We start from the raw sequence: 112,163 nt of genomic DNA on the forward strand, positions 1-112,163 counted from the left end.
ATGACGATGCCGATCAGCAGCGACACCAGCACCTGCCAGCTCGACAGGCCGAGCGAGAAAAGGCTGCCTGCGGTGATGTAGCCGCCCACGCTGTGCACGTCGGACATCCAGAAGGCAAAGATGTTGTATTGGCCCCAGGTCTGCTTCTTCAGCGGCGCGAGGTCTTCGTTGGTCAGGCGCGGGTCGTAGCCCGGTTTGATCAAGGCGTTGGATTCGTGGTGATGCGACGTGTGGGGGGTCGCAATCGGCAGGTCGGCGGTTGCTTGACTGACAGCTGGGTTCACGGGTGGCTCCTCGTGGCGGGTGGGCTGAAATCCGAACAGCGTGTTCGGTTCGTTGATTGCACCCTATATTTGTATACAAAAACTGGGTGCAATCAAGCCAGAATTTTTGACAATTGCTTGGTGTTTACCCTTGGCTGCGTCGAAGTGGCCGAAAATCGCCCGTATGGATCTGCGTGACGCCACGGCCCCTGTCGAATGCGAACTGGTACGCGTGCGCGGTCGCGTGCAGGGCGTCGGTTATCGCGACGGCTGTGCCGAGGGCGCCCGCGCCTTGGGCGTTTCGGGGTGGGTGCGCAACAGGGCAGACGGCTCGGTGGAGGCTTTGCTCCAAGGCACGCCGCAGCAACTGGCGGACATGCGCGAGTGGATGTCGACCGGCGTGCACGGCGCGCGAGTGGACTCGATGGACGTCACGCCGGTGCCCGCGCCCTTCGACCGTCTTCAACGCTTCGAGCGTCGGCCGACGGTGTAAGCCTCATCGGGGCGCCTGCAGGAAAACGCAACGCTCCCTATGATTCCGCTGGTCCGCTCCGGACCCCGGGGCGCATCGGAGAAACACCCATGAGCATTCCCACCACCCGCTTGGGCCGCACCGGCCTGACCGTGTCCCGTCTCGCCCTCGGCACGATGACTTTCGGCCTGCAGACCGACGAGACCGTGTCGCACCAGATCCTGGACAAGGCCACCGGGGCCGGCATCAACTTCCTGGACACCGCGGACGTCTATCCGCTGGGCGGCACCTGGGAGACAACAGGCCGCACCGAAGCCATCATCGGCAACTGGCTCCAGGCCAAGGGCGCCACTGCGCGCAGCCGCTTCATCGTGGCAACCAAGGCGTGCGGCAAGGTCGGCCCGAACACGTGGGACCAAGGGGCCTCGCGCAAGCATTTGCTCGACGCCATCGACGCCTCGCTCAAGCGCCTGCAGACGGACTACGTCGACCTGTACCAGCTTCACCACGACGACCGTGAAACGCCCATCGACGAAAGCCTGGAAGCGCTCGACGTGATCGTGAAGTCGGGGCGCGCGCGCTATATCGGCGTGTCGAACTTCTTCGCTTACCGGCTGGCCCGGGCGCTCGGCCGGTCGGAGCTGAAGAACCTGACCAAGTTCGTCTGCGTTCAGCCGCGCTACAGCCTGCTCTTTCGCGAAATCGAGCGCGAGTTGTTGCCGCTGGTCGGTGAGGAAGGGCTGGGCGTGATTCCCTACAACCCGCTGGCGGGCGGCCTGCTCACGGGCAAGTACAAGGCCGGATCCAGGCCGGAGGACAACACCCGCTTCACGCTCGGCACCGCCGGCACCATGTACCAGGACCGCTACTGGAACGAGCGGAGCTTCGGCACCGTCGAAAAACTGCACGCCCTCGCCGACGAGGCGGGCGTGCCGCTGGCGACGCTGGCCGTTGCGTGGGTCATGGCCAACCCGCTGATCACCGCGCCGCTGCTGGGTGCCAGCCGGCCAGAGCAACTCGACGCAACGCTTGACGCCGCCGAGTACAAGCTTGCCGCCGATTTGAAACAACGTCTCGATGATGTGACTGCCGAATATCGAAAAGGCGACGCACCGCGTTGAATTCGAGACGCAACTTTCCCACTGCTTCTTGCACAGGCAATCCGGTGGCAAGCCTTGCGGGACAAGGGTTTGGCGCGAATCGAGTGAAGTTTTCCACAAGCTTGTCCCCGTTTGGCGGGGACAGCTTTCACTCCGCTTTCACCTGTTTTCGCGTGCCGCGGGCACGGCCGAGACAGGCGCCCGAAACGAAGAGTTGCTTTTCGGCATCGTTGATGCGCTTGACCACCGTCTTGCCGGCGCGGCTGGCCAGCAGTTCGAGCAGGGCCTCGGTCACCGCCACGCCGGCCGCCACAGAGGGGAAAAAAGACGGGCTGCGGATGGAAAAAAGCAGGGTTTCGTCCGCGATCAATGACAAGGGCGAGGCCAAGCTGTCGGTCAGCGCGAGCACCTTGCATCCGGCCGATTTCGCCGCTTGGGCCACCTGCAAAGCCTCCCTCGAATATGGCGCGAAGCTGATCACGACCAGCGCATCGCCTTTCTTCATGGCGCGTTGCTGCATTTCGAGGGAGCCGCCCTGGCCGTCGATGAGGTGGACGCTGTCGCGAAAGATCCGATCGGCGGCACTGTCGATGGCAAGCAGGGTGACATGTGCTGCTCGCGCCGCCTTTCATTGCCTCGCAGGGCGACCTTGAATCGATCGCGTCGCCGCTGGCTTCATCCATCGATGCGGTGACGCGAAGGCTCGCCAACGGATGAATCCACCATCACGCCGCGTTGATGAATTAATACTTTCAGATTCATTCAATCGTCGCTGAATCGAGCCGTCGCTTGAGCTTGGCAGCCGCCACCCGCCATGTGCTTATCAAAGTGGCAATCTGGCGCGAAGCCTTATGGAATAAGGCTTCGTAAGAACTGTCACAAAGTTTTCCACAAGCTTGTCCCCGGTCGGCGGGGACAGATTTGACGAAAGGGTTTCTGAATACGGGACGCCCATTTCACGGGCGGCCGCGAAGCTTCAGGCGCCGGCGTCCAGCCGTTTTTGCATGGCCGCAGCGCGTGCCGAAGACGGCGGGTGCGAACTCAGCATCGAAGTGCCGGAGCCGCCGCCACTGGCGCTGGCGAGCTTCTGGAAGCCCGTCACCAGCCCTTTGCGTTCCAGCTTGCGTTGGGTCAAGAGGTCGAAGGAGTAGTTGTCGGCCGCGCTCTCCTGCACTTGCGAGAACTGCGCGTTGAGGAACTTCTCGCCCAGGTCGCCCGCCATGGATTGCGACACGGCGCCCACCGTGCCGCCGGCGGCCGTTGCCAGGTTGCGCAAGGTGGAGGTGGTGGCGGCAGCCTGCATGCGCGACTTGCTGTGGCCGAGCGCCACGTGGCCGATCTCATGGCCGATCACGCCACGCAGTTCGTCGTCGTTCATCAGGTCCATCAGGCCGCTGTAGACGCGGATGCAGCCGTTGGCCATGGCCCACGCGTTCACGTCCTTGGTCATGTAGACCTTGTAGACGGCGGGCTTGCCGTTGACGGTGGAGGGCATCGCCTTCACCACGTTGGCCAGACGCGTGGCGTAAGCGCTGCCGGACGCCGCGATCTGGTTCTTCTGGTCCATGGCCGCGCAGGACTGGTCGGACATGGAGGCAATCTCGCCATCGGTCAGGGACATGGCCTTGAATGCATCGCCGCCGATGCCGGCGAGGCTTTGCGTGTCCATGTTCTTGCAGCCGGCGAGTGCGGTAACAAGGGCGATCGAAATGATCGAAAGTGATGTCTTCTTCATCTTCTTCAGGTTCAGTTGGGAAATGAACCGGAAGGGTAGGCGAGGGCGGATCGCCCGCCGACGCAAGAGTGTCAGGCACTGTCAAACGCGGGCAAAACAGTGCATCGGCGTGATGAAGTTGCGGCAGGCTCGATGCGGCCCCGCAGGGTGTCCCCGCGCAGATCGGCGGGGACAGTCCGGACTCAGGCCAGCAGGTCGGCCAGCGTGCGTGCGATCACCTTCGTGGCGCGGCGCAGGTCTTCGAGCACCACGCGCTCATCGCTGCGCTTGGCGTGCGATTCGAGCACGGAGCGCGGGCCGGCACCGTAGATCACGCCGGGGATGCCGGCTTCGCCGTACAGGCGCACGTCGGTGTAGAGCGGCGTGCCGACCGCTTTGAGCGGTTCGCCGAAGACCACTTCGCCATGCTTCTGGATGGCATCGACCAGCGGCTTGTTGCCGGCCATCGGCTTCATCGAGTTGGCGAGCAGCAGTCGCTTGACTTCGATGCTGATGCCAGGCTTTTCGGCTGCAGCGTCGGCCATGATCTTGCGGATATTCGCTTCGACCTCGACCGGGTTCTCTTCGGGGATCATGCGGCGGTCAAGCTTGAACGTGACCTTGCCCGGCACGACGTTGGTGTTGGTGCCGCCCTCGATGCGACCCACGTTGAGGTAAGGGTGCGTGATGCCCTCGACCTTCGACGTCACTTGCTGGTAGAGCGTGTTCTGCCCGTACAGCGCGTTGAGGATGTGTACTGCACCCTGCAAGGCATCGACGCCTGTGGAAGGAACGGCGGCGTGCGCCATCTTGCCGTGCACCGTCACTTCCATCTGAAGGCAGCCGTTGTGGGCCGTGACCACTTCGTAGCTGAAGCCGGCTGCGATCATGAGATCGGGCTTGGTCAAGCCCTTCCTGAGCAGCCAGCCCGGGCCCAAGATGCCGCCGAATTCTTCGTCATAGGTGAAGTGCAGTTCGACGCTCCCCTTGCCCGGCTTGGCGACCGCTTCGAGTGCGCGCAGCGCGAAAGTGAAGCTGGCGAAGTCGCTCTTGCTCACCGCGGCGGCACGGCCGAACAGGCTGCCGTCTTCGATCTCGCCAGCATAGGGGTCCTTGCTCCAGCCTTCGCCGGGCGGCACCACGTCGCCGTGGGCGTTGAGCGCGACGGTGCGGCCTTCGCCGTACTTGCGACGCACGATCAGGTTGGTGATGGATTCGAGGCCGTAGTCCTTCACTTCCTGTGCGGGCACTGCATGCTTCTCGGCTTCGAAGCCGAAGCCTTGCAGCAACTCGGCGGTGCGCTCGGCATGCGGCGCGTTGTTGCCGGGTGGCGTGTCGGTGGGCACGCGCACCATTTCCTGGAGGAACTTCACTTCTTCGTCGAAGTGTGCGTCGATCCAGGCGTCGAGTTTGTTGTAGTCGGTCATATTCCAGGTCCGTTCAAGAATCAGCTTTGTCTTTTTCAGGAACACCGCGGAACCGGCTTTGCCGGGCCGCTGGTGTTGCCCCTTGAGGGGGAGGCGGCTACACGAAGTGAGCAAGCAACGGTGTGGTCATTCGCTCGCTATGTTGTCTAGCAGATGCTGGAAGGCTTCCACGGCTAGCTGCATGTCGTCGTTCGTCGACGATTCGAGCGGGTTGTGGCTGATGCCGGAGTTGATGCCGCGCACGAAGAGCATGGCCTGCGGCATGACTTCGTGCAGCTTCATTGCATCGTGGCCGGCGCCGCTGGGCATGCGGAAGAGTTCGACGCCCAATGAGTCGACGGCTTTCTCCCACCGTGCTTGCCATTCGGGCGCACTCGGCGCGGCAGCGGCGCGCATGGTCTCTTCCAGCGTGTAGCGCACGCTGCGCCTCTCGCAGATTTCCTTGAGCGCAGCCACCACGTCGTTGGCCATCGCATCGCGCTGCGCATTGTTGGGCGCGCGCATGTCGAGGCTGAACTTGCAGCGGCCCGGCACGACGTTGATCGAACCATTGGGCACTTCGAGCATCCCCACGGTGGCGACCGAATCGCCATCCTTTGCGGCGCGTTGCTCGGCAAACAGGATGAGTTCCGCAACTGCCGCGGCGGCGTCATTGCGTCGGTCCATCGGCGTCGTGCCCGCGTGGCTCGCCATGCCGATCACTTCGCCCACGTAGCGCACGCTGCCGTTGATGGAGGTCACGATGCCCAGCGGAATGTCGAGCTCGTTGAGCACCGGGCCCTGCTCGATGTGCACTTCGACAAAGCCGAGATACTTGCCCGGATCGCGCTGGATCTTCGGGATGTCTTCGAGTTTCAGGCCGGCATGCGCCATGGCTTCGCGCATCGTGATGCCATCGACATCCTTCTGGTCGAGCCAGTTGTTGTCGAAGTGGCCGATGAGCGCGCCGGAGCCGAGGAAGGTCGCCTTGTAGCGCTGGCCTTCTTCTTCCGCGAAGCCGACGACTTCAAAAGCGAAGGGCAGTCGGCGGCCCTGCTTCTTGAGTTCGCGTACGCAGGCCATCGGCACGAAGATGCCCAGGCGGCCGTCGTACTTGCCGCCATTGCGCACAGTGTCGTAGTGCGAGCCGGTGAGCAACGTCTTGGCGTTGGGCGTCGCGCCTTCGTAGCGCCCGACGACGTTGCCGACCGCATCGATCTCCACGCTGTCGAAGCCGATCTCGCGCATCCAGCCGGCGATCTGCGCGGCGCAGGCGCGGTGCGCGTCCGTCAGGTAGGTCACCGTGAGCTGATTCTTTTCCGCATAGCCGGGGTCGGTGTGCGCGGACAGGGCTTCCTGCCAGTCCCACACGTCGTTGCCCAGCGCGGGCGAGGCACCGAACTTGTCGTTCAGGCGGATCTCCGCGATGCGATGGATGTTGCGCAGCGCCTCGGCTTGCTCGAAGGCCGGGTGATGGTGCAGGCGGCGCTCGAAGGTCTCGATGATCTGCGCCTTGTTCAGGCCCGTGCCGCGCGGTCCGCGCACCGCAAGGATGAACGGAAAGCCGAACTTGGCGTTGTAGTCCGCGTTGAGCTTCTGGATCTTCGCGAACTCCTCGGGCGTGCAGTCCGTCAGGCCGGCCTTGCCCTGTTCGTTGGTCGATTCGGCCGTCAATGTCTTGCTGACCATCGCCTTGCCCGCGAGCTCGGGGTGAGCGCGGATGAGGCCCAACTGTTCGTCGCTGGAGGCGGTGGTCACCACCTGTGCCAGCGCATGCTTGAGATGCTGCAACGAGCGAAACGGCCGCGCCGCCATCGCGCGCTGCGCGATCCACGGCGAGTGTTCGTACACGCCGTCGAGCAGCGCGACGGCGTCGTCCGCGGAGGACGTGTTCAGTTGTTCGATGGACAGCGACATGTCAACTTCCCTTGTTTATGCGGCCGTTGCCGCCGTGTATGGATGAACCGTTTTCCAGTGGCGCGCGATGTCGACCCGGCGGCACACCCACACGCGGTCATGCGCGGCGATGTGGTCCAGGAAGCGCTGCAGCGCGGTGATGCGGCCGGGGCGTCCCAGCAGGCGGCAGTGCATGCCGATCGACATCATCTTGGGTGCTTCGTCGCCCTCGGCGTACAGCGCGTCGAACGAATCCTTCATGTACTGGAAGAACGGGTCGGCGTGCGAGTAGCCCTGCGGCAGCGCAAAGCGCATGTCGTTGCAGTCGAGCGTGTAGGGCACGATAAGTTGCGGCACGACTTCGCCGTCGGTCTTCTGCACCTTCATCCAGAAGGGCAGGTCGTCGCCGTAGTAGTCGCTGTCGTATTCGAAGCCGCCGTAGTCGGCCACGAGGCGGCGCGTGCGCGGGCTGTCGCGGCCGGTGTACCAGCCCAGGGCGCGCTCGCCCGTCAGGCGCTCGATGGCGTCCATGCCCAGGCGCATGTGCTCGCGCTCGGTGGCTTCGTCGATGTTCTGGTAGTGGATCCAGCGCCAGCCGTGGCAGGCGATCTCATGGCCCAGTTCCTTGAACGCGGACGTGAGTTCCGGATGGCGTTCCAGCGCCATGCCCACGCCGAACACGGTGAGTGGCAGGCCGCGCTTCTCGAACTCGCGCAACAGTCGCCATACGCCCACGCGCGAGCCGTATTCGTAGATGCCTTCCATGCTGATGTGGCGATCCGGAAAGCTCGCGGGGTTGAACATTTCCGAGAGGAATTGCTCCGAGCCGGCGTCGCCATGCAGCACGCTGTTCTCGCCGCCTTCTTCGTAGTTGAGCACGAACTGCACCGCAACGCGCGCCTGACCGGGCCATCGCGCGTGGGGAGGGTTGCGTCCGTAGCCGATCAAGTCTCGAGGGTAGGGAAGGGTGGTGTCGTAGACGGTCATTAGAGGTTCATGAAAGTGCCAGCGATATATCGCTGGTTGGAACCTTTCTATCGAAGGTTAGGTTGGCCTCCACATGCATCAGGTGTTCCGTCATGAGCCGCACCGCGCGCTCTTCGTCCTTGGCGGCCAGCGCCTTGACGATGTCTGCGTGCTCATCGTTGGAATGCGCTGCCGCGCTCGCGCTCTGGTACATGAGCGTGATGAGCGCGCAGCGAGAAATCAGGTCGCCCAGGATCTGCGCCAGGACGCGGTTGCCCATCAGCTCGGCCATGCGGACGTGAAAGTCGCCGAGCAGTTCGGTGCGCTCGGAAACGTCTTCGCCGGTGACGGAGCCTTTTTCGAGGGCGACGTGTTCGCGCAGGGCCTTGATCTTGGCCGGCGTGACGGTGCGCACGAACTCGCGCGTCATCTCGGCTTCGAGCATGCGGCGCACGGCAAACACTTGCCGGGCCTCATCGACGGCCGGCGCGGCCACGAAGGCGCCGCGCGCCGGTTCGAGCCGGATCAGGCGGTTCTGGGACAGTTGAAAGAGGGCCTGGCGCACGAGCGTGCGCGAGACGCCGAAATGGTCGGCCAGCTTCTGCTCGGCCAGCTTGCTGCCCGGCTGGAGCCGGTGCTCGACAATGGCTTTGGTCAGTGCGTCGACGATGGCGCGGGTGGTGGTCGAATCCATGATGAATCTCATGATAGACCCAAAGCCAAGAACTGTATACACTTTTGTCCACCGGATTTTCCCGAGCATTTAAGACAGGAGCAAATTCATGGGCTTGAGCACTCACGTACTGGACACGATGCACGGCGGCCCTGCTGCCGGCATGGAAGTGGCGCTCTTCACCACCGACGGCGACAACGCCACGCTGGTCAGGCGCTTCACCCTCAATGCGGACGGCCGCAGCGACGGGCCGCTCTATGACAACAGCACGCTGAAAGTCGGCACGTATCGATTGGTATTCGATGTGGCAAGCTATTTCAAACAGCGCGGCGTCAAGCTGCCCGAGCCGAATTTCCTGAACCGCGTGGCGCTGGACTTCGGCGTGGCGCACACCGACCAGCACTATCACGTGCCGCTGCTGGTCAGTCCGTGGAGCTACTCCACGTACCGCGGATCCTGAACCCTCAAAGCTGTCCCTCGCTCAACGTGTCGAGCTGAAAATGACCGTCCTTGTCCCACAGCCAGGTGTCGGTCCACGTCACCTTGCCAAGTTGCGTCGCGGTCGGAAAGGGCGCGGCGGTGAGCACGGTGCGCTCGATCTCCGCGATGACTTCGGGCGCATGCCTGGGCGCGCGCATCCAGTGCATCGAGGTCACGCGGCCGTTGGCGTCGATGTTGACTTCCAGCGTGCCGATGGCGTAAAGCAGCGGTGGCAGCTTGCCGGTGTAGATGCGGTTCTTGTTGCGGGCGTAGACATGGCTCGCCGCGTCGCGCCGGTAGTCGCGCGGAGTGGTGGCGTTCGACGGGCGGGGCGCCGGGTTGGGTGTGTTCTGCGACGGGGTTGCATCGCTGAGCTGGCCCGGAACGGCGCCAGCACCGGGGCCGGTGGAGCCGCAGCCGGCGAGCCAGAGGGTTGCGGTCATGGCGCCGGCGAGAGCCAGCCGGCGGAACAGTGGATCAAGTTGCATCGGCGAATTTATACCGTGTCTCCCATGCGGCGCCGAAACGGAAGGTTTCGAGAATGAATGGACTGGTCGACACGCTGCTGGCGCGACTGGCAAGAGAAGATGGCGTGCTGGTGCACGTCAACGCCACGCAGGGCTCCGCCCCGCGCGAGGCCGGCACGTGGATGGCCGTGTGGGCCAACGACCTCACCGGCACGATCGGCGGCGGCCAGCTGGAGTTCCAGGCGACCGACGAGGCGCGCGAATGGCTCACCGGCACCGCTTCCATCGAAGGCGTGCGGCGCTATCCGCTCGGCCCCAGCCTGGGCCAATGCTGCGGCGGCGTGGTGTTCCTGTCCTATGAGCGCGTGGGTGCCGCCGACATCCCCCGCCTGCGCGAAGCCCTGACAGCGCACCTGAGCCCGGTCGCGCTCTTCGGCGGCGGCCATGTGGGGGCGGCGCTGGCGCGCCTGCTGGCAACCTTGCCCTTTTCGGTCCGATGGATCGACAGCCGCGACGGCGTTTTCCCCGCGGAACTGCCGGCCCAGATCGAGACCGAGCATTCCGAGCCGGTGCAGGACGCCGTGGCGCAGCTGGCGCCGGGCTCGCGCGTGCTCATCATGAGCTTCAGCCACGCGGAAGACCTGGACATCGTCATTGCCTGCCTGCGGCGCCGGCGCGAGCGCGGCGACTTGCCCTACATCGGCCTGATCGGCAGCAAGACCAAATGGGCGACATTCCGCCATCGGCTGGAAGCGCGCGGCTTCAGCGAGCAGGAGATGGCGCACGTCACATGCCCGATCGGCGTGCCGGGCATCACGGGCAAGGAGCCCGAGGTCATCGCGGTCGCGGTGGCGGCACAGTTGTTGCAATCGCTGTCGGCTTCGACATCGCCATAAGGGTTAACCATAGTCTGTGGGCACAATGCCAGGCAGCCATAACAGAACAAAAGTGTATACACTTCAGTCCACAAGCCGCAGCGGAGCGAGACAGTCCCCACTGCCTGCGTTCGCGGCCTTTTTTCTGCTTACAGCGCCCGCGGTGGTGAGCAGTTCAAAACGACATTGCGGCGTCCCGATGCGCCGCCAAGGGTGAGAGGCTATGGAAAGCTACTACCTCGACTGGGCCAACCTGCTGCTCCGCTGGGTCCACGTGATTACCGCCATTGCATGGATTGGCGCGTCCTTTTATTTCGTGATGCTGGACAACAGCCTCGAAAAACCCGAAGACCAGGAATCGCTCGACAAGGGCGTGGGCGGCGAGCAATGGGCGGTGCACGGCGGCGGCTTCTACAACATGCAGAAGTACACCCTGTCGCCCAAGAAGCTGCCGGATCACCTGCACTGGTCGTACTGGGAAAGCTACTCGACCTGGCTCACCGGCTTCGGACTCTTCACGATGTCCTACCTGTGGAACGCCAGCACCTACCTCATCGACAAGTCGAAGATGGACTGGCAGCCGGGCGCAGCCATTGCCGTGGCGCTGGCCTTCTTCGTCGTGTTCTGGATGGTTTACGACGGCATCTGCCAGGTCTTCGGACGCCGCAAGAACGGCGACACCATCGTCGGTGTGCTCGTCGCCGTCTTCATCGCGTTCGCGGCATGGCTGGCGTGCCAGTGGTTCGCGGGCCGCGCGGCCTTCCTGCTGGTGGGCGCCATGATGGCCACGACCATGAGCGGCAACGTGTTCTTCTGGATCATCCCTGGCCAGCGCAAGAACGTCCAGGCGCTGCGCGAAGGCAAGCCGGTGGACCCGGTGCACGGCCAGCGCGGCAAGCAGCGCAGCGTGCACAACACCTACTTCACGCTGCCGGTGCTGTTCACGATGCTGAGCAACCACTACAGCTTCACTTACACGCACAAGTACAACTGGATCGTGCTGCTGCTCATCATGCTGGGCGGCGCGGCCATTCGCCAGTTCTTCGTGGTGCGCCATCGCTTCAAGCTGGGCAATGCGGGCAACCCGGTGCCCTACGCCATGTTCGGTATCGCAGTGCTCGGCCTGTCGATCTTCTGGATGCGGCCCGAACCCGCCGCGCCGGCGGTGGCCGGTGCGCCGGTGGCAAAGGTTGCTTTCGGCGACGTGCAGAAGGTGCTGGAACAGCGCTGCTACATGTGCCACGGCGCTGCGATGCAGATGAAGAATGTGCGTCTTGATACGCCCGATCAGGTGTCGTTGCACGCGCAGGGCGTGTATCAGCAGGCGGTGGTCACGAAGATCATGCCGATGAACAACGCAACGGGCATGACGGATGCCGAGCGTGCGTTGGTCAGCAAGTGGTTTGAAGCCGGGGCGCCGACGAAATAGGCCCACTTTGGGGCCTCGCGCTCAAGTGCCACACGAGCACTGCGACACCGAATAATAAATGTCAGGGAGGGACATGAAAAAAGACGTCAAAGAACAAATCAAGGCGTGCAAAGACATGATCAAGGGTCGCACTGCCGAGGTTCTGGTGGAGGAGCTTTTTCGCTTGTTGGGCTATTCGGTGCACCGCTACGGAATGGAAAACTCACTCCCGTCAATCCTTCACGAGCTCGGGCAATTCAGGAACAACAGGATCATCGATAAGGTGCGTAGCCTTCCCGACTTCATCATCACAAAGGGAGGGGCAGCGTACGAAATTGAAGTCAAGTACCGCGAGGATTCGATCTTCAAGTTTCGGGATCTATCCGAGAAGTACCCGGAATACGCTCACGTTGAAGTTCTGTTCGTGGTGGTGTCGCCAGAGACGATCAAGTGCATATCGTTTTCTGATTTAAAAGGTGGATCCTCAACTTCCGCTGGCGCTGGCCATCTCCTCGGCGACCGTCCAGAATTCGCGGAGCACTACGACATCATCAATTACTACAGCGGATTTTCCAGAAAAGTTTTCAATGAAGGTTTGCGCAACTTTTCCACGCACTCATCGCACTGACCTGCGCACGCGGGCCAGTGTGGGTAGTGAGTGGCTCAGCGCGAGACCGCCGCCAAACCAATCGCCAGCCGGTTGTGCCGCTCGACCAGCGGCCCCAAGTCCACGGTGGCGAGTTGGCCTTCACGCACGACCACCTTGCCGTTGACGATGGTCCATGCGCTGTTGGGGCTGGCGCACAGCAGCAGGCTGGCGACGGGATCGTGCACTGCACCACCGGCGAAGCCCATGGTGCGCAAGTCGAACAGCGCCAAGTCGGCGCACATGCCAGGAGCGAGATGACCGATGTCCTTGCGGCCCAACACTTCGGCGCCACCGCGCGTGGCCACTTCGAGCGCATTGCGCGCCGTCATTTCCGACGGGCCATGATCGCAACCGAAGGGTTGCAGCGAGCGCCCCACGCGTGCGAGCAGCAGCGCCTGCCGCGCTTCGTTGACCATGTGCGCGCCGTCGTTGCTGGCGCTGCCATCCACGCCCAAGCCCACCGGAACGCCGGCGTCGATCATCTTGCGGATGGGCGCGATGCCGGAGGCCAGGCGCATGTTGCTGCACGGGCAGTGCGCAACGCCCGTGCGTGTGTGCGCAAACAGCTTGATGCCGGCTTCGTCCAGCTTCACGCAGTGCGCGTGCCATACGTCATGGCCCAGCCAGCCGAGGTCTTGCGCGTATTCGGTGGGGGTGCAGTTGAACTTCTCGCGGCTGTAGGCGATGTCGTGGTCGTTCTCGGCCAGGTGCGTGTGCAGGCGCACGCCGAACTTGCGCGCCAGCACGGCCGATTCGCGCATCAGATCGCGGCTCACGCTGAAGGGCGAGCAAGGCGCCACGGCCACGTTCACCATGGCGCCGTGCGACGCGTCGTGAAAGGTCTCGATGAGCCTCTGCGTGTCCTTGAGGATGGCGTCTTCCTTCTCGACCACGCTGTCGGGCGGCAGGCCGCCTTGCGACGCGCCGACGCTCATGCTGCCGCGCGTGGCCACGAAGCGCATCCCGATCTCGCGCGCCGCCTCGATGCTGTGGTCAAGCTTCACGCCGTTGGGGTAGATGTAGAGGTGGTCGCTGCTGGTGGTGCAGCCCGACATCAACAGCTCGGCCATGGCGAGTTGGGTCGACACGTGCACCATCTCCGGCGTGAGGCCGGCCCAGATCGGATAGAGGCCCCGCAGCCACGAAAACAGCTCGGCGTCCTGCACGCCGGGAATGGCGCGCGTGAGCGACTGGTACATGTGGTGGTGCGTGTTGACAAGGCCCGGCACCACCAGATGACCGCGTGCGTCAATCACCTCATCGGCCGACGCCGCAACGTCTGCCGAAGGGCCGATGGCCTCAATCCGGTTGCCACGGATCAAAATGGACCCCTGCCGCAGCTCGGTACGTTGGTCGTCGAAAGTTGCAATGCACTCGGCATTGCGAATCAGTAGCGTGCTCATGGCGCAGACAATCCCTGAATGGAAACAGCACAAATGATCGCATCGAATCCGGTCCCGGGTGCAGCACCCGACGCACAAAAATCGCCTCGTGATTTCCTGGAGCATCTCTACCGCGTGGCGGTGGATCGTGCCCTGCCGTTGTCGACCATGGGCAAGCATTTGCCGCCCCCGCCCAAGGGCCGCACGCTGGTGCTCGGCGCCGGCAAGGCGGGTGCTTCGATGGCGCAGGCGCTCGAAGCCTTGTGGCCCGAGGATGCGCCGCTGTCAGGCCTGGTCGTGACGCGCTACGGCCACATTCCGCCGCGCCCGGAAGGCTTGGCGCAGCGCATCGATATCGTGGAAGCGGCGCACCCCGTGCCCGATGCAGCCGGCATGCAGGCTGCCGAACGCATCCTCGGGCTGACGCAGGGGCTCACGGCCGATGACCTTGTGCTGTGCCTCATTTCCGGCGGCGGGTCGTCCGTGATGATCCTGCCGGCGGAAGGCCTCACGCTGGCCGACAAGCAGCGCATCAACAAGGAACTGCTGGACAGCGGCGCCAACATCATCGAGATGAATTGCGTGCGCAAGCATCTCTCGCGCGTGAAGGGTGGCCGACTTGCGGCGGCCTGTGCGCCCGCCAAGGTGGTCACGCTGACCATCAGCGACGTGCCCGGCGACGACCCCGCCATCATCGCGAGCGGCCCGACCGTGCCCGACGGCACCACCTGCGCCGATGCGCTCGCCATCCTGGACCGCTACCGCATCGAGATCCCGCCGGCCGTGCGTGCCGGACTGGAAAGCGGCGCGCTTGAAACGCCGGACCCCAAGGACCCCATATTTGCGACAAACGAGGTGCATCTGATCGCGACGCCGCAGCAATCGCTGGAGGCGGCCGCCGCGGCGGCGCGTGCGGCCGGCATCGAGGCGCACATCCTGAGCGATGAAATCGAAGGCGAATCGCGCGAGGTGGGCAAGGTGCATGCCGCGCTCGCGCGCGCGGTGGCGCATCGCGGTGCGCCTTTTGCGAGGCCGTGCGTGATCCTCTCCGGTGGCGAGACCACGGTGACCATTCGTCCGCGTCAGCCAGGCCAGGCCAAGGGCCGCGGCGGGCGCGCGGGCGAGTTCTGCCTCGGCCTGGCGGGTGCGCTGATGGGCCAGGCCAGCGTGTGGGCGCTGGCGGCCGACACCGACGGCATCGATGGCGTGGAAGACAACGCCGGCGCCTTCGTCACGCCCGACACGCTGGCGCGCGCGGAGGCGGCTGGCAAGAAGCTCAGCGACCACCTCGACCGCAACGACGCTTACGGCTATTTCGACGCCATTGGCGACCTGCTGGTGACGGGACCGACCAACACCAACGTCAACGATTTCCGGGCGCTGCTGATCCTTTAGATCGCAGGCCGAAAAGCTTCAAAAGTTCAACCGAGCTTGCCAACCTCGGCTTCCCAGTCGCGGCCGTTGAATCGGACGATCTCGGGCGCCTCCGCGTCCAGGTCGTAGTCGTCGAGGCAGCGCACGTTGACGGTGTAAAGCTCCGGCGCCGCGCGTGGCCGCGTGAAGGTGTGGATGCCGCAGTGCGTGCAGAAATGGTGTTTGGCGACCTTGCTGCCAAACTGGTAGGTGCCAAGGTCATCCTCGCCCGACAGCAACCGGAAATGCGCAGCATCGACGCGGTGATGCAGGATGCCCTTCTTCGAACAGACAGAGCAGTTGCATTGCGTGACGCGGTCAATGTCCGCTTCGATTTCGAAACGGACGACACCGCAGTGACAGCTTCCCATGTATCGACGCATCATGATGCGGTATTTTGCAATTGAAGCCCCATCGACGCTTGCCATGAATCCTGTGACTGCCTCGCCCCATTCTTCTGTTGCCGCCGCGCCGCGACCAGTGCGCACCGCCGCCACGCTCATCCTGCTGCGCGACGGCAGCCTCGGCCTTGAAGCGCTGCTGCTTCGGCGCGCGGAAAAGGCCAACGACCAGAACAGCGGCGCCAGCGTGTTCCCCGGCGGCGTCGTGGATGCGCACGACCGCCGGCTGCACGCCATGTGCAGCGGCATGGACGACGCGGCCGCGAGCGCGCGCCTGTCGGTCGCCGAAGGCGGGCTGGATTTCTATGCCGCGGCGGTGCGCGAATGCTTCGAGGAAGCCGGCGTCCTGCTGGCCCGCGATGCGACGGGCGGGCTCGTCGACCTGCAGCAAGTCGCCGCCCCGCAACTGGCCGCCATGCGCGAGGCCGCGGCGCAAGGCACCGAGGCGCTGACCGCGCTGTGCGAGGCCAATGGCTGGCGCCTGGCGATCGACCAACTCATCTATTTCAGCCACTGGCTCACGCCGCCGGGCATGCCGCGCCGCTTCGACACGCGCTTCTTCGTGGCCCTGATGCCGCCGGGGCAAGCGGTGATTCCCGATGGCCGCGAAACTGTCGAGCACATGTGGCTTCGGCCCGTCGATGCACTGGACCCCGACCGCGCGCTGAAGCTGATGAACGTCACGCGCCGCATCCTTGAGCAGCTCTCGACATTCCCCAGCGCATCCGCCTGCATGGCCTATGCCGGCAACCTGCGCGAGATCACGCGCGTGATGCCCCGTTTGGCGAATGGACCCGAGGGCAGTCGCGCCGTCAACATGGAAGAGCCTGCCTACCCGGAGGTTGCGTACGTCGATCCGGAGGGAAAGGGACATGCCCGCTATGCCCTCGAACCCGGACTCGTCATGCGCCTGTCGCCGCACGTCTGGCGCGTGACGGCGGCCGACGCGGCCTCAGCGGATGCGCCCGGCGCGCACAGCTATTTCGTGGGCGGCACCGATGGACCGTGGGCGCTGATCGATCCATTGCCGCATGACGCGGCGCACGCTGCCGCATTGCGCGCCGCCGCGCCCGGCGACGTGCGCTGGATCCTGTTCACGCAAGGCAAGGAGGCATCAACGCAGGCATGCAAGGATGCATGGCCCGACGCCACCGTGCTTCAGCCGCAGCCGAACGAAGAACTCAAGCTGGGCGATGCAACGCTGCGAGTGCTTTCCGTGCAGGGCGATGTCGACGCCCGTCACTACCTTCTGGTGCAGGAGCGCCTGCTCTTCGCAGGCACGGCCTTGCAACAGGCCATGGCGCCACGCGATGACGTGGCATGGATCGCACCGCACCAAGGCTTCATCGTTGCGACGCGTGCGTGAGTGCTGACGCACCGCGAGACTGTCGTCATTTCATGGCGTCAGCACCAGACATAAATCTACACAAGACTTCGCACAAGGCTGACGGGCGATTCACAAGGGGCGAGCAGGATGAAATCCTCAACGGCTCTAAAAGGAATACCCATGAGAAAACTTGCTGTTTCCCTCGCGCTTGGTGCGGCCTCTGTGCTGTCGCTCGGCGCAGCACTCGTTCCCGTGACTGCGCAGGCCCAGCAGGCGCAGCTGTACATCAACGTGGCACCTCCGCCGCCGCGGCATGAAGTCGTGCCGCCGCCGCGTCATGGCTATGTCTGGGCACCTGGCCACTATGAAGCCCGCAAGGGTCACTACGTCTGGCGTGAAGGCAAGTGGCTTCGTGCCCGCGAAGGCTATGCCTACCGTGCGCCGGAGTGGCAAGAAAACGGTGGCCGCTACGTGTACCGCGAAGGCGGCTGGGACCGGGACCATGACGGTGTGCCCAACAAGTACGACCGCCGACCGGACAATCCGCACAGGTCCTGATCACCTGATCGCCTGATCGCCTGACGCGAAGCCGTGGCCCGTTTCAAGGGCCGCGGCTTCGCGTTGTCGTTTGCGCCGGTGCATTGGGGCGAGAATGCACGTCATGCCCATTGACGCGCCCGGCAATGCGATGCGAGACCTGTACGGCGCCCTTTGGCGCCACGCCGAAGGTGCGCGCGGGCAACTATTGGGCGCCACGGCATTGCTCACGGGCTCGCAGGTCTTGCGCCTGGCCATGCCCTGGCTGGCGGGGCAGGCCATCAATGCCCTGCAGGCCGGCGACTACCCCGCTGCCGGGCGATGGATTGCCGCATTGGCGGGCGTTTACCTGCTGTCATGGCTCGTGCATGGGCCGGGGCGAATCCTGGAGCGCAACGTCGGCTTGCGTGTGCGCGAAACACTGGCCGACGAGCTCTACGGCCGCATTGCGGCGGCACCGCTTGCATGGAATGACGGCCACCATTCCGGCGAACTGCAGCACCGGGTGCATCAGGCAAGCCGCGCGTTGTCGGACTTTGCGCAGAACCAGTTCGTCTATCTCACCAGCCTCGTCAACTTCATCGGACCGATGATTGCGCTGACGCTGCTGTCGCGCACCAGCGGCGTGGTGGCGATCGTGGGCTACGTCGTCATCGCGATCGTCATCGTGCGTTTCGATCGCGCACTGATGCGCCTCGCGCGACAGGAAAACGACGCGGACCGCCGCTACGTCGCGGCGCTGCTCGACTTCCTGGCCCACGCGTCGACGGTGATCGGCCTGCGCCTTTCCGCCGCGTCACGCGTGCTGTTGTCGCGCCGGATGTCCGCGGTGTCGGCGCCGCTCAAGCGAACCGTGTTGCTCAACGAAGGCAAGTGGTTCTCGGTCGACATGATGGGCCTGGCGCTCACCTGGGGCATGGTCGTGATCTACGTCATGCAGTCACGTGCACCGGGGCAGGCGGTGATGCTGGGCTCGGTGTTCATGATCTACCAGTACGCCCAGCAGGCCGCCAGCGTGGTGACGTCGATGGCGGCCAATTTCCAATCCTTTGCACGCATGCACACGGACTTTGGCAGCGCCGCGCCGATCTGGGCTGCGCCTTCGCGCGCGCAGGACGTGGCGAGCGAGCGCATCGATGCTGCTGCGGATTGGCGCACCATGCACATCGAGCATCTGAAATGGATCTACAAGCCGCGCGGCACGCAGGACGCGGGCACCGAACATGTGCCGAGCGGCTTGCGCGATGTCGTGCTCACGCTGCGCCGTGGGGAGCGCATCGCGCTGGTGGGGCCGAGCGGCGGCGGCAAGAGCACCTTGCTGCGGGTGCTGGCCGGCCTGTACGCGCCACACGGCGGCACGCTCAGCGTGGACGGCAAAGCAGCCGACTGGTCACGCCTGCGCAACATCGCCACGCTGATTCCGCAGGAGACCGAGGTGTTCGAAGCCAGCGTCCGCGAGAACCTCAGCTTCGGCCAGCCGTGCGATGACGAAGACTTGCACGCCGTGCTGTACGCCAGCACCTTTGACGAAGTGCTGGCCGCGATGCATGGGGGGCTGGACACGCCGCTGTCGGAGCGCGGCTTCAACCTTTCTGGCGGTCAGCGGCAGCGCCTGTGCCTGGCGCGCGGCGTGTTGGCGGCGCAGGGCAGTTCGCTTCTGCTGTTCGACGAACCGACCAGCGCACTGGACGCTGCCACCGAGGCGCGCGTACTGCAGCGCGTTGCGCGCCGCTTTCCGGACGCCTGCGTGATCGCCTCGGTTCACCGGCTGAGCCTGCTCGAGCACTTCGACACGGTGGTGCTCATGGAAGCAGGGCGCGTCGTCGACGCGGGGCCCTGCGATGAAGTGCTTGCGCGCCAGCCGTCGCTCGGGCGGCCGGCTGCTGCGGCGAATCCTGTCTAGGAAATCAGGCCTTCCACTCCGGCATCAGCGTGTTCGACGGCAGCGATTCGTCGAGCAGTTTGCGGCCGGTTTCCACGCCTGCGGCCGGCACCAGCTTGGGGTCGAGCAGGCCGACCTGCACCAGCACGCTCGCCTGGTCCCAATAGATGTGCTCGTGGTAGAGCTTGTCGCCCCGGAACTTGATGACGGCGAGCAGCGGCACTTCGACGCGCTTGCCCGTGGGCTTGACGCCCGGCAGCATCCACGGGATCTCGGTGGTGTGCGTGAAGGTGAAGAGCATTTCGTCGACCACCTGCGTCGCGCCGATGGTGCGCGAGATGGGCACCAGCGCGGTGTCGGGCGGATTGCTGTTGACGAAGTGGTCGCTGTAGAAGCGGTGCAACTGCTTGCAGCCCACGCCGCCCGTCATCGTCGGAATGTGGTTCACATAGGGCTCGGCCACCATGGTGCTCATGGTGTCGTCGACGTTGCGCGTGCCGAACTCGTATTCGCAATGCTTGTCCCACAACGCCGACAGGTTGTAGTGCGGGCCCATCGCGCCCTTCAGCGCGCCGATGCTGCGCTCATGCGCCATGAGCGCCGACGGCTTGTGATAGTGCTCGCCGCCGACGCGCGCAAAGGCGTGGTCCTGGCCGGGGTAGACGTACAGTGTGACGTTGGGCCGGTTGCTCAGCGCCTTGACGATGGCGTCGCGTGCCTCGGGTGGGCAGAACTTGTCGAGTTCGGCGATGTGCAGCACCAGCGGCTTCTTGATCTTGTCCGCCTCGGCCAGCGCAGCGTCGATGCCCACGCCGTAGTAGCCCACGGACACGTCGGCGTCCGTGCGGGTGGCGGCCAGGTAGGCCAGCTTGCCGCCCAGGCAAAAGCCCAGCACGCCGACCTTCTTGTTGCTGACTTCGGGGCGGGCGCGCAGCGCCGTGATGGCGCTCTGGATGTCTTCCATGCCCTTGGCTTCGTCGAAACCCTGGTAGAAGCCGAAGGCCCGTTGCCAGTCGGCTTCGGCGTAGCCCAGTTCGACATTCGGCTCCTGCCGCCAGAAGATGTCCGGCACCAGCACCACGTAGCCTTCTTCGGCGTAGTAGTCGGCCACGTCACGCATGGTCTTGTTGACGCCAAAGATCTCTTGCGCAATCACCAGGCCCGGGCCGCTGCCCGATGCCGGCACCGCGAGATAGCCGCGGAACGTGCCGCTGCCGTCAGCGGCCTTCATGTCGATGTACTGACCTGCCATGTAGGGTTCTCCAGAGTGGGGTGCTAAACATTACGCCCATATAGTTTAGACGTAAAGTAGTTTTGGCGGACAATGAAAACTGCTTGCCACACGGTCGTACAGCGCTGCGCCAAGCCAATCCCCTGAAGAAAGATCCATCTTGAAGATCCGGAACTCCATCGCCCTCGTGACCGGTGCCAACCGTGGCATCGGCCTGGAACTCGTGCAGCACCTGCTGGCCGCCGGCGCCAAAAAGGTCTACGCCACGGCGCGCGACACCACGGCGTTGAAAGACCTCGCCAAGTCGGATCCGGGCCGGCTCGAACTCATGAACCTGGACATCACCCGCGCGGACCAGATCGACGCCGTGAAGGCGCGCTGCACCGATGTCAACCTGCTCGTCAACAACGCGGGCATCAACCGGCACCAGGGCTTTCTGTCGGCAGGCTCGCTGGAGCACGCGCAGGCCGAGGTCACGACCAACTACCTCGGCACGCTCGCGATGTGCCGCGCCTTTGCGCCGCAACTCAAGGGCGAGGGAGCCATCGTCAACATGCTGTCGATCCTGGCGAAGGCGACGATTCCAGGCATGGGTTCGCTGTGCGCCGCCAAAGCCGCAGGCCTGCGCATGACCGAAGGCGTGCGCGCCGAACTCGCGGCGCAAGGCACGCTGGTCGTGGCAGTGATGCCGGGCGCGGTCGACACCGACATGAGCAAGGACTTCCAGGGGCCGATGTCGTCGCCCGCGGAAGTCGCCAAGGCCGTGCTCGCGGGCCTGGAGAAGGGCGACGAAGAGGTCTATGTGGGCGACTTCGCCGCGTGGATCAACGCCGGCATGGCCACTGACCCGAAGAGCATCGAGCGCGAGCTTGCAAAGTACCTGCCCCAATAGGCTCAATCGAACTTCAGCGAGCTCAGGCGCGCCACGATGAGATCGTGCATCGCCTGCGCGGCGACCGAGAGGCTGCCTTCACGCCGCTGGATGAGGTAGACGGTTCGCGTCAACGAAGGCAATGGCATCGGACGCGTCACCAGCGTTTCGCGCCGGAAGTGGAACAGCGTCAGGGCCGGCACCACGCTGACGCCCAGCCCCGCCTCGACCAGCCCCATGACGGTTGCAAGGTGTTCCACCTCGAAGACGGCATTGAGCCGCAAGGGATGTAGTGCCGCATCCAGCGCCTGCCGAACGCTGCTGTTGCGCGCCATCTGGATGAAGGGCCAGGGCGCGATTTTTCTGACGGTCAGGCGTGGCTCGCTGGCCAGTGGATGGTCGGCGCGGCATACCAGATAAAAGCGATCGCTGCACAGCTTGCGGCTGCGCAGGTCGCTGTCGGCGGGTGCGGCGGCGCCCGCGGCGGCGAGCGCGAAGTCGGCGTGACCGCCGCGAACGAGCGCCACGCAGGCGTCCGACAACGCATCGTTCAGGTCGATGGTGATGCCGGGCCATGCCTGCATGAATTCCGCAAACACACCGGGCAGCCATCCTGCGGCCAATGAGGGAAGGGCGGCGATGCGCACGCGGCCCTTGCGCCGCTCGACATGGTCGGCCAGGTCATTCACGGCGCTGCCAAGGTCGTCCAGCAGGCGCCGCGCCGAGCCTTCGAACAGCCGGCCTTCTGGCGTCAGCAGCACGCTGCGCGTGTCGCGATCGAACAGGCGCGTGCCCAATGCGTCTTCCAGTCCGCGGATGAGCGCGCTGAACGCCGGCTGCGACAGGTGGCAGGTCTGCGCCGCCCGCGTGAAGTTGCGCTGGTCGGCCAGGGCAAGAAAGGCCCGCAGTTGTCGTGACGAGAGATCAGGTGTTTTCATTGGCTATTTGAAATCCAGATGAATTGATCTGAACTTTCGATTTTACGGATCACCACGCCACGCCTAGAGTGCAGGCCATGCACACAGATCTTCCCCCGCTGCTTGTTGGATGCGCTGCCGGTTTTTCCGGAGACCGGACCGATGCGGCGGGCCCCGTCGTGGACACGCTCATCCGCCGGCTGGAGAGCGGCCCGGCCGGCCAGCGCGCCTTTCTCATCTTCGAAACGCTGGCCGAGCGCACGCTGGCACTGGCGCAACTGCGTCGGCGCGCCGATCCGCAGGCGGGCTACGAGCCCTTGCTGGACGCGATGCTGCGACCGGTGCTGGCGCGATGCCTGGCGCATGGCATCCGCATCGTGAGCAACTTCGGCGCGGCCAATCCGCGCGCGGCAGCGCGCCACATTGCCCGCATGGCGCGCGAACTGGGTGCCACGGCGCCGCACATCGCCGTCGTGGAAGGCGACGACCTGTCGTCACCAGAACATCTTGCGCTGCTTCGGCGCGAACTCGGCACACGGATGGAAGGCATCCGCCTCGTCAGCGCCAATGCGTACATCGGCGCGGAGCCCATCGCTGCCGCGCTCGATTCCGGCGCGCAGATCGTGGTCTGTGGCCGCGTGGCCGACCCCTCGCTCACCGTGGGGCCGGCGATGTCGCATTTCGGCTGGCGCGCCGACGACTGGCCACGCCTGGGACGCGCGACGATGGCCGGCCATCTGCTCGAATGCGGTGCGCAAGTCACGGGTGGCTACTTCGCCGACCCCGGCTTCAAGGACGTGCCGGGGCTCGCGGCCGTCGGCTTTCCCATCGCCGAGATCGATGCGGACGGCCACTGCACCATCGGCAAGGCCGACGGCACGGGTGGACTTGTCACCGAGGCCACCGTCAAGGAGCAACTGCTGTACGAAGTGCACGACCCCTTCGCCTACCTGACGCCCGATGTGGTTGCCGACATCTCGCAAGCCGAGGTGCGTGTGGTGGGGACGGATCGCGTGGCCTTGTCCGGCGTGCAGGGTCATGCGCGGCCCGGCGACTACAAGGTCAACGTCTGCCACGAAGGCGGATGGCTGGCCGAGGGCGAGATCTCCTATGCCGGGCCGCGTGCCGAAGCTCGCGCCCGACTCGCGGCCGATGTGCTGCGGCAACGCCTGGAAGGCCTGTCGCTGCGCGTGGACCTGATCGGTGCGATCAGCATCCTGGGCGACGATGCCGGACGCGCACTCGCGGCAACGCCCGATGCGGGCCTGCGCGATGTACGCCTGCGTGTCGCGGCGACGCATGAAGATCGCGCGCAAGCCGAGCGCCTGGCGCGTGAAGTGACTGCGCTCTACACCTGCGGCCCAGCGGGCGGCGGCGGCGTGCGAACCACGCTCACGCCGCGGCTCAACACCATCTCGTGCCTGCTGCCGCGCGATGCCGTGCCGGTGGGCTTCGAGCGCGTCGAGGAGGCCGTATGAACACGAACATCGGGATGGTTCCGCTCTATCGCGCTGCCCACGGCCGCACGGGCGACAAGGGCGACCGCTCCAACATCAGCGTGATCGCATGGCACGAAGCGCTGTATCCGTTGCTGGTCGAACAGGTGACGGCTGAGGCGGTGGCGGCACAGTTCCAGTTTCGCCGCCCCACGCGCGTGCAGCGCTTCCTGCTGCCGAATCTGCACGCCATGAATTTCGTGCTCGACGGCGTGCTGGATGGCGGCGTCAACGATGCGCTGAACCTGGACACGCACGGCAAGACCCTGTCCTTTCTCTTGCTCGACCTGCGCATTCGCGTGCCGCAAGAACTCCGGCATCTGCTCACCGGCCCCGATGAGGGCTGACCGCGGGACGCCTCTTTCCATTTCACTCAAACCCCTCTGGAGACATACGATGAATCGCTTTCCCCTCGTTGCGCTGGCTGCCGCACTCGCCATGGCGCCGCTGCTTGGCCAGGCACAGGCCTTTCCCGACAAGAGCATCACCTTCGTGGTGCCTTTCGCGGCGGGAACGGCCACGGACCAGATTGCCCGTGCCCTTGGCAATGGTGTCTCGACTGAGTCGAAGCAGCCTGTCATCGTCGACAACAAGGCCGGCGCGAGCGGCTTCATCGCCGCACAGCAGGTCGCCAAGGCCGCGCCGGACGGCTACACCGTGCTCATCACCACCAACACCACGCATGCCGCCAACGAGCATCTGTTCAAGAAGCTTCCCTACGATCCGGTGAAAGACTTCGCGCCGATTGCAGCGTTGGGCAAGGGCGGGCAGATCATGGTGGTCAATCCGGCGTTCCCTGCCAAGACAGTGGCCGAGTTCGTCGCGCTGGCCAGGAAGGAGCCGGGCAAGTACAGCTTCGGCAGCGGCAGTTCATCCAGCCGCATGGCGGGCGAACTGCTGCAGCAGATGGCGGACATCAAGCTGCTGCACGTGCCCTACAAGAGCAATACGCTCGCCGTCACCGACCTGCTGGGCGGCCAGATCAACATGATGATCACCGACGCGGCCACCGGCCTGCCGCAGATCAAGGCAGGCAAGTTGCGTGCGCTGGGTGTTTCGAGTGACAAGCGCTCCCCGCTGGCGCCCGAGGTGCCCACGATTGCAGAGGCTGGCGTGAAGGGCTACGAAATGGGCTACTGGTTCGCCGCGTATGCGCCGGCCAAGACCCCGCCCGCAGTCATCGCGCGACTGAACGAATTGTTGGTAAAGGCCGCGAAGAGCGAAGCGGCCAGGAAGGCGTTCTACGACCCGACGGGCACGGAAGTGTTCACCACAACGCCGGAGGGGCTCGCGAAGTTCCAGGCTGCGGAGTCGCAGAAGTGGGGCCGCATCGTCAAGGCTGCGGCGATCGAGGCGGAATAGTCGAACAGCGCGCGCAGAATGCACCCGGTTCAACGAAAGGAACGGGTGATGCGGATGTCTGCTCAAGCTTGCTTCAAGTCAGCGGGTCGTGTTTTGCTCTTGGTGGCTCCGATCCTCGTGGGCGCCTGCGCGACGAGTCCATCCGCAGGTCTCGCCCCCACGATTTCGGCCCAGCAGATTGCAGGGATCATCACCAGCCCCGACCGCACCGCCGCCGACCGCACGAACGACATCCGCCGCAAGCCCGAGCAAATGCTCGTCTTCATCGGCGTGCGTCCCGCCATGGTGGCACTGGATGTGAGCGCGGCTGGCGGCTACACGACGGAGTTGCTGGCGCGCGCGATAGGCCCGACGGGCACGGTGTATGGACAGATGCCACAGCGCGATCCGAACCGCGCGACACCGGCGCCATCCGCGCCCGAAGGAGTCTCGAATCCGGCCGCGATGCCGCCTGCCGCCGCCGCGCCTGCGGCGCCGACGGGGGCGCGTCCCTCATCGGCTGTGGCACTGGCCGATCGCAGTGCGCGGCTCAAGAGTGCCAACGTTCCCGCGGCGCCGATGGTCGCCGTGCCGCAGCGCTTTGAAGACCCGGTGCCTGCGGCCGTCGCCAATGGCGGGCTCGACCTGGTCACGCTGATGTTCAACTACCACGACATGGGGTTCATGGGCGTGGATCGAATGCAGATGGACAGGGCGATCTTTCGCGCGCTGAAGCCGGGCGGCATCTTCGTCGTTGCGGACCACGCGGGCCGTCCCGGCACCGGCATCAGCGAGTCGGGCACGCTGCACCGGATCGAAGAGGCTTTTCTGCGCAAGGAAGTGGAAAGCGTGGGGTTCAGGTTGGTGGCGGAAGGCAATTTCCTGCGCAATCCCAATGATCCGCGCGACCGGAACACGCCAGAGCCGCCCCAGCCCAAAGACGAGTTCGTGCTCAAGTTCGTCAAGCCTTGAGATTCACGCTTTCCGGTCACCCACCCGCTGCGCAATCCACAGCTCGAACTGCCGCTGCGCCTGCAGCCTGAATTCGTTGCGCGTCTGGTTGCAGATGGCGTGCGAGAGGCGGCGGTGCTTCTGCTTGCGCACGGTGCCGAAAGTGGAATCCAGCAGATGTTCGATGGTGGCCGAATCGGGTTGGCTGCGGGGTTCCGCAAAGTCCATCGGCAGGCCACACCAATGGCAGTTGCTGCCAAAAGAAGACTTCAATGCTTGCACGCTCATGCCGCGAGTATCGCGCCTGGACATGCGCGGCCTCCGCATAGACTTGCGTGCAAGCCCGAACGAAGCCACGAGGAGATCAGTTCCCCATGTGCAGCCACTACATCAGCGAACGTCGACGTGCTTATTACCTCAAGCACTATGGCATCGTGCTGCCGCCCAACTGGGAGGCGCCGCGCGGTACCTCGCATGTGTACCCCACGCAACTCGCACCCATCGTGCGCCGTCCGCCTGAACGCAGTTCGGGTGACGAAGCGGTGCCGCCATTCGAGGCGGTGATGGCGCACTTCGGATTGCTGCCGGGTTTCGCCAGGGACTTGAAGTACGGCGTGCGCACCTATAACGCGCGCACCGAAACAGTGGCTACATTGCCGAGCTTCAAGAGCGCATGGGCGAAGGCGCGCCACTGCATCGTGCCGTGCGAGGCCATCTACGAACCCGACTGGCGCAGCGGCAAGCATGTGCCCACACGCTTTGCGGCCGCCAACGACGAGACCTTCGGTGTCGCAGGTTTGTGGCAACCGTGGCGCGCGCCGACCGGTGAATGGCTCACCAGCTTCGCGATGCTCACCGTCAACGCCGACGAGCACCCGCAGTTCAAGCACATGCACCGCTACGACCCCAAGCTCGCGCCCGACGCGCAGGACAAGCGCATGGTCGTCATCCTGCCGGAAGCGCAGTACGCGCAATGGCTCGATGCAACGCCGGAGCAGTCGATGGATTTCATGAACCTCTACCCCGCCGACCGCATCGACATGACCCCGGAGCCCCTGCCCGAAAAGGCCCCGCCGGCGAAGAAGGTACCCGACACGGGTTCCCTTTTCTGAGACGTCGAGTGCAGCTTGCGACGAGGTGCTGCTAAAGGAGGCAATCCATTGCCAGCCCTTGTGGGACAAGGCTTTGGGACGATCACATGGTGGTTGTCCACAAGCTTGTCCACGTCGGACGGGGACAGTTCGTCTCGAGTTCCGTTCCTGCGGGCGGCGATCAGCGTCGGTGGTAAGTCGGTGCCCGCTCGTACACCGGTGTGTCGATGCCTTCCATTCGTGCCTTGAGTTGCAAGGCAAGAAACTGCGAGTAGTGGCGCGACTGGTGCAGGTTGCCGCCGTGGATCCACAACTGGTCGACTTGCGTTGGCTTCCACATGTTGCGCAACTCGCCTTCCCACGGACCGGGGTCCTTGGGGGTGTCGGAGCCCAGGCCCCAGCACTTGCCGACCTTGTCTGCCACTTCGGGCGAGATGATGTTGGCAAGCCAGCCGTTCATCGAGCCGTAGCCCGTGGCATACACCAGCAGGTCGGCGGGCAACTCGGTGCCGTCCGTCAAGGTGACTGATCTCTCATTGACGCGCTCGATGTTCACGCCGCTCTTGAGCTTGATGCTGCCGTTGGCCACCAGCTCCGACGCACCCACGTCGATGTAGTAGCCAGAGCCGCGGCGAAGGTACTTCATGAACAGGCCCGAACCGTCGACGCCGAAGTCGAGCATGAAGCCTGCTTTTTCAAGGCGGCTGTACAGGTCGGCATCGCGCCGCTTCATCTCGTCGTAAACGGGAATCTGAAGCGCATGCATGATCTTGTAGGGCACCGACGCAAAGATCAGGTCGGCCTTGTGATGGTCGATGCCGTTCTTCACCGCCTGCTCCGAGTAGAGCCCGCCGAGCGCCAGTTCCATCAGCGAATCCGATGGCGCGATGTGCGTGGATGAGCGCTGGATCATCGTCACGTCGGCGCCGTTCTCCCACAGCGCTGCGCAGATGTCATGCGCCGAATTGTTGGAGCCCAGCACCACGCACTTCTTGCCCTTGTAGGCCTCGGGGCCGGGGTGCTTGCTGGAATGGTGCTGGTCGCCCTTGAAGTTCTCCGCGCCGGGAATCTCGGGAACGACTGGATAGCCCGACACGCCAAGCGCGAACACCAGTTGTTTGGGCCGCAGCACGACGTCCTTGCCGTCGCGCTCCACGGTCACTTCCCATTCCTTCTTCGCTTCGTCGAAGCGCGCCTTCTTCGCGGTGGTCGAGCCCCAGTAGTTGAGCTCCATGACCTTGGTGTACATCTCCAGCCAGTCGCCGATCTTGTCCTTGGGCGAGAACACGGGCCAGTGGTCGGGGAAGGGCAGGTAGGGCAGGTGGTCGTACCACACCGGATCGTGCAGGCACAGCGACTTGTAGCGCTTGCGCCAGGAGTCGCCGGGCTTCTCGTTCCGCTCCACGATGATGGTCGGAACGCCCAACCGGCGCAGGCGCGCACCGAGCGCGATGCCGCCCTGGCCGCCGCCGATGATCACGACTTCGGGCTGCTTGGTGAAGCCCAGCGTCTGCCGTTCTTCTTCCAGCTTTTCGAGCCAGGTCTTGCGTCCCGGCAACTGGCCGTGCTCCGCGCCCTTGATGCGCTGCTCGCCGGTTTTTTCTTCATGGCCCTTGAGTTGGGTCATGGTCGTGAGCAGCGTCCATGCCTTGCCATTGCGAAGCCGAACATGGCCGCGCCCGCGCGCCACGCGCGTCTCGAAGGTGAACCATGCTTCGGTGATGCCATCGGCTTCAGTGGCATCGCCTTCGATGGCGAAGTTCGACGGCGCAACGTCCGCGAGGCGCGCCTTCAGCATGGCGCGGATGGCGTCGGGCCCTTCCTGCGTTCGTATGTTCCAGGTGAAGGCGACGAGGTCGCGCCAATAGCTGTCCGCTTCGAAGAGATCGACTGCGGCATCGACGTCGCCTTTGGCAAGCGCGTCGCCAAAGTCGGAAAACCAGGTCTTGGCGGCCTGGGTCGGATCGGTGATCGTTTCAAGCATTCCGTGTGTCTCCGTTCTTTGTTGGCTGGGCCTTTTTGCGCACGCAACCCCGGCGCAAAAGCACCGCTCGCGAGCGTAGTCCAACACTTGAATTAGAGACGCAAGAAATTGTTTTGTGGATGGCTGCCCGAAGGGGCCGCCCACTTCATCGGCCGGGCGTCAGGCCGTGCAGAGTCGCTGGATCTCGGGAGGCACCGGCATCGCACGCAAACTGCCGTCTTCCCGCTTGCCGCCGAAGATGCGCACCTCTTCGCATTCGAGGATGAGCGCGTCGCCGCGCATCACGCGATAGGCCTGCACGAAGCTCTTGCTGCGCCATTCCTTGACGGTGGTCACGATGTTCAAGGTGTCGCCATAACTGGCGGTGGAAACGAAGCGCGTGTGCGTGTCCACCAGCGGCGTGCCGATCACGCCCATCGTTCTTGCGGTCTCGCTCCAGTGCGGCACGCCGCATTCCACGAAGAAGTGACGCGAGGCCGCGTCGATCCAGCGAAAGAAGTTGGGAAACCAGACGATGCCGGCGGGATCGCAGTCGCCGAACTCGACGCGCGTGGTGTAGATGATTTCCTTGGTGGTCATATGTGGCCGGGAGGCTAACGCATTTGCGAGGGAAGCCACAGCGCGATGACCGGAAAGGTGATCAGGATGACCAGGCGAATGAGGTCCGTTGCCACGAAGGGCAGCACGCCCTTGAAAATGGTGGTGAAGCTCACGTCCTTCACCACGCTCTTGATGACGAACACGTTCATGCCCACGGGCGGATGGATGAGCCCCAGCTCCACCGTCATCACGATGATGATGCCGAACCAGATCGGGTCGAAGCCGAGCTGCACGATCACCGGAAAGATGATCGGCACCGTGAGGATGATCATCGCCATCGCGTCCATCAGGCAGCCGAGCACGAGGTACATCAGCATGATGAGCGCCAGCACGCCGTAGCGCCCGATGCCCAGGCCGGTGAGGAACTCGGTGAGCTTCTGCGGACTTTGCGTGATGGTCAGGAAGTAGCCGAAGAGCAGCGCGCCGATGAGCACCGTGAACACCGCCGCTGCCGTGCGCGTGGCCGAGAGCAGCGCCTCGCGGATCTTTGGCCCGTTGAGCTTGCCGCGGATCAGGCCCAGCAGAAAGGCGCCGCTCGCGCCCACGCCACCGGCTTCGGTCGGCGTGAAGAACCCGCCATACAGGCCGCCGACGACGAAGAGAAACAGCACCAGCGGCGCCCACACGTCCTTCAGGTCGAGCACGCGCTGGCGCCAGGGCTTGGTCTCGCCGGCCGGCAGCCAGCCCGGCCGCACGCGCACGATGATGGCGATGGTGATGACGTACATCAGCATCGCCAGCAATCCCGGCACGATGCCGGCCATGAAGAGCTTGCCGATGTCCTGCTGCGTGAGGATGGCGTAGACGGCCAGCACCGTCGAAGGCGGCAGCATCGCGCCCAGCGTGCCGCCGGCGGCAATCACGCCCGTGGAGAACGACTGCGGATAGTTGAAGCGCCGCATCTCCGGATACGCAACGGCCGAAAAAGTGGCCGCCGTGGCCACCGACGATCCGCAGATGGCCGCGAAGCCGCCGCATGCCAGCACCGTCGCCACGCCAAGCCCGCCGCGCAGGTGGCCGATCATGGAGTTGGCGGCCTTGAAGAGTTCGCGGCTCACACCCGACACCGACACGAAGGCGCCCATGAGCATGAACATCGGGATCACGCCGAAGGTGTAGTCGGTGACGGTGCGCATCGAGGTCTGGCCGACCAGCTTCAATGCGGGGCCGGGGCCGACGATCCAGGCGTAGCCGGTCACGCCCACGAGGCCCATCGCCATGCCGACGGGCACGCGCAAGAGCATCAGTACGAAAAGAACCACGAAGCCCAGAACGGCGATCGCATCAGTGCTCATGTGGCCCCCACGCTCGGCACTTGCGTGTCCTCGCTGCCCCCCGAGGGGGCGCTCGCATCCTGGAGCGGTCCGGCGATGCTCGTCATTCATCAACCTTCTGTTCAGGCTTCTCGTCGTGCAGCAACTCGGGATGGAAGATGAGCCGCCAGGTGCGAATGGCGATGAGCAACACCGCGCACACGTCGCCTGTCCACGCCACGGCATAGAAAGGCCAGACGGGGATGTTCATGTCGAAGGTTTGCACGTTGTCGGTGTAGGTGCCGCGGACCTTGTCGAACAGCGTGGCGGTCTGCACCGCGACCACGAAGAGCAGCACGAGCGTGGCAAACACGTCGATGACGCGCTTCATGCGCGGGCCGGCCGCCGTCCACACGAGGTCGACCGTGATGTGCCCGCCGCGGTAACTGGTCGCCGCGATGCCCCAGAAAATCAGGATGCCCAGCAGCATGCGGCCGAAATCGTAGGCGTCGGGAATCGAGGTGTTGAAGAACTTGCGCAGCACCACCGCGATGAAGATGTTGAGCGCCACGATGCCAACGAACATGGCGGCGAGCCATTCGATGGTGTTGATGATGCGGTCCATCGCGTTGACGGGGCGACGCGTCATCCTCTGCTCCCGTATTTACTCCTTCCCCCTTCGGGGCTGAGACCTGCGGCTCCGGTTCCGCCTGTGCGGAACCGGACAGGTCGAAGAGCCGCAGCCTCTGGCTGCGAGCACGGAGGTTGGGATGGGGGCACCGGGCAGTCGATAAGTACGCAGCGTCTGCCATCAACCGCCGCGTGCCCCCACCCCAACCCTCCCCCGCAGGGGGAGGGAGATCCACGCGCGAACATCAAAGTGCGGAGTTGCTCTTTGCCAAGCTGGCCTTCAGCGAATCCATGACGGCCTTCGGATCAGCGCCCACCTTCTTCACGCCTTCGGCCCAAGTGGCCTCGCCCGGCGCAACGGCCGCGCGCCATGCGGCGAGTTGATCGGGCGTGAGCTTGTACACCTCATGCCCCGGCAACGCCGCAATCTTCGCGCGGCCCGCAGCTTCGAATTCAGCCCACGGCGCGGCAACTTTTTCTGCCCACTCGCTCGTGCAGTGGTCATCGATGACCTTCTTCTGCGCGGCCGACAGGCTGTCGTACTTGCCCTGGTTGAGCCCCCACACAAAAGGCGTGACGTACAGCGGCACGTCCATGTGGAAGTTCACCACCTTGTCGATGCCGAAAAGGCTGATGGAACCCCACGGAAAGGTGATGGCATCGGCCACGCCGCGCTCCAGCATGTCGCGAGACTCGGGGGCCGAGGCCTGCACGTTGGTGCCGCCCAGCGAGGTGATCATCTGGCCGATGGTGCTGGTGGCCGGCCGCACCTTCATGCCCTTGATGTCGGTGGGCAGGGTGATCTTCTTGCGCGCATGAAAAGTACCCGGGTCGTGCACGAAGGCAAAGCAGAACTTGATGTCCTTCATTTCCTTCGCGGCGTACTGGCGATACCACGCGTCGATGGCAGCGGTGCCGCCCTTGGCGTTGGCGAACATGAAGGGCAGCGACGCGCCGGCCATGATCGGGAAGCGGCCGGGTTGGTAGCCGGGGTTGATGTAGGCCGCGTCGGCGATGCCGTCGCGCGCCATGTCGTAGTGGTCGAAGGCCTTGCCCAGTTGCTCCGACGGAAACAGCGTGGCCGTGATGGTGCCGCCCGATGCCTTCTTGATGTCGTCCGCCCATGCCTGCAGCGAAGGATTCAGCGGATGCTGCGCCGGCACCCAACTCGACATCTTCAGGTTGACCGGCTTGTCCTGCGCCCCTGCGGGCGACGCTGCCAACGCCAGCGTGGCGGCTATGGCCAGCACGGCGCGGGCGGTCGTCGAGGTTCTGTGGCGGGGCATGGTCATGTCAAGGTCTCCTGGCAGGGGTCGTTGGAACAGTGAACCGGCAGCGCTCCGAGGATAGGGCAGCGCGATTTGATTATTCTTTATAAGAATCGCGAAGCGCGAAATCGGCGTTTACCTTGAGAATTGTCAGCGCACCGGCGTGGCTGCGGTGGGCGAGCGTTTCATCCAGCGGATGGGCTGCGCAACGATGGGACGTGGCGGCGCGCCGTGGCGCACCAGCGCGGCGTCCAGCGCCTTGCCGGCATCGTCGGCCAGGGCGGCCTCGCGTGCGGCGGCGATGGCGCTGGCGCGCGATGGTGGCGAGCCGTCGGCCAGCGGGGCCACGGCCAGATGGTCGATCACATGCAACAGGTTGCGTTTGCCGCGCTCGTTGGTGCTGCCGTAGCCCTTGATGAGCCGTCCGCACAGCGCGATTTCATGGCCCAGACGCCAGCCACGCCCAGTGCCCGAGATCACGGCGTCGAGCCAGCGGCCGATCAACTGCTGTTCTTCGTCGAAGCGGCTGCCGCGCTTGCGCAGCCCGCGCAGCGAGGCGAGCAGCCTGAGCGCCAGCATGCCGAACACGGAATGGCTGCCCACCTTCAGCGGCAGCGCCCACGGCGTCTTGCCCTGGCTCTGGCGGTGCCTGTCCCATGCCGTGACGCGCGCCGCGAGCGCGGTCGGCAACAGCGCGGCAAATTCGGGCGTGCCGGGCTTGAAGTGGTCGTAGACCTTCACGATGTCGTCATCGTCCGCCTTGACTTCGCGCCGCACGCGTTCCGCACGGCTGGCCCGGCTCTTGAGTTCGGCCACACGCACGATGTCGTCGAATGCCATCCACAGGGCCAGCCAGCGCGCCATTTCGCGCGTGATGGCGTAGCCGTTGGCGCCGGCCGGGTCCGCGGCGCGCTCGGCCGCGAGCACCTGCTGAAGCCGCGCCACGTAGGTTGCCGCGTAGTCGGCGTCCTGATAGTCGACAAGCCGTGCGTGGCCCAGCGCCAGCATGTCATGCACCGGCGGGGGAAAGGCGGCTTGAACGTTGGCGGGAAGCTTGTGGCGCGCGGCAGATGCCACGGGTTCGTGCTCCGAAGTCGTCAACAAGCTAGCGACCATCGCGGCGTGCTCCAGCGGCATCTTCAACGCGAAGAACGAACTGGCGAATCCACGCAGGCTGGCTTGTGCAACCGGGCCCTGCTTTTCGGGTGCGTCGACGTCGCCGCCGCCGCAGATCACGCGCTCGTAGGCTTCGCGCGAAAAGGGCAGCAAGCCACTGCCCGCAATGGCGCCGAGCATCACCGCACTGACGATGGTGCCCGCTTCGCGCGCGGCTGCGCCCATGTCGAGCACGTGGTGTTCGCGGCTGAAATTCCTCACCACCCTCAGCAGTCGATGTTCGTCCGCGCGCCCGTCGCCGGGCTGCATGCGTTCGGCCGTGGTCAAGGTGCGCGACGATGAAGTGATGACGACCGTGCGCTGCGGCGAACTCATGCCGTTGCCGATCTGCCGCACGGTCTCCAGCAGTTCCGAAGAAATGATGGCGTCGAGGGCGCCCGGCACCGGGCTGAGGCTGAACACCGGCTTGCGGCCTCCCAGCTGCGACAGCGGAACCGGAAAGACTTCGAGGTAGTAGGTCGTTGCGCCGGTGCGCTGCGCCACGCCGGGAATCGAGGTGCTCTGTGCCGCGTAGCCCGCTTGCCGCGCCACGTCGATCAGCCATTCGGTGAGCACGCCGCCGCCTTCACCGCCCAATGCGCAGATCAGCAGGCTGACGGGGCGGACCGGGTTTGGGTTCATGGCAACCTCGGTCATGCGGGCACGCGCAGGGCACGGACCAGCGCGTCGCGCACGCCGTCCAGCAGGCGTTCGTGCCACTTCGGGTTCTGGATCACCTCGGCGCGATAGAACGAGGGGCAGAGCGTGGCCGCATGCGCATTGGCGCCGCACAGCCCGCAGCCCACGCAGCCGTCGATGACGACCGCCACCGGATCGACCTTGAGCGGGTCCGGGTTGTCCTTGATGGTGAGCGTGGGGCAGCCCGAGAGGCGAATGCAGGCGTGGTCACCATTGCACACGTCTTCGTCCACGCCGTATTTCACGCGCACCACGCGCTCGCCCTTGCGCAGCAGGCTTGCGATCCACGGCTTGATGCGGCGCTGGCGTTCGAGCTGGCATTCGCCTTCGGCGATGACGACCTTCAGTCCGTCGAAGTCGCTCGTCAAGGCTTCGGTGAGCGTCTTGCGCATCTTTTCCACGTCGTAGGTGGTGACGGTGCGCATCCACTGCACGCCGAGTCCGCGCAGGGTGGTTTCGATGGTCTGGTTCTTGTCGGCAAGGCTTTGCTGCTTGTCAGGCGCGCGCTCCTTCGCCGCGTCGTCGGGCGTGGAAATGATGTCCTGCGTGCCGGTCGCGGAGGTGTAGCCGTTCTTGAAAATCAGCAGCACGGCGTCGTCGCCGTTGAAGAGGGCGCTTTGCACGCCGGTGAGCAGTCCGTTGTGCCAGAAGCCGCCGTCGCCCATGATCGACAGGGTGCGCCGCCCCATCATCGGCGACACGCCCGCGCGGCTCGCCAGGCTCATACCGTAGCCCAGGATGGAATGGCCCATCGAAAACGGTTCGAAGGTGCCGAAGGCGTGGCAGCCGATGTCAGCTGCGATGTGCACCGGGCCGGTGTCCTGCTGCGCGAGTTTGAGCGCAGAGAACACCGGTCGCTCGGGGCAGCCGATGCAAAAGCTCGGCGGCCGGTTGGGCAGGGGCGCATCGAGCATCCGGGCCACCGTGGCACGGCGTTCGCGGTTGCCTTCGAGCCATTCGCTGGCCGATGCGCGGGCGTGCTCGGGCAGGTAGAGGGCCGCAAAGCCGGCGATGCCGCTGGACAGCACCTCCACGCCGTATTCACCGGCGGCAGGCAGCAGGTCCTTGCCGTGCAGCGGCGTCTGGACGTCGCGGCGCCGCAGCAGCGTGGCGATTTCCTGTTCGATGTACTCCGGCTGGCCTTCCTCGACCACCAGCACCGCGCGCTTGCTCGCGCAGAACTTCGCCAGTTGGTCAGGCACCAGCGGGTAGGTCACGTTGAGCACCAGCAAGGGAATGTCGCTGTCGCCGAAGGCATTGGCAAGGCCGTTTTGCTGCAGGCTGCGGATCAGCGCGTTGTAAAGGCCGCCCTGCACGACGATGCCAAGGTCTTCGTCCTTGCCGGGCATGCATTCGTTCAGCTTGTGCTCGACGATGTAGCGCCGCGCAGCCGGAATGCGCTCGTCGCCCTTGAGCTTTTCGTGGCGAAAGGTCACGGGCGGGTGCGCCAGCCGCATGTAGTCGAAACAGGCCGGATCGGCCATGAGCGCCCGCTTGGAAATCGGCGGCGCCACGTTGTCCTTGCATTCAAAGCTGCCGCGGACGTGGCAGGTGCGGATGCGCAGTTCCATCATGCAGGGCATGTTGGAGCTTTCCGAGAGGCGGAAGCCTTCCTCGACCATGCGCACCATCTGGCCGAGTTCGGGGCGGGGGTCGAGCAGGCACATGCTCGACTTGAGCGCATAGGCGTGCGTGCGCTCCTGGATCACGCTCGCGCCTTCGCCATAGTCTTCGCCCACGACGATGAGCACGCCACCCTTGACGCCCGGCGAGGAGAGATTCGACAGCGCGTCGGCCGCGACATTGGTGCCCACGATCGACTTCCACGTGACCGCGCCGCGCAGCGGATAGTGAATGGATGCACCCAGCATCGCCGCAGCCGAAGCTTCGTTGGAGCACGCCTCCACATGCACGCCCAACTCGTCCATGTAGGGCTTGGCCTGCACCATCACGTCCAGCAGATGCGACACCGGCGCACCCTGGTAGCCGCCGACATAGGCCACGCCCGACTGCAGCAAGCCCTTGGTGATGGCCAGGATGCCTTCGCCGTGAAAAGTGTCGCCCGCGCGCAGGCGCAGGGCTTCGATTTCCTTGCTGAACGAAACTTCCAAGGTGCATGTCTCCGTAAGTCGCCAGGCAGTTTGCTGGCGCTTTCGCCATCGCTCAATACAATATTTGAGCTAAGCAACATGAACGCCATGCATATCGACAAGATTGACCTGAACCTGCTTCGTTTGTTCGACGCGATCTACCGCGCGCGCAGCGTGAGCCGGGCAGCGGAAGCGCTCGGCCTCACGCAGCCCGCCGCGAGCCACGGCCTCGGCCGGCTGCGGATCCTGTTGCAGGACGCGCTGTTCACCCGCGCCCCCGCAGGCGTGGCGCCCACGCCACGCGCCGAGCGGCTGGCGGTGGCGGTGCAATCGGCGCTGGGCACGCTGGAGACGGCGCTCAATGAGTCAGACCGATTCGATCCCGCCGAATCGCGCAAGGTGTTTCGCATCCACATGAGCGACATCGGCGAGGGGAAGTTCCTGCCGCCGCTGATGGCGAAGCTGGGCAAGCTCGCGCCCCACGTGCGGGTGGAAACCATGCCCTTGCCGCAAACCGATATCGCGGCCGCGCTGGACAACGGTCGCATCGACTTCGCCTTCGGCTTTTTGCCCAAGGTGCGCGACACGCAACGCGCCACCTTGCTCAATGACCGCTACGTCGTCCTGTTGCGCGAAGGCCATCCCTTCACGCGCCCACGGCGCAGCGGGCAGGCCTTGCTGGAAGAGATGCAGAAGCTCGAATTCGTGGCGGTGCGCACGCATGCCGAGACGCTGCGCATTCTCCAGTTGCTCAACCTGGAAGACCGGCTGCGCCTGACGACGGAGCACTTCATGGTGCTGCCGGCCATCGTGCTGGCGACGGACCTCGCCGTCGTGATGCCGCGCAACATCGCGCGGGGCTTTGCGAAAGAGGGCGGCTACGACATCGTCGAGCCGCCCTTTCCCTTGCGTGATTTCGCGGTCTCGCTGCACTGGAGCAAGCGCTTCGAGGCCGACCCGGCAAACGCCTGGTTGCGCCAGGTCATGACAACAACCGGGCTGTTCGCCCAGTTGATGTGAAGGGCTTCAGCCGTGCGGCGAGAGGCGCCCGAAAGCCCGAACGCGGGCTGAACTTATCGGGTTGGCGTTGGCCACCAGCACGTTGAAGCGGTAGTTGGCGATCCGCGCGATTTCGATCAAGCCCGCGGCCCGCTCCACTTCGGCCGAGTTCGCCATGCGGTTCCAGCCATTGGTGACCACGCGTTCGTAGCGGTCCACGTCACGTGCGCACACGATGAGCGGAAAGCCGAAGTGGTTGCGGTAGGCCTTGGCCAGCTCGTCGATGTCGTTGTGCTCCTCTTCTTCCAGCCCGCTCATGCCCGCGTCGGCGTGGTCGAGCAGATAGGCATTGTGCGAATCGGCTTCGCTGCCAAGGTCGGCAAAGGAATTCATGAGCTGCAACTGTTCTTCCTTGGAGCTGGTGAGCAGGGCTTCCTGGAAGGCGGCGCGCAGGGCGATGGTGTTGGCATAGGGCCGGCGTGCATAGGCAGCGTCGAGCACCCATGGGGTGTCTTCCACCAGGCCGCCAAAGGTCTTGCCAAATTCCTGGCGCGACATCTCATTGACCTGTTCGAGGCCGATCAGGTTGCCGGGCGTGCCCGCCACCGCCGTGTGCGGACTGCCGCCCGTGTGGTTGAAGATGATGTTCAGGATGATGGCCGACAAGGCACCCAGCGTGATGCCGCTGCCGAACACGATTTCCGCCCACTTCGGGAAGGCACCGGCCACAAAGGGCTGCGCCGTCACCAGCATGCCCAGGCCCAGGCTGGTGCCCAGGATCACGATGTTGCGGTGGTCGTTGAAGTCGCACTTCTGCAGCGTCTGCACACCGACCACGGCCACCGCCGCGAACATGGCGAGCGCCGCGCCGCCCAGCACCGGGTGCGGAATGCCCGCCACGATGGCGGCAGCCTTCGGCAGCGAACCCAGGATGATCATGATAAAGCCGGCCGCGACCACCACCCACCGGCTCTTGATCTGCGTCAGGCGCACCAGGCCGACGTTTTCCGCGAAGCAGGTGTAGGGGAACGAGTTCAGGATGCCGCCCAGGAAGGTGGCGGCGCCGTCGGCGCGGATGGCACGGGCGATGTCGTCGGCGCGGATGCGCTTTTGCACGATCTCGCCGGTGGCGTAGACGTCACCCGTGGTTTCCACCATGGTGATCATCATCACGACCAGCATCGACAGCACCGCCGTGAAGCTGAAGGTCGGAATGCCGAAGTAGAAGGGCGAGGTGTAGCCGAACATCGGCGCCGTGGCGACGTCCGCGAAATGCGCATCGCCCAGGATCCACGCGACGATGGTGCCGATCACCAGCCCCAGCAGCACGGCGATGGTGGCCATGAAGCCCCGGAACATGCGCTGGATTGCCACGATGAGCGCCAGCGTGCCGAAGGCGTACGCCAGGTGCTTGAATTGCACCGGGTCCTGGATCGCAAAAGGCCCCTTGCCCACGACGATGTCATTGGCCGCCACCGGCAGCAACGCAATGCCGATGATCAGGATGACCGTGCCGGTCACGATCGGCGGGAAGAAGCGCACCAGCTTCGCGAAATATGGCGCCGCAAGGAAGGTGAAGATGCCCGCGACCAGCACCGAGCCGTAGATGGCCAGCAGCCCGTCCGTGCCGCCGCCCACGCCCATGCCGATGGCGATCATCGGGCTCACTGCCGTGAAGGTCACGCCCTGCAGCAGCGGCAGCCGCACGCCCACCTTGCCAATGCCCCAGGCCTGGATGATGGAGGCGATGCCGCAGGTGAACAGGTCGGCATTGATGAGGTGGATGAGCTGGTCCTTGCTCAGCCCCAGTGCGCCGGCCAGGATGATGGGCACCAGCACCGCGCCCGCGTAGAAGGCCAGCACGTGCTGGAAGCCGTAGGCCGCGAGTTGGGGAAGCGGAAGTACTTCGTCGACCGGGTGGACCTTGGTGGCCCGCGTTCTCGTTTGTGGCAGTGCGCCGCCTTGCGCGGCGTTGGCTGTGGTCATGGTTCAAGCCTCGTTGTATGGGTGTTGAAAGGAAAGTGAAGATCAGCGGTGGTGGATGGCCGCGCCGGCGAGTCCTGGTTTCGCCTTCGCTCCCGATGAACGGGAAATGCCCCGATGGGCGGGTCACTGCCGGTGCCGGCAGCTTCGAGGTGGCAGCGCGCAGTGCCGCCAACGATGTCCACGTGGACTGTCTTCATAAAACCCCCTGTTTTGTCTCTACATTGCTCTTATGTCTTCTAACTTCGCCTAACCGATCGACATGGACCACCTGGCTTTCAGCGCCGGCCGGAATCACCGAACAGGACCGGCTGAATTCGCTGGCGCAATGAGGCCGTTGTGATCAGGCTCCGATAGTTGTAGAAATGATGGGCTCGTGACATATCGATGACCGGATGTGCGATATCGCCATGTTCGTATTCCACATGGCCCGTGAGCGACTAAGTTCGTGGACCCCGAGTGGCGCTTTTCTTGCAAGCAACAAAACCCCATGAGCATGAGCACCCAACCGATCCGTTTCTTCCATCAGGGCCGCGTCGTCGACGTGACCGGTGTCCACCCTACCCGCACCGTGCTTGACTGGCTTCGCGAGGACGCGCGTTGCACCGGCACGAAGGAGGGCTGCAACGAAGGCGACTGCGGCGCCTGCACCGTCGTCATCGGCGAGCTGGCCCAGCCGGGCGCCGCCGGCGCGGTCGACGGCCTGCAGCTGCAAACCGTCAATGCGTGCATCCAGTTCCTGCCCACGCTGCACGGCAAGGCGCTGTTCACCGTCGAGGACCTGAAGCGCCAATGCGCCACCGCCCTGGACACCCGCCAGCACGACAAGCACCCGGTGGTGCAACTGCACCCGGTGCAGCAGGCGCTGGTCGATTGCCACGGCTCGCAGTGCGGCTTCTGCACGCCGGGCTTCGTGATGTCGCTGTGGTCGAGCTACGAGCACCATCAGGCCGAAGGCACGCAGCCGACGCGCCAGGAACTGGCCGACGAACTCTCGGGCAACCTGTGCCGCTGCACGGGCTACCGGCCCATCCTCGACGCAGGCCAGCGCATGTTCGACTTGCCCGAGGTTCGCCTCGACACGAAGCCCGTGGTCAAGGCGCTTGCTGCGCTGCAGCGAGAGTCCAGCTTCGAATACACCGCGCCGCTGGGTCAGCGCGTCGACCATTTCCATGCACCCAGGACGCTGGAGCAGCTTGCCGCCCTGCGTGTTGAAAAGCCCACGGCGCAGGTGCTGGCGGGCTCCACCGACGTGGGCCTGTGGGTCAACAAGCAGTTCCGTGACCTCGGCGACATCATCTATGTCGGCGACGTGACCGAGATGAAGGTGGTCGAGGAGCGCAATGGCGAACTCTACATCGGCGCCGGCGCCTCGCTCGAAGACGCCTGGCGCGCCCTCGCGCAGCGCTTCGAAGGGCTGACCGACGTCTGGCTTCGCTTTGCCTCGCCGCCCATCCGCAATGCCGGCACCATGGGCGGCAACGTCGCCAATGGCTCGCCCATCGGCGATTCGCCGCCGGTGCTGATGTCGCTGGACGCGCAGATCGAACTTCGCCAGGGTGCACGCGTGCGCCGCATGCCGCTCACCGACTTCTACGTCGACTACATGAAGAACAAGCTCGAGCCGGGCGAGTTCGTGCAGGCCGTGACCGTGCCGCTGTCGGTGGCGTCGCGCCGCGTGCGCGCCTACAAGATCAGCAAGCGCTTCGACTGCGACATCTCGGCGTTGTGCGCGGGCTTTTCCATCAAGCTGGACGGCGACACGGTGCAGGAAGTGCGGCTGGTCTTCGGCGGCATGGCCGCCATCGTCAAGCGCGCAGCCAACGCCGAGGCAGCACTGCTCGGCAAGCCGTTTACGCAAGCCAGCGTGCACGCCGCCAAGCTCGCCCTGCTGGAAGACTTCAAGCCGCTGACGGACATGCGCGCCTCGGCCGACTACCGCATGCAGGTCGCGCAGAACCTGATTCAACGCCTGTGGCTCGAAACGCGCGCCACCGACGCCCTTCCGCTGGAAGCCACCAGCGTCTGGAGCGTGATGCCGCACGCTGTCGTTGCCGAAGGAGCCTGACACCATGAACAAGCCAATTGACCCCCGTCTGCTCCAGCCCGGCCAGGCCTTCGCCGACTACCTGGCGAACACCGCCGCGCGCATCGACGTCGGCGCCGAAGCGCTGGCCCATGACAAGGGCGCCCGCGTCGGCATCAGCCGCCCGCACGAATCCGCGCAACTGCACGTGGCCGGCGAGGCCACCTACATCGACGACATTCCCGAACTGGTCGGCACGCTGCATTGCGCGCTGGGCCTGTCGCCCGTCGCCAATGGCCGGCTCACCGGCATGACGCTGGACGTGATCCGCGCCATGCCCGGCGTGGTGGCGGTGCTTTCGGCGTCCGACATTCCCGGAACGAACGACTGCGGCTCGATCATTCACGACGACCCGATCCTGTGCAGCGGCGACATCCGCTATCTGGGCCAGCCGGTGTTTGCCGTCATCGCCGAGACGCGCGACGTCGCCCGGCGCGCGGCGGCGCAGGCCAAGAAGGTCCTGACCATCGAAAGCGCGCCGCCGGTGATCACGCCGCAGCAGGCTCATGAAAAAGGCCAGTACGTGCTGCCGCCCATGCACCTGGCGCGCAGCACCCACGAAGGTGGCGCCCAAGCCGCCATCGCCAAGGCGCCTCACCGCCTGAAGTCCAGTTTCGACGTGGGCGGCCAGGAGCAGTTCTACCTGGAAGGCCAGATCAGCTACGCCATTCCCAAGGAAGGCGGCGCGGTGCACGTGCATTGCTCGACGCAGCATCCCAGCGAAATGCAGCACCTGGTTGCGCATGCGCTGCACCTGCATGCCAACGAAGTGCACGTCGAGTGCCGTCGCATGGGTGGCGGCTTTGGCGGCAAGGAATCGCAGTCGGCGCTGTTTGCCTGCGTGGCGGCGATCGCGGCGGTCAAGCTGCAGCGCCCGGTCAAGCTGCGGCTGGACCGCGACGACGACTTCATGATCACCGGCCGGCGCCACTGCTTCTGGTACGAATACGAAGTCGGCTATGACGACGAAGGCCGCATCCTTGGCGCCGAGATTTCGATGGTGTCGCGCGCCGGCCATTCGGCGGACCTGTCGGGTCCGGTGATGACGCGCGCCATGTGCCACTTCGACAACGCCTACTGGCTGCCGGACGTGTCCATGCACGGCTACTCGGGACGAACCAACACGCAGAGCAACACGGCCTTTCGCGGCTTCGGCGGCCCGCAGGGCGCCATCGCGATCGAGAACATCATGGATTCGGTGGCGCGCAAGCTGGGCCGCGATCCGCTGGATGTGCGCCGCACCAATTTCTACGGCAAGACCGAGCGCAACGTCACGCCCTACGACCAGGTGGTGAGCGACAACATCATCCACGAGCTGGTGGCACAGCTGGAAGAAAGCAGCGACTACCGTGCGCGCCGCGCGGCTTTGGAGGCGTTCAATGCCACGAGCCCGGTCATCAAGCGCGGCCTCGCGCTGGCGCCGCTGAAGTTCGGCATCTCGTTCAACGTCAAGCACTTCAACCAGGCGGGCGCGCTGGTGCATGTCTACACCGACGGCTCGATCCTGGTGAACCACGGCGGCACGGAGATGGGCCAGGGCCTGAACACCAAGGTGGCGCAAGTCGTGGCGCACGAGCTCGGCGTGAAGTTCGAGTGCGTGCGTGCCACCGCCACCGACACGACCAAGGTCGCCAACACCTCGGCGACCGCGGCTTCCACCGGCGCCGACCTCAACGGCAAGGCCGCGCAAGACGCCGCCCGCCAGATCCGCGAGCGCCTGGCGGCCTGTGCTGCAGCGCGGCATGGCGGCAAGGCCGAGGACGTGCGCTTTGCCAACGACAAGGTCGAAGTGAATGGTCGCACCATCGACTTCAGCACCCTGGTGGGCGAGGCCTACATCGACCGCGTTCAGCTGTGGTCCGACGGCTTCTACGCCACGCCCGGCCTGAGCTGGGACCGCGAGACGATGAAGGGCCGTCCCTTCTTCTACTTTGCGTACGGCGCGGCGGTGGCCGAAGTCATCGTCGACACGCTCACGGGCGAGTGGAAGCTGCTGCGTGCGGACGTCCTGCACGACGCGGGCCGCTCGCTCAACCCGGCGGTGGACATCGGCCAAGTGGAAGGCGCCTTCATCCAGGGCATGGGCTGGCTCACCACCGAAGAGCTGGTCTGGCACCCGCAATCGGGCCTGCTGACCACGCATGCACCGAGCACCTACAAGATCCCGACCGCGAACGATTGCCCGCCCGTGTTCAACGTGCAGCTCTACGAGGGCGACAACTTCGAGGATTCCATCCACCGGAGCAAGGCCGTCGGCGAACCGCCGCTGCTGTTGCCGTTCTCGGTGTTCTATGCCATCCGTGACGCGGTGTCGGCGGCCGGCGATCACAAGGTTGACCCTCCGCTGCGCGCGCCCGCGACCAGCGAGGCGATCCTGAACGCCATCACGGCCGTCCAGGCTGGAACGGCCTGAAGCTTTAGCGTTTGCTTGAGGCAGCCACGCGCTGCCTGTTCATTGCATCGACCCAATCAGCGTGCCACGCTGTATAACTGCGCGCGTATAGAACAGAACAACGCGGGCGGCCATGAGAGAACAAGCGCTTTTCGACAAGATCGACCTTCATCTCATCAGAGTTCTACACACCGTGTTGACCGACCGCAGCGTCTCGCGTGCCGCCATCCGGCTGGGCATGTACCAACCCGCAGTTTCCGCGGCGCTCAAGCGCTTGCGCGACCTGGCGGGTGATCCGCTGCTGGTGCGTTCGGGCTCGGGCATGGTGCCCACGGACGCGGGCCTGCGCATGATCGAGCCCAGCGCCGCCATTCTTCGCGCGGCCGAAATGCTGTTCAGCGACGCGCGCGGCTTCGATCCGCAGACGGCCACCGGCACCTTTCGCATCGCCGCGAGCGACTACCTCGACCCGCTGTTCCTGCCCTCGCTGGTGGCGCAGGTCAAGTCGCAGGCGCCGCTGTGCAAGATCGAGATTCATCCGCTCTCGTATGACACGGACTACCACGCGCACCTGTCGCTGGGGCATGTCGACGTGGTCATCGGCAACTGGCTCAAGCCGCCGGAAGACCTGCACATGGCGCGCCTGCTGGCGGACGATCTGGTCACCCTGGTGAACAAGGACCACCCGGCGGTGCGCCGCGGCTGGGACGTCGACACCTGGCTCGCGGTGGACCACATCGCGCCGACGCCGCTGCATCCGGGCGCGCGCGGCATCGTCGATCAGATGCTCGACGACATCGGCCTGCAGCGCAACGTGTCGGCACGCTGCGCGCACTTCAGCCTGATTCCGGACATGGTCGCCTCCAGCCTGCTGGTGCTGACGACCGGCCGCCAGTATTGCGAGCGCTATGTCGATCGCCTGCCGGTGAAGATTCTGGAGTGCCCGGTCACGTTGCCGCGCCTGGTTTATTACCAGCTCTGGCACGAGCGCACGCATTCGTCGAGTTCCGCGCGCTGGTTGCGCGAGCGCATCAAGTCGGTGGCCGCGTCCTTGCGGCCCGCAGGAGCAAGCAAGGCCGCGTGAGGCTGGCAACGCCAAGAACTTCAGGGAGGACAAAAAAAGCAGCGACGGGCTCCACGATGCGCCCGCGCCTGCACAAGAACTGGAGACAAGGCAATGGATTGGATCGACAGGGTGTTCAAGCTCAAGGAGCACAACACCACCGTTCGCACGGAAGTCATCGCGGGGGTCACGACCTTCCTCACGATGGCCTACATCATCTTCGTGAACCCCGCCATCCTGAGCGCGGCCGGCATGCCCAAGGAGGCCGTGTTCGTGGCCACGTGCCTCATTGCCGCGCTGGGCACGCTGGTGATGGCGCTGTATGCCAACTACCCGATCGCGCTGGCGCCCGGCATGGGCCTGAACGCCTACTTCGCGTTCACGGTGGTCGGGGCGATGGGCTTCACCTGGCAGGCGGCATTGGGGGCGGTGTTCGTTTCCGGGTGCCTGTTCCTGCTGGTGACGCTCTTTGGCCTGCGGGAACTCATCGTCAACGGCATTCCGCATTCGATGCGTATTGCCATCACGGTGGGCATCGGGATGTTCCTGGCGCTCATTGCGCTCAAGGCGGCGGGCGTGGTGGTGGCTTCGCCGGCGACCTTCATCACGCTGGGCGACCTGCACACGGCGCCGGTGGTGCTGTCGAGCATCGGCTTTTTCCTGATCGTCTCGCTGGACCGGCTCAGGGTGCGCGGCGCGATCCTCATCGGCATCCTGATGGTGACGGTGTTGTCCTTCTTCTTTGCCGACAACAAGTTCGCGGGCGTGGTGTCTGCGCCGCCTTCCATTGCGCCGACCTTCATGCAGCTGGACATCATGGGCGCGCTCAAGGGCGGTGTCCTGAATGTGATCCTGGTGTTCTTCCTGGTCGAGCTGTTCGACGCGACCGGCACGCTGATGGGCGTGGCCAAGCGCGCCGGCCTGCTGGTCGAGGGAAAGATGGGGCGCCTGAACCGCGCCCTGCTGGCCGACAGCGTCGCGATCTTTGCGGGCTCCATGCTCGGCACGTCCAGCACCACCGCCTATGTCGAGAGCGCCGCGGGCGTGCAGGCGGGCGGTCGCACGGGCCTCACGTCGCTGACGGTGGCGGTGCTCTTCCTGGCATGCCTGGTGATCTCACCGCTGGCGGGCTCGGTGCCGCCCTACGCGACGGCGCCGGCGCTGCTCTACGTGGCCTGCCTGATGCTGCGCGAACTCACCGAACTCGACTGGGACGAATCGACCGAAGTCGTGCCGGCCGCCGTCACCGCGCTGGTCATGCCCTTCACCTACTCGATTGCCAACGGGCTGGCCTTTGGCTTCATCACTTACGCCGGACTTAAACTGTTCACGGGGCGGGCACGGGAAGTGCATGTGATGGTGTGGATCATCGCAGCGGTGTTCCTGTTCAAGTTTGTCTATATCGGCGGACATTGACCCCGAAAAACGAGACGACACACGCCATGACATCCCCCAGACTCCAGCTCGCCAACATCACCAAGCGCTACCCGGCCGTGGTAGCGAACAGCGACGTCTCGCTTTTCGTGCAGCCCGGCGAAACCCACGCCGTGCTGGGCGAAAACGGCGCCGGCAAATCGACCTTGATGAAGATCATCTACGGTTCGGTCAAGCCCGACGAAGGCACCGTGCATTTCAACGGTCAACCCGTCAACATCCGCAATCCGCAAGAGGCGAGGGCGCTGGGCATCAGCATGGTGTTCCAGCACTTCAGCCTGTTCGACACGCTCACCGTCGCGGAGAACGTGTGGCTCGGGCTGGACAAGAGCCTCAAGCTCGCCGAAGTGGCGCGCCGCATCACCGCAAAGGCCGCGGAGTACGGCCTGGACATCGACCCTTCGCGGCCGGTGCACACGCTGTCGGTGGGCGAGATGCAGCGGGTGGAAATCATCCGCGCGCTCCTTACCGACCCCAAGCTGCTCATCCTGGATGAGCCGACCTCGGTTTTGACGCCGCAGGCGGTGCAAAAGCTCTTCGTGGTGCTCAAGCAGCTGGCCTCGGAAGGCTGCAGCATCCTTTACATCAGCCACAAGCTGCACGAGATCCGCGAGCTTTGCACGGCCTGCACGGTGCTGCGCGGCGGCAAGGTCACGGGCGTGTGCAACCCGCAGCAGGAAACCAACGAGTCGCTCTCGCGCCTGATGATCGGCGCCGAGCCGCCGCCGCTGGAGCACCGCGCCATCCATGCGGGCGAGGTCGCGCTCAAGGTGAAGTCGCTGTCGCTGGCGCGCGAAGACCAGTTCGGGGTCGACCTCGACCACGTCTCGCTCGACGTGCGGGCGGGCGAGGTGGTGGGCATCGCCGGTGTGTCGGGCAACGGGCAGCGGGAGTTGCTCTACGCGCTGTCCGGCGAAGACACGCGCGCCGATGCCGCCATGATCGAAGTGCTCGGCCGTCCTGCCGGGCACCTGCATCCGCGCCAGCGCCGCGCGCTCGGCATGCACTTCGTGCCGGAAGAACGATTGGGCCGCGGCGCGGTGCCGACGCTGGGGCTCGCGCACAACCTCCTGCTCACGCGCAGCAACGCGGTGGGCAAGGGCGGCTGGATCCGCACCGGCGCGCTGGACCAGCACGCCGCGGCGATCATCAAGCGCTTCAACGTCAAGGCGGGCGGGCCGAGCTCGGCGGCGCGCTCGCTCTCGGGCGGCAACCTGCAGAAGTTCATCGTCGGTCGCGAGATCGACGCCAACCCCAAGGTCTTCATCGTGTCCCAGCCCACCTGGGGTGTGGACGTGGGCGCCGCGGCGCTCATCCGCGGCGAGATCCTTGCCTTGCGCGATGCCGGCTGCGCCGTGCTCGTCGTGAGCGAAGAACTCGACGAACTGTTTGAAATCTGCGATCGGCTCTACGTGATCGCCAAGGGCAGGCTGTCGCCTTCCGTCGACCGCGCGGCCGCCACGGTGCCGCAGATCGGCGAATGGATGAGCGGCCTGTGGGACAAATCGGCCAGCGCTGCCGCCAAGGAGGCCGCCCATGTTTAAGCTCGAACCCCGCCCGCAGCTCTCGCGTTTCTGGAGCTATGGCTCGCCGATATTGGCGCTGCTGATCACGGTGCTGATCGGCGTGGTGCTGTTCGCCGCGCTGGGCAAGGACCCGGTCAAGGGCCTCCTCGTGTTTTTCTACGAGCCCATCAAGAGTGGCTACGCGCTGGGCGAGCTCATGGTCAAGGCGACGCCGCTGCTCATCATCGCGCTCGGACTGGCGGTGTGCTTCCGCTCCAACGTGTGGAACATCGGCGCCGAGGGGCAGTTCGTTTTCGGCGCCATTGCGGCGGGCGGCGTGGCGCTGCTGGCCGACAAGAACACCGGCGGATGGATCGTCGCGGCGATCCTCATCGCGGGCGTCCTGGGCGGCATGGTGTGGGCGGGCATCGTCGCCTTGCTGCGCGACAAGTTCAACGCCAGCGAGATCCTCGTGAGCCTCATGCTGGTGTACGTGGCCACCTTGCTGTTGGGCTACATGGTCTACGGACCATGGAAAGATCCGCAGGGCTACAACTTCCCGCAGACCAAGACCTTCGAGGCGGTGACGCAGATTCCCAAGTTGTTCAAGGGCTCGCGCGTGAGCATCGGGCTGATCATCGCGGTCATCGGTGCGGGCGCCTTGTGGGTGTTCCTGTTCCGCACGCGGGCGGGCTTTGCGCAGCAGGTGGGCGGGCTGGCGCCGGCGGCGTCCCGGTATGCGGGATTCTCGGCGCGGCGCGCCATCTGGATCGCGTTGCTGACGTCGGGCGGCGCGGCAGGGCTTGCCGGTGCGCTCGAGGTGGCCGGCCCGATTGGCCAGCTCAACCCGTACGTGCCGGCCGGCTACGGCTTTGCCGCGATCATCGTGGCTTTCGTGGGTCGCCTGCATCCTGTGGGGATGATCTTCTCGGCCATCCTGATGAGCATGTTCTACATCGGCGGCGAGTTGGCGCAGTCGCGCCTGGGGCTGCCCAAATCGCTGACCGGCGTGTTCCAGGGCCTGCTGCTGTTCACGCTGCTGGGCTGCGACACGCTCATTGCCTACCGCATCAAGCGCAAGTCCGCGCCCAAGCAAACGTCGCCCGCCATGAGCACATCGTCACTGCAGGCGAGCACGCCCATCACAACCGGCGCCGCGCCGCTGCCGCGTTCCACCGAGGGAGCCGTCTAAATGGAATCCTACGCACTCCTCCTGGGCTCGACCCTGAGCGCCGGCACGGTGCTGGCCATTGCCGCACTGGGCCTGCTCATCAACGAAAAGGCCGGCATCGTCAACCTTGGCGCCGAGGGCATCATGCTGTGCGCGGCCATTGCCGGCTTCGCGACGGTGGTCAACACCCACAACAACTGGCTCGGCTTTGTGGCGGGCATGGCGGCCGGCGGGCTGCTGGCCGGCATCTTCGGCGTGCTGGTGATCTGGCTCAACACCAACCAGTACGCAACCGGCCTGGCGCTGAGCCTGTTCGGCGTGGGCTTCTCGGCCTTTGTCGGCAAGGATTACGTGCAGGCCAAGCTGCCTGAAAGCGTGTCGTACGCCATTCCGGTGCTGAGCGAGATTCCGCTGGTGGGCCCGGCGCTGTTCCGCCATCACCCGATGGTGTACTTCGCGATGATCCTCACTGCGGCGCTGATCTGGTTCCTCTACCGCACCCGCTCCGGGCTGGTGCTGCGCTCGGTCGGGGAGTCGCCGGAGTCCTCGCATGCGCTGGGCTATCCGGTGCGGCGCATCCGCTTCATGGCGGTGGTCGCCGGCGGGGCGCTGTGCGGGCTGGCAGGCGCCTACCTGTCGACGGTCTACACGCCGCTGTGGGTCGAAGGCATGGTGGCGGGCCGCGGCTGGATCGCGCTGGCGCTCACGACCTTTGCCACCTGGCGGCCGATTCGCGTGCTGCTGGGCGCCTACCTCTTCGGCGGTGTCTCGATGCTGGGCTTTCACCTGCAGAGCACGGGGGTCAATGTGCCCAGCCAGTTCCTGAGCATGCTGCAATACATCGCGCCCATCGTGGTGCTGGCCATCATCTCGCGCAACCCGGCCTTCATCCGCGTGAACATGCCGGCCTCGATCGGGAAACCGTTCTACCCCGGCTCATAATCCGTGTTTGCAAAGTTTTGTTTCTTTTTCGCCAACCTGTCCTGTGAGGATTCCGACAATGACTGATCTCAACAAGCGTTCCCTGCTCAAGCTGACGGCTCTCTCGGCCGTCGCTGCGGCAGCCCTCATGGGCTGCGGCAAGAAGGAAGAAGCGCCGGCACCTGCCGCGACTCCCGCTGCGCCCGCCCCCACGGCGGCCGCGCCTGCACCCGCTGCCGGTCCGCTGAACATCGCATTTGCCTATGTCGGCCCGGTTGGCGACGGTGGCTGGACCTTTGCGCACGACAACGGACGCAAGGCCATCGAAAAGGAATTCGGCGACAAGATCAAGACGACCTTCGTCGAAAGCGTGCCCGAAGGCGCGGACGCCGAACGTGTGTTCCGCGACCTGGTCGGCCAGGGCAACAAGCTGATCTTCGGCACGACCTTCGGCTACATGGAGCCCATGCTGAAGGCCGCCGCCGACAACAAGGAAATCAAGTTCGAGCACGCGACCGGCTACAAGACCGCCGAGAACATGCGCACCTATGACAGCCGCACCTACGAAGGCGCGTACATGGCCGGCATCATCGCCGGCGCCATGACCAAGTCCAACACGCTGGGCGTGGTCGGCTCGGTGCCGATTCCTGAAGTGCTGCGCAACATCAACAGCTTTACCATGGGCGCGCAGTCGGTCAATCCGAAGGTCACGACCAAGGTGGTGTGGGTCAATGAATGGTTCAGCCCGCCGAAGGAAACCGAAGCGGCCACGGCCCTCATCAACGGCGGCGCCGACGTGCTGTTCCAGAACACCGACTCGCCCGCCGTGCTCAAGACGGCACAGGAAAAGGGCAAGCGCGCCTTCGGGTGGGATTCGGACATGACCGCCTACGGCCCGAAGGCCCACCTGGCATCGGCCACCATCAACTGGGCGCCGTACTACATCAAGGCCACCAAGGATGCGCTGGACGGCAAGTGGACGACCGGCCAGAGCTGGTGGGGCGTGAAGGAAGGCGCGATCGACCTGGTGTCCATCGCCGAAGACGTGCCGGCCGAAGCCAAGGCCAAGGTCGACGAAGTGAAGAAGGGCCTGAAAGACGGCAGCTTCGCGATCTGGAAGGGCCCGATCATCGACCAGGAAGGCAAGGAACTCGTGGCGAAGGACGCCGTGGCGGACGACAAGTTCCTGTCGGGCGTCAACTTCTACGTCAAGGGCGTCGAGGGCAAGGTGCCCGGCGGCGACAAGAAGTAATCGGCGCGGTTTGCGCCAACCATCAAGGGTTGCCCACGGGCAACCCTTTTTTCATTGACTTGAAGAAAATGATCGAAAAGCAGCTTTGGCATCCGGTGGCCTTGTCGGCCGACGTGGCCGATGCGCCCGTACCCGCAAGCCTTCTCGGCGAAAACCTGGTGCTCTGGCGCGACGCGCAGGGCACGGCCCGCGCCTGGCAGGACCGCTGCCCGCACCGCGGCGCGCAACTATCCCTTGGGCGCGTGGTCGATTGCGACGGCGCAAGAATGCTCGAGTGCCCCTATCACGGCTGGCGCTTCGACGGCGAAGGCCAGAGCAGGCATGTGCCCGCCTTGCCCGACTTCACGCCGCCGCCCACGCACCGCGCCGCCACCCATGCGACGCGTGAAGCGCACGGGCTCATCTGGGTGCGCCTCGACGGCGACGCCTCCGGCGATTTGCCTGCCTTCGCGGCCGAGTCGGACGCGCGCCTGCGCAAGCTCAATTGCGGCCCCTACGACGTCGACACCAGCGCTCCGCGCCTGGTCGAGAACTTCCTGGACATGTCGCACTTCGGCTTCGTGCACGAAGGCTGGCTGGGTGCGCGAAGCATGACGGCAATTGACGACTACAAGGTCGAGGCCACGCCCACCGGCCTGCTCGCCACCGGCTGCAAGGCCTGGCAGCCGCAGTCGACCATCAACTCGACGCGCCCTGCGCAGGTCGAATACAGCTACGAGGTCGTCGCGCCCTACGCGGCCGTGCTCATCAAGATCCCGGAGGCGGAGAGCGTGGGCGCCGAGGGCTATCGCGAGTCGATTGCCCTGTTCATCTGCCCGACAGACGCCGAGCGTTGCCGTGTGTGGTTCCGGCTCGCCACGGCCGATTTCGAGCGCGACGACGCAGCGTTGCAGGCTTTCCAGGACACCATCTTCCTGCAGGACAAGCCGGTGCTGGAGTCGCAGCGCCCCAAGCGCCTGCCGCTGGACCTGCGCGCTGAGATGCACACGGCCGCCGACAAGGCATCATCTTTCTATCGCCGATACCTCAAGGGGCTCGGCATCACCGTTGGAGTCTGCTGATGAGCACCATCCCGAACATTCCTGCCGAGCGGCTGCCCGACCTGCTGCGCGCCATGCCCAAGGCGGAGTTGCACATGCACATCGAAGGCTCGCTCGAGCCCGAGCTGATCTTTGCGCTGGCGCAGCGCAACGGCGTGAAGCTGCCCTATGCGGATGTCGAGGAGCTGCGCAAGGCCTACGCCTTCACCAACCTGCAATCCTTCCTGGACATCTACTACGCCGGCGCCAGCGTGCTGCTCAAGGAGCAGGATTTCTACGACATGGCGTGGGCGTACCTGGAACGCGCGGCGGCCGACAACGTCGTGCACACCGAGATGTTCTTCGACCCGCAGACGCACACGGCGCGCGGCGTGCCGGTCAAGACGGTGATCGACGGGCTGCACCGCGCGTGCACCGACGCCAAGGCAAAGCTGGGCGTGAGCGCCTCGCTCATCCTGTGCTTCCTGCGCCATTTGAGCGAAGAAGAAGCCTTTGCCACGCTGGAAGAGGCGCTGCCGCACCGCGACAAGTTCATCGGCATCGGCCTCGATTCAAGCGAAGTGGGCCATCCGCCCGAGAAGTTCGCGAAGGTCTTTGCGCGTTGCCGCGAACTGGGCTTTCACCTTGTCGCGCATGCGGGCGAGGAGGGGCCGCCGGCCTATGTGTGGAGTGCGCTGGACGTGCTGAAGGTCGAGCGCATCGACCACGGCGTGCAAAGCACCAAGGACCCCGAGCTGATGAAGCGGCTGGCCCAGGACCGCATTCCACTGACGGTGTGTCCGTTGTCGAACCTCAAGCTCTGCGTGTTCCCGGATTTGTCACAACACAACCTCAAAATGCTCCTGGACGCGGGCTTGGTCGCCACCGTGAATTCGGACGACCCCGCCTATTTTGGGGGCTACATGAACGAAAACTTTGTCCAGACTTTTGCCGCAACCGGCATGACCGCGGCGCACGCGTGGCAGCTGGCGGCCAACAGCTTCGAAGGCAGCTTTCTGGATGCGCCGGCGAAAGCGGCTTATGTCGAACGGCTGGATGGCGTTTTCGCGAATTTCAAGTAGGTTCACAATGTGATACCTTTGTATCTCTGAAGCGGTCACTAACTTGGCCGCTGCATTCCGGAATGAACCGCAAGGCGCTGGCGCTGATTGCGCCTCACCAGCGCGCCGCGTCGGTTCCACGACTTGAACCCGAAGAGCTTGCGCAGTTGGCGCCGCGCATGGCATTGCATAACGAGAGAGGAGACGCATGTTCGATATCGACTTGTCAGCGCAGACAGAAGCAGTCCGCAGCGTTTTGGCCGGCCATGGAATTGGCGCGGCGCTGGCGATGCTCAACGACAGGACGCCGTACCGGTTCACGGCCATCTACAAGTTGACCGGTGACGTGATGCGAGCGGCACATGCCTACGACCGCGCTTCCGAATACCGCAGCTGGCTGAAAGTCGTTCCGCTCGACAAGAGCTTTTGCCAATACGCCATCGAGCAAGGCGAGTTCATGACGCCGCACGCCAGCGCCGACCGGCGCCTGACGAAGCGGCCTTATGCCGGGTTCGTCGAGTCGTACTACGGTCGCCTGCTCGTTCGTGAGGATGGAACGCCGTGGGGCACCTTCATCCACTTCGACCTGGAGCCGCGCGCCGTCGACGAACGGGAGATCGCTTTCCTGCGGGACGTGATGCCGCTGTTCTCCGACTACCTGGATTGACGGCGTTGCGCTGGCGGTGAGGCACTCGGGCCGGCCTCAGGCTTGCGCGCCTTCCCCTTTGGCGCCTTTTTTTCTTCGGGCGTGACGAATCCGATGGGCCGCTTGGGCGGGTCGGGGGGCGTCGTCAAAGCGCGCAAGGCATCGAACAGCTGACGCAACTGCAGGCGCGTGCTGCGGCTGAAAGTGTCGTGCGACAGGGTCAGGCCTTCGACCTTGTCTTCCAGGGCTGTGAGGCGCTTGGCCAGATCCTCGTGCATCGAGGCTGCCTGGCGCAAGCGCACGAAGATCCGCACTACGTAGATCCCCATCTCCACCGCTTGGGTCGAAGCTAGGACGCTGGAAGCTTGCACCGCGCCGTGTTCGGTGAAGGCGAATGGCATCGCCTTGGAGAACTTGAGCTTGGCGAGGTGGTCGCAATTTGCGATCACCTCGGCCTTTTCGGCCGGCGTGAGCTGGAACATGAAGTCGGCCGGAAACCGTCCTGCGTTTCGCTTGACCTGCTCGTTGAGGCGGCGCGTGTCGACTCCGTAGAGCGCAGCCAGATCGGCGTCGATCATGACCTTGAGACCGCGCACCACTTGAATGCGCCCCTCGATTGGCAGCACCATCGTGCCGTCTGTTGTGCTTGTTTTTGTCATCTCTTTCCCCCTGCGTTTTCTTCTTGAGTGACTGGCCTGCGCCAGTTACATCCTGAGCATATGCGAGGCGGGTTGCTGTCCGAATTGGCCATGGCCCCAATGGCTTAAAATGCCAGCTTGGCGCTGCTGCCCCGCAGCGCCAATTTTTTTGTCCGGGGCCATGTAGAGGACTACCATGTACAAAAACCTCGTGGGCCGCGCCGTTCTGGCGCTGGCATCCGCAAGCTTTTTATTTCCAGTTTTGTCGCACGCAGCCGATCCCCTCAAGATCGGCTTCGTGTATGTCACGCCCGTTACCGACGCGGGCTGGGTCAAGCAGCACGACGAGGGCCGCAAGGCCGTTCAGGCCGCGCTGGGTGACAAGGTCAAGACCACTTACGTCGAGCACGTGGCCGAAGGGCCCGACGCCGAGCGCGTCATCCGCGACCTGGCCATGCAGGGCAACAAGCTCATCTTCACGCCCAGCTTTGGCTACATGGACCCGACGATGAAGGTCGCACGCGATTTTCCCGACGTGAAGTTCGAGTCCATCACCGGCTACAAGACGGCCGCCAACGTGTCGGTGGCCAACGCGCGCTATTACGAAGGCCGCTACCTGTCAGGCGTGGCGGCAGGCCGCATGACGAAGACGAGCATCGCGGGCTACGTCGCGGGTTTTCCGATTCCGGAAGTGCTGCAGGGCATCAACGCCTTCACGCTGGGCATGCGCTCGGTCAACCCGAAGGCGCAGGTCAAGGTCGTGTGGCTGGACGAGTGGTTCAACCCGCCGCGCGAGCGTGACGCGGCCATGAGCCTGTTTGACCAGGGCGTGGACGTGATCTCGTTGCACACCGGCTCGACGGCGGTGGTCGCCGCGGCGCAGGAACGCGGCAAGATGGCCATCGGCTACCACTCCGACATGAGCAAGTTCGCGCCGGACGCGCAGATCATCGCCGTGCAGCATCTCTGGGGCGACTACTACACCCAGCGCGCCCGCGCCGTGCTCGACGGCACCTGGAAAAGCGGCAACCTGTGGGGCGGCGTCAAGGAAGGCATGATCCGCGTCGGCAACTTCGGCCCCAAGGTGCCCAAGCCGGTGCAGGACGAGGTGCTCGCGCGTCAAAAGGACATCGCCGATGGCAAGCTGCAGCCCTTCCGCGCGGTGGCCGACATCAAGGACAACGAAGGCAAGCTTCGCATCCCCGCGGGCAAGGCGCTTACCGATCCGGAAATCCTGCAGATGAACTGGCTGGTGGAAGGCGTGCAGGGCCGGGTGACGCGATAGTCCCGGGCGGCAGCGGCCCTGCCTCGAAACTCAGCGGCTGGCTGCCTTCACCGACGTCTGAAGCGCGCCAACGCGCGCAGCCATCACCTTGCGGTATTCGCCCACGTAGGTCTGTGCCATCTGCGCCGCCGAGTAGTGCGCCGCGTTCGCGATGCCCTTCGTGCGCATCTGCGACAGTCGGGGCGCTGCTTCCATGATCGCGTCGGCAATCGCGGACGCATCGTTCGGATCGACGTACACCGCCGCATCCGAGCCGATGTCGTTCATCGGCGCCAGATTCGAGGTGAACACCGGGCACCCGCAAGCCTGTCCCTCGATGATCGGCCAGCCGAAGCCTTCCTGGATCGAGGGAAAGAGCAGGGCGGTCGCGCCGCAATAGAGCGCGCGCAAGGATTCGTGCGACACGTCGCGCAAAACATGAATCTGCTTCGCAAGCCCCGGATGAAGGGCGATGAGCGCGATCATTTCCTGCGTGAGCGCCGAGCCGACGAAGACGAGCGTCCGGACCACGGGCTTCTCGCCCTTGGCCGCGGCCTTGTCCTGCAGCGCAATGAAGGCTTTCAGCACGGCGATGCGGTTCTTGCGCGGATGCTCGTGCCCGACGTGCAGCAGGTATTCATCTTCGGGCGCCACCTTGTAGGGCGCCAGCGCCTCGCGCACCGTGGATTGCGGCAGCGGCCCGAACTCGTTGTTGAGCCCGATCGGCACCATGACGACGCGGGCCGGATCCGCCAGCTTCAATGACAGGACATCGCGCAGCGTTGCCGACGAATCGCACACCACCCGGTCGGCATGCCCGAAACCCCTTGCGATCATCGACTGGAAGATGCGCCCCGTCCAACCGACTTGCCAGTCCTTGACGATGCCCAGCGCCGCCTGGATGGCGATCACGTCGTGGCAGGTCAGCACGTTGGGGCGCTGCGTCACGCGCGGCGCGTACATCGCATTGGAGTGGTCTGTGATGTGCACCACGTCGGCCCAGCGCAAGTGCGAGGCAAGGCCCAGGGGGAACAGCAGGAACTTGTCCACGTAGCCCGCCCACTTCAGGAGCTTGCGGGGCATGGGCAGGCGGATGGCTCGCGCTTGCGGACTGACGACGCGAACTTCGCATCCCAGTCGCGGCAGTTCCCGTTCGAGCATGGCGCTGAAGGCCACCATGCTTTTCTGGTCATCCGGCGCGTAGTTGCCGATCAGCAGTACTTTCATCTTTGGAAAAAATTGAGTTCAGAACTACCCGAATTGCCGTATGGAGGCTATACGCGCCCGGCAATTGCAAAGAAATGTCATTCGACTACCCTCGGCCCCATGCATCAAGCGTACCGAGCTTCCCTTTTGCGATTCGACCCTGCCGGCCAGCCGATTTTTGAAGTAGACGGTCTGTTGGTTGTCGGCCCTGACGAGCAGGGCCGGCAGTGCGTGCAGGCGGCCGGCGCCTTCGCCGACCTCAAGGACCGATATTCGCAGGTTCCCGTCGAACATTTGCCGGGCCGGATCCTCGCTCCGGGATTTATCGACATGCACGTCCACTTTCCGCAGACCGACATCATCGGATCCCCCGCGGAAGGGCTGCTGCCGTGGCTGGAGAACTACACCTTTCCGGAAGAAAGCCGCTTCGTCGACCCGGCGCATTCGTCAGCCGTCGCCGATGTGTTTCTCGACGAACTCATGCGCAACGGCGTCACGACGGCGCTGACCTTTGCGACCTCGCACCCCCAATCGGTGGACGCCTTCTTCGAGGCGGCCCAGCGCCGCCAGCTTCGGATGATCTCCGGCAAGGTGCTGCAGGACCGGTTCTCGCCCGATGGGGTACGCGACGAGACCGAGCAGAGTCTCCTCGACACCGAAACCCTGATTCGCCGCTGGCACAAGGTCGATCGCCTCGGCTACGCCATCACGCCGCGCTTCGCGCCGACCAGCACCGACGCGCAGCTGCATGGCGCGGGCGAACTGGCCGCCGCGCATCCGGACACCTGGATCCACTCCCACGTGGCCGAGAACAAGGACGAAGTGAAGTGGGCGCGCGAGTTGTTCCCCAAGGCGCGCTCGTACCTGGATGTCTACGTCGGTTTCGGCCTGATGCGCGAGCGGGCGATCTACGCGCACTGCATCCACTTCGATGACGACGACCGCCGGCTGATGCGCGACACCGGCGCCGCCACGGCCGTGAGTCCGACCAGCAACATGTTCCTGGGCAGCGGCTTCTTCAACTTCGAAGGCGCCGACCGCATCGGCTACGAATACGGCTTGGCGAGCGACGTGGGCGGCGGCACCAGCTTCAGCCCCTTTCGCACGATGCTGGCCGCCTACTTCGCGGGGCGCGAAGGCCAGAGCAAACCCGGCGTGAGCATTCCGCCGTCGCAACTGTGGTGGCGCCACACGGCCGGTGCTGCGCAGGCGCTGGGCCTGGGCGGCGTCGTGGGCAACCTGCAGCCCGGCTGCGAGGCGGATTTCGTGGTCATCAACCCGCGCGCCACGCCGCTGCTGGCACGCAAGACCGCGCTGGCCAACAACCTCGAAGAGCTGCTCTTTTCAATGATCGTCCTTGGCGACGACCGCCTCATTGAACGCACGGTGATCGGCCAGGCGCTCCCCGCCTGAGGTCCGCGGGGGCGGGCGTGCCTTGGGGCACCCTAAAATGGCACCCCCAACAAGGACGCGTACATGAGCATCAAGAGCGACAAGTGGATCCGGCGCATGGCCGAGAAGAACGGGATGATCGAGCCCTTCGAGCCCGGCCAGATCCGCGAGCGTGAAGGCCACAAGATCATCAGCTACGGCACCTCGAGCTACGGCTACGACATCCGTTGCGCGCCCGAGTTCAAGGTGTTCACCAACATCCACAGCACGGTGGTCGACCCCAAGAACTTCGACGAGAAGAGCTTCGTCGATTTCAACGGCGACAGCTGCATCATTCCGCCCAACAGCTTTGCGCTGGCGCGCACGGTCGAGTACTTCCGCATCCCGCGCAACGTGCTCACCATCTGCCTGGGCAAGAGCACCTATGCCCGCTGCGGGATCATCGTGAACGTGACGCCCTTCGAGCCCGAGTGGGAAGGCTACGTCACGCTGGAATTCAGCAACACCACGCCGCTGCCCGCCAAGATCTATGCGGGCGAAGGCTGCGCGCAGGTGCTGTTCTTCGAGAGCGACGAAGTCTGCGAGACCAGCTACAAGGACCGCGGCGGCAAGTACCAGGGCCAGCGCGGCGTCACCCTGCCCAAGGCCTGAGGCGATGGGCTTCGTTCGCACGTGGCGCCGGGCGGTGGGCGCCGGCGTCTTTGCCCTGCTCGCCGCGGCGGCGTCGCTGGCGCATGCCAGCATCATCGAAGGGGCGGAGTTCAAGAGCAACGTGCTCGGCCGCAGCTGGACCTACAACGTCTACCTGCCGACGGGTTACGACGCCAACGCCAAGCTGCGCTACCCGGTGCTGTACCTCCTGCACGGCAACGGCGGCGACCGCAACGACTGGCCCGTGAAAGGCCGCATCAAGAAAACCGTCGATGCGCTCATCGAGGCGGGCGACATGCCGCCGGCCATCATCGTGATGCCCGACGCCGGCACCACCTGGTACGTGGACCTCAGGGAGAAGATGGAGACCGCCTTCTTCGAGGAAATGATTCCGCAGGTGGAAAAGAACTACCGCACACTGAACACGCGGGACGGCCGCGTGATTGCCGGCCTGTCGATGGGGGGCTACGGCGCCCTGCGCTACGTGCTGGAGTACCCCGAGAAATTCCAGGCGGCCGCGCTGCTGAGCCCGGCCATCTACAACCCCGAGCCGCCGCCGGATTCGTCGGCGCGCAACGTCAGGGTGTTTGCCTTGCCGGGCACCGACGGCGCCTACAGCCCGGAGGTCTGGAAAGCCTACAACTACCCCGCGTTGTGGGAGGCCTTCCTCAAGAAGAACATCAAGGTGCCGATGTTCATCGACTCGGGCGACGACGACGAGTTCTACATCGAGAGCGAAGCCACGCAGTTCTATTCGCTGCTGCGCCGCAACAAGCAGCCGGCCGAGTTGCGCATCGTCAATGGCAAGCACGAATGGATGGTGTGGGAATCGACCGCCGCCGATGCCTTGAAGTACATCTTCCAGTCGGTGCGTCGGCCGCAGGCGCAATAACCCGCCTTCCGACCGCGTCTGACACGCGTGGCAACGTGGCGGCAGTACCATCGGCCTCCCGCACGCACCGCGGTGCCTGGAGAACGACATGAGATGGGAAGGCAACGAACAATCGGACAACGTTGAAGACCGCCGCCAGGGTGGCGGGGGCGGAGGCGGTTTTCCGATCGGCGGGCGCAGCATTGGCATCGGCACCGTGGCGGTCGCCCTGATTGGCGGGTGGATCTTCGGCATCAACCCTTTGACCATCCTCGGCCTCCTCAGCGGCGGCGGTGGCCCCGCACCGCAGGTGCAGCAGGGACCCGCGCCCAAGCCGCCATCCAACGACCGCGAGGCGGCCTTCGTATCGACTGTCCTGCGCAACACGGAAGTGGTCTGGTCGGACGTCTTCAAGGCCGGCGGCGCCGCCTACCAGCCGGCGCGGCTGGTGCTGTTCCGCGGCTATACGCCGACGGCCTGCGGCACCGGCCAGTCGGCGATGGGGCCGTTCTACTGCCCCGGCGACAAGAAGGTCTACATCGACCTCGGCTTCTTCGACACCCTGAAGACCCAGCTCGGCGCGCCGGGCGAGTTTGCGCAGGCCTATGTGATCGCCCATGAAATCGGCCATCACGTCCAGGACGAACTGGGCATCACGGGCAAGGTCGACCAGATGCGCGGCCGCGTGAGCCAGCGGGAAGGCAACGCCTTGAGCGTGCGCGTGGAACTGCAGGCGGACTGCTTTGCGGGCGTCTGGGCGCATCACTCGCAAGAATCCAAGAAGTGGCTGGATCCGGGCGACATCGAAGCGGCCATGAACGCGGCCCAGAAGATCGGCGACGACGCACTTCAGCGTTCCGCCGGCCGTGCAGTCGTGCCTGACAGCTTCACCCACGGCACGAGCGCCCAGCGCCAGCGCTGGTTTGGCGCTGGATATCAGACCGGGAGCGTCAAGGATTGCGACACCTTCGGGGCAAAAACGCTCTAGACCCTTGCGGTCGCGCTTTGCGTGAATCACCGCTTGGCGCGGCTCGGGTGCTATCAATTGCATAGCAATACGGGCAAATACGGGCTTGTCACATCACTTTTTTGCCGCAGTGCGACAATAGAAGGTTAATGACAAGCTCCTTCTCCAATCTTTCGCTGGCTGAGCCGATCGCCCGCGCTGTAGCCGAAATGGGCTACGAAACCATGACTCCCATCCAGGAACAGGCCATCCCGGTCGTGCTCTCGGGTCAGGATGTGATGGGCGCCGCGCAGACCGGCACCGGCAAGACGGCAGCCTTTTCGCTGCCACTGCTTCAGCGCATGCTCAAGCACGAGAACACATCGACGTCGCCTGCGCGCCATCCGGTGCGTGCGCTCGTGCTGCTGCCCACGCGCGAACTGGCTGTCCAGGTCGCCCAGCAGGTCGAGATGTACGCCAAGTACACCAACCTGCGCAGCACCGTGGTGTTCGGCGGCATGGACATGAAGCCGCAAACGGCCGAGCTGAAAAAAGGCGTCGAGGTGCTGGTGGCCACGCCGGGCCGGCTGCTGGACCACATCGAAGCCAAGAACGCGGTGCTCAACCAAGTCGAATACGTGGTGCTCGACGAAGCCGACCGCATGCTGGACATCGGCTTCCTGCCCGACCTGCAGCGCATCCTGAGCTACCTGCCCAAGCAGCGCACCACCTTGCTGTTCTCGGCCACCTTCTCGCCGGAAATCAAGCGCCTGGCTGGCAGCTACCTGCAGAACCCCGTCACCATCGAAGTGGCGCGGCCCAACGAGACCGCCTCGACGGTCGAGCAGCACTTCTTCAGCGTCAGCGATGACGACAAGCGCCGCGCGCTCAAGCAGATCGTCCGCCAGCGCGGCATCACGCAGGCTTTCGTCTTCGTGAACAGCAAGCTGGGTTGTGCCCGATTGGCGCGCTCGCTGGAGCGTGAAGGCTTGCGCACCACCGCGCTGCATGGCGACAAGAGCCAGGACGAGCGCCTGAAGGCGCTGGAAGCATTCAAGACGGGCGAAGTCGACCTGCTGGTGTGCACCGACGTCGCGGCGCGTGGCCTCGACATCAAGGACGTGCCGGCTGTTTTCAACTTCGACGTGCCGTTCAACGCCGAAGACTACGTTCACCGCATCGGCCGCACCGGCCGCGCAGGCGCATCGGGCTTGGCCGTGACCTTCTGCAGCGGCGGCAACGATGTGCGCCTCGTGTCGGACATCGAGAAGCTGATCAAGAAGAAGGTCGAGCTCGAACCCGTCGAGTTCGAGGAAGACCGCCCGCGCGGCCGGATCAACGACGGACGCCGCCATTGGCGCGACGAAGGCGAAGCCGGCGACGCACGCGATGTGCTGGACCAGCCGCGCGAACGCTTCGAGCCGCGCGCAGCGCGCTCGCAACGTCCGCATCGCCCGGCCGCTGCGCCGCGCGATCCGTTCTTCGACAAGCCGTACGAGCCCAGCGCAACGGACACCGCGCCCGCATGGGAAGCGGCGGCCAAGAGTGCGCCGCCGCGCGGCGTCTCGGCCAACATCAAGCCCAAGCGCAAGGTGGCTGCGCTGTTCAAGACAGCGCCTTGACCTGACAAAGTGAAATGCCGGCTCCTGCCGGCATTTTTTTTATGCGCCGCGTGCCTGGCTGTTCGCCGTCGATGGCGAGTCGCCATGGTGACACCCAATGCTGCGCCGCATCTCATCTTAGGGATTTGCCCTAGCCAGTGGTTCGGCTTTCGAGACCTATCGTCTGTGCCGCAGCGCGGCGTGCGTTCGCACCGGGCGCCTGCTCAAAGCCGACAAAGCCAACCACAGGAGACACGATGAGAGCGATTTTTTCCCGCCGATTCGCCTTGGCATGCACGCTTGCACTGGGTGCCCTTTCCGCCGCGCAGGCGCAATCCCTTGCGGACCTGCGCAACGACCAGGCCACGCCGGACAACGTCCTGACGTACGGCATGGGGTATTCGAACCAGCGCTACAGCCCGCTCAAGGCGATCAACAAGTCGAACGTCGGCAAGCTGGCGCCGGTGTGGAACTACAGCCTCAACAACTCGCAGGGGCAGGAGTCGCAACCCATCATCTACGACGGCGTGATGTACGTGACGACCCACACGTCGACCGTGGCCGTTGACGCCTTGAGCGGCAAGCAGATCTGGAAGCAGGACATCGAATACGCCTCGGACGTCTTCAAGATGGCCTGCTGCGGCCTGCTGAACCGGGGCGCGGCCATCCTGAACGGCAAGATCTACCGCACGACGCTGGACTCGCACCTCATCGCCTACGACGCCAAGACCGGCAAGCAGTTGTGGAAGTCGCAAGCCGCCGACTACAAGCTCGGCCACGCCCAGACGGGTGCGCCCCTCATCGCCAATGGCGTGATCATGACCGGCATCGCAGGCGGCGAATACGGCACGCGCGGCTTCATCGACGGCTGGAACCCCGAGACCGGCGAAAAGCTCTGGCGCCTGTTCACCACCGCCTTGCCGGGCGAAAAGGGCGGCGACACCTGGCCCGGCGACACCGCGCAAAAAGGCGGCGCGCCCACGTGGCTGACGGGCGCCTACGACCCCGAACTCGACCTCGTCTATTGGGGCACCGGCAACGGCGGGCCGTGGAACGCCGAGGCGCGCAAGGGCGACAACCTGTACATCGGCTCGGTGCTCGCCTTTCGTCCGAAGACAGGCGAACTGGTGTGGCACTACCAGTTCTCTCCCAACGACCCGTTCGACTACGACGCCACCGAAGTCGGCATGCTGGTCGACATGAACATCGGCGGCACCAACCGCAAGGTGCTGGCGCAGGCCAACCGCAACGGCTTCTTCTACGTGCTGGACCGCGCCAACGGCAAGCTGCTGGCAGCCAACCCCTACGTCAAGGTGAACTGGGCTGACAAGGTCGACCTGGCCACCGGCCGGCCGGTCGAGTCCGAGGTGGTCAAGCGCATCCGGGCCGGTGGCGACGAAATCGTGTATCCGTCGGTGCTGGGCGGCAAGAACTGGGAGCCGATGTCCTGGAATCCCGCAACGAGGCTGGCCTATGCCAACACCCTCAACCTCGGCTGGCCCTACAAGCTCGCCAAGCCTGAATACAAGCAGGGCGAGTGGTACTTGGGCATCGACTTCCGCGGCGTCACTTTTCCCAAGGACGAACCCCACGGCTACCTGAGCGCCATCGACCCGCTGACCGGCAAGAGCAAGTGGAAGATGCCGTGGCCGACCATCCCGAGCATGGCAGGCACGCTGTCGACGGCAGGCGGCCTGGTCTTCACCGGCGCGGCGACGGGCGAAGTGATTGCGGTGGACGCCAGCACGGGCAAGAAGCTTTGGCAGTTCCAGACGGGCTCCGGGATCATCGGGCTGCCGGTGACCTGGGAGAAGAACGGCAAGCAATACGTCACCATCCTCTCGGGCGCGGGCGGCGTGTGGGCCATCATCGGCGACGAACGCTTCTCAACGGTTCCGGCGGGCGGCTCGATCTGGACCTTTGCGCTTCGATGAGTCGAAGCGGGATCTTCCTGGCCGGGGTGGCGGGCGTGCTGAGCGTCGCGTCGGCTGCCGCGGGACCGGCGCGCTTCGAGGCTGCGGACATCGACCAGGGGCGCCAGCTCTTCCATAAGGTTTGCTCGCAGTGCCACGGACTCAACATGGTGAACTCCGGCAACACGGTGTATGACCTGCGCAAGTTTCCGGTCGACGACCCCGACCGCTTCCTCCACTCGGTGACCAACGGAAAGGGCAACATGCCGTCCTTCAAGGAGTCGCTGACGCCCGCGCAGATCAAGCTGCTGTGGGCCTACGTGGGCAGCCGGGGCGGCAAGGAGCCTTGATGCGGCGCATCGATCTGCGGCTGGCTGCGCTGGGGGCCATGTTGTCGCTTGGCACTGCAAGCGCCGGTGCACAGGCCCTGACCGTATGCGTGGCCGAGAACAACCCACCCTTGTCTTACGAAGTGAAGGACGAGGTGAAGGGGCTGGACGTGCGCGTCGCGCAGGCGATTGCCCAGGAGCTCAATTGGCCTTTGCAGGTGGTCCCCTTCGAATCGAAGTATGAGAACGAGGCCACGCTGTCCCAGCAGGTCAACGCCATGCTGTCCTCGAAGGTGTGCGAGATCGCGAGTGGCTTTCCGCTGATCGCCGGCGATCTGGGCCCCGCTTCGCGGCCCACCGCCCGCGTGCCGGACCACCCAGGCGCGCCGCGGCCACCGCAGCGCCCGTGGGTGCCGCTCGGCACGCTGGCGCCCAGCCACGCCTATCACACCGTCGCGCTCGCGCTGGTGGTGCGGGACGCGGCGCGGCAGTCTGCCACGCTGGCCAATCCGGGCGACGCGCGCATCGGCGTGACGGCCGGCACGATGACGGGCACCATCGTCACGCTGTTTCGCAACGGCAAGCTGCGCGCGCAATCGGTGGGCGTGGCGCAGAACGAGGATGCGCTCGAACTGCTGGAAGCCGGCAAGTTCGATGCAACGCTGGTGAGCCTGGACCGCCTCGACGCCTGGCGCCTTGCACATCCGTCGACGGCTGTGCGGCGCACCGGCTACTTGCATCCGCTGCGCATCAACATCGGCTTTGTCGCGCGGGCGGAGTCCACACAGGTGTTGGCGGCTGCCGACCGGGTGATTGACCGGGCGATTGCCACGGGCGATCTCGAGCGCTGGACCGTCGAGGCGGGCAGCACATGGGTGCCGGCGGACGAGCCACAGGTCAGTGCGCCCATCGGCTTGATGGAACTCATGCGCGAATAGTCGTGTGAGCGGGGCCGAGTGGTCCGAAGGCTGGCGAATGCGCCGGTATCGCGGACAATCGATCCATGCCGAAATTGATCATGCCCACGGCGAACGGTGGAGTGCGCCAGGTGCTGCTCCACGAGAACGAGAACACCCTGGGACGGGGTGCGCAGAACGACATCGTCATCGACTCCAACAGCGCGAGCAGGGCGCATGCGCTGATCGTCGTGGAGCCGGCCTTCGTCACCATCCAGGACTTGGGCAGCAGCAACGGGACCTTCGTGAACGGCGAACGCGTTGAAAGCCAAGTGCTGGCGGATGGCGACACGATCCGCATCGGCGCTTTCGAGATGCGCTTCGTCGCTGCCAACCAGGAGTTCACGCAAGTGGACGCCGTGCGCCTGGCGACGGTGCCGGGTTTGCTGGCCGACCTTGATCGCGGGGCGGCGACGACGCGGGATACGCCGACGGAGCAGCGGGGGAAGCGTTAGGGGTGGAGGTGGTTGGCACCTCAGGAAGTCAGCAGCAATCGTGCAGGCCATTGCACGCGACGCCTGGCCCCTCAACGCGCCAATATCTGCTGCCGCCTCTCCACCAGCCGCATGATCATCGGCGTAAAGATCAACTGCATCGCCAGATCCATCTTGCCCCCCGGCACCACCAGCGTGTTGGCGCGCGACATGAATGAGTCGTGCAGCATGCTCAGCAGGTAAGGAAAGTCGATGCCCTTCGGATCCGCGAATCGGATCACCGTCAGGCTCTCATCGGCGGTGGGAATGGTCCGCGCGATGAAGGGGTTGGACGTGTCCACCACCGGCACCCGCTGGAAGTTGATGTGCGTGCGCATGAACTGCGGGCAGATGTAGTGCACGTAGTCGTGCATGCGCCGCAGGATGACGTCCGTCACGGCCTCCGTTGAATAGCCGCGCGTGCTGCGGTCGCGGTGCAGCTTCTGGATCCATTCGAGGTTGATCACCGGCACCACGCCGATCAACAGGTCCGCCTGCCCGGCGATGTCGACCTTGTCGGTGGTCACGCCGCCGTGCAGGCCTTCGTAGAAGAGCAGGTCGCTGGGCGGCAGGTCCTGCCATTCGGTGAAGGTGCCCGGCGGCTGCTTGAACGGCGCGGCCTCCGCCTCGTCATGCAAATATTTTCGGCTCTTGCCGGTGCCGCATTCGGCGTAGTCGCGAAACAGTTTCTCGAGTTCTTCGAACAGGTTGGCCTCATGGCCGAAGTGGCTGAAATGTGGATTGCCTTGTTCCTCCGCTTCGGCCAGGGCGCGCTTCATCGCAGCGCGGTCGTGGCGATGAAAGCTGTCGCCCTCGATGATCGCGGCGTTGACGCCGTTGCGCCTGAAGATGGCCTCGAAGGTTCGCGTCACCGAGGTGGTGCCTGCGCCGGAAGAGCCGGTGATGGCAATGATGGGGTGGCGTGCGGACATGGGTGGTCTTTCTGCTGGCCTGTCGTCAGGCCGCCTTGGCGAACAGGCCGCGCTGGTTGAACAGGGGCGAGTCGTAGCGGTAGTGCAGGTCGTCGTGGTGATAGCGCTCGATGAGCGCCACCTCGTCGCGCGAGCCGAACATGAAGCTGCATCGTTCGTGCAGCGACTGCGGCGTCTGCTCCATCAGGCGTGTGCGGCCATTGCTCGCGCGGCCACCGGCTTGTTCGATGAGGAAGGCGATCGGGTTGGCCTCGTACAGCAGCTTGAGGTGCGCGTCGCGCTTCGGGTCCCTCGCGTGGCTCGGAAAAAGAAACACGCCGCCGCGCATCAGGATGCGATGCGTCTCGGCCACGAGAGACGCGATCCAGCGCATGTCGAAATCGACGCCGCGCGGGCCCGGCTGGCCGGCCAGGCATTCGTCCACGTAGCGCTTCACCGCGGGCTCCCAGAAGCGGCTGTTGGACGCGTCGATGGCGAACTCGCGCGTGCGCTCCGGAATCCGCAGATGCGGATGGCTCAACACCCATTCACCCAGCAGCGGCTCCAGCGTGAAGGCGTGCGTTCCGTTGCCGATGGTGAGCACCAGCATGGTCGATGGCCCGTAGATCGCATAGCCGGCGCACACCTGCCGCGTGCCGGGTTGCAAAAAGTCTTGCGCCTGCGCGTCCTCGCCAGGCCGCGCGGCCCGCGAGATCGAGAAGATGCTGCCCACCGTCACGTTGACGTCCGCGTTCGGCGCGCCGTCGAGCGGGTCGAACATCAGCAGGTACTTGCCCCGCGGGTAGTGGTCCGGCAGCAGGTAGGGCGCCTCGATGGCCTCCGACACCATGCCCGCCACGTGACCGCCCCATTCGTTGGCGCGCAGGAAGATCTGGTTGCTCAGCTGAGGCAGCCGTTCGTGCACCTGGTCCGCCGCCTGGTCGACCAAGCCGTTGCTGACGGCGGTGTTGTCGAGCGCGCCATAGGCCACCCGCCGCGAAATGGCCTTGCAGGCCAGCGACACGTCGGTGATGAGCGCATTGAGTTCGCCGGTTGCACCGGGCGCACGGCGGCGCTCTTCGATGAGGAATTGGGTCAGTGTGGATTTTCCGCCGGTCGGCATGGTGTGGTTCTCCCTGTGGTTCTAGTAAGTCATTGGCGCGTTGGCGTGCTCCGCAAGTCGCACCGCTTCGTGGCAGGTCAGCCACGCGGCCGAGTCGAGATGCAGCCCCGGCTCGCCGGGCAGCGGCGCCGCAGGGTCGCCGAGATGGGGCAGCAGCAGGCCCGCGCCTGAAAAGTCGTTGTCCTGCGTCCAGAAGTTGGGCGTCACCACGCACCACAAGCCGGCGGCCGTGGCGGCGTTCAGGCCGTTGGGCGAATCTTCGAACGCAATCGCGTGCTCCGCGTCAAGGCCCAGCCCGCTCAAGGCCAGGTGGTAGATGTCGGGTGAGGGCTTCTTGTGCGCCACCTGGTCGCCGCAGGCGATCACGCTGAACATGTCGAGGCCGCGGGTACCGAGCGCGGCTTGCAGCAGCGCGTCGATGTTGGCGGCGGTCGTCGTGCTGGCGATGGCGAGCTTGCAGCCTTCGGCCAGCGCTTCGTTCATGAGTCGCAAGACACCGGTGCGCAACTGCACGCCGCCTTCGCGAACGATCTCGCCATAGATGCGGGTCTTGGCCTCGTGGATGTCGCGCACCATCGCATAGAGGCGGGCGCGCTCTGGCGGCTTGATGTCCAGGCCCTCGATGTAGTAGCGGATGCGCTCCTTGCCGCCCGCCACGCGCAGCATGTGCCGATATTCAAGAGGCTGCCATTGCCAGCCCAGGCCCAGGAACTCGAAGGCCGTGTTGAAGGCGGTGAGATGCGCAGCCTCGGTGTCGGCAAGGGTGCCGTCCACGTCGAAGATGAAAGCTTCGATTCCCATGTCAGTCTCCTGCTGGCGATGTGGCATTGGCAAAGACGCGGCTGGCGAGGATGTCCTGCGCACCCAGCGTGCACAGCTGCTCGCGCGTGGGCGCGGTGTCGATCGAGAAAAGGCGCGTCGCGTGCCGCAGCCGGATGCGGTCGAGCGCATTTCGGATGGAACGCGCATTCGCAAAGTGCGGCTGTTGCCGGCGCAGGCTCACGTACTGGCCGAACGCATCCAGGGCGCCGCCGTCGAAGTGGTAGTTGAGGTGGTCGAGCATCAGTTGCGCGATCTGCATCAACTCGCTTTCGCTGTAGTCCGGAAAGTCGATGTGGTGCGCAATGCGCGAGGCCATGCCGGGGTTGCTCTCGAAGAAGGTGTCCATGCGGTCGCGATAGCCGGCCAGGATCACGACCAGGTCGTCGCGGTGGTTCTCCATGACCTGCAGCAGGATCTCGATGGATTCCTGGCCGTAGTCGCGCTCGTTCTCGGGCTTGTAGAGGTAGTAGGCCTCGTCGATGAAGAGCACGCCGCCCATCGCCTTCTTGACCACCTCCTTGGTCTTGGGCGCCGTATGGCCGATGAACTGGCCAACGAGGTCATCGCGTGTGACCGCCACCAGATGCCCCTTGCGCACATAGCCCAGTTGCTTGAGCACTTCGGCCATGCGCATCGCCACGGTCGTCTTGCCGGTGCCGGGGTTGCCGGTGAAGCACATGTGCAGCGAGGGCGGCCGAGACTGCAATCCCTGCTCGGCGCGCAGCTTGTCGATGAGCAGCAGCGCCGCGATGTCGCGAATGCGGCTCTTGACTGGCGCGAGCCCGATCAGCTCCGCATCGAGCCTGGCCAGCACGGCGCGTGCGCCCGAGGCTTCGAGCAGCGCGCTGGGGGTGTTCAAGGTCGTCGTGCCATCCATGTCGTGCGTCCCGGGTGTGTCTCAGCTGTAGCGGCTGCCTTCGGGCTGCGACTGTGCGGCGTAGCTCTCGATGCTGTAGCGCATCGTGCGGCCCGGCGCCTCGGTGCGAATGAGACGGAAGCCCGGCTCGTTCGGCGGGCGGTTGACGATGAAGGAGAGCACGACCGACTCCGTGCCATGCGTGGAGTCGAAGGCGGTGAGCCGCACGTAGTGGTTCGGAAAGCTCTTGCGGCAAGACTCGAGCTCCATCATGATGCCGGCCGCATCGTGCAGGTCGAACATCGGGTTGCCGAACATTTCCCAGTAGGTGTTGCGCGGGTGCGGATCGTCCGTGTATTCGAGGCCGACGGCCCAGCCGTTTTCCAGGCAGTACTCGACCTGTCGTGTGATCTGCTCGTTGCTCAACGCTGGCAGGAACGAAAAGGTACCTTGTGTGATGCGCATGTGTTTCTCCCCCGGATTCAGGACAAGGACGGTGTGGCCACGAAGTCCGATGTGTCGGTCGACGCGTAGTTGAAGGTGATGTCGCCCCAGGTGTCGAGCGCGGCCCGCAGGGGCGTGCACCACTTGGCTGCATCGCGCAGGATCTCCGGGCCTTCGTGGTCGATGTCACGCCCTTCGTTGCGCGCGAGCACCATGGCTTCGAGCGCGACGCGATTCGCCGTCGCACCCGCCTGGATGCCCTGCGGATGCCCGATCGTGCCGCCGCCGAACTGCAGCACCACGTCATCGCCGAAGAGACTGAGCAACTGATGCATCTGCCCCGCGTGGATGCCGCCCGAGGCCACGGGCATGACCTTCTTCAGCGCGCCCCAGTCCTGGTCGAAGTAGATGCCGCGCGGCAGATCGACCTTCGTGTGCGTGTCGCGGCACACGTTGTAGTAGCCCTGCACCGTCATCGGGTCGCCCTCGAGCTTGCCGACCGCCGTGCCGGCGTGGATGTGGTCCACGCCCGACATGCGCATCCACTTGGCGATCACGCGGAAGCTCACGCCATGGTTCTTCTGCCGCGTGTAGGTGCCGTGTCCGGCGCGGTGCAAGTGAAGGATCATGTCGTTCTGCCGGCACCAGTTCGACATCGACTGGATGGCGGTGTAGCCGATCACCAAGTCGATCATCACGATGACCGAGCCCAGTTCCTTCGCGAACTCGGCGCGGCGGTACATCTCTTCCATGTTGCCGGCCGTGACGTTGAGGTAGCTTCCCTTGACCTCGCCGGTCGCGGCGCTGGCCTTGTTGACCGCGTCCATCACGCACAGGAAGCGATCGCGCCAGTGCATGAAGGGCTGCGAGTTGATGTTCTCGTCGTCCTTCATGAAGTCGAGGCCGCCCTTGAGGCCTTCGTACACCACGCGGCCATAGTTGCGTGCCGAGAGGCCGAGCTTGGGCTTGGTCGTGGCGCCCAGCAAGGGGCGGCCGAACTTGTCCAGCCGCTCGCGTTCGACCACGATGCCGGTGGGCGGGCCGGCGAAGGTCTTCACGTACGCCACCGGAAACTTCATGTCTTCCAGCCGCGCCGCCTTCAACGGCTTGAAGCTGAACACGTTGCCGATGATGGAAGCCGTGACGTTGGCAATCGATCCTTCCTCGAAGAGCGAGAGGTCGTAGGCCACGTAGCAGAAGAACTGCCCCGGGATGCCGGGAACGGGGTCCACGCGATAGGCCTTGGCGCGGTACATGTCGCAGGCGGTGAGGCGATCGGTCCACACCACGGTCCACGTCGCGGTGCTTGATTCGCCGGCCACCGCAGCGGCGGCTTCGATGGGGTCCACGCCGTCTTGCGGCGTGATGCGAAATAGCGCCAGGATGTCGGTGGCCTTGGGTTCGTAGTCGCCTTCCCAGTAGCCCATCTGCGCGTACTTGAGAACGCCGGCGCTGTAGCGTTTGGCGGCATCGGTGATCTGCACTGGCTCGTTCATGTGGCCCACAAGACTCTCCTTGATGTTGGGGTCGCCATCGCGACCAAGGCTGGGAATGCCTCGAATCTACGGAGCCATGAGAAATAAGAATAATTAAATCTATTTACGCCGACATTGCGTTTTACTAATATCAGCGTCAATGTCGCTCGCAAGAAATGCATCGTTTCGTCAACTGGCCGCCTTCCATGCCGTGGCGCGCCTGGGCAGCGTTTCGCTCGCCGCCGACGAGATGCACCTCACGCAGCCGGCTGTGTCGATCCAGATCGCGGGGCTGGAAGCTTCCGCCGGCACGCCGCTGCTGCAGCGCTCGGGCCGTGGCATCCGTCTTACCGAGGCGGGCGAGCTGCTGGCGTCTTACGCAGGCCGCATCCTTGCCCTGTGGCAGGAGGCCGGCGAGGAAATGGCGACATTGCAGGGCGAGTTCTCGGGCACGTTGCGCGTGGGCGCCGTGACGACGGCGGAGTACCTCCTGCCGCCGCTGCTCGTGGCCTTTGCGAACGCCAATCCCAAGGTCAAGGTCAAGCTCGAAGTCGGCAACCGCGACGGCATCGTGCGCATGCTGGCGGGGCAGGAAATCGACCTGGCCATCATGGGGCGCCCGCCGGCCGAACTGAAGACGGTGGCCACGGCGTTTGCGCGGCACCCGATGGCCTTCGTCGCTGCGCCGGACCATCCGCTGATGCATGACCCGCGGCCGGGCATCGAGCGGCTGTCAGAGGCGCGCATCCTGGTGCGGGAGCGCGGATCCGGTACGCGCACCACCGTCGAGCGCCTCTTCAAGGACGCCGGCTTGCCGATGCGCATTGGCTCGGAAATGTCGAGCAACGAGGCCATCAAGCACATGTGCGCCGCGGGTTTCGGCGTCGCCTTTTTGTCGCTGCACACCTGCGTGCTGGAGATGAACGCGGGGCTGCTCGCCATTCTGCCCATGAAGGACAACCCGATCGAGCGCAGCTGGTTCGTGATGCGGCTGGCATCACGGCAGCTGACGCACGTGGCGATGGCGTTCGAGAGCTTCCTGCGTGAACGGGGTCAGCAGGAAGTGGACGCGCGGGTGGAGGTCGTCAGGCCTCGCAAGCGGGCGCGTGCTGCTCCCTCTCGCTCCGGGAGAGGTGCGGATCTTGTCCCCTCTCCCTCCGGGAGAGGGTTAGGGTGAGGGCACCGGGCGGTGGACACGGCGCAGCTTGATCGACCGCCCATGCCCCTCACCCCCGCCCTCTCCCCGGAGGGGAGAGGGGGCAAGAGCGGAGTCAGCTCGCCATCACGGCTTCTTCGCCCAGGCGCTGCACCAGCCCTGCCCGGCGACCGGCCGGCCGCCAAACAGCGTGCACGGCCCGGTCGCATCGGCAGGCTTGCCCTGGAACAGCATGCAATTGCTGCACGTCTGCGTGGGGGCGTAGTTGGGATATTTGGCCTTGTCGACCTTGGTGTGGTCGGCCTTGTAGCCAAGGGCGGCCGCGGTGGGGTCGGTTTCGGGGACTGCGGCTGCCTGGGCCGTTGCCTGTGATGCGGTGAGGGCGCTTCCGCTGGCCACCACGCACAACACAAAGGCACGTCGACTTGGGTTGCTCATGAGTCGGTTCCTTCGTCCGGTTCACATCGAACCGGCGCACCATGCTGGCACATTTCAGGCCCTGTAGCCGATCGGGATTTCGATAGGAGGATTCGCGACGCCGCTTTTCAGCGCACAGTCGAGGGTCATGAAATCCGTCATCTCCATGGCTGCGCTCCTTCTGACAGCGTCCGCTGCGAATGCGGCGGACGAAGCGGAGCCGGTGCGGCTGTACGACCTCGTGATCCAGACCGGCATGCCGCACCTGGAAGAAAACCTGCGCTACGCGGACACACGCGAGCGCCGCTGCGTGGACACGCGCGATTTGTCGCAGATGTTTCCAGTGCTCCGTCACGTGTCGCTGCAAGACTGCGTGCTCGCCAAGGACTCCGGCAACGACGCCGTGGCCACCACCTACGTCCTGAAATGCACAGGCGGCCACGGCACCTCGGGCGGGGCGCAATGGCAGTGGGATGCGCAGTCCATTTCCGGCACGCTCAGCGTGCGGTTGGGCGGCAAGAACATGACCTTCTACCAGCGAATTACAGGCCAGGCGGTGGGAGCCTGCAAAGGCTCGTAACGGCAGTGCAATCCGGCGCGCGCCAGTGGCATCATCGGTCGCATGAGTGCACCGATCACGTCAAGGGATGTCACCCGGTTCTGGCGCAACGCAGGCCCCGCACGGTGGTTCAAGAGGGACGCAGCATTCGACGCTGAAATCAAGTCGCGCTTTGAAGCCGCGCACCATGCGGCAGCCACCGGCGCCTACGACGCGTGGGCGGCCGACGCGGAGGGCGTGCTGGCCTTGCTGGTGTTGCTGGACCAGTTTCCAAGGAACGCGTGGCGCGGCAGTGGCCACATGTTCGCCACCGACGGAAAGGCGCTTGCCATCGCGCGTGCCGCGGTCGACGCCCGGCTCGACCAGCAAATCTCCGACCCGTCTTTGCGCGCGTTTTACTACCTGCCCTTCATGCACTCGGAATCGCTGGCGGACCAGGAGCGTTCGGTGATGCTCAACGGTGCTTTGGGCGAGGAGAACCGGCGCTATGCGTCGCATCACCGGGACATCATCATGCGCTTCGGGCGTTTTCCGCACCGCAATGGCCCATTGGGGCGCACCACGACGGAGGAGGAGCAGAAGTTCCTCGACGAAGGGGGCTTCACCGGATAACTGAAGCTCGCGTGGCAACAATTCAACCAGGCTTTTGCGCCTGCGCGCACTCGACCTGGATCAACTCGCGCTCATCCAGCGTCGCGCCAATGCGCACCGCGCTCAGCGCGCCGCCCCAGACACAACCCGTGTCGGTCGAAATGAGGTCGGGGCGGGACACCCAGCCCAGGGTCGACCAATGGCCACAGGCAACTGTTGCGTGGCGGGTCTTGCGACCCGGCACGTCGAACCACGGCATGTAGCCGGCGGGGGGCGACGCGGCGCTGTCCTTGGACTCGAACTCCATCGTGCCGTCTTCGTCGCAAAAGCGCATGCGCGTCAATGCGTTCACGATGACGCGCAGGCGGTCCTTGCCGCGCAGTGCGTCGCTCCAGCGGTTCGGCTCGTTGCCGTACATGGTCTTCAGGAATTCGCCCAGCTTCGCGCCGCGCAGCACCGATTCCAGCTCCGCGGCATGGGCCAGCGTGTCTGCCACGCTCCATTGCGGCGCAACGCCGGCGTGGACCATCAGCAGGTCGCCCCCGCCAATGTTGCGATGCAGGGCCATGTGCTGGTGGCGCAGCCAGTCGAGCATCGTGTCTCGGTCTGGCGCGTCGAGGATGTCTTGCAGCGTGTCCCTGCGCCCGGCGTGCCGCGCGCCGTGCGCCACGCCCAGCAGGTGCAGGTCGTGGTTGCCCAGCAGGCTCTGCGCCGAAGCGCCCAGGGCCTGCATGCGGCGAAGCACGGCGGCCGAGCCGGGGCCGCGGTTGACCAGGTCGCCCAGCACGATCGCGGTGTCGCGGCTTGGCGAGAAGTCCAGTGTGTCCAGCAGGCGGCCCAGGGGCTCATCGCAGCCCTGGACGTCCCCTATCAAGTAAAGTGCCATGTTCTTCATTCTCCCTTGCTTTCATGGACGTGTTCTTCCTGGCCATGCTGACAGCCATCAATGCGCTGTTCGCAATGTCCGAAATGGCTTTGTCGACGAGTCGCCGCGCGCGGCTGGCGGCCTTGGCCGAAACGGGGGACGCGGGCGCCGAGGCGGCGCTCAGGCTCATGGAAGATCCGACGCAGTTCCTGTCGACCGTGCAGATCGGCATCACCTCGATCGGCATGCTCAGCGGCATCGTGGGCGAGGCGGCGTTTGCGGACCCGCTGTCGCACATTCTTGAAGCGCACGGCATGTCCTCGGGCGCCGCGAGCGTGGTGTCGACGGTGTTCGTGGTGACGTGCATCACCTTCTTCACCATCCTCTTCGGCGAACTGATGCCCAAGCGCATCGGGCAGTTGTATCCCGAGCCGGTTGCCCGCTGGGTCTCTCGCCCCATGCGCGGCCTGGCCAGGTTCGCCAAGCCTTTCGTGTTGCTGCTGTCCGGCTCGACGGCGATGCTGCTCAAGCTCATCCGGATCGACGTCAACGCCGCCCGGTCGGTGACGGAAGAAGAAATCTCGGCCAGCCTGGAAGAGGGCGTGGACGCCGGCGTCATCGAGCGGCACGAGCACCAGATGGTGCGCAACGTGTTCCACCTGGACGACCGGCGCCTTTCCTCGCTGATGATTCCCCGCGCGGACATCGAGTGGATGGAAGCTTCGAGCACGGTTGCCCAGAGCCTGAAGAAAGTGGCCGACGCGGCGACGCTCAACCTCGTGCATTCCTGGTACCCCGTGTGCCGCAATTCGCTGGACGACGTGGTGGGCGTGATCAGCGTGGCGCGGCTGCTTCAGCTGGGGCCGCAGCACGAGGGCTCGATCGAGACAGCCGCGCAGCCGGCGGCCTTCGTGCCCGAAACGCTCACCGGCATGGAACTGCTGGAGCAATTCCGCGCGCGCGCCGGGCGGCTGGTGTTCGTGGTCGACGAATATGGCGTGGTGCAGGGGCTCATGACGCCGCGCGACCTGCTCGAAGCCATCACAGGCGAGCTGCAGCCCGGCCTGCAGGCGGACGCCTGGGCCACGTTGCGGCCGGACGGCGCCTGGGAACTCGACGGGCTCATGCCTGTTTCCGAACTGCGTGCGCGCTTGACCATCCGCACGCTGCCCGAGGAAGACCGTGGCCGCTACAACACATTGGCGGGGCTGCTGATGTCGGTTTCCGGCCAGCTGCCGGTCGTCGGCGAACGCGTCGATTGCGCGGGCTGGTCTTTCGAGGTGCTGGAACTGGACGGGCGCCGCATCGACAAGGTACTGGCGCATCCGGGTGAAAGCGGCCTTCCGTCAGATTCCTGAGCACTCACTCTCGTCATGACGCGCGTGCAGTCGTGCTTTTCGCACGATTGTTTCTTACGGTGAACTGAGACGCGCCTTTTCGTGAAATCCTCACCTTCCGCCGAAGGCAAGTCCGTCTTTCAATGAGTCCTGCGCCTCGGTGGCTGGTCTTTTGAACCCAGGGTCTCCTGATCGTTCTTTTCCACGCGAGCCGCGAAAACGATTGCGCCCGTGCGTGTGAAAGGACTTTGACGTGAAACAGGACGAGATCGAGTTGATTGTCGATGAGCCCATACCGGGCCATTTCTATTGGGTCCTGCTCAAGCAGGACAATCCGCATACGCAGCCCCGGGCCGTGGAATGCGCGTCGGGACCGATGCCGACCTATTCGTCGGCAATGCGCGCCGGCATCGCAGCCTTGCAAAAGCGCAATGACGAGCGCTGCGGCCTGACGAGCCAAAGGCCGCCCATCTCGGGCTTTGGCGACCTTCACGTCAATTTGGGGGGAGGCTCGGCGGGTTAGAGCGATAGGGGCTCGATCCGGCGTACGGCCGGATCGGATGCTCGCGACGCCATTCCCACGGCGGCACGGGGTCGGCGTCGCGCCACAGGCCGGCGTGCCTGGCCTTGGCCTCGTATTGGCCGAAATCGTATTGACCGCGCTCCTGCGGCGTCTGCTCGTCGGCGTAGCGCGGCTCCCACCACGCCAGGCCGAGCGTGATGATGGCCAAGCCGGCGTCGAGTGTCCTGGCGCAGGGTTCCTGTGAACAGGAAGCGGGCGCGACCATCACCTTGCATAGGCTGCGGCCGTAGCGGTCGTGCTTCACGTGGCATTGCAGTTGCGCTTGCTTGCCGAGCGTGAGACGGGCGAGGGCCTGCTTGGCGCGGCGGCCGAAAGCCTGGTTGCTTTCAGGCGCGTCGATGCCGGCAAGGCGGACGATCATGGGTTCATCAAGCGGCGACTGGTCGTCGCAGCGGGCTTTCAGGGTGTCGCCGTCGGACACGGCGACGACGAGGCACAGGAGGGCAACTGACGCGAGGGGCATGACGCGTATCGTGCCAAACAAATCAGCCCTCTCCGGTCGAGGAGCCAACTCAATTTCTCAGTGATTGGCGGTTACTTTCCCGCCAAGCACGCCTTCAGCCCATCCAGCGGTTCGCTGCAACAAACTCAGTGGTTGTCCCGCGGAATCCCGAAGGTCGCGTGGATCTTCTGGTACTTCACGGCGGGCTTGAGCACCATGCCCTGCGAGAGTTCGTCCACCACATTGCGCTGGATCTCCTGCCACGGCGTCTGGCTCGGCGGATAGGGATAGCCGCCGTCCGCTTCGAGCTTCGCGCGCCGCCGCGCAATCTCTTCGTCGGGCACCAGCATGTTGGCCGTGCGCTTCTTCAGGTCGATGCGAACGCGGTCGCCAGTCTTCAGCAACGCCAAGCCGCCGCCCGTCGCTGCCTCCGGAGAGGCATTGAGGATCGAAGGCGATCCCGACGTGCCCGACTGCCGCCCATCGCCAATGCAGGGCAGGGCCATGATGCCCTTCTTGAGCAGGTACGACGGCGGCCGCATGTTGACCACTTCGGCCGCGCCGGGGTAGCCGATCGGCCCCACGCCCCGCATGAACAGCACGCAGTGCTCGTCGATCTTCATCTTCGGATCGTCGATGCGGTGGTGGTAGTCCTCCGGGCCATCGAACACGACGGCGCGGCCTTCGAAGGCCATCGGGTCGTCCGGATTCTGTAGATAGCGCTTGTGGAATTCCTCGCTGATCACGCTCGTCTTCATGATCGCGGAGTCGAACAGGTTGCCGCTGAAGTTGAGGAAGCCGGCATCTTTCTTCATCGGCTTGTTGTACGCGAAGATCACCTTGCGGTCGTTCGTGAACTGGCCTTCGCAGTTCTGGACGAGCGTCTTGCCGTTGGCTGTCATCGCGGGCTGGATCTTGCCCTTGGCGATGAGTTCGGCCACCACGGCCGGCACGCCGCCGGCACGGTAGTAGTCCTCTCCGAGGTATTCGCCTGCCGGTTGCAAATTGACCAGCAGCGGGATCTTGTAGCCGAGCTTTTCCCAGTCCGACGTTTCGAGCTTCACGCCGATGTGCCGTGCAATGGCATTGAGGTGAATCGGCGCGTTGGTCGATCCGCCCAGCGCGGAGTTCACGATGATGGCGTTCTCGAAGGCGGCGCGGGTGAGGATGTCCGAGGGCTTCAGGTCTTCGCGCACCATCTCGACGATGCGCTTGCCGGTCATGTATGCCATCTCCTGGCGGTCGCGATAGGGCGCGGGAATTGCCGCGCTGCCCGGCAGCGTCATGCCGAGCGCTTCGGCCAGCGAATTCATGGTCGAGGCCGTGCCCATGGTGTTGCAGTGACCGGTCGAAGGGGCCGAGGAGGCCACGAGCTTGAGGAAGCCCTCATAGCCGATTTCACCGGCCGCCATCATCTCGCGCGCACGCCAGACGATAGTGCCCGAGCCGGTGCGTTCGCCGTTGTACCAGCCGTTGAGCATGGGGCCGGAGTTCAGCGCGATGGCCGGAATGTCGACCGTCGCCGCCGCCATGATCTGCGCCGGCGTGGTCTTGTCGCAGCCGGTGGTGAGCACCACGCCGTCGATCGGATAGCCGTACAGGATCTCGACCAGCGAAAGGTATTGCAGGTTGCGGTCCAGCGAGGCCGTGGGGCGCTTGCAGGTTTCCTGGATGGGATGGATGGGAAACTCGAAGGCGATGCCGCCCGCGTCGCGGATGCCTTCCTTCACGCGCTCGGCCAGCACGATGTGGTGGCGGTTGCAGGGCGCGATGTCGGAGCCGGTTTGCGCAATGCCGATGATGGGTCGGCCCGATTGCAGCTCTTCAAGGCCCAGCCCGAAGTTCATGGTGCGCTCCAGGTAGAGCGCCGTCATGTCGGCGTTGTCGGGGTTGTCGAACCAGTTTTGTGAACGCAGCTTCAATGCGCCCTTTGACTTCTTCGACGTGCTCTTCGTGGTGGGGTTTTTCTTTTTCAATTGGATTCTCCTGGGCGCGCAAGGCGACTGAGTTTTCGGGGAACATCGCGGAACCGGCTTTGCCGGGCCGCTGGTGTTGCCCCCGGCAGGGATTGGAGGAGCGACACGTAGCGGCGCCTGGGCGCGAGCCCTAAGTCAGTCCCTTGAGGGTTTCGTTGGCGGTGGGGAGGGCGCGGCAGTCTTCGATGTACTGGCGAATGATGTCGGCAAAGTTCTCGTGAGGCAGCAAGCCGAGACGCGCGGCGCGCTCGGCGGTGGAACCCGTGGGCCAGTTGGCCACGATGCCCGCAATGCGCTCGTCGCGCTCGAAGCGCACACGTGCGCGCACCGCGGGTCCGGCGACTTCTTCCAGCGCGTCGAGCATCTCGCTCACGCGCACGTTCAGGCCGGGCAGGTTGAGGGCCGTGCGCCCGCAGAAAGCTTCGCGGCTGGCTTCGTAGACGGCAATGAGCCCCTCGACCGTGCGCGTCGGCGACGACATCGGGTGCGACACGTCCGGCGACACCGGGCACACCGATTCGACCCCCGCCAGCGGCTCGCGGATGATCCCGCTGAAGAAGGACGACGCGGCGCCATTGGGCCGGCCCGGACGCACCGTCACCGTCATGAGGCGCGCAGCGCGGCCGTCGATGTAGCCCTTGCGCGTGTAGTCGGCAATGAGGTGCTCGCAGATCAGCTTCTGCGTGCCGTACGAGGTTTGCGGCGTCGGCAGCGTGTCGTCCGCGACGACACCGGGAAAGGGCACCGCCGGATCGGGGCCGAACACCGCCACCGAGCTGGAAAACACGAAGCGCGTCACCTTGCCGCCTGCATTCACGTTGTCCCGCAGTGCATCGAGCAGGGCGCGCGTGCTGTCCAGGTTGGAGCGCAGGCCCAAGTCGAAGTCCGCCTCGCATTCGCCCGACACGGCGGAAGCCAGGTGAAACACGCCATCGAAAGCCTCTGTACGCAGGGCATCGGTCTGCGTGAGCAGCGGCCCGGTGCGCGCTTCGACGCGCGGATCGGCCGCCAGGTCGGCCGGCGGCGGCGCAATGTCGGTCAACACTATGCGGTCGATGCGTTCGCCGGCCAGCGTGCCGCGTTGAAGCAGCGTTCGCGCGAGCCGCGCGCCGAGGAAGCCGCCGCCTCCGGTAATGAGCAATTTCATCGGGTCACTCCTTTGTTGTCTCGTCTGTTGGCTGTTGCGCGTGATGCAAAAGCGCCTGTTTTTCCGGAAGAGGGCTCGGCCGGCGCGGACGCGCGTCGTCTTTGCCCGGAAATGACACCGCCTTCGACCAGCCGCTGGCGTCCGCGGCTCAGGTGTTCCAGCGCACGGTCGCGTGCGGCCACCGGGTCGCGCGCCGCAATCGCGTCGACGATGGCGCGGTGCTCCAGTTGCACCTCTTCCATGAAGTCCTGCCGGCGCGCCTCGTTGCCGCGCGTGATGCGCATGCCTTCTCGCAAATATTGCTCCAGAAAGCCGAGCAGCAGCCGGAATTGCGGATTGCCCGTCGCCTCACCGATCACCCGGTGAAAGGCCAGGTCTTCCGCGACGCCGTCGCGGCCCTGTGTGACGGCCACGTCGATGTCCTTCAGCGCCCGCCGAAGCGCCGCGATCTGCGAACGCGTGGCGCGCTCGGCCGCCAGCGCCGCGATCTCGCCTTCGAGCACGCGGCGCACTTCCACCACATGAACCACGGCCTGCACCGAATCCAGCACGGTCGGATCGAAGGCCAGCGGCTGGTTGAGCGGCGTGGGCGCCACGAACACCCCGGAGCCCTGTCGCGATTCGACCAGTGATTTCGATTTGAGCTGATGCACCGCCTCGCGCACGACGGTGCGGGACACGCCGTGCGTCAAAGCCAGCTGCTGCTCGGTCGGCAAGCGGTCGCCGGGCGCGAGCGATCCCGACTCGATGAGCGCCGCAAGGCGAAGCGCCAGCCGGTCCGACAGCCGGTCTGAGGCCAGTCGAAGCGGTTCGGAGGGAAGAGGTGCCGGCGAGGGCTTGGAGGAATGCAGCACGGTTATCGGGTCATCATACAAATCTTGCGGGGTTAACGCGTATTGGTTTGCCCTGATAGCAACGAAATGTCTCAGTGCTGATACTGCGCCGCTGCGATGACGATGTTTGTCGCCAACTGATTTCGCGATCTCTTCCAGGATTCCATTGCATGGCCAGCGTCACGATCCAGCAAGTCAAGAAAAGCTTCGGCGATGTCCCGATTTTGCACGGGGTAGATATCGATATCCGCGACGGCTCCTTCACTGTGCTGGTAGGCCCCTCGGGCTGCGGAAAGTCCACGCTGCTGCGCATGATTGCGGGGCTCGAGCAGATCAATGGCGGCGAGATTCGCATCGGCGATCGCCGTGTCAATGACCTGCCGCCCAAGGAACGCGACATCGCGATGGTGTTCCAGAACTACGCGCTGTATCCGCACATGACGGTGCGCGAGAACATGGCGTTCTCGCTCGCGCTGGCCAAGGCCGACAAGGTGACCATTGAATCGAAGGTCGCCCGCGCTGCTGAAATTCTTGCACTCACACCGCTGCTGGAACGCTATCCGCGCCAGCTGTCAGGCGGGCAGCGTCAACGCGTGGCCATGGGGCGCGCCATCGTGCGCGATCCGCAGGTGTTTCTTTTCGATGAACCGCTGTCCAACCTGGACGCCAAGCTGCGCGTGGCGATGCGCAGCGAAATCAAGGAACTGCACCAGCGCCTGAAGACAACGTCGATCTACGTCACGCACGACCAGATCGAGGCCATGACGATGGGCGACAAGATCGTCGTCATGCGCGACGGCCGCATCGAGCAGACCGGCAGCCCGCTGGAGCTCTACGACAGCCCGGCCAACCAGTTCGTGGCCGGCTTCATCGGCTCGCCCGCGATGAATTTCCTGCCCGGCACCCTGCGCCGCAACGGGAGCGGAGCGCACGTGGAACTGGCCGACGGCACCCGGCTCGACGCGCCGCTGAGTTCGGGCGGCGCCGATGGTCAAGCGGTCATCTACGGCACGCGGCCCGAGCACCTGTCGCTGGCTGACTCCGGTGGCATCCCCGCGCAAGTGGCGGTGATGGAGCCCACCGGCATGGACACCTTCGTCGCCTGCCGGCATGAAGGCGCCGATCTTTCTGCCGTGTTCCGTGAGCGCCATGACTTTGCGCCGGGCAGCACCATCCTGCTGCAGCCCGACCTGCAGCGTGCGCACCTCTTCGACGCCACCACAGGGCAGCGCCTGTTGGCTTGAGCGACTTGTTTTTCACCAACTGGCCTGTTCGGCAAATTTCAGGAGACGACAACCATGAGTGACTTCACCCAGCGCCGCACCATTCTCAAAGGCTCTGCCGGCTTGGCCGCTGCCGCCACCATTGGCACCGGCAGCGCGATCTTCGCGCCCTTCGCCAATGCGCAGGCGCTGACCTTCAAGCCCGAGAAAGGTGCCAAGCTGCGCGTGCTGCGCTGGAGCCGCTTCGTGCAGGGTGACATCGACGCCTACATGGCCAACGTCAAGAAGTTCACCGAGCTCACCGGCGTCGAGGTGCGCGTGGACAACGAGGGCTGGGAAGACGTGCGGCCGAAGGCGGCCGTCGCGGCCAACACCGGCGCCGGCCCGGACATCATCCTGTCGACCAACGACGACGCGAACCTCTATCCCGAGAAGCTGCTCGACGTGACTGACCTGGCCGAATACCTCGGCAAGAAATACGGCGGCTGGTACCCGGCGGTGCACCAATATTTGCGCCCCGACGGCAAGAAGTGGCTGGGCCTGGGCCTGGGCGCCGCCGGCTCGATGATCGTGTACCGCCAGAGCATGGTGAAGGCCGCCGGCTTCGACACGTTCCCGAAGGACACGGCCGGCTTCCTGGCGCTGCACAAGGCGCTCAAGGAAAAGGGCACACCGGGCGGCTACGCGCTGGGCAACGCCACCGGCGACAGCCTGTGGACCAACTGGCTGATCTGGTCGCACGGCGGCAAGCTGGTCGACAAGGACAACAAGGTGGTCATCGACAGCACCGAAACGCTGCGGGCGCTGGAGTACGGCAAGGAGCTGTACCCCAACTTCATCCCCGGCACGCTCTCGTGGCTGGATCCGAACAACAACAAGGCCTTCCTGGACGGGCAGATCAGCGTCACCAACAACGGCATCTCGATCTACTACGCCGCCAAGAACTCGACCGACCCGAAGGTCAAGGATCTGGCGGCCGACATCCAGCATGCGGCCTTCCCCATCGGGCCGGTGGGCGTGCCGACCGAGTCGCACCTGTTCTTCAACCAGATGATCTTCAAGTACACCAAGTACCCGCAGGCAGCCAAGGAGTTCCTGCGCTTCATGATGGAGCGCGAGCAGTTCGACAACTGGCTCATCGGCGCGGGCGGCTACATTGCGCACCCGCTGGCGGCCTATTCATCGTGTTCGGTCTGGACCTCGGACCCGAAGAACACGGCCTACCGCGACTGCGTGAAGAACATGCGGCCCACGGGTTACGACGGCAAGCTGGGCTACGCCTCGGCCGGCGCCGGTGCGGACTTCATCATCGCGAACATGGTGGCCGAGGCGATCAGCGGATCGAAGACGCCGAAGGAAGCGATGGAACGCGCACAAAAACGCGCCGAGCGCTACTACAAGGTCTGACGGCATGACGGCTCTCGAGCGATTCCAGAACAACCGGCATGCGCTGGGGTGGGCATTCATGCTGCCCGCCACGGTGCTGCTGCTGCTGTTCCTCACCTACCCGCTGGGGCTGGGCACCTGGCTCGGTTTCACCGATGCCAAGATCGGCCGCAGCGGGGAGTGGATCGGTCTCGAGAACTTCAGCTTCCTGATCACGGACAGCGTCACGCAACTGGCGCTGTTCAACACCATCTTCTATACGGTGGTGGCGAGCGTCGTGAAGTTCGGGTTGGGGCTCTGGCTCGCGATTTTGCTGAACAAGCGCTTGCCATTCCAGAGCTTCTTCCGCGCGGTGGTGCTGCTGCCGTGGATCGTGCCGACGGCCTTGTCGGCCATTGCGTTCTGGTGGATCTTCGACGCGCAGTTTTCCATCATCAGCTGGGTGCTGATGAAGCTGGGATTGATCAATCACTACATCGACTTCCTTGGCGACCCGTGGAATGCGCGCGTCTCGACCATCATCGCCAACGTATGGCGCGGCATTCCCTTTGTGGCGATCTCGCTGCTGGCCGGGTTGCAGACCATTTCGCCTTCGTACTACGAGGCCTCGGCCATCGACGGTGCGACGCCGTGGCAGCAGTTCCGCTTCATCACGCTGCCGCTGCTCACGCCGATCATTGCGGTGGTGATGACCTTCTCGGTGCTGTTCACCTTCACAGACTTCCAGTTGATCTACGTGCTGACGCGCGGCGGCCCGCTGAACGCGACGCACTTGATGGCGACCCTGGCTTTCCAGCGCGCGATCTCGGGTGGCGCACTGGCTGAAGGCGCGGCGATCGCCACGCTGATGGTGCCCTTCCTGCTGGCGGCGATCATGTTCAGCTACTTTGGATTGCAGCGGCGTGCGTGGCAGCAAGGTGGTGATAAATGAGCGGCGCCGGGCCGTTCCCAAGCCGCTCGCTCCCCCTCGGGGGGACGGCGCGGAGCGCCAAGGGGGCATCATGACCGAGAAATCCAACAACGACGCCTCGCAGGGCATGGACTACCTGCAGTCCTTGCCGCGCCGCTGGGTCACCATCTACATCCCGATCATCTGCTTCGTGCTGGTGCTGCTGTTCCCGTTCTACTGGATGGCGATCACGTCTTTCAAGCCTGACAACGAACTGCTCTCGCGCGACGGCAACCCGTTCTGGATCGTCGGCCCGACGATCGCGCATTTCGAGAAGCTGCTGTTTCGCACCGAATACCCCGCGTGGCTGTGGAACACGGTCATCGTGTCGGTCGTGTCGACCGGGCTGTCGCTGGTGGCTTCGGTGCTGGCGGCGTACGCCATCGAGCGGCTGCGTTTCCAGGGTTCGAAGCCGGCTGGCGGGGCGATCTTCCTGGCGTACCTGGTGCCGCCGTCGATCCTGTTCATTCCGCTGGCGGCGATCGTGGTCAAGCTCGGGCTGTTCGACAGCCGCATGGCGCTGATCCTGACCTATCCGACCTTCCTGATTCCGTTCTCGACCTGGCTCTTGATGGGGTACTTCCGCTCGATTCCCTATGAGCTGGAAGAGTGCGCGCTGATCGACGGTGCCTCGCGCTGGCAGATCCTCATCAAGATCGTGTTGCCGCTCGCGGTGCCGGGGTTGATCTCGGCGGGCATCTTCGCCTTCACGCTGTCGTGGAACGAGTTCATCTACGCGCTCACCTTCGTGTCGTCGTCGGAGAACAAGACGGTGCCGGTGGGTGTCGTCACCGAACTGGTGGAAGGTGACGTGTACCACTGGGGTCCGCTCATGGCGGGTGCGCTGCTGGGTTCGCTGCCGGTGGCCTTCGTGTACTCGTTCTTCGTCGAATACTACGTCTCGGGGATGACGGGGTCGGTCAAGGAGTAGTGCTGCGGCCCGGCACGAGGAAGTCGAAGTCGCAGCCTTCGTCGGCCTGCAGCACGCTGCGATGGAACAGTGCCGCGTAGCCGCGGTCGGGTCTCGGTGCCGCGCCTGGCGGCGGCCCTGATCCCGCTGCTTCGCGTCGTCGCGCAAGTTCGTTCTCATCCACCAGCAATTCGATTCGGCGCTTCCCGACATCGAGCGAGATGCGGTCGCCGTTGCGCACCAGTCCCAGCGGACCGCCTGCCGCCGATTCCGGCGTGATGTGCAGCACGATGGTGCCGAAGGCCGTTCCGCTCATGCGGGCGTCGGAGATGCGCACCATGTCCTTCACCCCCAGCACGGCGAGCTTGCGCGGGATGGGCAGGTAGCCCGCCTCGGGCATGCCCGGCGCGCCGATGGGGCCGGCGTTGCGCAGCACCAGTACGTCGTCGGCGGTCACGTCGAGTTCGGGGTCGTCCATGCGCGTGGTCATGTCCTCCACCGAGTCGAAGACGACGGCGCGGCCTGTGTGCTGCATCAACGATGGCGATGCGGCCGACTGTTTGATGATGGCCCCGCGCGGCGCCAGATTGCCGTGCAGCACCGCCATGCTGCCGTACGCCTTGATGGGATCGGAGCGCGGCCGGATGACGGTCTGGCCCGGCACGTCTTCGGCGGTCTCCATGTAGTCGCGCAAGCTGCCACCCATCACGGTGGGCGCATCGAGGTCGAGCAGGTCGACCAGTTCGCGCATCAGGCGTGGCACGCCACCGGCCCAATGGAAGTGCTCCATGTAGTGCTCGCCCGAGGGCTTGAGGTCCACCAGCACCGGCACGTTGCGGCCGAGTTGATCGAAGGCTTCGAGATCGATCTTCACGCCGACCCGACCCGCCGCGGCAGTCAAGTGGATCAAGCCGTTGGTCGAGCCGCCGATGGCCTGCATCACGACCATTGCGTTGCGAAAGGCCGCTTCCGTCATGAGCTGCGACGGCCTCGGCCCGCCACTGCGCGCCATCGCGGCCGCGAACATGCCGCTGGCTTCCGCGGATCGCAGCCGGTCTGCGTGCGTGGCCGGAATGGTGGCAGAGCGCGGCAGCGCCAGGCCCATCGTCTCGACGATGCAAGCCATGGTGCTGGCCGTGCCCATCACCATGCAGGTGCCCGGCGTGGGCGCCAGGCGCTCGTTGATGAACTCGATCTGCTGCGCGTCGATGCGGCCGCCGCGATGTTCGCCCCACAGGCGCCTGCAGTCGGTGCACGCACCCAGCTGCTCGCCCTTGTGGTGGCCGACCAGCATGGGGCCGACAGGCACGATGACCGTTGGCACATCGGCGGAGGCGGCTGCCATCATCTGCGCGGGAATGGTCTTGTCGCAGCCGCCAATGAGCACCACCGAATCCATGGGCTGCGCGCGCAGCATCTCCTCCGTGTCCATGGCCATCAGGTTGCGCAAGAACATGCTGGTGGGATGCGCGAAGGATTCGTGGATGGAGATGGTCGGGAACTCCATCGGCAGCGCGCCCGACAGCATCACGCCACGCTTGATCGCTTCCACCAGCTTGGGTACGTTGCCGTGGCACGCGTTGTAGTCGCTGAAGGTGTTGGCGATGCCGACGATGGGGCGGGCGAGCGCGTCGTCCGACAGGCCCATGGCCTTGATGAAGGCCTTGCGCAGGAAGAGCGAGAACTCCGGATCGCCGTAGGAGGTCAATCCCTTGCGCATGCCTTGGGTCATGGGGCGGGGTCCTTTGAAGGGCGATGCTGGCGGAGCGATGGGCGGCCCATCATGCCTTGGCTTTCTTTGCGGGAATCTTCTTCACGCCGGCCTTTGCTGGCGCGTCCCCGTCGATGGGATACCAGCCCTCGTTCTTGAAGGCCTGCACGATCGCCATGGCGTGGCCGTGGCCCAACCCTTCTTCGGCCTTGAGCCACGCGACGATGGGCCCGACCTTGCTGCCGGGCTCGATCAGGCCCCTGGCCTTGGCGCCCTTGTGGAAGTCCGCCGGCGACTTGCCGGTCTTGGCCTTGATGTTGTCGATATAGGCCTGGAAGGTCATCGAAATTGCCCTTGGCAGTTGAACTGCCGGGCACGGTAGCACGAGGTGCCGATGACTCACAAGCGCGCTGGCGCAGCGCGGGTTGTGTCAGTTGTTGGGCGGGTCCGTCGGCTTTTTTTGCGCCGCCTGGTGGGCGGCGGCGCGTGCTTGCTCCTGCGCGACGCGTTGGGCTTGCTGCTGGGCCTGTTGAGCTTGTTGTTGCTGCTGTTGCTGCTGTTGCTGCTGGCGCTGGGCTTCCTGTTGTTGGCGCTGCTGTTGCGCTTGCTGCTGCTGACGCTGTTGCGCCTCCTGCTGCTGCCGTTGCTGGGCTTGCTGCTGCGCCTGGGCTTGCTGGCGCTGGGCTTCCTGCTGTTGGCGTTGTTGTTGCGCTTGCTGCTGTTGCTGCTGCTGCTGCTGCTGCTGTCGTTGTTGCGCTTCCTGTTGTTGTCGTTGCTGGGCCTGGGCCTGGGCCTGCTGGCGCTGAGCGTCTTGTTGCTGGCGCTGTTGCTGTGCCTGCTGCTGTTGTCGTTGTTGCGCCTCCTGCTGCTGCCGTTGCTGAGCCTGCTGCTGTGCTTGCTGTGCCTGTTGCGCTTGAGCCTGCTGTTGACGGCGCGCCTGATCCTGTTGCTGTCGTTGCTGCGCTTCCTGCTGCTGGCGCTGTTGCGCCTGTTGCTGGGCTTGTTGCTGGGATTGTTGCGCCTGCTGCTGTTGGCGTCGCGCCTGTTCCTGTTGCTGCGACTGCTGTTGGCGCGCCTGTTGTTCGCGCTGCTGCTGGGCCTGTTGCGTTTGCTGGCGCCGTTGTGCTTCCTGCTGGCGGGCCTGCGCTTCCTGTCGCTGCTGATTCTGCTGCGCCTGCTGGGCTTGCCGCGCCTGTTGCGCCTGCTGGTTGCCCGCCTGCTCTTGCTGCTGGCGTGACTGTTCCTGCTGCTGGCGCGCTTGCTGTGCCTGTGCCTGCCTTTGTTGTTGTTCCTGTTGCGGTTGTGGCTGCTGGCCGGCCTGCGGCTGCTGGCGGCGCTGCGCCTCTTGCGCCTGCGCCTGTTGGCCTTGCTGCGTGCGCGCCTGCTCCTGTTGCGTGCGTGCTTGTTCCTGCTGCGCCTGACGGTTGCGTCCTTGCTCGGCTTGGCGGTTGCGCGCCTGCTCGGCCTGTTGGTTGCGTGCCTGTTCCTGCTGTGCTCGCGCCTGCTCCTGCTGCTGGCGCTGCTGCTGTGCCTGCGCCTGGCGTTGCTGCTCCTGCTGTTGCTGCTGTTGCTGTCGTTGCTGGTTCATCTGCGCTTGCTGTCGCTGTTGCTGCTCTTGCTGCTGGCGCGCCTGTTCCGCCTGCCGCCCGCGAGCCTGCTCCTGCTGGTTGCGCGCTTGCTCCTGCTGGTTGCGCGCTTGCTCCTGCTGCGCCTGCTGCTGTCGCGCCTGCTGCAATTGCTGGTTGCGCGCCTGCTCCTGTTGTTGCGCGGCCAATGCCTGCCCCTGCTGCGCTTGCTGGGCTTGCTGGGCTTGCTGGCGCCGCATCTGCTCCATCTGCGCCTGCTGCTGGCGCTCCTGCTGCACATTGCCACCGTTGATGTAGGTGTTGCGCACGTTGTTGTTCACCACCGTCTCGGAGCGCGAGACGTAGGTAGAGCGGTTGTAGACCACGGCCGGCCGGTCATAGGCAGCGCGTGCCTGAGGCCCCGGCGGCTGTCCACGTCGATAGGCATCCGGGCGGCCCCAGTTCATTCCCCATGAATTCCAGCCCCAGTCGTGCCGCTGGATGGCGGAGCCGACGATGATGCCGACGCCAAAAGTCAGCGCGCCCACGGTTGCGACCTGCGCGGTGCTGTAGCCCGGCGTCACGTATGCGGGGGGCGAGTACGCATAGCCCGGATAGGCCGCCACCGGCTCCCCGTAGATCTGCTGCGGGTTGTAACTGGGCACGTAGACGACGTCGGGTTGCGCCGGTTCGATGGTGATGTACTGCTCCGGCGGCTCGATGATGGGCGGACCGCCATAGAAGACCGGCGCATTCGGATCCGGCACGTAGTTCGCCGGCGTCGATGCGGTGGCCACGCGAATCTGCTTGTTGCTCTTGAGTTGCCCCGCACGCTTGGCGCGCTGGCGCATGACCTGAACGGCGTTGAGCACGTCGTCAGGATCGTTGTAGTAGGCCTCTCCCAGCGCCGTCGTCCACGGCAGGTTCCTGGCCATCTGGTCAAGCACGGGCCGGAAAGCAGTGAGCGACTTGATGCTCGGATCCCAGGGTTGCTGGTTGGCCGCGTCCGCCAGCGGGCCGGCCTTGAGCCTGGCGTTTTGCGTGAGCCACTCATGGGCCGCGGTGACCTGGTCGGGATAGGTCGCACCCGCAACGACCTGCGCGACCAGCTTGTCGGGATAGAGCGCGATCGGTGCGACCAGTTCATAGAGCTGGTTTTCCGTGGGTGGCGTGTAGGCCACCGGGGTCGGCGCCGCAGGCTGCGCAGGCGCCACCACGGGCGCCGCGGGCTGGGCTGGCGCTATCACCGGCGCCTGAGCAGGGCTCGGTGCCTGCACCGCCGCCAGCGGCGGCGAAGGCGGCGCGCTTTCGCCGGAAGACTGGCCACAACCACCGAGGACCAGCGCTGTGCTCACACATGCAACAGTTGCAAGGAATACCGGCGAGCGGCGCGGCGCTCGCGGTGACGATCGGAAAGCGGATTGCAGCATGTGGCGTTCCTCGAAGGCTTGTCTTGCTGGCAAACGTGCCAACTCAATCTCACCGTAGCGCGGAAGCCCGCCTCACCGATGCCAGTTCAATCCCACCCCGCCTGTCAGCGCATGGGCCGTTCGTTCAAGGGGAAAACGCGGCGCTACTGCACCTTAACGGGCTTGACCGCCATTGCGCCGACCAGCGCGCACGCGGCCAGGGTCCAGACGATCACCGCGCCCGATGGCAGGTCGAACAGCGCCGACAGGGCCAGTCCCAGCGCGTAGCCCGCCGCACCGATGCCATAAGCGACCTGGAATCGACGCGCCCCGGAAAGCGCCCGCGTGCCGAGCGCCGGAATGATCAGGCTCGAAAAAACGAGGTACACGCCGACCAGTTGCACCGACGCCGTGACGGCGACCGCGAACGCGGCATAGAAGCCGAAACGCCCGAGCCGCGCGACCCACCCGAATTGCATGGCAAGCAGCAACACCGCCGACACGCCGCCCAGCCACAGCAACTGCGTCGTGTTGACCCACAGGATCTGCCCGACGAGCAAGTCCTTCAGATGCTCCCCGCCGTGCGGATTGCTCGCCAGCAACAAGATGCCGGCACACGCCGCAAGGATGAACATCACGCCGATCAAGGCCTCTTGCTGCTGCGCTGCACGCCGTTCCGTCCACGTCAGGAGCCAGGCGCCGAGCAGGGCGGCCGTCACCGCGGCCACCTGCACGGCGACGCCTCCTTCAGGCATGCCCATCGCATCGGCCGCGATCACGCCCAGGCCGGCAATTTGCGCAATGGCGAGGTCGATGAAGACGATGCCGCGGTCCAGCACCTGCACGCCCAGCGGCACGTGGGTTGCGAGCACCAGCAGCCCGGCGATCAGCGCGGGCCCGAGGATGCTCCAGTCGAGCGCGCTCCAGTTCACGGCTTGGCTCCTGCCAGAAGGCGGGCCACCGTGTCATCGAAAAGGCCGAAGAGGTCCTTGGCGCCCTCCGTGCCACCGACCGTGAAGGGCAGCTTCACGACGGGGATGCCCGTGTTCTTGCTCAGCCACTCGGACGGCCGCGGATCCTGGTAGGCTGCATGGATGACCATGCGCGCAGGCTTGTCCTTGAGCGTGGCCTGCACCCCCTGCAGGTGCGACGCCGTCGGCTCCACGCCGGGCTTGGGTTCGAGCACGGCAACTTCCTTGAGGCCCAGCCAGTCGTAGAGATACACGAAGGCGTTGTGCTGCGAGACCACGGACACGCCCTTGAGCGGCGCGGCCTGCGTGCTCCAGCGCGTCATCGCCTGTTGCCAGCGCTGCGTGAAGTCGGCCTGCGCCTTGGCGTAGTCGGCAGCGTGCGAGGGATCGATCTGCTGCAGGCGCGCGCCCAGGGCCGCTGCGACGACGGCGATGTTGCGCGGATCGGTCTGGATGTGCGGGTTGCCGGCCGCGTGCACGTCGCCCTGCGAGCGGTCGACCTGTGTCGGCACTTCGAGCTTGCGCACGAAGTCCGCTGCCGCGAAGTTGCCGGGCTGGCCCGGTTGCAGCTTCGCGTTGCCGGCTTGCTGCAGCAGCACGGGCAGCCATCCGATCTCGAGCTCGGCGCCAGTGCATACGACGAGGTCGGCATTGCGCGCCCGCGCAATCAGGCTGGGCTTGGCCTGGATCTGGTGCGGGTCCTGCAGCGCGGTGGTGGCGACTGTCACATCGACCAGGCTGCCGCCCAGTTCCTGCGCCAGCGCACCCCACTCGGGCTCGCAGGCAAACACGCGAAGGGCCGCGTTGGCGGGCGAGGCGAGCAGCACCAAGGGCGTGGCCAGCAAGGCGAAGAGGGTCGTACGGTTGAATTTCATCATGGCGTTTCTCCTTGGGGGCTCAATAGTTGTGCGCACCGTGCGCGCCCAGACTCATCTGGTACTGGAGGAAGATCTGGTTGTCCGGCGCGCCTTCGCGCGAGCGGTCTTGTGCCAACTGCAGGCGGATGCGCGAGAACTCGCTGGGGTTGTAGTCCAGCATCAGCGAGTTCTTTTTCGGGCGGTAGCTGGTGATGCCCATCGCGCCCGAATTGAGACCGTAGTCCGGCGTGCCGGGGTCCAACTGCTCGGTGCGCAGGCCCACGCGCCAGTTCGGCATGAACTGGTAGATGCCCTGCAGGTACCAGCCCGATTGCACCACGCCGTAGCGGCTGGGGCTGTCGGTGTTGCCCACGTCGTAGACCAGGTTGCCGTCGCGGTCGCTGCGCACGTATTCGCCCTGCAGCTTGAAGTTGGTGCGCGTTGCGTTGCCGTTCGGCGCCCACTTCCACACCCCGTCAAGAATCCACACGCGCGAGTTGCCGCTGAACAGGTTGGTGACCTGCGCACCCGCCGCGTTGGTGGCCAGCAGGCTCTGGTCGGTGGCCTTGGCGTTGAGCACCGAGATGCCGGCACGCCAGCTGTTGCTGACGCCCACGTCGCCGCCAGTGTGCAGGCTCAGCGACGTCATGCCTGCCCCGTTCTGGCTGGTGTCGCTGCCGGGGAAAGTGCGCCCGCGGCCGACTTCCGCGCCGAGTTCGACGTATTGGTCGATGGGCGCCACCCATTTCAGCTGCAAGCCGTCGTCGCCGTACTGCGTGCCGAGCATGGCCTGGTAGGCCAGCGGCGCATCGACGAAGTCCCAGGTGTGGGCGTGCTGGGGATTGAGATAGCCAATGTTGGAGAAGAACCGTCCGCCCCGCAGCGACAGGCCGCTGCCCAGCGCGGTGGTTTCGACAAAGGCCTCTTCGACCGACACCGAGTTGTCGGACGCCACCGCGATGTTGGCCTGGCCGCGCCACCACGGGTCGATGCTGGCGGAAAAGCCCAGTTCCGATTCCCCCAGGTTGAAGCCGCGTGTGCCGGGGCCGATCTCGGCGTCTGGCGGCAACGGGAAGCCTGTGATCGCGAAGTTCGCTGGATCCTGCGTCGTGCGTGTGTAGCCGCCGGAGAGGATGAGGGAGATGGCCGGATTGAATGAGTTGGCACTGCCCCCGCCGCTGCCGGGCGCGGCGGCGACGGTTGCGGGAGAGGCATTGGTGGGAGGCGGCGCGACGGCGGCGGCCGCGCCTGTGGCCGCAACTGCGGCGCCGCCGGTCGTAGCGGTCGTGGCGGTCGCGGCAGCGGTGGCACCCGTCCCAGCCGTGCCAGCAGTGCCAGCCGTAGCCGGCGCGTTGGTCACCGCAGGCGGTGACCACGCAGCCTTCGCCTCAGCGTCCTGCACGCGCTTTTCAAGCGCCTGCAGTCGTGATTCGTAGTCGGCGCGCATGCTGCTGATTTCTTTTCGCAGCGCATCAACGTCGGAGGAGGGATCGGCCGCCACGGCGGCGATCGGCAAGGTCAAGGCGAGCGCGACGCCCGCCGGAAAAAGTCTGTGCATGAATTCCTGTCGCTTCTGGCAAATACGTGTCGAAACGCACCCGTCCGCGCGAAAGCGGGCGGGTGCTCCGGTCAACGGTCAGTGCAGGGCGACAGGGGGCGCGCGGCCCTGGTAGGCGAGGAGCGGCAAGCCCTGCCAGACGCCGTCGGCGTCGGCTTGCGGGGCTTCATGGCGTGCCGCCAGGAGCGGCGGCAGCGAAAGGGGTGGACTGGGAAGCGCGCCGCCGCCAATGGCGCCGGCCGCCACGCAGATCTCGCAATGCACGAGATGCTGCAACTGCTTGTGCTTGGCCGCAGCAGCCAGGTCGTCGCCGGTGTGCGACAGGGCATGCGTCGCAGACGCAGCCTGGGCGATCGGCAGCAGCATCGCGAGCCACAACAGCCACGCAAAGTGGCGTGGTGCTCGGGAGCGCTGGCGTAGGCTGAACATGGCGGAGGGCCCGCAATTTTAGCGGTCGGCCTGCCGGATCCCGCTGAACGGCGAATGTGGGTCGCCGAAGTTCAGAACTGTCTCAGCCCGCTTGCGGAGATCGGCGAGGTTCAAACACGAGCGCGCTGTAGAAGTAGAACTCCGCATCCAGCGCCCAGCGGATGTTGGCCTGCTGCCGAAAGCCGTGCTGCTCGCCCGCAAACAGGGTGTATTGCGCCGTGATGCCTTTCTGGCGCAGGGCAGCGACCATCAACTCCGTCTGGTTGGGCGGCACGATCTTGTCTTCGGCGCCCTGGAAAAAGGCGACCGGCGCCGAGAGCCTGTCGGCATTGCGCACCGGCGATCGCTCGGCGTAGGTCTGGCGATGCGCCGCTTGAACGCCGGCGTCGGCATCGGCATAGGGCGCGATCAGCCAGTCGAGGTATCGCGATTCAAACTTGTGCGTGTCGCGTGCCAGCGCCTCGGGGTCGCTCACGCCGTAGTGGCTGCCACCGGCGCTGAACATGGTGCGCACCGCGGCATCCGCAAAGGTCAGGCAACTGAGCGTCGTGAAGCCGCCAGCGCTATTGCCTGTGATGACGGTGCGCGCCGCGTCGGCCAGTTTCCGCTCCACCAGGTAGCGGGCCGCGGCCGCGCAATCCTGCGCATCGACGATGCCCCACATGCCGTGCAGGCGTTCGCGGTACGCGCGGCCGTAGCCGGTGCTGCCGCCGTAGTCCACATCGACGACCGCGACGCCGCGGCTCGTCCAGAACTGGGTGCGCAGTTCCAGCGTGCTCGACGCCGAGGACGTGGGCCCGCCGTGGCACTTGACCACCAGCGGCGGCAGTTCGTCCGCGGGCGCGGCAAAGTCGGCATTGCACGGCGGGTAGTACAGCGCGAACGCCGTCAGCCCGTTCGCCGTTGGAAACTCGATGGTCTGCGGTTTGGAGAAATGCCGATGCATGGCGGCGTCGTCGGCCAGCGCGGTCGACTTGCGCACCGTCGTCGCTTCACCCGTTTGCGCATCGAGCACGACGATCGATGCGGCAATGTCCGGCGCGCCGGCCTTGAAGGCGATCTTGCCGTGGCTCGCACGCACCGACGAATATTCGGTGAAGGGCAAGTCGAAAGGCTTGAGGTCGCCGCTGTCGAGCTGGAGCAGCCCGAGCTTTCCCACGCCGCGCTCGATGTACGCACACACCATTTGCCGCGCCGACAGGAACGCGCAGGCCGACATGCCCAGGCCCCATTGCGCTCGGCCGAACTCCGCGGCCATCGGGCACACGTTGACGACCGCTCCACCCGAATCGCGCCGATGGATGTTCCACCACCCCGAGCGGTCCGATGCAAAGTACAGCAGGCCGTCCGGCGACCACTGCGGCTGGAACACCGATTCCTCCTTGCCGCCCGCCACCAGCCTTTCATTGGCGATGCCACTTCCATCGAAATCGCCAACCCACAACTGCGTTGACACCCACGGCATGTCCGGATGGTTCCAGGTGAGCCACGCCAGTTGCCGGCCATCGGGACTGAGCCGCGGCGACGCGTAGAAGTCGCCGCCTTGCACGATGACGATGCCTTCTCCACCCGCGTCCTCATCCAGCGCAACGATCGTGTTGACGGCTTCGCGGCCTGCGTCGCGATGGTCTTCCCGCACGCCGATCCACAGGCGTCGCGCGTGGTCGATGTCGGCGTCGGCATAGCGAAGTGCTGCATCCGGCGTCAAGGCTTCAACGCTGCCATTGATGGAAAGCCGGTACAGCCGCTGGTCCCTGAAATTGCTGAAGTACACGCCGCCTTCGGACACCAGTGCGCTGCCGCCGCCGTACTCATGCACGCGCGTTCGCGCATTGAAGGGCGCAGGCGTCAGGTCAAGGTGCGCGCCGTCCGCCGCATGCCGAACCACCACGTGGCGCCCGCCCTCTTGCGGCCGACCTTCGATCCAGTGCAGGTCTTCGCCATCGAGCAGCACATCCACCAGCGTGACCTGCGCCGACGCCACGAGTTGCGAACTGATCGGCGATTCCCATGCGCCATGGGGTGCGATGACGGGCGGCGTGTGGCTTGGCATGACGGGAGCCTCTGAGGTCTTGCACGGTGGAGTGTTCACGCTACCAGACTCTGGCCGAAAGGCGTATCGTGATTGCGAACACACGACGGAGCGCAGATGATCCGCACCTCACGACTTGCGACCTCGCTCATGGCGACGGCACTGCTGGCATTTGTCGCCTTCGGACACGCCGTGGCGGCCGAGCTGTCGCTGGAGCAGGTCAAGGCCATGCTCAAGTTGGCATCGCCCGCCACGCCCGTCGATTTCGCCGGCAAGGACCTGTCGGACCTCGACCTGAGCCAGCTTGATTTCCGCAACGCCAATCTGCGCGGCACCAGCTTTTTTGCCAGCAAGCTCGTGCTGGCTGACTTCCGCGGCGCCACGCTCGAAGGCGCCAACCTCAACGGCGCGTGGCTCATGGGCACCGACTTCACCGGCGCCAACCTCACGCGCGCCAGCCTGCTGTCGGTGGTGGTGCTGGGCGGCGAAGTCAAGAAGATGCCCGTGTTCAAGGGCGCCAACCTCACCGGCGTGAAGATGATCGCGGACCTGCCCGGCGCCGACCTCTCGGGCGCCAACTTCAGCAACGCGATGGCGGGCGTCAACATCAAGAACCAGGGCATGGGCCAGATGCGCACCGACCTGGCCAGCGCCAACCTCGCCGGCGCGATCCTGGCGGGCGCGGACTTCAACCGGTCCTTGATGGCCTTTTCCAACCTGCGGGGCAGCGACCTGCGCGGCACCAACTTCTTCAATGTCAAGCTCGCCGGCGCGGACCTGACCGGGGCCAACGTGGCAGGTGCCGACTTCACCGAGGCCGACCTGGATGGCACGATCTTCCGGGACGTGAAGGGCATGAACGAGGCCAAGGGTTTCGACCGCGCCGCGAACTTCAGCAAGATCGTTCGCTGAATGCGAAAGGAGACACGGACATGACCAAGTGGCGCAAGGAAGGCGCGTCGGAGGTGTACACACCCGACGAAATCACGGCGCGGCTCGCCGAGGAGTTGCCCAAGTGGTACCTCGAAGACGGCTGGATCCGGCGCAAGTACAAGACCAGCGGCTGGAAGGGCACGCTGATGGTGGTCAACACGGTCGGCCACCTGGCCGAAGCCGCATGGCACCACCCCGACCTCACCGTGTCGTACGCCTTTGTCACCGTCAAGCTGATGAACCACGCCGCCAAGGGCATCACGGACAAGGACTTCGAACTCGCGAAGAAGATCGAGGAAGTCGTGATGTGGCAACCCGGCGCCGCCGAGGGCGCGATCCTGGAAGGCACACCGGACGATCCGCGCTTCAAGTACCTCAAGTACGACTGAAAGCCCGGAACGGGCGGCCGGCGCGCCCGGTGACACACTGTCCCCAACCCGGTACAGGCCCGCGCCGCGGGCTGGCGGGATCGGGCGCCACACCCCCGGAAAGCCCCGGGGAATGGCCAGCGGAACAGACCTTGCTTTGAATCCGCATTTGATGGACTCACGCCAGGCAAGATGGACCGTCCCCGAAACATCCCCGACATGAACGCCGCCGACAACCAGGCGACGGTGGTGCTGCGCGCGCCGGGCCGCCTGCACCTGGGCTTTCTCGACCCGGCTGCGTCGCTGGGCCGCCGCTTCGGCAGCCTGGGGCTGGTCATCAACGGCTTCGAGACGCAGGTGGAAATCGGCGCCGCCGCCGCTGACCGGATCACGGCCACCGGCCTGGCCGAGCGGGCGGAAATCGACCGGGCGGCGTCATATTTGCGCATGTTGCAGGCGCAAAGCGGTCGCCGTCAGGCGCTGCACCTTCGGCTGGCGCGCGTGCTGCCCGCCCATGCGGGCTTCGGTTCTGGCACGCAACTGGCGCTGGCCATTGCGCGGGCCTTTGCGCAATGGCACGGCCTGAACGTGAGCACGCCGATGCTGGCGCAGTGGCTCGGCCGGGGATTGCGCTCGGGCATCGGCATTGCCGGCTTCGATGCGGGCGGACTGCTCGTCGATGGCGGACCGGGCGCCAACGGCGTGCCAGCGCCGGTGTTGTCGCGCATCGCCTTGCCGGAGGCGTGGCGCGTGCTCATCGTGCAAGACAGTGCGCGTCACGGTATCTCTGGCGCCGACGAGAAGCAGCGCATCTCGGCCCTGGCGCCCATGCCGCGGGAGTTGGCGGCGGACATCTGCCATCAGGTGCTGATGCGCGTCCTGCCGGGCGCCGCGACGGCGGATTTCGGGTCTTTCGCGCAGGGCGTCACGCGCATCCAGCAGGTGCTGGGCGCGCACTTTGCACCGGCGCAAGGCGGCAGTGTCTTTTCGAGCCCTGCGGTCGCCCGTGTCCTTGAATGGACCTTGTGGCAGCGCACTGAATACCCGGCCGCCATCGGCCAAAGCTCGTGGGGCCCGACCGGCTTCGCCATCGTAGATTCGCAGGTGCACGCCGATGGTCTGGTCGATGCCCTGCATGCACAAGGCTTGGTCGCGCCGTCGTTGACGCTGACGGTCGTCACCGGCCGCAACTCCGGCGCCACGCTGTTCGACCGGCGCCTCGAGATGCCTTTGCCTTGATGGCGTCGGCGCGTCGTTTCTCCCTTCAAAAGCAGGCCCTCTCCATGGAACGCCCCACCATCCTCCACATGTTCACCCCGGGCCGGCAGATGAGCCCCTTCGACATCAACATGGCTGCCGACGCGGGCTATCAGGTCATCGTGCCTTACTGCGAAGTCGCGGCCGACGGCATTGCGGGGCTCACGCAGGACACCATCTTCTCGCGCAGCCCCAAGGGTTTGTTGAAGACCGGCATCTTCATCGGCGGACGTGATGCGCTGCTGGCTGCCGACATGCTCGACAGCGCCAGGAAGGCGATGTTCAAGCCCTTCGTCGTCTCGCTGATGGCCGATCCGAGCGGTGCCTACACGACAGCAGCCGCCATGGTCGCGTGCGTCGAGGCTGCGCTGGGCAAGCAGGGCGCTGCGGGCCTGCAAGGCCAGCGCGTCGTCGTCCTCGGCGGCACGGGACCGGTGGGGCGCATTGCCGGGGTGATCGCAGCGCAGGCGGGCGCCGAGGTGTTCCTTTCCAGTCGCGGCGGCCAAGGCGCCGCCGAAAAGGCCGCCAGCGAAACCGGCAAGCGCTTTGGCGTGACCTTGCATGGCGTGTCCGGCAGCGACGCGGCTGCGGTGGCGGCATCGCTCGCGGATGCCGACGTGCTGCTGGCCTGCGCGGCAGCCGGCGTTCAGGTCGCATCGGCCGAGGCGCTCGCGTCCGCGAAGAAGCTCAAGGTGGCGGCGGATGTGAACGCGGTGCCGCCCGAGGGCATTGCCGGTGTTGGCGTGCAGTCCGACGCCACGCCCGTGGCCGGCACGGCTGCCTTGGGCGTGGGCGCGCTGGCCATCGGGAACGTGAAGTACCAGACCCAGCAGCGCCTGCTGGTGCAGATGTGCCAGGCTGAAAAGGCGGTGGTGCAAAGCTTTGCCGAAGCCTTTGCAACGGCACGTGCCTTCATTGCGGAAAAGGCCGCTTGAGCGAAGCGCTGCCGATGCCCGTGCTGGCCGTGGCTGCGATCTCCGCGCGCATGCTCGCCGAGTCGGCTGTGAGGGACGGCTTCGAGGTGGTGGCGTTGGACCTTTTTGGCGACACCGATACGCGGCGTGCGTGCACGCAGTGGCATTCCATTGGCGACGCGACCACCTTGCACATCGATGGCGAACGGCTGCTGTCTGCGCTGGAGGACATCGCAAAGCAGGGCAGGGTGTCCGGCTGGATTGCAGGCAGCGGATTCGAAGGCCAGCCCGATTTGGTGGCGCACGGCGCAGCCCTCTTGCCGTTGATGGGAACGCCTGCCGAAGCCTTGCGCCGGGTGCGCGATCCGTTGGAATTTTTCGGCTTTCTCGACGCGCACGGCATTGCGCACCCCGAGGTGAGCATGTCGGCGCCGGAGGATGGCGGCGATTGGCTGGTCAAGGATGCCAATGGATGCGGCGGATGGCACATTCACCGCGCGGAAACGGGCGCGCTGGCGCCGACCGCGCATCACTACTTCCAGCGCGAGGTGCCGGGAGTTCCGATGTCAGCGACCTTCGTCGCCAATGGGCAAGACGCGGTGGTGCTTGGCTTCAACGAGTTGATCGTGCGGCCTGTGGCGGGGCGACCCTTTGTGTATTGCGGCGTGGTGGGGCCTGTCGCGCTCCCAAGTGACATGGCCGCTCGCATCACCGAAGCGGTCAGGACGGTGGCCAAGGGCTTCGCACTGCGCGGCCTCGGCAGCATCGATTTCATGCGCAATGACAGTGCCTTCAGGCTGCTGGAAGTCAACCCCCGCCCGCCCGCCAGCATGGCGCTGTATCCACACGGCACCTTCGCAGCGCATGTGCGCGCCTGCACCGGCCACGAGTTGCCGCCCAGCCCTGTCCAAGCCGCCAACGACCATGTCCGCGGGACAGAGTTCGTCTACGCCCGACATGCAATGCGCCTTGACGATGACGCCACCATGCGCCTTGCCAACCGCCCCGATTGCCACGACCTCCCCAACGCCGCGACGCGCTTCGAAGCCGGCGACCCGGTGTGCAGCGTGAGCGCTGGCGGCAACAGCGCGCAAGATGTGCATGCACGGCTCGCGCGCCGCCGCGAAGCCGTGCATCAATTCCTGGAGACCTGCGAATGACCGACACCACCCCGCCGCTGGCGGCATGCCAACTGAGCGTGAACGCATTGGCGCGGCCGCTGGTCGAACGACTGCTGGCGCAGGCGGAGCAACTCGACGTCAAGGTGCTGCGAGACCCATCCGGCGTCTGCATCGTCGATGCGGGCATCGAGGTGCGCGGCAGCGTCGAGGCGGGCCTGCTGATCGCCGAAATCTGCATGGGCGGACTGGGGGACGTGAGCCTGCGCGCCGATGGCCTGGGCGGCTGGCCCACGTGGATCGAAACGCGAAGCTCGCAACTGCCGCTGTCCTGCCTTGCGAGCCAGTACGCGGGCTGGAGCCTGGCGGCGAGCAAGGAAGAAACGGGCGGCAAGAAGTTCTTCTCGCTCGGCTCCGGCCCGGCGCGCGCGCTGGCGGGCAAGGAAAGCCTGTTCGACGAACTCGGCTACCGCGACCACGGGGACGCGGGCGTGCTGGTAATGGAAGTCGATCGCCTGCCGCCCAAGGTCATCATCGACAAGCTGCTGAACGACTGCCAGCTCCAGCCCGAAGGCCTGACGATCATCCTCACGCCGACCAGCAGCCTCGCCGGCACCACGCAGGTGGTCGCACGCGTGCTGGAGACGGCGCTGCACAAGGCGCATCAACTGGGCTTCGCGCTGGGCAACATTGTCGGCGGGGCGGGCGCTGCGCCCTTGCCCGCGCCCAGCCCTGACGGTGTTGAAGCCATGGGGCGCACCAACGACGCCATCCTGTACGGCGGCAGGGTGCACCTCAGCGTGCGCGGCGACGACGGCGCGGCGCGCGAGCTGGCGCAAAAGCTGCCGTCGCGCACCTCGAGCGACTACGGCCGGTCTTTCGCCGACATCTTCAAGGCGGCGGGCTACGACTTCTACAAGATCGACGGCGCGCTCTTTGCGCCGGCCGAGGTGTGGGTCAGCAACCTGGACAGCGGCAACACCTGGCACGGCGGCGCGCTGGATATGCCCTTGCTCACCGGCCTATGGCTCAAGGAGGCATGAGGTGACACGCAGTGTCGCCATCATGACGGACGAAACCGGCTGGCACACGCGCCAGCTGCAGGCCGCGTTGCGCGTGCGCGGCTGGGTCGGTCGCTGCCTCGACCTGGCGGATTGCCGCATCGACACCACCGAGGCGTGGCATGGCCTGGTCATCCCCGGCTTCGGGCGGGAGTTGCCCGATGCGGTGCTGGTGCGCGGCATCGCCGGTGGCAGCTTCGAGCAGGTCACCAAGCGCCTGGGCGTGCTGCATGCGCTGCGCGAACGGGGCGTGCCGGTCTACAACGACGCGCGTGCCATCGAGCGCAGCGTCGACAAGTCGATGACCAGTCTCCTGCTGCACGCGGCGCGCATTCCGACGCCCCCGACCTGGGCTACCGAATCGCTGGCGCAGGCGCAGCGCATTGCGATCCGCGAGGGGGCCGTGGGCCATGCGCTGGTGCTCAAGCCGCTGTTCGGCTCGCAGGGCAACGGGCTGCAACTGGTGGGTGAAGTCAACGGAGTGCATCACCCCATGCCGCCCATCGACGGGGCTTACGGATCGCTCGCCTACCTGCAGCGCTTCATTCCGCCGCAGTCGAGCCCCGGCTTCGACTGGCGCGTGCTGGTGATTGGTGGGAAGGCCGTGACCGCCATGCGGCGCGTGAGCGAGCATTGGGTCCACAACGTGGCGCAAGGCGCGCGCTGCGAGCCGGCGCTGCTGACGCATGAGCTTTCCGAACTGGCCGAAGGCGCGGCGCAGGCCTTGGGCATGGACTACGCCGGTGTCGACCTGATCCCCTCGAAGCGCGGCGTGCAGGTCATCGAGGTCAACGGCGTCGCGGCATGGCAGGGCTTGCAGCGCGTGACGCCCTTCAACATCGCGCGCGCCATCGTCGATGACTTGCTCGATCGGAAGTTTGCGGCTTCCGGGACTCGCACAATTCCGGGCGCCGCCTTGCGGGCGTGAGCATGCCTGTCACAGCCGCAATACACCCTGCGACCGTCCGGGCCAAGGCTTGTTTTCTTCGCGCCTGCGAGCTGGATGTGGCCGTCAGAAAGCCCGGCAACGTCAGCCGGGCTTCCCCGGGCCATCGCATGGAGGCCGACATGTTCGTCGCCAGCGCGCAAGCCGCTGCCGATCCGCTGTTAGAGCCCGGCGCACGTGTTGGCGCGCGCATCGAGGCGGCGGTGGAGGCAAGTTGGGCCGCCGCGGGCTGCAACACCAACCTTGGCATCGTGCTGCTGTGTGCGCCTGTTGCAAGAGCCGTTGACCAACAGCCTGACGCGTGCACGCCAACCGCCTTGCGCGCATCGGTGGAGGCTGTGCTGGCCGACCTCGACGTTGCCGATGCACAAGCCGCCTACCGCGCCATAGCCCGCGCGAACCCGGGTGGCCTCGGCACCGCGCCGCGCGAGGACGTGAGCCAGGTGCCCACCGTCGATCTGCGCACCGCCATGCGTCTGGCGGCCCACCGCGACAGCATTGCGCGCCAATACCGAAATGGCTATGCCGATCTGTTCAACAAGGGCCTGCCGGCGCTCGGCACAGGGTTTTCACTCATGGGGCCGCCGGCGAACGCCATCGGGGACCTTGGCATGGTCGCGGCCGTCCAGCGTCTTTACCTGACACTGCTGGCCGGCGTTGCAGATTCACACATTGTTCGGATTCATGGCGAGGCGGTGGCACACACTGTCATGTCTGCGGCGCAGGCGTGGCAGTCGCGCGCGAGTGCCGGCGCCGCGCTCGATGGCAATCCGGATTTCGAGGCATGGGACGCCTCGCTCAAGGCCGGCGGCATCAACCCCGGTACGACAGCCGATTTGACAGTGGCCACGCTGCTGATTTCGGGCCTCGCCACGCAAGCCTGAGCCCGCACCGCCACCCGGTGCGCGCAGCCGCGGAAAGCTTGGCGCCGGGGTGGCACGGAACGTGATACCTGAGACCTTGCGCTGGCGGCCGCGCCAGTGTCCCTATGGCTTCAGAACGCATTACAGGAGATGTAAAACCATGGCAAAGATTGATCGCTTGATGGTCGGTGAGTCGCTCGTCGGTGAAGGCAACGAAGTTGCTCACATTGATTTGATCCTCGGCCCGCGCGGCAGCGCTGCCGAAACCGCGTTCGCGAACGCCCTCACGAACCAGAAGGACGGCTTCACCGCACTGCTGGCGGTGGTCGCGCCGAACCTCATGGCCAAGCCCTCGACCGTGTTGTTCAACAAGGTCACCATCAAGGGTGCCAAGCAGGCGGTGCAGATGTTCGGACCGGCGCAGCGCGCGGTGGCCATGGCCGTGGCCGATTGCGTCGAAGACGGCACCATCCCTGCCGACGAAGCCGACAACATCTTCATCTGCGTCGGCGTGTTCATCCACTGGCTGGCGGACGACGACACCAAGATCCAGGACTTCAACTACCAGGCCACCAAGGAGTCGATCCAGCGCGCCGTGGCCGGTTCGCCGACTGCCGCCGAAGTCGTCGCCAAGAAGGGCAGCGCAGCCCATCCGTTTGCAGCGCACAGCTGATTTTTCGTCACACATCGAGTGGAGAAGAGAAGCCGGCCGGGTTCAAACCCGGTCGGCTTGCTTATGTGCGCTGCGGTCAAAGTGAGACTGTCTTGGCGCGGCCTTTTTTTGTCGAAAGACCGGGATGAAGCCCGTTACTCAGGAACCATTCCCGACCCGATGAGCTGCAGCACAGCCCCACCACGCGCCGCATGATCGTCAGCAGGCAACGCCCGCCGCTCGATCTGCACCCCCACCGCACTCACGTCGCTGAACTTCTTCGGCTTGACCACTTTCACCCGCACCCAATGCGCGCCGAACTCGCGGATCACGATGTCCGCGATGGCCTCCGCAAAGGCCTCCAGCAACTGGATCTTGTGCTCCGCCATCAGGCGCCGCAGGCGTTCGCACACCGCGCCGTAGTCGATGGTGTCCCCAATGCGATCGGTGTCGCAGGCGTGCGATCGCACCAACCCTGCATGCACGTCGATCACCAGGGGTTGTGGTCGGTGCAGCTCTGTTTCGTGAATGCCGATGACCGTCTCGCCGACAAAGCCCTCGATGATGATCACATCCATGGCGGGAAGCCCGGACGTTGAATCAAGGGGCGACGAATGGGTGGTCTGGCGAATGTTCAACATGCTCTTCCAATAGTTGTGAGGCTGTCGCAGAATGTTTCCGCCCTTGGCCTTGCCATCAAAACTGCAAATTGCGGGCCAGTATGTGCCTCACAAGGCCTGTGAAGTGAGGGGGCGGGCATATTTCCCGTTGCGCTGTACGAACTATCGCTACCAAAATGAACCATCCGCCGTTTTGAGCGGTTGTTCCGAGTTGGAGACATAGATGGCGTTGACCACGCGAAATGCCGGCAAGTCGGCAGATCCGCACGCGGATCGTGTGCTGAACCTGGTGCGCGGTGGATTCCATGACCAGACGACCGACGTCGTCACGCTCTCGTGGATTCGCTGCCTCGATCAGTACCACCTGCGACCCGACAAGCCGCACGACCCGAACGTGATCGCACGCGTTCCGCTGGAGGAGCGGCGCGCGCGCCACGCGGCAGTCATCGAATGCGCCCGCTATGAAATGACCACGCTCTACCAGCAGCTGGCGGACAGCGAGATGGCCGTGCTGCTCACGGACACCGATGGCGTGATTCTTCACATGGTGTCTTCGCCGGAGTTCGCGGCCGAAGTCGGGCCGCTGGGCCTGCGCGCCGGCGGCGTGTGGAGCGAAACCGAAGCCGGCACCAACGGCATGGGCACCTGCCTGGCCGCGGGCAGCCCCGTGTCGGTACGCCGCGAGGACCACTTCTACACGCAGTTCACCCAGCTCACCTGCTCGGCCGTGCCGGTGTTCGACCCCGCAGGCAACGTCGTGGCCGCGCTCGACGTCACGAGCCGCTCCAGCCTCATGCAGCAACATCTGCTGGTGCTGCTGGCCATGACGGCGCGCATGATCGAAAACCGGCTCATCGACCGCCAGTTCCAGAACGCGCACCCCTTGCACTTTCACAGCCGGCCGGAGTTCGTCTACACGCTGCATGAAGGCAAGCTGGCCGTGGGCGAAGACGGACGCATCCTGGCGGCCAACCGCAGCGCCATGTTCCAGCTCGGTTTGCAGTCGATGGACGAGATCCGCTCGCGGCGCATCGAAGACCTGTTCCAGACCTCGCTGGCGGACATGCTGCAGCGCAGCGCTTCTTCGTCTTTCCATCCGGTCGTCACCTATGGCACGGATGCGGCGCTGCGCTTCTTTGCCGTTGCGCGGCGTCCTGCGACCGGTGCGGCGGCGTTGACTGCCTTGCCGTCCGCGCCTTCGTCCACGGGTACGGCGCTTGCGCCGATCTCGCGCGCCAAGTCTCGCCCGGTACCGGCACGCCCGGCGACGGCGCCCGGCTGCACCTTCGAAGACCCGCGCCTGGTGTCGCAGCTCGAAACCGGCTGGCGCGTCATTTCACGCGGCACGCCGATCCTGCTGTGCGGCGAAACCGGGTCGGGCAAGGAAGTCTTTGCGCGTGCGCTGCATGAAGGCAGCCCGCACGCCACCGGCGCCTTCGTGGCCATCAACTGTGCGAGCCTGCCCGAGGCGCTCATCGAGTCCGAACTCTTCGGCTATTCGCCCGGCGCCTTCACCGGCGCGCAGCGGGCCGGACGGCGCGGCAAGATCCTGCAGGCCGACGGCGGCACGCTGTTCCTGGACGAAATCGCCGACATGCCGCTCGAACTGCAATCGCGCCTGCTGCGCGTCCTGGACGAACGCCGCGTCACGCCCCTGGGCACCGAGGAAAGCCATTCGGTCGACTTCCAGCTCATCAGCGCGAGCCATCGCCACCTGCCGCAGCTGGTGCGGGAAGGGCGCTTCCGCGAAGACCTGTACTACCGGCTGGCCGGCATTGAAGTGCAACTGCCCCCGCTGCGCGAGCGCAGCGACCGGCTCGAACTCATTCGCGGCATGCTCAAGGCCGAGGGTGGCGATGATTCAACGTTGAGCCCGGAAGCCGAACGTCTGCTGATGGCGCACCCCTGGCCCGGCAACATCCGCCAACTGCGCCATGTGCTGCGCACCGCCGCCGCGCTGGCCGATGGCAAGCCCATCGCGCGCGCCCATCTGCCGTCCATGGCGGTCAACCTGCAACCCGTGCACGCGGGCGAGCAGATGGCGGCCATGAGCCTGGGCCGCGCAGAGATGTCGGCGCCGGCTGCTGCGCCGGGCGCGGCGTCCATCGCGAGCACCGGGTCCATGCGCGACAGCCATGAAGGCCACGGCGACAACGCGCCGGGCGCCTCCAAGCTCAACCTGATTCAGGCCAACGAGCGGCAATTGCTGCTGCAGATGCTCGAGCAGCACCGCTGGAACGTGAGCAACGTGGCCAAGGCGCTGGACGTTAGCCGCAACACGCTCTATCGCAAGATCCACAAGCTCCAGATCGAGGTCTCCCATCCCGAGCAAGGCGGCTGAGACGGCCACGCCACGCATCGCAGCGGCGGCCGTTGAGGCCGAGGCCGCGGGTGGCGCCGCGCCGTCCGAAGACTTGCCGCCGCGTTCTCGCTTCGCGTGGTGCGTGACGGGTTCGGGCCACTTCCTGGACGAAGCCATGGCGCTGGCCGAACGCCTGCCCAACGTCGATCTTTTTCTCTCCGCTGCCGGCGAAGAGGTGCTGGAAATCTACAAGCTGCACATCGACGCCCTGAAGCTCAAGTTCCGCGTGTTTCGGGACAAGACGGCCAGCGGCGTGCCGGTGGGCATGCTGTATGAGGACGTCTATCACACGGTGGTCGTTGCCCCGGCCACGAGCAACACGGTGGCCAAGTGCGCCTTCGGCATCAGCGATTCGCTGCCCACCAACATGTTCGCGCAGGCCGGCAAGCTGGGCATACCGGGCATCGTGTTTGCATGCGACACGGAGCCGGTCGTCGTCACCAAATCGCCGCATGATTGGGTCACGCTGCGGCCGCGGCGCATCGAACTGGACAACGTGGAGCGCCTGCGCGCCATCGACTTCGCGCGGGTCGTGGCGTCGCCGGCCGAACTGGAAGCTGCCCTCGAAACACGATTGAAGGAACTCTCGCTCGCATGGAACACATCCTCTTCCTGACCGGACGCCTCGCGCAGCCGAGCCTGGAGCGGGTGTTGTCCGCCATCGATGCCGCCCCCTTCACCTGGGAGGCGCGCGATCTTGGCCTGCAAGTGGCCGGGTTGATGACCGCCGACATGATCGGCCGCCGCGTGTCGCTGCCCCTGACGGGTGTCGTGGCCGACGGGGATGCACCGCGGCGCATCGACCGCATCATCGTGCCGGGGCGCTGCCGCGGCGACCTGGACGCCTTGTCGCGGCACTTCGGCGTGCCGGTGCAGCGCGGACCGGAAGAGGTCAAGGACCTGCCGCTCTTCTTCAACCGCGCGGCCAAGGCCATCACGCTGGACGACTACGAGGTGGCGATCTTTGCCGAGATCGTCGATGCGCCACGCCTTTCGGTGACCGAGATCGTCGCGCGTGCCGCGCGTCATCGTGCCGATGGTGCCGACGTGATCGACCTGGGCAGCCTGCCGGCGACGAAATTCGACCACCTCGAAGACAGCGTGCGAGCGCTCAAGGCCGAGGGCTTTCGTGTGAGCGTCGATTCCATCGACCCGCAAGAACTGCTGCGTGGCGGGCGCGCCGGCGCCGACTACCTGCTGAGCCTCACGCTCGACACCTTGTGGGTGGCCGATGAAGTCGCATCGACGCCCGTGCTCATTCCCCGCGTGCCGACGGATGAGGCGTCGCTGCACGAGGCCATCGACGTGTTGCAACGAAAGGGCAGGGAGTTCCTGGCCGATTCGATCCTCGACCCGATTCCCTTCGGCCTCACCGCCTCCATCGTTCGCTACCACCGCCTGCGCGAGCGCTTTCCGGAGGTGGCGATCATGATGGGCGTGGGCAACCTCACCGAGCTGACCGAGGCCGACACGAGCGGCATCAACGCCCTGCTGTTCGGCATCTGCGCCGAACTGGACGTGGCGGCCGTACTCACCACGCAGGTCAGCAACCACGCGCGCCGCGCCGTGAAAGAAGCCGACTGGGCGCGCCGCATCATGCACGCCGCGCGCAGCCACAGCCAGCTGCCCAAGGGCATGAGCGACGCCTTGATGACCGTGCATGCCAAGCGTCCCTTTCTCGACACGCCAGAAGAAATCGCGAGCACCGCGGCGCAGGTGCGCGACCCCAATTTCCGCGTGCAGGTGTCGGCCAGCGGCCTGCACGTCTACAACCGCGACGGCATGCGCACGGGGCAGGGCGCCTTCGAGCTGTGGCCGCAGCTGGGACTCGAAAACGACGCGGCGCACGCCTTCTACATGGGTGTGGAACTGGCGCACGCCGAGATCGCGCACAAGCTGGGCAAGCGCTACGTGCAGGACCAGGCGCTGGACTGGGGATGCGCCGTCGACAGGCAAGACGAAGACCTCGGCCAGCAGTGCGCGCCCGGCACCACGAAGGCGCGCCGCAAGACCACCCAAGAGCCTTTCAAATGAACGACGTGATCTTCGAATGCGTGGTGACCACCGTGGCGCCGGACGGCAAGCCGCACGTCGCGCCGATGGGCGTGCGCTACCAGGGCGAGCAGATCGTGCTGATGCCCTTCAAGCCCTCGACGACGCACGACAACATCTGCGCCACGGGCGGCGCCGTGCTCAACATCGTGACCGACACGCGCGTGTTTGCCGGCTGCGTGACGGGGCGCAAGAGTTGGCCGACCTTGCCCGCCGAAAAGATCCAGGGCGTGCGACTGGCCAGTGCCTTGAGCCACATCGAACTCAAGCTCGCAGACAAGGTGGACGACGCGCAGCGCCCGGTGTTGCGCATGGCGCGGGTGCACGAAGTGGCGCACGGCAACTTCGCCGGCTTCAACCGCGCGCAGGCTGCGGTCCTGGAAGGCGCTGTGCTCGTGAGCCGTCTGCACATGCTGCCGCCAGAAAAGATCGACAGCGAAATGGCCTATCTGCAGATTGCCATCGACAAGACAGCCGGCGTGGAAGAGCGTGAAGCCTGGGGCTGGCTGGTCGAGGCGGTGAAGCGGCATCGCGAGAGCAACAACGCCCAAGGGGCCGCGTCTTGATGAAACTGCTCATCAGCGTTCGAAGCGTCGAGGAAGCCCTGCTCGTGGCCGATGGCGGCGCCGACTTCATCGACCTGAAGGAACCGGGGCAAGGCGCACTCGGCGGACTGCCCGTGGCGAACATCCGCGACATCGTGAGTGCCTTGCGCCGGCATGGATGCACGCTGCCCCTGAGCGCGACCATTGGCGACGTGCCGATGCACGATGCGCGGCGCATCGCAGCTTGTGTCGATGCGGTGGGTGCGTGCGGTGTCGACTACGTCAAGGTCGGCATCGAGCGCGATTTGCATGCGCCTGCGGTGCTCGACCTGCTGGCCGAGAGCGCGTGGCCCGTCGTGCCGGTGTTCATCGCCGACATGGGGCTCGAGGCCACGCATGTGGCGCGTGCCTGCGCGCTGGGTTTTCCCGGCGTGATGGTCGACACGCAGGACAAGCTCGCCGGCAGCCTGTTCGAGGCCATGCCGATGGACGCCTTGCGCCTGTTCGTCGACACGGTGCGAGGCGCGGGCCCGATGGTGGGCGTGGCAGGTGCGTTGCGCAGCCAGCACGCGCCATTGCTGAGGGAACTGGCCCCCGACTTTGCGGGCTTTCGTACGGCGGTGTGTGCGGGCGAGCGCAGCGGTGCCATCGACCCCGAGCGCCTGCGTGCGCTGACGGCGCTGATGCACGGCGGCGCATTCGCTCCCTTGTAGGCGTTCGAAGCCCTTCGCGCCGAGCCAGAACTGCTGACGCTGGCGGCCTTGTCTGTGCGCTGGCACACCGACTTCACGCGCGCTGCGTCCTATAACTGGTTTTTCGATCCCAGCGAGCCACGCCATGGACTCCGTCCGCGATTCCGTTCGCCTTCCTTGTCACGCAGGGGAGGTGCCATGAGCCATCCAGGCGTCACGGCGAAACAGGATGCCAACTACCGGCCAATGATCGACCCGTTCGAGCAGCAGCAAAAGAAGGATCTTCGGGTCGAGCTCTTCTTGATTGCGGCAACAACGATCGTTTCCGTGGCAGCGCTCGTTGTCATCTTTCTGCGGTAGGGCCCTGGAATATCGTGAAAAGAGGGATCTCCGATCGCGAATCGGTCGCTGGCGTCCTGGTCATGCTGGTCTGCTCGAGGCTGATCAAGAGCAGGTCGAGCAAGACCTCGCGCACGGGGCTGCACGCGCTGGTGCCGGTCAGCGAGCGTGCTTCGGTGCGCCGGGGGCTCATTGCGCTGATCGACCATGGCTTGCTGGCCATGTCGGGCGAGGACATCGGTTT

106 protein-coding genes and 2 pseudogenes (2 of these 108 cut by a window edge) are annotated in these 112,163 nt (G+C 65.3%); 64 read left to right on the plus strand and 44 right to left on the minus strand.

What is annotated here, in order from left to right; all coding sequences use genetic code 11:
* Positions 1-251: the start of an NCS1 family nucleobase:cation symporter-1 gene (locus QTI66_RS27170; RefSeq protein WP_286563441.1), read on the minus strand. The gene continues 1,213 nt to the left of window position 1, outside the view; 251 of the gene's 1,464 nt are visible here — the first part of the coding sequence; the start codon lies at positions 249-251; its stop codon lies beyond the left edge, outside the window.
* Between the two features lie 196 nt (positions 252-447).
* Here QTI66_RS27170 and QTI66_RS27175 point away from each other — a divergent pair, with 196 nt between their 5' ends.
* Together QTI66_RS27175 and QTI66_RS27180 are read left to right on the plus strand one after the other, a co-directional pair.
* The gene (locus tag QTI66_RS27175) at positions 448-756 is read left to right on the plus strand and encodes an acylphosphatase (RefSeq protein WP_286563278.1); all 309 of its coding nucleotides are present in this window, start codon (positions 448-450) and stop codon (positions 754-756) included.
* An 89-nt stretch (positions 757-845) separates the two neighbouring features.
* Positions 846-1,856 carry an aldo/keto reductase gene (locus QTI66_RS27180; RefSeq protein ID WP_286563279.1) on the plus strand — a complete coding sequence of 337 codons (1,011 nt, stop codon included), beginning with the start codon at positions 846-848 and terminating at the stop codon, positions 1,854-1,856.
* A 127-nt stretch (positions 1,857-1,983) separates the two neighbouring features.
* On the opposite strand, the pseudogene QTI66_RS27185 reads toward QTI66_RS27180, so the two are convergent.
* Positions 1,984-2,409 (minus strand): annotated as a pseudogene (locus tag QTI66_RS27185) (MurR/RpiR family transcriptional regulator); the annotation flags it as partial.
* Between QTI66_RS27185 and QTI66_RS39940 the strand changes: the two are divergent.
* Positions 2,407-2,552: pseudogene (locus QTI66_RS39940) on the plus strand (aspartate aminotransferase family protein); the annotation flags it as partial. The pseudogenes QTI66_RS27185 and QTI66_RS39940 overlap by 3 nt on opposite strands.
* Positions 2,553-2,811: 259 nt before the next feature.
* On the opposite strand, the gene QTI66_RS27190 reads toward QTI66_RS39940, so the two are convergent.
* The 5 genes from QTI66_RS27190 to QTI66_RS27210 form a co-directional block, all read right to left on the minus strand.
* Positions 2,812-3,570, minus strand: coding sequence for a M48 family metalloprotease (locus QTI66_RS27190; protein ID WP_286563280.1), 759 nt, complete (start codon positions 3,568-3,570; stop codon positions 2,812-2,814).
* Positions 3,571-3,752: 182 nt separating this feature from the next.
* The gene (locus QTI66_RS27195) at positions 3,753-4,976 is read right to left on the minus strand and encodes a M20 family metallopeptidase (RefSeq protein ID WP_286563281.1); all 1,224 of its coding nucleotides are present in this window, start codon (positions 4,974-4,976) and stop codon (positions 3,753-3,755) included.
* A gap of 126 nt (positions 4,977-5,102) precedes the next feature.
* Positions 5,103-6,872: a 2-oxo-4-hydroxy-4-carboxy-5-ureidoimidazoline decarboxylase gene (gene uraD / locus QTI66_RS27200; RefSeq protein WP_286563282.1), complete on the minus strand. Its 1,770-nt coding sequence runs from the start codon at positions 6,870-6,872 to the stop codon at positions 5,103-5,105.
* Positions 6,873-6,887: 15 nt separating this feature from the next.
* The gene (puuE, locus tag QTI66_RS27205) at positions 6,888-7,838 is read right to left on the minus strand and encodes an allantoinase PuuE (protein WP_286563283.1); all 951 of its coding nucleotides are present in this window, start codon (positions 7,836-7,838) and stop codon (positions 6,888-6,890) included.
* Between the two features lie 7 nt (positions 7,839-7,845).
* Positions 7,846-8,511 (minus strand): GntR family transcriptional regulator, encoded by a 666-nt coding sequence (locus tag QTI66_RS27210; protein WP_286563284.1) that lies wholly within the window; start codon positions 8,509-8,511, stop codon positions 7,846-7,848.
* An 88-nt stretch (positions 8,512-8,599) separates the two neighbouring features.
* Between QTI66_RS27210 and uraH the strand changes: the two genes are divergently transcribed.
* A complete protein-coding gene (gene uraH, locus QTI66_RS27215; protein WP_286563285.1) occupies positions 8,600-8,950 on the plus strand; it encodes a hydroxyisourate hydrolase in 351 nt (116 codons plus the stop codon).
* A gap of 4 nt (positions 8,951-8,954) precedes the next feature.
* On the opposite strand, the gene QTI66_RS27220 is transcribed toward uraH, so the two are convergent.
* On the minus strand, positions 8,955-9,458 hold the full coding sequence (locus tag QTI66_RS27220) for a hypothetical protein (RefSeq protein ID WP_286563286.1): 504 nt from the start codon (positions 9,456-9,458) through the stop codon (positions 8,955-8,957).
* Positions 9,459-9,511: 53 nt separating this feature from the next.
* Here QTI66_RS27220 and xdhC point away from each other — a divergent pair, with 53 nt between their 5' ends.
* The 3 genes from xdhC (at position 9,512) to QTI66_RS27235 (ending at position 12,348) form a co-directional block, all read left to right on the plus strand.
* Positions 9,512-10,333 (plus strand): xanthine dehydrogenase accessory protein XdhC, encoded by an 822-nt coding sequence (xdhC, locus tag QTI66_RS27225; RefSeq protein ID WP_286563288.1) that lies wholly within the window; start codon positions 9,512-9,514, stop codon positions 10,331-10,333.
* A 202-nt stretch (positions 10,334-10,535) separates the two neighbouring features.
* Positions 10,536-11,741, plus strand: a complete 1,206-nt coding sequence (locus QTI66_RS27230; protein WP_286563290.1) for a urate hydroxylase PuuD — start codon at positions 10,536-10,538, stop codon at positions 11,739-11,741.
* A gap of 73 nt (positions 11,742-11,814) precedes the next feature.
* The gene (locus tag QTI66_RS27235) at positions 11,815-12,348 is read left to right on the plus strand and encodes a hypothetical protein (protein WP_286563291.1); all 534 of its coding nucleotides are present in this window, start codon (positions 11,815-11,817) and stop codon (positions 12,346-12,348) included.
* 35 nt (positions 12,349-12,383) lie between these two features.
* Here the strand turns inward: QTI66_RS27235 and QTI66_RS27240 are convergent, their stop codons facing one another.
* Positions 12,384-13,772: an 8-oxoguanine deaminase gene (locus QTI66_RS27240; RefSeq protein ID WP_286563292.1), complete on the minus strand. Its 1,389-nt coding sequence runs from the start codon at positions 13,770-13,772 to the stop codon at positions 12,384-12,386.
* Between the two features lie 33 nt (positions 13,773-13,805).
* On the opposite strand from QTI66_RS27240, the gene QTI66_RS27245 reads away from it, so the two are divergent.
* Positions 13,806-15,146, plus strand: a complete 1,341-nt coding sequence (locus QTI66_RS27245) for a glycerate kinase type-2 family protein (RefSeq protein ID WP_286563293.1) — start codon at positions 13,806-13,808, stop codon at positions 15,144-15,146.
* Positions 15,147-15,172: 26 nt separating this feature from the next.
* Here the strand turns inward: QTI66_RS27245 and QTI66_RS27250 are convergent, their stop codons facing one another.
* Positions 15,173-15,661 (minus strand): GFA family protein, encoded by a 489-nt coding sequence (locus tag QTI66_RS27250; protein ID WP_286563294.1) that lies wholly within the window; start codon positions 15,659-15,661, stop codon positions 15,173-15,175.
* Here QTI66_RS27250 and QTI66_RS27255 point away from each other — a divergent pair.
* The 3 genes from QTI66_RS27255 to QTI66_RS27265 all read left to right on the plus strand — a co-directional run bounded on the left by QTI66_RS27255 (position 15,645) and on the right by QTI66_RS27265 (position 19,332).
* Positions 15,645-16,931: an NUDIX hydrolase gene (locus tag QTI66_RS27255; RefSeq protein ID WP_286563295.1), complete on the plus strand. Its 1,287-nt coding sequence runs from the start codon at positions 15,645-15,647 to the stop codon at positions 16,929-16,931. The genes QTI66_RS27250 and QTI66_RS27255 overlap by 17 nt on opposite strands.
* Before the next feature lie 141 nt (positions 16,932-17,072).
* Positions 17,073-17,450: a YXWGXW repeat-containing protein gene (locus QTI66_RS27260; RefSeq protein WP_286563296.1), complete on the plus strand. Its 378-nt coding sequence runs from the start codon at positions 17,073-17,075 to the stop codon at positions 17,448-17,450.
* A 103-nt stretch (positions 17,451-17,553) separates the two neighbouring features.
* Entirely contained in the window at positions 17,554-19,332 is a 1,779-nt protein-coding gene (locus QTI66_RS27265; protein ID WP_286563297.1) for an ABC transporter ATP-binding protein, read from the plus strand.
* A 4-nt stretch (positions 19,333-19,336) separates the two neighbouring features.
* On the opposite strand, the gene QTI66_RS27270 is transcribed toward QTI66_RS27265, so the two are convergent.
* Positions 19,337-20,563 (minus strand): dienelactone hydrolase family protein, encoded by a 1,227-nt coding sequence (locus QTI66_RS27270; protein ID WP_286563298.1) that lies wholly within the window; start codon positions 20,561-20,563, stop codon positions 19,337-19,339.
* 139 nt (positions 20,564-20,702) lie between these two features.
* Between QTI66_RS27270 and QTI66_RS27275 the strand changes: the two genes are divergently transcribed.
* A complete protein-coding gene (locus QTI66_RS27275; protein WP_286563300.1) occupies positions 20,703-21,434 on the plus strand; it encodes an SDR family oxidoreductase in 732 nt (243 codons plus the stop codon).
* 2 nt (positions 21,435-21,436) lie between these two features.
* Here QTI66_RS27275 and QTI66_RS27280 read toward each other — a convergent pair whose 3' ends face one another.
* Complete coding sequence (locus QTI66_RS27280) at positions 21,437-22,351, minus strand: LysR family transcriptional regulator (protein WP_286563301.1); 915 nt, start codon at positions 22,349-22,351, stop codon at positions 21,437-21,439.
* Between the two features lie 77 nt (positions 22,352-22,428).
* Here QTI66_RS27280 and QTI66_RS27285 point away from each other — a divergent pair, with 77 nt between their 5' ends.
* From QTI66_RS27285 to QTI66_RS27300, 4 genes are all read left to right on the plus strand, one after another.
* Positions 22,429-23,808 carry an acyclic terpene utilization AtuA family protein gene (locus QTI66_RS27285; RefSeq protein ID WP_286563303.1) on the plus strand — a complete coding sequence of 460 codons (1,380 nt, stop codon included), beginning with the start codon at positions 22,429-22,431 and terminating at the stop codon, positions 23,806-23,808.
* On the plus strand, positions 23,805-24,173 hold the full coding sequence (locus QTI66_RS27290) for an AtuA-related protein (protein ID WP_286563304.1): 369 nt from the start codon (positions 23,805-23,807) through the stop codon (positions 24,171-24,173). The genes QTI66_RS27285 and QTI66_RS27290 overlap by 4 nt, the downstream gene beginning before the upstream one ends.
* Positions 24,174-24,222: 49 nt before the next feature.
* Complete coding sequence (locus QTI66_RS27295; RefSeq protein ID WP_286563305.1) at positions 24,223-25,188, plus strand: Bug family tripartite tricarboxylate transporter substrate binding protein; 966 nt, start codon at positions 24,223-24,225, stop codon at positions 25,186-25,188.
* Between the two features lie 99 nt (positions 25,189-25,287).
* On the plus strand, positions 25,288-26,139 hold the full coding sequence (locus QTI66_RS27300; RefSeq protein WP_444815054.1) for a class I SAM-dependent methyltransferase: 852 nt from the start codon (positions 25,288-25,290) through the stop codon (positions 26,137-26,139).
* 3 nt (positions 26,140-26,142) lie between these two features.
* Here the strand turns inward: QTI66_RS27300 and QTI66_RS27305 are convergent, their stop codons facing one another.
* Complete coding sequence (locus tag QTI66_RS27305; protein ID WP_286563306.1) at positions 26,143-26,430, minus strand: hypothetical protein; 288 nt, start codon at positions 26,428-26,430, stop codon at positions 26,143-26,145.
* 62 nt (positions 26,431-26,492) lie between these two features.
* Here QTI66_RS27305 and QTI66_RS27310 point away from each other — a divergent pair, with 62 nt between their 5' ends.
* Complete coding sequence (locus QTI66_RS27310; RefSeq protein WP_286563307.1) at positions 26,493-27,230, plus strand: SOS response-associated peptidase; 738 nt, start codon at positions 26,493-26,495, stop codon at positions 27,228-27,230.
* Positions 27,231-27,390: 160 nt separating this feature from the next.
* Here QTI66_RS27310 and QTI66_RS27315 read toward each other — a convergent pair whose 3' ends face one another.
* From QTI66_RS27315 to QTI66_RS27345, 7 genes are all read right to left on the minus strand, one after another.
* Complete coding sequence (locus tag QTI66_RS27315) at positions 27,391-29,193, minus strand: NAD(P)/FAD-dependent oxidoreductase (protein ID WP_286563308.1); 1,803 nt, start codon at positions 29,191-29,193, stop codon at positions 27,391-27,393.
* Positions 29,194-29,352: 159 nt separating this feature from the next.
* Positions 29,353-29,772 (minus strand): acyl-CoA thioesterase, encoded by a 420-nt coding sequence (locus QTI66_RS27320; RefSeq protein ID WP_286563309.1) that lies wholly within the window; start codon positions 29,770-29,772, stop codon positions 29,353-29,355.
* A gap of 14 nt (positions 29,773-29,786) precedes the next feature.
* Positions 29,787-31,088, minus strand: a complete 1,302-nt coding sequence (locus tag QTI66_RS27325) for a TRAP transporter large permease (protein ID WP_286563310.1) — start codon at positions 31,086-31,088, stop codon at positions 29,787-29,789.
* Between the two features lie 82 nt (positions 31,089-31,170).
* Positions 31,171-31,695 (minus strand): TRAP transporter small permease, encoded by a 525-nt coding sequence (locus QTI66_RS27330; RefSeq protein ID WP_286563311.1) that lies wholly within the window; start codon positions 31,693-31,695, stop codon positions 31,171-31,173.
* Between the two features lie 226 nt (positions 31,696-31,921).
* Complete coding sequence (locus QTI66_RS27335) at positions 31,922-32,968, minus strand: TRAP transporter substrate-binding protein (protein ID WP_286563312.1); 1,047 nt, start codon at positions 32,966-32,968, stop codon at positions 31,922-31,924.
* A gap of 126 nt (positions 32,969-33,094) precedes the next feature.
* Positions 33,095-34,741, minus strand: a complete 1,647-nt coding sequence (locus QTI66_RS27340; protein WP_286563313.1) for an indolepyruvate oxidoreductase subunit beta family protein — start codon at positions 34,739-34,741, stop codon at positions 33,095-33,097.
* A gap of 11 nt (positions 34,742-34,752) precedes the next feature.
* Positions 34,753-36,909, minus strand: coding sequence for a thiamine pyrophosphate-dependent enzyme (locus QTI66_RS27345; protein WP_286563314.1), 2,157 nt, complete (start codon positions 36,907-36,909; stop codon positions 34,753-34,755).
* Positions 36,910-36,987: 78 nt separating this feature from the next.
* Between QTI66_RS27345 and QTI66_RS27350 the strand changes: the two genes are divergently transcribed.
* A complete protein-coding gene (locus QTI66_RS27350; protein ID WP_286563315.1) occupies positions 36,988-37,908 on the plus strand; it encodes a LysR family transcriptional regulator in 921 nt (306 codons plus the stop codon).
* A gap of 6 nt (positions 37,909-37,914) precedes the next feature.
* On the opposite strand, the gene QTI66_RS27355 is transcribed toward QTI66_RS27350, so the two are convergent.
* Positions 37,915-39,873, minus strand: a complete 1,959-nt coding sequence (locus QTI66_RS27355; RefSeq protein WP_286563316.1) for a solute carrier family 23 protein — start codon at positions 39,871-39,873, stop codon at positions 37,915-37,917.
* Between the two features lie 487 nt (positions 39,874-40,360).
* On the opposite strand from QTI66_RS27355, the gene xdhA reads away from it, so the two are divergent.
* The 11 genes from xdhA (at position 40,361) to QTI66_RS27410 (ending at position 54,441) form a co-directional block, all read left to right on the plus strand.
* Entirely contained in the window at positions 40,361-41,938 is a 1,578-nt protein-coding gene (gene xdhA, locus QTI66_RS27360; protein WP_444815055.1) for a xanthine dehydrogenase small subunit, read from the plus strand.
* A 4-nt stretch (positions 41,939-41,942) separates the two neighbouring features.
* Positions 41,943-44,369, plus strand: coding sequence for a xanthine dehydrogenase molybdopterin binding subunit (xdhB, locus tag QTI66_RS27365; protein ID WP_286563317.1), 2,427 nt, complete (start codon positions 41,943-41,945; stop codon positions 44,367-44,369).
* A 112-nt stretch (positions 44,370-44,481) separates the two neighbouring features.
* Positions 44,482-45,432, plus strand: coding sequence for a LysR family transcriptional regulator (locus QTI66_RS27370; RefSeq protein WP_286563318.1), 951 nt, complete (start codon positions 44,482-44,484; stop codon positions 45,430-45,432).
* Positions 45,433-45,525: 93 nt separating this feature from the next.
* Positions 45,526-46,827: an NCS2 family permease gene (locus tag QTI66_RS27375; RefSeq protein WP_286563320.1), complete on the plus strand. Its 1,302-nt coding sequence runs from the start codon at positions 45,526-45,528 to the stop codon at positions 46,825-46,827.
* A gap of 26 nt (positions 46,828-46,853) precedes the next feature.
* Positions 46,854-48,389, plus strand: coding sequence for an ABC transporter ATP-binding protein (locus QTI66_RS27380; RefSeq protein WP_286563322.1), 1,536 nt, complete (start codon positions 46,854-46,856; stop codon positions 48,387-48,389).
* Positions 48,382-49,542 (plus strand): ABC transporter permease, encoded by a 1,161-nt coding sequence (locus tag QTI66_RS27385; RefSeq protein ID WP_286563323.1) that lies wholly within the window; start codon positions 48,382-48,384, stop codon positions 49,540-49,542. The genes QTI66_RS27380 and QTI66_RS27385 overlap by 8 nt, the downstream gene beginning before the upstream one ends.
* Positions 49,543-50,463 (plus strand): ABC transporter permease, encoded by a 921-nt coding sequence (locus tag QTI66_RS27390; RefSeq protein WP_286563324.1) that lies wholly within the window; start codon positions 49,543-49,545, stop codon positions 50,461-50,463.
* A gap of 58 nt (positions 50,464-50,521) precedes the next feature.
* Positions 50,522-51,694, plus strand: a complete 1,173-nt coding sequence (locus QTI66_RS27395; protein ID WP_286563325.1) for a BMP family ABC transporter substrate-binding protein — start codon at positions 50,522-50,524, stop codon at positions 51,692-51,694.
* A 68-nt stretch (positions 51,695-51,762) separates the two neighbouring features.
* Entirely contained in the window at positions 51,763-52,755 is a 993-nt protein-coding gene (locus QTI66_RS27400) for an aromatic ring-hydroxylating dioxygenase subunit alpha (protein WP_286563327.1), read from the plus strand.
* Complete coding sequence (locus QTI66_RS27405; protein WP_286563329.1) at positions 52,755-53,795, plus strand: adenosine deaminase; 1,041 nt, start codon at positions 52,755-52,757, stop codon at positions 53,793-53,795. The genes QTI66_RS27400 and QTI66_RS27405 overlap by 1 nt, the downstream gene beginning before the upstream one ends.
* A gap of 187 nt (positions 53,796-53,982) precedes the next feature.
* Positions 53,983-54,441, plus strand: coding sequence for a hypothetical protein (locus QTI66_RS27410; RefSeq protein WP_286563330.1), 459 nt, complete (start codon positions 53,983-53,985; stop codon positions 54,439-54,441).
* Here QTI66_RS27410 and QTI66_RS27415 read toward each other — a convergent pair.
* The gene (locus QTI66_RS27415; RefSeq protein ID WP_286563333.1) at positions 54,429-55,079 is read right to left on the minus strand and encodes an ORF6N domain-containing protein; all 651 of its coding nucleotides are present in this window, start codon (positions 55,077-55,079) and stop codon (positions 54,429-54,431) included. The genes QTI66_RS27410 and QTI66_RS27415 overlap by 13 nt on opposite strands.
* A gap of 175 nt (positions 55,080-55,254) precedes the next feature.
* Between QTI66_RS27415 and QTI66_RS27420 the strand changes: the two genes are divergently transcribed.
* Positions 55,255-56,343, plus strand: a complete 1,089-nt coding sequence (locus QTI66_RS27420; protein WP_286563334.1) for a BMP family ABC transporter substrate-binding protein — start codon at positions 55,255-55,257, stop codon at positions 56,341-56,343.
* Positions 56,344-56,373: 30 nt separating this feature from the next.
* Here the strand turns inward: QTI66_RS27420 and QTI66_RS27425 are convergent, their stop codons facing one another.
* Positions 56,374-57,549 carry a glycosyltransferase family 4 protein gene (locus QTI66_RS27425; protein ID WP_286563335.1) on the minus strand — a complete coding sequence of 392 codons (1,176 nt, stop codon included), beginning with the start codon at positions 57,547-57,549 and terminating at the stop codon, positions 56,374-56,376.
* Positions 57,550-57,648: 99 nt separating this feature from the next.
* On the opposite strand from QTI66_RS27425, the gene guaD reads away from it, so the two are divergent.
* The 9 genes from guaD (at position 57,649) to QTI66_RS27470 (ending at position 66,642) form a co-directional block, all read left to right on the plus strand.
* Positions 57,649-58,941 (plus strand): guanine deaminase, encoded by a 1,293-nt coding sequence (gene guaD, locus QTI66_RS27430; protein ID WP_286563336.1) that lies wholly within the window; start codon positions 57,649-57,651, stop codon positions 58,939-58,941.
* Between the two features lie 63 nt (positions 58,942-59,004).
* Positions 59,005-59,571: a dCTP deaminase gene (gene dcd / locus QTI66_RS27435; RefSeq protein ID WP_286563337.1), complete on the plus strand. Its 567-nt coding sequence runs from the start codon at positions 59,005-59,007 to the stop codon at positions 59,569-59,571.
* A 4-nt stretch (positions 59,572-59,575) separates the two neighbouring features.
* On the plus strand, positions 59,576-60,463 hold the full coding sequence (locus tag QTI66_RS27440; RefSeq protein ID WP_286563338.1) for an alpha/beta hydrolase: 888 nt from the start codon (positions 59,576-59,578) through the stop codon (positions 60,461-60,463).
* 88 nt (positions 60,464-60,551) lie between these two features.
* Complete coding sequence (gene ypfJ / locus QTI66_RS27445) at positions 60,552-61,430, plus strand: KPN_02809 family neutral zinc metallopeptidase (RefSeq protein WP_286563339.1); 879 nt, start codon at positions 60,552-60,554, stop codon at positions 61,428-61,430.
* Between the two features lie 128 nt (positions 61,431-61,558).
* A complete protein-coding gene (locus tag QTI66_RS27450) occupies positions 61,559-63,010 on the plus strand; it encodes a DEAD/DEAH box helicase (protein ID WP_286563340.1) in 1,452 nt (483 codons plus the stop codon).
* Between the two features lie 236 nt (positions 63,011-63,246).
* Positions 63,247-64,923, plus strand: coding sequence for a PQQ-dependent dehydrogenase, methanol/ethanol family (locus QTI66_RS27455; protein ID WP_286563341.1), 1,677 nt, complete (start codon positions 63,247-63,249; stop codon positions 64,921-64,923).
* On the plus strand, positions 64,920-65,252 hold the full coding sequence (locus QTI66_RS27460) for a c-type cytochrome (RefSeq protein ID WP_286563342.1): 333 nt from the start codon (positions 64,920-64,922) through the stop codon (positions 65,250-65,252). Before QTI66_RS27455 ends, QTI66_RS27460 begins: the two co-directional genes overlap by 4 nt.
* Positions 65,252-66,169, plus strand: coding sequence for an amino acid ABC transporter substrate-binding protein (locus tag QTI66_RS27465; RefSeq protein WP_286563343.1), 918 nt, complete (start codon positions 65,252-65,254; stop codon positions 66,167-66,169). Before QTI66_RS27460 ends, QTI66_RS27465 begins: the two co-directional genes overlap by 1 nt.
* Positions 66,170-66,234: 65 nt before the next feature.
* Entirely contained in the window at positions 66,235-66,642 is a 408-nt protein-coding gene (locus QTI66_RS27470; protein ID WP_286563344.1) for an FHA domain-containing protein, read from the plus strand.
* Between the two features lie 71 nt (positions 66,643-66,713).
* Here QTI66_RS27470 and QTI66_RS27475 read toward each other — a convergent pair whose 3' ends face one another.
* Genes QTI66_RS27475 through QTI66_RS27500 form a run of 6 tightly spaced genes read right to left on the minus strand, consistent with a single transcriptional unit; the run spans position 66,714 to position 72,312 of the window.
* Entirely contained in the window at positions 66,714-67,592 is an 879-nt protein-coding gene (locus QTI66_RS27475; protein ID WP_286563345.1) for a phosphoribulokinase, read from the minus strand.
* 25 nt (positions 67,593-67,617) lie between these two features.
* Complete coding sequence (locus QTI66_RS27480) at positions 67,618-68,694, minus strand: class 1 fructose-bisphosphatase (RefSeq protein ID WP_286563346.1); 1,077 nt, start codon at positions 68,692-68,694, stop codon at positions 67,618-67,620.
* A gap of 21 nt (positions 68,695-68,715) precedes the next feature.
* Complete coding sequence (locus QTI66_RS27485; protein ID WP_286563347.1) at positions 68,716-69,495, minus strand: HAD-IA family hydrolase; 780 nt, start codon at positions 69,493-69,495, stop codon at positions 68,716-68,718.
* Position 69,496: 1 nt separating this feature from the next.
* Complete coding sequence (gene cbbX / locus QTI66_RS27490) at positions 69,497-70,375, minus strand: CbbX protein (protein ID WP_444815056.1); 879 nt, start codon at positions 70,373-70,375, stop codon at positions 69,497-69,499.
* Between the two features lie 39 nt (positions 70,376-70,414).
* Positions 70,415-70,837, minus strand: a complete 423-nt coding sequence (locus QTI66_RS27495) for a ribulose bisphosphate carboxylase small subunit (protein WP_286563349.1) — start codon at positions 70,835-70,837, stop codon at positions 70,415-70,417.
* Between the two features lie 17 nt (positions 70,838-70,854).
* Positions 70,855-72,312 (minus strand): form I ribulose bisphosphate carboxylase large subunit, encoded by a 1,458-nt coding sequence (locus QTI66_RS27500; protein WP_353506224.1) that lies wholly within the window; start codon positions 72,310-72,312, stop codon positions 70,855-70,857.
* Positions 72,313-72,451: 139 nt separating this feature from the next.
* On the opposite strand from QTI66_RS27500, the gene QTI66_RS27505 reads away from it, so the two are divergent.
* Positions 72,452-73,468 (plus strand): LysR family transcriptional regulator, encoded by a 1,017-nt coding sequence (locus QTI66_RS27505; protein WP_286563351.1) that lies wholly within the window; start codon positions 72,452-72,454, stop codon positions 73,466-73,468.
* Positions 73,469-73,573: 105 nt separating this feature from the next.
* Here QTI66_RS27505 and QTI66_RS27510 read toward each other — a convergent pair whose 3' ends face one another.
* Positions 73,574-73,885 (minus strand): high-potential iron-sulfur protein, encoded by a 312-nt coding sequence (locus QTI66_RS27510; RefSeq protein ID WP_286563352.1) that lies wholly within the window; start codon positions 73,883-73,885, stop codon positions 73,574-73,576.
* A gap of 145 nt (positions 73,886-74,030) precedes the next feature.
* Between QTI66_RS27510 and QTI66_RS27515 the strand changes: the two genes are divergently transcribed.
* Together QTI66_RS27515 and QTI66_RS27520 are read left to right on the plus strand one after the other, a co-directional pair.
* On the plus strand, positions 74,031-74,444 hold the full coding sequence (locus tag QTI66_RS27515) for a hypothetical protein (RefSeq protein WP_286563354.1): 414 nt from the start codon (positions 74,031-74,033) through the stop codon (positions 74,442-74,444).
* A 30-nt stretch (positions 74,445-74,474) separates the two neighbouring features.
* The gene (locus QTI66_RS27520; RefSeq protein WP_444815062.1) at positions 74,475-75,035 is read left to right on the plus strand and encodes a DUF924 family protein; all 561 of its coding nucleotides are present in this window, start codon (positions 74,475-74,477) and stop codon (positions 75,033-75,035) included.
* A gap of 22 nt (positions 75,036-75,057) precedes the next feature.
* On the opposite strand, the gene QTI66_RS27525 is transcribed toward QTI66_RS27520, so the two are convergent.
* Positions 75,058-75,900, minus strand: a complete 843-nt coding sequence (locus tag QTI66_RS27525) for a symmetrical bis(5'-nucleosyl)-tetraphosphatase (protein ID WP_286563356.1) — start codon at positions 75,898-75,900, stop codon at positions 75,058-75,060.
* Between the two features lie 23 nt (positions 75,901-75,923).
* Between QTI66_RS27525 and QTI66_RS27530 the strand changes: the two genes are divergently transcribed.
* Together QTI66_RS27530 and QTI66_RS27535 are read left to right on the plus strand one after the other, a co-directional pair.
* Entirely contained in the window at positions 75,924-77,237 is a 1,314-nt protein-coding gene (locus QTI66_RS27530) for a hemolysin family protein (RefSeq protein WP_286563358.1), read from the plus strand.
* Between the two features lie 232 nt (positions 77,238-77,469).
* Positions 77,470-77,739 carry a hypothetical protein gene (locus tag QTI66_RS27535; RefSeq protein WP_286563359.1) on the plus strand — a complete coding sequence of 90 codons (270 nt, stop codon included), beginning with the start codon at positions 77,470-77,472 and terminating at the stop codon, positions 77,737-77,739.
* Here the strand turns inward: QTI66_RS27535 and QTI66_RS27540 are convergent.
* The 4 genes from QTI66_RS27540 to QTI66_RS27555 form a co-directional block, all read right to left on the minus strand.
* Entirely contained in the window at positions 77,711-78,262 is a 552-nt protein-coding gene (locus QTI66_RS27540) for a thermonuclease family protein (protein WP_286563361.1), read from the minus strand. The two genes, QTI66_RS27535 and QTI66_RS27540, sit on opposite strands and share 29 nt — an antisense overlap.
* Positions 78,263-78,387: 125 nt before the next feature.
* On the minus strand, positions 78,388-80,217 hold the full coding sequence (locus QTI66_RS27545; protein ID WP_444815057.1) for an IlvD/Edd family dehydratase: 1,830 nt from the start codon (positions 80,215-80,217) through the stop codon (positions 78,388-78,390).
* A gap of 130 nt (positions 80,218-80,347) precedes the next feature.
* A complete protein-coding gene (denD, locus tag QTI66_RS27550) occupies positions 80,348-81,364 on the minus strand; it encodes a D-erythronate dehydrogenase (protein ID WP_286563363.1) in 1,017 nt (338 codons plus the stop codon).
* On the minus strand, positions 81,361-82,218 hold the full coding sequence (locus QTI66_RS27555) for a FadR/GntR family transcriptional regulator (protein WP_286563364.1): 858 nt from the start codon (positions 82,216-82,218) through the stop codon (positions 81,361-81,363). Before QTI66_RS27555 ends, denD begins: the two co-directional genes overlap by 4 nt.
* Positions 82,219-82,367: 149 nt before the next feature.
* On the opposite strand from QTI66_RS27555, the gene QTI66_RS27560 reads away from it, so the two are divergent.
* From QTI66_RS27560 to QTI66_RS27575, 4 genes are all read left to right on the plus strand, one after another.
* Positions 82,368-83,441, plus strand: coding sequence for an ABC transporter ATP-binding protein (locus QTI66_RS27560; RefSeq protein ID WP_286563366.1), 1,074 nt, complete (start codon positions 82,368-82,370; stop codon positions 83,439-83,441).
* A gap of 54 nt (positions 83,442-83,495) precedes the next feature.
* The gene (locus QTI66_RS27565; RefSeq protein ID WP_286563367.1) at positions 83,496-84,827 is read left to right on the plus strand and encodes an ABC transporter substrate-binding protein; all 1,332 of its coding nucleotides are present in this window, start codon (positions 83,496-83,498) and stop codon (positions 84,825-84,827) included.
* 4 nt (positions 84,828-84,831) lie between these two features.
* Positions 84,832-85,737, plus strand: coding sequence for a carbohydrate ABC transporter permease (locus QTI66_RS27570; protein WP_286563368.1), 906 nt, complete (start codon positions 84,832-84,834; stop codon positions 85,735-85,737).
* Positions 85,738-85,807: 70 nt separating this feature from the next.
* Positions 85,808-86,686, plus strand: a complete 879-nt coding sequence (locus QTI66_RS27575) for a carbohydrate ABC transporter permease (RefSeq protein WP_286563369.1) — start codon at positions 85,808-85,810, stop codon at positions 86,684-86,686.
* Here the strand turns inward: QTI66_RS27575 and QTI66_RS27580 are convergent.
* The 8 genes from QTI66_RS27580 to QTI66_RS27615 all read right to left on the minus strand — a co-directional run bounded on the left by QTI66_RS27580 (position 86,676) and on the right by QTI66_RS27615 (position 97,218).
* On the minus strand, positions 86,676-88,397 hold the full coding sequence (locus QTI66_RS27580; RefSeq protein ID WP_286563370.1) for an IlvD/Edd family dehydratase: 1,722 nt from the start codon (positions 88,395-88,397) through the stop codon (positions 86,676-86,678). The two genes, QTI66_RS27575 and QTI66_RS27580, sit on opposite strands and share 11 nt — an antisense overlap.
* A gap of 49 nt (positions 88,398-88,446) precedes the next feature.
* Positions 88,447-88,719: a DUF4287 domain-containing protein gene (locus tag QTI66_RS27585; protein ID WP_286563372.1), complete on the minus strand. Its 273-nt coding sequence runs from the start codon at positions 88,717-88,719 to the stop codon at positions 88,447-88,449.
* Between the two features lie 87 nt (positions 88,720-88,806).
* On the minus strand, positions 88,807-91,296 hold the full coding sequence (locus tag QTI66_RS27590) for a DUF3300 domain-containing protein (protein ID WP_286563374.1): 2,490 nt from the start codon (positions 91,294-91,296) through the stop codon (positions 88,807-88,809).
* A 218-nt stretch (positions 91,297-91,514) separates the two neighbouring features.
* On the minus strand, positions 91,515-92,282 hold the full coding sequence (locus QTI66_RS27595) for a metal ABC transporter permease (RefSeq protein ID WP_286563375.1): 768 nt from the start codon (positions 92,280-92,282) through the stop codon (positions 91,515-91,517).
* The gene (locus QTI66_RS27600; protein WP_286563376.1) at positions 92,279-93,199 is read right to left on the minus strand and encodes a metal ABC transporter substrate-binding protein; all 921 of its coding nucleotides are present in this window, start codon (positions 93,197-93,199) and stop codon (positions 92,279-92,281) included. The genes QTI66_RS27595 and QTI66_RS27600 overlap by 4 nt, the downstream gene beginning before the upstream one ends.
* A gap of 19 nt (positions 93,200-93,218) precedes the next feature.
* Positions 93,219-94,736, minus strand: a complete 1,518-nt coding sequence (locus QTI66_RS27605; RefSeq protein WP_286563377.1) for a putative porin — start codon at positions 94,734-94,736, stop codon at positions 93,219-93,221.
* A gap of 78 nt (positions 94,737-94,814) precedes the next feature.
* Positions 94,815-95,165, minus strand: a complete 351-nt coding sequence (locus QTI66_RS27610) for a hypothetical protein (RefSeq protein WP_286563378.1) — start codon at positions 95,163-95,165, stop codon at positions 94,815-94,817.
* Between the two features lie 82 nt (positions 95,166-95,247).
* Entirely contained in the window at positions 95,248-97,218 is a 1,971-nt protein-coding gene (locus QTI66_RS27615; RefSeq protein WP_286563379.1) for a S9 family peptidase, read from the minus strand.
* Between the two features lie 96 nt (positions 97,219-97,314).
* On the opposite strand from QTI66_RS27615, the gene QTI66_RS27620 reads away from it, so the two are divergent.
* The 9 genes from QTI66_RS27620 to fae all read left to right on the plus strand — a co-directional run bounded on the left by QTI66_RS27620 (position 97,315) and on the right by fae (position 105,330).
* Positions 97,315-98,109, plus strand: a complete 795-nt coding sequence (locus tag QTI66_RS27620) for a pentapeptide repeat-containing protein (protein WP_286563380.1) — start codon at positions 97,315-97,317, stop codon at positions 98,107-98,109.
* Between the two features lie 20 nt (positions 98,110-98,129).
* Positions 98,130-98,519 carry a 4a-hydroxytetrahydrobiopterin dehydratase gene (locus QTI66_RS27625; protein WP_286563381.1) on the plus strand — a complete coding sequence of 130 codons (390 nt, stop codon included), beginning with the start codon at positions 98,130-98,132 and terminating at the stop codon, positions 98,517-98,519.
* A gap of 171 nt (positions 98,520-98,690) precedes the next feature.
* Complete coding sequence (locus tag QTI66_RS27630) at positions 98,691-99,737, plus strand: beta-ribofuranosylaminobenzene 5'-phosphate synthase family protein (RefSeq protein WP_286563382.1); 1,047 nt, start codon at positions 98,691-98,693, stop codon at positions 99,735-99,737.
* A gap of 44 nt (positions 99,738-99,781) precedes the next feature.
* Positions 99,782-100,690 carry an NAD(P)-dependent methylenetetrahydromethanopterin dehydrogenase gene (locus QTI66_RS27635; RefSeq protein ID WP_286563383.1) on the plus strand — a complete coding sequence of 303 codons (909 nt, stop codon included), beginning with the start codon at positions 99,782-99,784 and terminating at the stop codon, positions 100,688-100,690.
* Complete coding sequence (locus QTI66_RS27640; protein WP_286563384.1) at positions 100,687-101,829, plus strand: ATP-grasp domain-containing protein; 1,143 nt, start codon at positions 100,687-100,689, stop codon at positions 101,827-101,829. The genes QTI66_RS27635 and QTI66_RS27640 overlap by 4 nt, the downstream gene beginning before the upstream one ends.
* Complete coding sequence (gene mch / locus QTI66_RS27645) at positions 101,826-102,830, plus strand: methenyltetrahydromethanopterin cyclohydrolase (RefSeq protein WP_286563386.1); 1,005 nt, start codon at positions 101,826-101,828, stop codon at positions 102,828-102,830. The genes QTI66_RS27640 and mch overlap by 4 nt, the downstream gene beginning before the upstream one ends.
* Positions 102,831-102,852: 22 nt before the next feature.
* Positions 102,853-103,776 (plus strand): ATP-grasp domain-containing protein, encoded by a 924-nt coding sequence (locus tag QTI66_RS27650; RefSeq protein WP_286563446.1) that lies wholly within the window; start codon positions 102,853-102,855, stop codon positions 103,774-103,776.
* A gap of 2 nt (positions 103,777-103,778) precedes the next feature.
* A complete protein-coding gene (locus QTI66_RS27655; RefSeq protein WP_286563387.1) occupies positions 103,779-104,678 on the plus strand; it encodes a triphosphoribosyl-dephospho-CoA synthase in 900 nt (299 codons plus the stop codon).
* Between the two features lie 139 nt (positions 104,679-104,817).
* Positions 104,818-105,330, plus strand: coding sequence for a formaldehyde-activating enzyme (gene fae / locus QTI66_RS27660; protein WP_286563388.1), 513 nt, complete (start codon positions 104,818-104,820; stop codon positions 105,328-105,330).
* Positions 105,331-105,464: 134 nt separating this feature from the next.
* Here the strand turns inward: fae and QTI66_RS27665 are convergent, their stop codons facing one another.
* On the minus strand, positions 105,465-105,950 hold the full coding sequence (locus QTI66_RS27665; RefSeq protein WP_444815058.1) for a dihydroneopterin aldolase: 486 nt from the start codon (positions 105,948-105,950) through the stop codon (positions 105,465-105,467).
* A gap of 202 nt (positions 105,951-106,152) precedes the next feature.
* On the opposite strand from QTI66_RS27665, the gene QTI66_RS27670 reads away from it, so the two are divergent.
* The 7 genes from QTI66_RS27670 to QTI66_RS27700 form a co-directional block, all read left to right on the plus strand.
* A complete protein-coding gene (locus QTI66_RS27670) occupies positions 106,153-108,270 on the plus strand; it encodes a sigma-54-dependent Fis family transcriptional regulator (protein WP_286563389.1) in 2,118 nt (705 codons plus the stop codon).
* A 73-nt stretch (positions 108,271-108,343) separates the two neighbouring features.
* A complete protein-coding gene (locus tag QTI66_RS27675; protein WP_286563390.1) occupies positions 108,344-108,907 on the plus strand; it encodes a flavoprotein in 564 nt (187 codons plus the stop codon).
* The gene (locus tag QTI66_RS27680; RefSeq protein WP_286563391.1) at positions 108,886-110,325 is read left to right on the plus strand and encodes a DUF6513 domain-containing protein; all 1,440 of its coding nucleotides are present in this window, start codon (positions 108,886-108,888) and stop codon (positions 110,323-110,325) included. Before QTI66_RS27675 ends, QTI66_RS27680 begins: the two co-directional genes overlap by 22 nt.
* Entirely contained in the window at positions 110,322-110,909 is a 588-nt protein-coding gene (locus QTI66_RS27685) for a DUF447 domain-containing protein (RefSeq protein ID WP_286563392.1), read from the plus strand. The genes QTI66_RS27680 and QTI66_RS27685 overlap by 4 nt, the downstream gene beginning before the upstream one ends.
* Positions 110,909-111,601 (plus strand): (5-formylfuran-3-yl)methyl phosphate synthase, encoded by a 693-nt coding sequence (locus tag QTI66_RS27690; RefSeq protein WP_286563393.1) that lies wholly within the window; start codon positions 110,909-110,911, stop codon positions 111,599-111,601. The genes QTI66_RS27685 and QTI66_RS27690 overlap by 1 nt, the downstream gene beginning before the upstream one ends.
* A gap of 177 nt (positions 111,602-111,778) precedes the next feature.
* Positions 111,779-111,940, plus strand: a complete 162-nt coding sequence (locus QTI66_RS27695) for a hypothetical protein (protein WP_286563394.1) — start codon at positions 111,779-111,781, stop codon at positions 111,938-111,940.
* A 14-nt stretch (positions 111,941-111,954) separates the two neighbouring features.
* Positions 111,955-112,163: the 5' portion of a hypothetical protein gene (locus tag QTI66_RS27700; RefSeq protein WP_286563395.1), read on the plus strand. 289 nt of this gene lie beyond the right edge of the window; the window shows 209 of its 498 coding nt (coding positions 1-209); its start codon is at positions 111,955-111,957; its stop codon lies beyond the right edge, outside the window.

The organism is Variovorax brevis (assembly GCF_030317105.1).
GTDB classification, from domain to species: domain Bacteria; phylum Pseudomonadota; class Gammaproteobacteria; order Burkholderiales; family Burkholderiaceae_C; genus Variovorax; species Variovorax brevis.

Excerpts from the sequence above, each read along its gene's own strand:
- QTI66_RS27175 (WP_286563278.1), top strand. The coding sequence starts at position 448 with ATGGATCTGCGTGACGCCACGGCCCCTGTCGAATGCGAACTGGTACGC.
- QTI66_RS27180 (WP_286563279.1), top strand. The coding sequence starts at position 846 with ATGAGCATTCCCACCACCCGCTTGGGCCGCACCGGCCTGACCGTGTCC.
- QTI66_RS27190 (WP_286563280.1), bottom strand. The coding sequence starts at position 3,570 with ATGAAGAAGACATCACTTTCGATCATTTCGATCGCCCTTGTTACCGCA.
- QTI66_RS27195 (WP_286563281.1), bottom strand. The coding sequence starts at position 4,976 with ATGACCGACTACAACAAACTCGACGCCTGGATCGACGCACACTTCGAC.
- uraD (WP_286563282.1), bottom strand. The coding sequence starts at position 6,872 with ATGTCGCTGTCCATCGAACAACTGAACACGTCCTCCGCGGACGACGCC.
- puuE (WP_286563283.1), bottom strand. The coding sequence starts at position 7,838 with ATGACCGTCTACGACACCACCCTTCCCTACCCTCGAGACTTGATCGGC.
- QTI66_RS27210 (WP_286563284.1), bottom strand. The coding sequence starts at position 8,511 with ATGGATTCGACCACCACCCGCGCCATCGTCGACGCACTGACCAAAGCC.
- uraH (WP_286563285.1), top strand. The coding sequence starts at position 8,600 with ATGGGCTTGAGCACTCACGTACTGGACACGATGCACGGCGGCCCTGCT.
- QTI66_RS27220 (WP_286563286.1), bottom strand. The coding sequence starts at position 9,458 with ATGCAACTTGATCCACTGTTCCGCCGGCTGGCTCTCGCCGGCGCCATG.
- xdhC (WP_286563288.1), top strand. The coding sequence starts at position 9,512 with ATGAATGGACTGGTCGACACGCTGCTGGCGCGACTGGCAAGAGAAGAT.
- QTI66_RS27230 (WP_286563290.1), top strand. The coding sequence starts at position 10,536 with ATGGAAAGCTACTACCTCGACTGGGCCAACCTGCTGCTCCGCTGGGTC.
- QTI66_RS27235 (WP_286563291.1), top strand. The coding sequence starts at position 11,815 with ATGAAAAAAGACGTCAAAGAACAAATCAAGGCGTGCAAAGACATGATC.
- QTI66_RS27240 (WP_286563292.1), bottom strand. The coding sequence starts at position 13,772 with ATGAGCACGCTACTGATTCGCAATGCCGAGTGCATTGCAACTTTCGAC.
- QTI66_RS27245 (WP_286563293.1), top strand. The coding sequence starts at position 13,806 with ATGATCGCATCGAATCCGGTCCCGGGTGCAGCACCCGACGCACAAAAA.
- QTI66_RS27260 (WP_286563296.1), top strand. The coding sequence starts at position 17,073 with ATGAGAAAACTTGCTGTTTCCCTCGCGCTTGGTGCGGCCTCTGTGCTG.
- QTI66_RS27265 (WP_286563297.1), top strand. The coding sequence starts at position 17,554 with ATGCCCATTGACGCGCCCGGCAATGCGATGCGAGACCTGTACGGCGCC.
- QTI66_RS27270 (WP_286563298.1), bottom strand. The coding sequence starts at position 20,563 with ATGGCAGGTCAGTACATCGACATGAAGGCCGCTGACGGCAGCGGCACG.
- QTI66_RS27280 (WP_286563301.1), bottom strand. The coding sequence starts at position 22,351 with ATGAAAACACCTGATCTCTCGTCACGACAACTGCGGGCCTTTCTTGCC.
- QTI66_RS27285 (WP_286563303.1), top strand. The coding sequence starts at position 22,429 with ATGCACACAGATCTTCCCCCGCTGCTTGTTGGATGCGCTGCCGGTTTT.
- QTI66_RS27290 (WP_286563304.1), top strand. The coding sequence starts at position 23,805 with ATGAACACGAACATCGGGATGGTTCCGCTCTATCGCGCTGCCCACGGC.
- QTI66_RS27295 (WP_286563305.1), top strand. The coding sequence starts at position 24,223 with ATGAATCGCTTTCCCCTCGTTGCGCTGGCTGCCGCACTCGCCATGGCG.
- QTI66_RS27305 (WP_286563306.1), bottom strand. The coding sequence starts at position 26,430 with ATGTCCAGGCGCGATACTCGCGGCATGAGCGTGCAAGCATTGAAGTCT.
- QTI66_RS27310 (WP_286563307.1), top strand. The coding sequence starts at position 26,493 with ATGTGCAGCCACTACATCAGCGAACGTCGACGTGCTTATTACCTCAAG.
- QTI66_RS27315 (WP_286563308.1), bottom strand. The coding sequence starts at position 29,193 with ATGCTTGAAACGATCACCGATCCGACCCAGGCCGCCAAGACCTGGTTT.
- QTI66_RS27320 (WP_286563309.1), bottom strand. The coding sequence starts at position 29,772 with ATGACCACCAAGGAAATCATCTACACCACGCGCGTCGAGTTCGGCGAC.
- QTI66_RS27325 (WP_286563310.1), bottom strand. The coding sequence starts at position 31,088 with ATGAGCACTGATGCGATCGCCGTTCTGGGCTTCGTGGTTCTTTTCGTA.
- QTI66_RS27330 (WP_286563311.1), bottom strand. The coding sequence starts at position 31,695 with ATGACGCGTCGCCCCGTCAACGCGATGGACCGCATCATCAACACCATC.
- QTI66_RS27335 (WP_286563312.1), bottom strand. The coding sequence starts at position 32,968 with ATGACCATGCCCCGCCACAGAACCTCGACGACCGCCCGCGCCGTGCTG.
- QTI66_RS27340 (WP_286563313.1), bottom strand. The coding sequence starts at position 34,741 with ATGAACCCAAACCCGGTCCGCCCCGTCAGCCTGCTGATCTGCGCATTG.
- QTI66_RS27350 (WP_286563315.1), top strand. The coding sequence starts at position 36,988 with ATGAACGCCATGCATATCGACAAGATTGACCTGAACCTGCTTCGTTTG.
- QTI66_RS27355 (WP_286563316.1), bottom strand. The coding sequence starts at position 39,873 with ATGACCACAGCCAACGCCGCGCAAGGCGGCGCACTGCCACAAACGAGA.
- xdhA (WP_444815055.1), top strand. The coding sequence starts at position 40,361 with ATGAGCATGAGCACCCAACCGATCCGTTTCTTCCATCAGGGCCGCGTC.
- xdhB (WP_286563317.1), top strand. The coding sequence starts at position 41,943 with ATGAACAAGCCAATTGACCCCCGTCTGCTCCAGCCCGGCCAGGCCTTC.
- QTI66_RS27370 (WP_286563318.1), top strand. The coding sequence starts at position 44,482 with ATGAGAGAACAAGCGCTTTTCGACAAGATCGACCTTCATCTCATCAGA.
- QTI66_RS27375 (WP_286563320.1), top strand. The coding sequence starts at position 45,526 with ATGGATTGGATCGACAGGGTGTTCAAGCTCAAGGAGCACAACACCACC.
- QTI66_RS27380 (WP_286563322.1), top strand. The coding sequence starts at position 46,854 with ATGACATCCCCCAGACTCCAGCTCGCCAACATCACCAAGCGCTACCCG.
- QTI66_RS27385 (WP_286563323.1), top strand. The coding sequence starts at position 48,382 with ATGTTTAAGCTCGAACCCCGCCCGCAGCTCTCGCGTTTCTGGAGCTAT.
- QTI66_RS27390 (WP_286563324.1), top strand. The coding sequence starts at position 49,543 with ATGGAATCCTACGCACTCCTCCTGGGCTCGACCCTGAGCGCCGGCACG.
- QTI66_RS27395 (WP_286563325.1), top strand. The coding sequence starts at position 50,522 with ATGACTGATCTCAACAAGCGTTCCCTGCTCAAGCTGACGGCTCTCTCG.
- QTI66_RS27400 (WP_286563327.1), top strand. The coding sequence starts at position 51,763 with ATGATCGAAAAGCAGCTTTGGCATCCGGTGGCCTTGTCGGCCGACGTG.
- QTI66_RS27405 (WP_286563329.1), top strand. The coding sequence starts at position 52,755 with ATGAGCACCATCCCGAACATTCCTGCCGAGCGGCTGCCCGACCTGCTG.
- QTI66_RS27410 (WP_286563330.1), top strand. The coding sequence starts at position 53,983 with ATGTTCGATATCGACTTGTCAGCGCAGACAGAAGCAGTCCGCAGCGTT.
- QTI66_RS27415 (WP_286563333.1), bottom strand. The coding sequence starts at position 55,079 with ATGACAAAAACAAGCACAACAGACGGCACGATGGTGCTGCCAATCGAG.
- QTI66_RS27420 (WP_286563334.1), top strand. The coding sequence starts at position 55,255 with ATGTACAAAAACCTCGTGGGCCGCGCCGTTCTGGCGCTGGCATCCGCA.
- QTI66_RS27425 (WP_286563335.1), bottom strand. The coding sequence starts at position 57,549 with ATGAAAGTACTGCTGATCGGCAACTACGCGCCGGATGACCAGAAAAGC.
- guaD (WP_286563336.1), top strand. The coding sequence starts at position 57,649 with ATGCATCAAGCGTACCGAGCTTCCCTTTTGCGATTCGACCCTGCCGGC.
- dcd (WP_286563337.1), top strand. The coding sequence starts at position 59,005 with ATGAGCATCAAGAGCGACAAGTGGATCCGGCGCATGGCCGAGAAGAAC.
- QTI66_RS27440 (WP_286563338.1), top strand. The coding sequence starts at position 59,576 with ATGGGCTTCGTTCGCACGTGGCGCCGGGCGGTGGGCGCCGGCGTCTTT.
- ypfJ (WP_286563339.1), top strand. The coding sequence starts at position 60,552 with ATGAGATGGGAAGGCAACGAACAATCGGACAACGTTGAAGACCGCCGC.
- QTI66_RS27450 (WP_286563340.1), top strand. The coding sequence starts at position 61,559 with ATGACAAGCTCCTTCTCCAATCTTTCGCTGGCTGAGCCGATCGCCCGC.
- QTI66_RS27455 (WP_286563341.1), top strand. The coding sequence starts at position 63,247 with ATGAGAGCGATTTTTTCCCGCCGATTCGCCTTGGCATGCACGCTTGCA.
- QTI66_RS27460 (WP_286563342.1), top strand. The coding sequence starts at position 64,920 with ATGAGTCGAAGCGGGATCTTCCTGGCCGGGGTGGCGGGCGTGCTGAGC.
- QTI66_RS27465 (WP_286563343.1), top strand. The coding sequence starts at position 65,252 with ATGCGGCGCATCGATCTGCGGCTGGCTGCGCTGGGGGCCATGTTGTCG.
- QTI66_RS27470 (WP_286563344.1), top strand. The coding sequence starts at position 66,235 with ATGCCGAAATTGATCATGCCCACGGCGAACGGTGGAGTGCGCCAGGTG.
- QTI66_RS27475 (WP_286563345.1), bottom strand. The coding sequence starts at position 67,592 with ATGTCCGCACGCCACCCCATCATTGCCATCACCGGCTCTTCCGGCGCA.
- QTI66_RS27480 (WP_286563346.1), bottom strand. The coding sequence starts at position 68,694 with ATGCCGACCGGCGGAAAATCCACACTGACCCAATTCCTCATCGAAGAG.
- QTI66_RS27485 (WP_286563347.1), bottom strand. The coding sequence starts at position 69,495 with ATGGGAATCGAAGCTTTCATCTTCGACGTGGACGGCACCCTTGCCGAC.
- QTI66_RS27495 (WP_286563349.1), bottom strand. The coding sequence starts at position 70,837 with ATGCGCATCACACAAGGTACCTTTTCGTTCCTGCCAGCGTTGAGCAAC.
- QTI66_RS27500 (WP_353506224.1), bottom strand. The coding sequence starts at position 72,312 with ATGAACGAGCCAGTGCAGATCACCGATGCCGCCAAACGCTACAGCGCC.
- QTI66_RS27505 (WP_286563351.1), top strand. The coding sequence starts at position 72,452 with ATGTCGCTCGCAAGAAATGCATCGTTTCGTCAACTGGCCGCCTTCCAT.
- QTI66_RS27510 (WP_286563352.1), bottom strand. The coding sequence starts at position 73,885 with ATGAGCAACCCAAGTCGACGTGCCTTTGTGTTGTGCGTGGTGGCCAGC.
- QTI66_RS27515 (WP_286563354.1), top strand. The coding sequence starts at position 74,031 with ATGGCTGCGCTCCTTCTGACAGCGTCCGCTGCGAATGCGGCGGACGAA.
- QTI66_RS27525 (WP_286563356.1), bottom strand. The coding sequence starts at position 75,900 with ATGGCACTTTACTTGATAGGGGACGTCCAGGGCTGCGATGAGCCCCTG.
- QTI66_RS27530 (WP_286563358.1), top strand. The coding sequence starts at position 75,924 with ATGGACGTGTTCTTCCTGGCCATGCTGACAGCCATCAATGCGCTGTTC.
- QTI66_RS27540 (WP_286563361.1), bottom strand. The coding sequence starts at position 78,262 with ATGCCCCTCGCGTCAGTTGCCCTCCTGTGCCTCGTCGTCGCCGTGTCC.
- denD (WP_286563363.1), bottom strand. The coding sequence starts at position 81,364 with ATGAAATTGCTCATTACCGGAGGCGGCGGCTTCCTCGGCGCGCGGCTC.
- QTI66_RS27560 (WP_286563366.1), top strand. The coding sequence starts at position 82,368 with ATGGCCAGCGTCACGATCCAGCAAGTCAAGAAAAGCTTCGGCGATGTC.
- QTI66_RS27565 (WP_286563367.1), top strand. The coding sequence starts at position 83,496 with ATGAGTGACTTCACCCAGCGCCGCACCATTCTCAAAGGCTCTGCCGGC.
- QTI66_RS27570 (WP_286563368.1), top strand. The coding sequence starts at position 84,832 with ATGACGGCTCTCGAGCGATTCCAGAACAACCGGCATGCGCTGGGGTGG.
- QTI66_RS27575 (WP_286563369.1), top strand. The coding sequence starts at position 85,808 with ATGACCGAGAAATCCAACAACGACGCCTCGCAGGGCATGGACTACCTG.
- QTI66_RS27580 (WP_286563370.1), bottom strand. The coding sequence starts at position 88,397 with ATGACCCAAGGCATGCGCAAGGGATTGACCTCCTACGGCGATCCGGAG.
- QTI66_RS27585 (WP_286563372.1), bottom strand. The coding sequence starts at position 88,719 with ATGACCTTCCAGGCCTATATCGACAACATCAAGGCCAAGACCGGCAAG.
- QTI66_RS27600 (WP_286563376.1), bottom strand. The coding sequence starts at position 93,199 with ATGATGAAATTCAACCGTACGACCCTCTTCGCCTTGCTGGCCACGCCC.
- QTI66_RS27605 (WP_286563377.1), bottom strand. The coding sequence starts at position 94,736 with ATGCACAGACTTTTTCCGGCGGGCGTCGCGCTCGCCTTGACCTTGCCG.
- QTI66_RS27610 (WP_286563378.1), bottom strand. The coding sequence starts at position 95,165 with ATGTTCAGCCTACGCCAGCGCTCCCGAGCACCACGCCACTTTGCGTGG.
- QTI66_RS27615 (WP_286563379.1), bottom strand. The coding sequence starts at position 97,218 with ATGCCAAGCCACACGCCGCCCGTCATCGCACCCCATGGCGCATGGGAA.
- QTI66_RS27620 (WP_286563380.1), top strand. The coding sequence starts at position 97,315 with ATGATCCGCACCTCACGACTTGCGACCTCGCTCATGGCGACGGCACTG.
- QTI66_RS27625 (WP_286563381.1), top strand. The coding sequence starts at position 98,130 with ATGACCAAGTGGCGCAAGGAAGGCGCGTCGGAGGTGTACACACCCGAC.
- QTI66_RS27630 (WP_286563382.1), top strand. The coding sequence starts at position 98,691 with ATGGACCGTCCCCGAAACATCCCCGACATGAACGCCGCCGACAACCAG.
- QTI66_RS27635 (WP_286563383.1), top strand. The coding sequence starts at position 99,782 with ATGGAACGCCCCACCATCCTCCACATGTTCACCCCGGGCCGGCAGATG.
- mch (WP_286563386.1), top strand. The coding sequence starts at position 101,826 with ATGACCGACACCACCCCGCCGCTGGCGGCATGCCAACTGAGCGTGAAC.
- QTI66_RS27650 (WP_286563446.1), top strand. The coding sequence starts at position 102,853 with ATGACGGACGAAACCGGCTGGCACACGCGCCAGCTGCAGGCCGCGTTG.
- QTI66_RS27655 (WP_286563387.1), top strand. The coding sequence starts at position 103,779 with ATGCCTGTCACAGCCGCAATACACCCTGCGACCGTCCGGGCCAAGGCT.
- fae (WP_286563388.1), top strand. The coding sequence starts at position 104,818 with ATGGCAAAGATTGATCGCTTGATGGTCGGTGAGTCGCTCGTCGGTGAA.
- QTI66_RS27665 (WP_444815058.1), bottom strand. The coding sequence starts at position 105,950 with ATGTTGAACATTCGCCAGACCACCCATTCGTCGCCCCTTGATTCAACG.
- QTI66_RS27670 (WP_286563389.1), top strand. The coding sequence starts at position 106,153 with ATGGCGTTGACCACGCGAAATGCCGGCAAGTCGGCAGATCCGCACGCG.
- QTI66_RS27680 (WP_286563391.1), top strand. The coding sequence starts at position 108,886 with ATGGAACACATCCTCTTCCTGACCGGACGCCTCGCGCAGCCGAGCCTG.
- QTI66_RS27685 (WP_286563392.1), top strand. The coding sequence starts at position 110,322 with ATGAACGACGTGATCTTCGAATGCGTGGTGACCACCGTGGCGCCGGAC.
- QTI66_RS27690 (WP_286563393.1), top strand. The coding sequence starts at position 110,909 with ATGAAACTGCTCATCAGCGTTCGAAGCGTCGAGGAAGCCCTGCTCGTG.
- QTI66_RS27695 (WP_286563394.1), top strand. The coding sequence starts at position 111,779 with ATGAGCCATCCAGGCGTCACGGCGAAACAGGATGCCAACTACCGGCCA.